The sequence below is a fragment of the Erythrobacter longus genome (assembly GCF_000715015.1).
Classification (GTDB): domain Bacteria; phylum Pseudomonadota; class Alphaproteobacteria; order Sphingomonadales; family Sphingomonadaceae; genus Erythrobacter; species Erythrobacter longus.
Map to the genome: position 1 here is coordinate 573549 of NZ_JMIW01000001.1, position 113203 is coordinate 686751.

The 113203-nt window shown below is 57.3% G+C and carries 114 protein-coding genes and 1 tRNA gene (2 of these 115 only partly in view); 46 read left to right on the plus strand and 69 right to left on the minus strand.

The features are described from left to right. A protein-coding gene (locus EH31_RS02750; RefSeq protein ID WP_034957934.1) for a M56 family metallopeptidase crosses the window boundary here: on the minus strand, positions 1-290 show its 5' portion. It extends 1567 nt beyond the left edge of the window; only the first 290 of its 1857 coding nucleotides appear in the window; its start codon is at positions 288-290; its stop codon lies off the left edge, out of view. After that, positions 287-691: a BlaI/MecI/CopY family transcriptional regulator gene (locus EH31_RS02755; RefSeq protein ID WP_034957935.1), complete on the minus strand. Its 405-nt coding sequence runs from the start codon at positions 689-691 to the stop codon at positions 287-289. The genes EH31_RS02750 and EH31_RS02755 overlap by 4 nt, the downstream gene beginning before the upstream one ends. Before the next feature lie 138 nt (positions 692-829). On the opposite strand from EH31_RS02755, the gene EH31_RS16645 reads away from it, so the two are divergent. Further along, positions 830-2401 carry an esterase-like activity of phytase family protein gene (locus EH31_RS16645; protein WP_051698874.1) on the plus strand — a complete coding sequence of 524 codons (1572 nt, stop codon included), beginning with the start codon at positions 830-832 and terminating at the stop codon, positions 2399-2401. Here the strand turns inward: EH31_RS16645 and EH31_RS02765 are convergent, their stop codons facing one another. Then, positions 2402-3391: a C13 family peptidase gene (locus EH31_RS02765; protein ID WP_051698875.1), complete on the minus strand. Its 990-nt coding sequence runs from the start codon at positions 3389-3391 to the stop codon at positions 2402-2404. It abuts the gene before it with no gap. 173 nt (positions 3392-3564) lie between these two features. Here EH31_RS02765 and EH31_RS17625 point away from each other — a divergent pair, with 173 nt between their 5' ends. Genes EH31_RS17625 through EH31_RS02775 form a run of 3 tightly spaced genes read left to right on the plus strand, consistent with a single transcriptional unit; the run spans position 3565 to position 4279 of the window. Beyond that, the gene (locus EH31_RS17625) at positions 3565-3711 is read left to right on the plus strand and encodes a hypothetical protein (protein ID WP_161782117.1); all 147 of its coding nucleotides are present in this window, start codon (positions 3565-3567) and stop codon (positions 3709-3711) included. Positions 3712-3747: 36 nt separating this feature from the next. Then, on the plus strand, positions 3748-3987 hold the full coding sequence (locus EH31_RS02770; RefSeq protein ID WP_034957936.1) for a type II toxin-antitoxin system ParD family antitoxin: 240 nt from the start codon (positions 3748-3750) through the stop codon (positions 3985-3987). Further along, positions 3980-4279 (plus strand): type II toxin-antitoxin system RelE/ParE family toxin, encoded by a 300-nt coding sequence (locus EH31_RS02775; RefSeq protein ID WP_034957937.1) that lies wholly within the window; start codon positions 3980-3982, stop codon positions 4277-4279. The genes EH31_RS02770 and EH31_RS02775 overlap by 8 nt, the downstream gene beginning before the upstream one ends. A gap of 52 nt (positions 4280-4331) precedes the next feature. Here EH31_RS02775 and EH31_RS02780 read toward each other — a convergent pair whose 3' ends face one another. From EH31_RS02780 to sdhC, 4 genes are read right to left on the minus strand one after another with little or no spacing between them, the layout of a single operon-like run. Then, the gene (locus EH31_RS02780) at positions 4332-4835 is read right to left on the minus strand and encodes a hypothetical protein (RefSeq protein ID WP_034957939.1); all 504 of its coding nucleotides are present in this window, start codon (positions 4833-4835) and stop codon (positions 4332-4334) included. 46 nt (positions 4836-4881) lie between these two features. Further along, positions 4882-6714 (minus strand): succinate dehydrogenase flavoprotein subunit, encoded by a 1833-nt coding sequence (gene sdhA / locus EH31_RS02785; RefSeq protein ID WP_034957941.1) that lies wholly within the window; start codon positions 6712-6714, stop codon positions 4882-4884. Next, positions 6714-7100, minus strand: coding sequence for a succinate dehydrogenase, hydrophobic membrane anchor protein (sdhD, locus tag EH31_RS02790; protein ID WP_034957942.1), 387 nt, complete (start codon positions 7098-7100; stop codon positions 6714-6716). The genes sdhA and sdhD overlap by 1 nt, the downstream gene beginning before the upstream one ends. A 3-nt stretch (positions 7101-7103) precedes the next feature. Next, positions 7104-7493: a succinate dehydrogenase, cytochrome b556 subunit gene (gene sdhC / locus EH31_RS02795; protein ID WP_034957943.1), complete on the minus strand. Its 390-nt coding sequence runs from the start codon at positions 7491-7493 to the stop codon at positions 7104-7106. A 109-nt stretch (positions 7494-7602) separates the two neighbouring features. Here sdhC and EH31_RS02800 point away from each other — a divergent pair, with 109 nt between their 5' ends. The 3 genes from EH31_RS02800 to EH31_RS02810 are packed head-to-tail and all read left to right on the plus strand — an operon-like array spanning position 7603 to position 10143. Further along, positions 7603-8328, plus strand: a complete 726-nt coding sequence (locus tag EH31_RS02800) for an SDR family NAD(P)-dependent oxidoreductase (RefSeq protein ID WP_034957944.1) — start codon at positions 7603-7605, stop codon at positions 8326-8328. Next, positions 8318-9241 carry a subclass B3 metallo-beta-lactamase gene (gene bla / locus EH31_RS02805; protein WP_161782118.1) on the plus strand — a complete coding sequence of 308 codons (924 nt, stop codon included), beginning with the start codon at positions 8318-8320 and terminating at the stop codon, positions 9239-9241. Before EH31_RS02800 ends, bla begins: the two co-directional genes overlap by 11 nt. After that, positions 9238-10143 (plus strand): 50S ribosomal protein L11 methyltransferase, encoded by a 906-nt coding sequence (locus EH31_RS02810; protein ID WP_034957947.1) that lies wholly within the window; start codon positions 9238-9240, stop codon positions 10141-10143. Before bla ends, EH31_RS02810 begins: the two co-directional genes overlap by 4 nt. Here EH31_RS02810 and EH31_RS02815 read toward each other — a convergent pair. The 9 genes from EH31_RS02815 to EH31_RS02855 form a co-directional block, all read right to left on the minus strand. Beyond that, positions 10140-10634: a CinA family protein gene (locus EH31_RS02815; protein ID WP_051698877.1), complete on the minus strand. Its 495-nt coding sequence runs from the start codon at positions 10632-10634 to the stop codon at positions 10140-10142. The genes EH31_RS02810 and EH31_RS02815 overlap by 4 nt on opposite strands. Beyond that, positions 10634-10822 (minus strand): glycine zipper domain-containing protein, encoded by a 189-nt coding sequence (locus EH31_RS02820; RefSeq protein ID WP_034957949.1) that lies wholly within the window; start codon positions 10820-10822, stop codon positions 10634-10636. The genes EH31_RS02815 and EH31_RS02820 overlap by 1 nt, the downstream gene beginning before the upstream one ends. A gap of 2 nt (positions 10823-10824) precedes the next feature. Beyond that, positions 10825-13050 carry an NAD-dependent DNA ligase LigA gene (ligA, locus tag EH31_RS02825; RefSeq protein ID WP_034957950.1) on the minus strand — a complete coding sequence of 742 codons (2226 nt, stop codon included), beginning with the start codon at positions 13048-13050 and terminating at the stop codon, positions 10825-10827. Continuing rightward, entirely contained in the window at positions 13040-13393 is a 354-nt protein-coding gene (locus EH31_RS02830; RefSeq protein WP_034957951.1) for a hypothetical protein, read from the minus strand. The genes ligA and EH31_RS02830 overlap by 11 nt, the downstream gene beginning before the upstream one ends. A gap of 90 nt (positions 13394-13483) precedes the next feature. Then, positions 13484-14419 (minus strand): acyltransferase family protein, encoded by a 936-nt coding sequence (locus EH31_RS16650; RefSeq protein WP_206742004.1) that lies wholly within the window; start codon positions 14417-14419, stop codon positions 13484-13486. A 123-nt stretch (positions 14420-14542) separates the two neighbouring features. Further along, a complete protein-coding gene (locus tag EH31_RS02840; protein WP_034957952.1) occupies positions 14543-15076 on the minus strand; it encodes a hypothetical protein in 534 nt (177 codons plus the stop codon). Continuing rightward, a complete protein-coding gene (recN, locus tag EH31_RS02845; protein ID WP_034957953.1) occupies positions 15076-16743 on the minus strand; it encodes a DNA repair protein RecN in 1668 nt (555 codons plus the stop codon). Before recN ends, EH31_RS02840 begins: the two co-directional genes overlap by 1 nt. A 99-nt stretch (positions 16744-16842) precedes the next feature. After that, a complete protein-coding gene (locus tag EH31_RS02850) occupies positions 16843-17637 on the minus strand; it encodes an outer membrane protein assembly factor BamD (RefSeq protein ID WP_051698880.1) in 795 nt (264 codons plus the stop codon). A gap of 129 nt (positions 17638-17766) precedes the next feature. Further along, positions 17767-18807, minus strand: coding sequence for a tetratricopeptide repeat protein (locus tag EH31_RS02855; RefSeq protein ID WP_034957955.1), 1041 nt, complete (start codon positions 18805-18807; stop codon positions 17767-17769). A 331-nt stretch (positions 18808-19138) separates the two neighbouring features. On the opposite strand from EH31_RS02855, the gene EH31_RS17490 reads away from it, so the two are divergent. After that, complete coding sequence (locus EH31_RS17490) at positions 19139-19582, plus strand: hypothetical protein (RefSeq protein ID WP_152553432.1); 444 nt, start codon at positions 19139-19141, stop codon at positions 19580-19582. Positions 19583-19782: 200 nt separating this feature from the next. On the opposite strand, the gene EH31_RS02865 is transcribed toward EH31_RS17490, so the two are convergent. Both EH31_RS02865 and EH31_RS02870 read right to left on the minus strand, forming a co-directional pair. Next, positions 19783-20454 (minus strand): putative 2OG-Fe(II) oxygenase, encoded by a 672-nt coding sequence (locus tag EH31_RS02865; protein ID WP_034957957.1) that lies wholly within the window; start codon positions 20452-20454, stop codon positions 19783-19785. A gap of 95 nt (positions 20455-20549) precedes the next feature. Next, a complete protein-coding gene (locus EH31_RS02870) occupies positions 20550-22649 on the minus strand; it encodes a molybdopterin-dependent oxidoreductase (protein WP_034957958.1) in 2100 nt (699 codons plus the stop codon). 103 nt (positions 22650-22752) lie between these two features. Between EH31_RS02870 and EH31_RS16665 the strand changes: the two genes are divergently transcribed. From EH31_RS16665 to EH31_RS02885, 3 genes are all read left to right on the plus strand, one after another. Further along, the gene (locus EH31_RS16665) at positions 22753-23658 is read left to right on the plus strand and encodes a hypothetical protein (protein WP_051698883.1); all 906 of its coding nucleotides are present in this window, start codon (positions 22753-22755) and stop codon (positions 23656-23658) included. A 324-nt stretch (positions 23659-23982) separates the two neighbouring features. Next, the gene (locus EH31_RS02880; protein WP_034958851.1) at positions 23983-25320 is read left to right on the plus strand and encodes a DNA cytosine methyltransferase; all 1338 of its coding nucleotides are present in this window, start codon (positions 23983-23985) and stop codon (positions 25318-25320) included. Continuing rightward, positions 25313-26107: a hypothetical protein gene (locus EH31_RS02885; protein WP_034957960.1), complete on the plus strand. Its 795-nt coding sequence runs from the start codon at positions 25313-25315 to the stop codon at positions 26105-26107. The genes EH31_RS02880 and EH31_RS02885 overlap by 8 nt, the downstream gene beginning before the upstream one ends. 493 nt (positions 26108-26600) lie before the next feature. Here the strand turns inward: EH31_RS02885 and lepA are convergent, their stop codons facing one another. From lepA to EH31_RS02900, 3 genes are all read right to left on the minus strand, one after another. Further along, entirely contained in the window at positions 26601-28418 is a 1818-nt protein-coding gene (gene lepA, locus EH31_RS02890) for a translation elongation factor 4 (RefSeq protein WP_034958852.1), read from the minus strand. Between the two features lie 92 nt (positions 28419-28510). Further along, positions 28511-30685 (minus strand): EAL domain-containing protein, encoded by a 2175-nt coding sequence (locus EH31_RS02895; RefSeq protein ID WP_241765808.1) that lies wholly within the window; start codon positions 30683-30685, stop codon positions 28511-28513. Between the two features lie 208 nt (positions 30686-30893). Then, the gene (locus EH31_RS02900; protein WP_034957962.1) at positions 30894-33089 is read right to left on the minus strand and encodes a putative bifunctional diguanylate cyclase/phosphodiesterase; all 2196 of its coding nucleotides are present in this window, start codon (positions 33087-33089) and stop codon (positions 30894-30896) included. Between the two features lie 220 nt (positions 33090-33309). On the opposite strand from EH31_RS02900, the gene EH31_RS02905 reads away from it, so the two are divergent. Together EH31_RS02905 and EH31_RS02910 are read left to right on the plus strand one after the other, a co-directional pair. Next, entirely contained in the window at positions 33310-35007 is a 1698-nt protein-coding gene (locus EH31_RS02905) for an alpha/beta fold hydrolase (RefSeq protein WP_034957964.1), read from the plus strand. 117 nt (positions 35008-35124) lie between these two features. Beyond that, positions 35125-35985, plus strand: coding sequence for an alpha/beta fold hydrolase (locus EH31_RS02910; protein WP_241765809.1), 861 nt, complete (start codon positions 35125-35127; stop codon positions 35983-35985). Between the two features lie 35 nt (positions 35986-36020). On the opposite strand, the gene EH31_RS02915 is transcribed toward EH31_RS02910, so the two are convergent. Together EH31_RS02915 and EH31_RS02920 are read right to left on the minus strand one after the other, a co-directional pair. Then, the gene (locus EH31_RS02915; protein WP_051698884.1) at positions 36021-36920 is read right to left on the minus strand and encodes an alpha/beta fold hydrolase; all 900 of its coding nucleotides are present in this window, start codon (positions 36918-36920) and stop codon (positions 36021-36023) included. Next, positions 36917-37846 (minus strand): glycerophosphodiester phosphodiesterase family protein, encoded by a 930-nt coding sequence (locus EH31_RS02920; RefSeq protein WP_051698885.1) that lies wholly within the window; start codon positions 37844-37846, stop codon positions 36917-36919. The genes EH31_RS02915 and EH31_RS02920 overlap by 4 nt, the downstream gene beginning before the upstream one ends. 134 nt (positions 37847-37980) lie before the next feature. On the opposite strand from EH31_RS02920, the gene EH31_RS02925 reads away from it, so the two are divergent. Together EH31_RS02925 and EH31_RS02930 are read left to right on the plus strand one after the other, a co-directional pair. Then, positions 37981-39747 (plus strand): N-acyl-D-amino-acid deacylase family protein, encoded by a 1767-nt coding sequence (locus EH31_RS02925; protein WP_034957965.1) that lies wholly within the window; start codon positions 37981-37983, stop codon positions 39745-39747. Next, the gene (locus tag EH31_RS02930) at positions 39744-40574 is read left to right on the plus strand and encodes an SDR family NAD(P)-dependent oxidoreductase (RefSeq protein ID WP_034957966.1); all 831 of its coding nucleotides are present in this window, start codon (positions 39744-39746) and stop codon (positions 40572-40574) included. Before EH31_RS02925 ends, EH31_RS02930 begins: the two co-directional genes overlap by 4 nt. A 24-nt stretch (positions 40575-40598) precedes the next feature. On the opposite strand, the gene EH31_RS02935 is transcribed toward EH31_RS02930, so the two are convergent. From EH31_RS02935 to EH31_RS02980, 10 genes are all read right to left on the minus strand, one after another. Then, a complete protein-coding gene (locus tag EH31_RS02935; protein WP_034957967.1) occupies positions 40599-41063 on the minus strand; it encodes a hypothetical protein in 465 nt (154 codons plus the stop codon). Further along, positions 41060-42169, minus strand: coding sequence for a DUF2855 family protein (locus EH31_RS02940; protein WP_034957969.1), 1110 nt, complete (start codon positions 42167-42169; stop codon positions 41060-41062). The genes EH31_RS02935 and EH31_RS02940 overlap by 4 nt, the downstream gene beginning before the upstream one ends. A 38-nt stretch (positions 42170-42207) precedes the next feature. Further along, positions 42208-42858 (minus strand): glutathione S-transferase family protein, encoded by a 651-nt coding sequence (locus EH31_RS02945; protein ID WP_034957970.1) that lies wholly within the window; start codon positions 42856-42858, stop codon positions 42208-42210. A gap of 9 nt (positions 42859-42867) precedes the next feature. Beyond that, positions 42868-43305 carry a hypothetical protein gene (locus tag EH31_RS02950; RefSeq protein ID WP_034957971.1) on the minus strand — a complete coding sequence of 146 codons (438 nt, stop codon included), beginning with the start codon at positions 43303-43305 and terminating at the stop codon, positions 42868-42870. Continuing rightward, complete coding sequence (gene dnaN, locus EH31_RS02955; RefSeq protein WP_034957973.1) at positions 43305-44432, minus strand: DNA polymerase III subunit beta; 1128 nt, start codon at positions 44430-44432, stop codon at positions 43305-43307. The genes EH31_RS02950 and dnaN overlap by 1 nt, the downstream gene beginning before the upstream one ends. A 229-nt stretch (positions 44433-44661) precedes the next feature. Then, positions 44662-45423: a 3-oxoacyl-[acyl-carrier-protein] reductase gene (gene fabG / locus EH31_RS02960; protein WP_034958864.1), complete on the minus strand. Its 762-nt coding sequence runs from the start codon at positions 45421-45423 to the stop codon at positions 44662-44664. A 10-nt stretch (positions 45424-45433) separates the two neighbouring features. Next, positions 45434-45892, minus strand: a complete 459-nt coding sequence (locus EH31_RS02965; RefSeq protein WP_051698886.1) for a GNAT family N-acetyltransferase — start codon at positions 45890-45892, stop codon at positions 45434-45436. After that, the gene (locus EH31_RS02970; RefSeq protein ID WP_051698887.1) at positions 45849-47753 is read right to left on the minus strand and encodes a beta-propeller domain-containing protein; all 1905 of its coding nucleotides are present in this window, start codon (positions 47751-47753) and stop codon (positions 45849-45851) included. The genes EH31_RS02965 and EH31_RS02970 overlap by 44 nt, the downstream gene beginning before the upstream one ends. A gap of 61 nt (positions 47754-47814) precedes the next feature. Further along, entirely contained in the window at positions 47815-48753 is a 939-nt protein-coding gene (gene fabD, locus EH31_RS02975) for an ACP S-malonyltransferase (RefSeq protein WP_034957974.1), read from the minus strand. A gap of 27 nt (positions 48754-48780) precedes the next feature. Further along, positions 48781-49611, minus strand: a complete 831-nt coding sequence (locus EH31_RS02980; protein ID WP_034957976.1) for an LD-carboxypeptidase — start codon at positions 49609-49611, stop codon at positions 48781-48783. A 55-nt stretch (positions 49612-49666) separates the two neighbouring features. Here EH31_RS02980 and EH31_RS02985 point away from each other — a divergent pair, with 55 nt between their 5' ends. Together EH31_RS02985 and EH31_RS02990 are read left to right on the plus strand one after the other, a co-directional pair. Next, entirely contained in the window at positions 49667-51106 is a 1440-nt protein-coding gene (locus tag EH31_RS02985; protein ID WP_199796991.1) for a glutamate ligase domain-containing protein, read from the plus strand. After that, positions 51103-51378 (plus strand): hypothetical protein, encoded by a 276-nt coding sequence (locus EH31_RS02990; protein WP_034957978.1) that lies wholly within the window; start codon positions 51103-51105, stop codon positions 51376-51378. Before EH31_RS02985 ends, EH31_RS02990 begins: the two co-directional genes overlap by 4 nt. Here the strand turns inward: EH31_RS02990 and EH31_RS02995 are convergent. Both EH31_RS02995 and EH31_RS03000 read right to left on the minus strand, forming a co-directional pair. Beyond that, positions 51375-52019, minus strand: coding sequence for a glutathione S-transferase family protein (locus EH31_RS02995; protein ID WP_034957979.1), 645 nt, complete (start codon positions 52017-52019; stop codon positions 51375-51377). The two genes, EH31_RS02990 and EH31_RS02995, sit on opposite strands and share 4 nt — an antisense overlap. After that, complete coding sequence (locus EH31_RS03000; protein ID WP_034957983.1) at positions 52019-52963, minus strand: DUF808 domain-containing protein; 945 nt, start codon at positions 52961-52963, stop codon at positions 52019-52021. The genes EH31_RS02995 and EH31_RS03000 overlap by 1 nt, the downstream gene beginning before the upstream one ends. Before the next feature lie 198 nt (positions 52964-53161). On the opposite strand from EH31_RS03000, the gene rpsF reads away from it, so the two are divergent. The 4 genes from rpsF to EH31_RS03020 all read left to right on the plus strand — a co-directional run bounded on the left by rpsF (position 53162) and on the right by EH31_RS03020 (position 55977). Next, positions 53162-53527: a 30S ribosomal protein S6 gene (rpsF, locus tag EH31_RS03005; RefSeq protein WP_034957986.1), complete on the plus strand. Its 366-nt coding sequence runs from the start codon at positions 53162-53164 to the stop codon at positions 53525-53527. Further along, positions 53527-53751 (plus strand): 30S ribosomal protein S18, encoded by a 225-nt coding sequence (gene rpsR / locus EH31_RS03010; RefSeq protein WP_034957989.1) that lies wholly within the window; start codon positions 53527-53529, stop codon positions 53749-53751. The genes rpsF and rpsR overlap by 1 nt, the downstream gene beginning before the upstream one ends. A gap of 11 nt (positions 53752-53762) precedes the next feature. Further along, a complete protein-coding gene (gene rplI, locus EH31_RS03015) occupies positions 53763-54419 on the plus strand; it encodes a 50S ribosomal protein L9 (RefSeq protein ID WP_034957991.1) in 657 nt (218 codons plus the stop codon). A gap of 121 nt (positions 54420-54540) precedes the next feature. Beyond that, complete coding sequence (locus tag EH31_RS03020) at positions 54541-55977, plus strand: AMP nucleosidase (RefSeq protein ID WP_034957992.1); 1437 nt, start codon at positions 54541-54543, stop codon at positions 55975-55977. Here EH31_RS03020 and EH31_RS03025 read toward each other — a convergent pair. From EH31_RS03025 to EH31_RS03050, 6 genes are read right to left on the minus strand one after another with little or no spacing between them, the layout of a single operon-like run. Continuing rightward, on the minus strand, positions 55974-56498 hold the full coding sequence (locus EH31_RS03025; RefSeq protein ID WP_152553433.1) for a hypothetical protein: 525 nt from the start codon (positions 56496-56498) through the stop codon (positions 55974-55976). The two genes, EH31_RS03020 and EH31_RS03025, sit on opposite strands and share 4 nt — an antisense overlap. Before the next feature lie 24 nt (positions 56499-56522). Next, complete coding sequence (locus EH31_RS03030) at positions 56523-57269, minus strand: alpha/beta fold hydrolase (protein WP_034957995.1); 747 nt, start codon at positions 57267-57269, stop codon at positions 56523-56525. Further along, complete coding sequence (locus tag EH31_RS03035; RefSeq protein WP_034957996.1) at positions 57266-57916, minus strand: 2-hydroxychromene-2-carboxylate isomerase; 651 nt, start codon at positions 57914-57916, stop codon at positions 57266-57268. The genes EH31_RS03030 and EH31_RS03035 overlap by 4 nt, the downstream gene beginning before the upstream one ends. A 37-nt stretch (positions 57917-57953) precedes the next feature. Then, on the minus strand, positions 57954-58508 hold the full coding sequence (locus EH31_RS03040; RefSeq protein ID WP_034957997.1) for a hypothetical protein: 555 nt from the start codon (positions 58506-58508) through the stop codon (positions 57954-57956). 2 nt (positions 58509-58510) lie between these two features. After that, positions 58511-59131, minus strand: a complete 621-nt coding sequence (locus EH31_RS03045; RefSeq protein WP_051698988.1) for a DUF2238 domain-containing protein — start codon at positions 59129-59131, stop codon at positions 58511-58513. Between the two features lie 25 nt (positions 59132-59156). Continuing rightward, a complete protein-coding gene (locus tag EH31_RS03050; protein WP_034957999.1) occupies positions 59157-60182 on the minus strand; it encodes an aspartate-semialdehyde dehydrogenase in 1026 nt (341 codons plus the stop codon). Between the two features lie 86 nt (positions 60183-60268). Between EH31_RS03050 and EH31_RS03055 the strand changes: the two genes are divergently transcribed. Next, on the plus strand, positions 60269-61150 hold the full coding sequence (locus EH31_RS03055; RefSeq protein ID WP_034958000.1) for an alpha/beta fold hydrolase: 882 nt from the start codon (positions 60269-60271) through the stop codon (positions 61148-61150). A gap of 76 nt (positions 61151-61226) precedes the next feature. Here EH31_RS03055 and EH31_RS03060 read toward each other — a convergent pair whose 3' ends face one another. The 12 genes from EH31_RS03060 to EH31_RS03120 form a co-directional block, all read right to left on the minus strand. Beyond that, positions 61227-63446 (minus strand): S9 family peptidase, encoded by a 2220-nt coding sequence (locus tag EH31_RS03060; protein WP_034958001.1) that lies wholly within the window; start codon positions 63444-63446, stop codon positions 61227-61229. 154 nt (positions 63447-63600) lie between these two features. Next, entirely contained in the window at positions 63601-63969 is a 369-nt protein-coding gene (gene rplS / locus EH31_RS03065; RefSeq protein WP_034958002.1) for a 50S ribosomal protein L19, read from the minus strand. Next, positions 63966-64817, minus strand: coding sequence for a tRNA (guanosine(37)-N1)-methyltransferase TrmD (trmD, locus tag EH31_RS03070; protein ID WP_034958003.1), 852 nt, complete (start codon positions 64815-64817; stop codon positions 63966-63968). Before trmD ends, rplS begins: the two co-directional genes overlap by 4 nt. A 289-nt stretch (positions 64818-65106) precedes the next feature. Next, entirely contained in the window at positions 65107-66057 is a 951-nt protein-coding gene (locus EH31_RS03080; protein WP_034958007.1) for a carbon-nitrogen hydrolase family protein, read from the minus strand. Beyond that, positions 66054-66392, minus strand: a complete 339-nt coding sequence (locus tag EH31_RS03085) for a hypothetical protein (RefSeq protein WP_034958009.1) — start codon at positions 66390-66392, stop codon at positions 66054-66056. Before EH31_RS03085 ends, EH31_RS03080 begins: the two co-directional genes overlap by 4 nt. Before the next feature lie 22 nt (positions 66393-66414). Next, positions 66415-67254, minus strand: coding sequence for a TIGR04222 domain-containing membrane protein (locus EH31_RS16670; protein ID WP_051698888.1), 840 nt, complete (start codon positions 67252-67254; stop codon positions 66415-66417). Continuing rightward, positions 67254-67835 (minus strand): glycine-rich domain-containing protein, encoded by a 582-nt coding sequence (locus EH31_RS03095; protein WP_051698889.1) that lies wholly within the window; start codon positions 67833-67835, stop codon positions 67254-67256. Before EH31_RS03095 ends, EH31_RS16670 begins: the two co-directional genes overlap by 1 nt. Positions 67836-67838: 3 nt before the next feature. After that, the gene (gene rimM / locus EH31_RS03100) at positions 67839-68357 is read right to left on the minus strand and encodes a ribosome maturation factor RimM (protein ID WP_034958010.1); all 519 of its coding nucleotides are present in this window, start codon (positions 68355-68357) and stop codon (positions 67839-67841) included. A gap of 103 nt (positions 68358-68460) precedes the next feature. After that, positions 68461-68967: a 30S ribosomal protein S16 gene (rpsP, locus tag EH31_RS03105; RefSeq protein ID WP_034958012.1), complete on the minus strand. Its 507-nt coding sequence runs from the start codon at positions 68965-68967 to the stop codon at positions 68461-68463. A gap of 61 nt (positions 68968-69028) precedes the next feature. Next, a complete protein-coding gene (ffh, locus tag EH31_RS03110) occupies positions 69029-70504 on the minus strand; it encodes a signal recognition particle protein (RefSeq protein ID WP_034958013.1) in 1476 nt (491 codons plus the stop codon). Between the two features lie 264 nt (positions 70505-70768). Then, positions 70769-70844 (minus strand) — tRNA-Ala (locus EH31_RS03115). Positions 70845-70945: 101 nt separating this feature from the next. Beyond that, entirely contained in the window at positions 70946-71311 is a 366-nt protein-coding gene (locus EH31_RS03120) for a TIGR02300 family protein (protein WP_241765810.1), read from the minus strand. A gap of 123 nt (positions 71312-71434) precedes the next feature. Between EH31_RS03120 and aroA the strand changes: the two genes are divergently transcribed. The 6 genes from aroA (at position 71435) to EH31_RS03150 (ending at position 77702) form a co-directional block, all read left to right on the plus strand. Further along, positions 71435-72757: a 3-phosphoshikimate 1-carboxyvinyltransferase gene (gene aroA / locus EH31_RS03125; protein ID WP_034958014.1), complete on the plus strand. Its 1323-nt coding sequence runs from the start codon at positions 71435-71437 to the stop codon at positions 72755-72757. Further along, positions 72754-73014, plus strand: coding sequence for a CBU_0592 family membrane protein (locus EH31_RS03130; protein WP_034958015.1), 261 nt, complete (start codon positions 72754-72756; stop codon positions 73012-73014). The genes aroA and EH31_RS03130 overlap by 4 nt, the downstream gene beginning before the upstream one ends. Then, entirely contained in the window at positions 73011-73649 is a 639-nt protein-coding gene (locus EH31_RS03135; RefSeq protein ID WP_034958017.1) for a (d)CMP kinase, read from the plus strand. Before EH31_RS03130 ends, EH31_RS03135 begins: the two co-directional genes overlap by 4 nt. Before the next feature lie 467 nt (positions 73650-74116). Beyond that, positions 74117-75826, plus strand: a complete 1710-nt coding sequence (gene rpsA / locus EH31_RS03140; protein WP_034958018.1) for a 30S ribosomal protein S1 — start codon at positions 74117-74119, stop codon at positions 75824-75826. Positions 75827-75960: 134 nt separating this feature from the next. Next, on the plus strand, positions 75961-76716 hold the full coding sequence (gloB, locus tag EH31_RS03145; RefSeq protein WP_034958019.1) for a hydroxyacylglutathione hydrolase: 756 nt from the start codon (positions 75961-75963) through the stop codon (positions 76714-76716). Positions 76717-76721: 5 nt separating this feature from the next. Continuing rightward, a complete protein-coding gene (locus EH31_RS03150) occupies positions 76722-77702 on the plus strand; it encodes an NADPH:quinone oxidoreductase family protein (RefSeq protein WP_034958020.1) in 981 nt (326 codons plus the stop codon). A 92-nt stretch (positions 77703-77794) separates the two neighbouring features. Here EH31_RS03150 and EH31_RS03155 read toward each other — a convergent pair whose 3' ends face one another. The 8 genes from EH31_RS03155 to EH31_RS03185 form a co-directional block, all read right to left on the minus strand. Then, entirely contained in the window at positions 77795-78310 is a 516-nt protein-coding gene (locus EH31_RS03155; protein WP_034958023.1) for a F0F1 ATP synthase subunit B family protein, read from the minus strand. Continuing rightward, complete coding sequence (locus EH31_RS03160; protein ID WP_034958024.1) at positions 78303-78797, minus strand: F0F1 ATP synthase subunit B family protein; 495 nt, start codon at positions 78795-78797, stop codon at positions 78303-78305. Before EH31_RS03160 ends, EH31_RS03155 begins: the two co-directional genes overlap by 8 nt. Positions 78798-78874: 77 nt before the next feature. Then, positions 78875-79111, minus strand: coding sequence for a F0F1 ATP synthase subunit C (locus EH31_RS03165; RefSeq protein ID WP_034958026.1), 237 nt, complete (start codon positions 79109-79111; stop codon positions 78875-78877). A 67-nt stretch (positions 79112-79178) separates the two neighbouring features. Continuing rightward, positions 79179-79970: a F0F1 ATP synthase subunit A gene (locus EH31_RS03170; RefSeq protein ID WP_034958028.1), complete on the minus strand. Its 792-nt coding sequence runs from the start codon at positions 79968-79970 to the stop codon at positions 79179-79181. A 51-nt stretch (positions 79971-80021) separates the two neighbouring features. Next, on the minus strand, positions 80022-80360 hold the full coding sequence (locus EH31_RS03175; protein ID WP_034958029.1) for an AtpZ/AtpI family protein: 339 nt from the start codon (positions 80358-80360) through the stop codon (positions 80022-80024). Positions 80361-80513: 153 nt separating this feature from the next. Further along, positions 80514-80909 (minus strand): YdbL family probable chaperone protein, encoded by a 396-nt coding sequence (locus tag EH31_RS03180; RefSeq protein ID WP_034958031.1) that lies wholly within the window; start codon positions 80907-80909, stop codon positions 80514-80516. 48 nt (positions 80910-80957) lie between these two features. After that, complete coding sequence (locus EH31_RS16675) at positions 80958-81146, minus strand: YnbE family lipoprotein (RefSeq protein ID WP_051698890.1); 189 nt, start codon at positions 81144-81146, stop codon at positions 80958-80960. Positions 81147-81214: 68 nt separating this feature from the next. Continuing rightward, positions 81215-84556: an intermembrane phospholipid transport protein YdbH family protein gene (locus EH31_RS03185; protein WP_081853189.1), complete on the minus strand. Its 3342-nt coding sequence runs from the start codon at positions 84554-84556 to the stop codon at positions 81215-81217. Between the two features lie 64 nt (positions 84557-84620). On the opposite strand from EH31_RS03185, the gene radC reads away from it, so the two are divergent. Then, positions 84621-85367 (plus strand): RadC family protein, encoded by a 747-nt coding sequence (gene radC / locus EH31_RS03190; RefSeq protein ID WP_034958880.1) that lies wholly within the window; start codon positions 84621-84623, stop codon positions 85365-85367. 16 nt (positions 85368-85383) lie between these two features. On the opposite strand, the gene EH31_RS03195 is transcribed toward radC, so the two are convergent. Continuing rightward, on the minus strand, positions 85384-88161 hold the full coding sequence (locus EH31_RS03195; protein WP_034958034.1) for a DUF3857 domain-containing protein: 2778 nt from the start codon (positions 88159-88161) through the stop codon (positions 85384-85386). A 101-nt stretch (positions 88162-88262) separates the two neighbouring features. Then, on the minus strand, positions 88263-90488 hold the full coding sequence (locus EH31_RS17145) for an FAD-dependent oxidoreductase (protein ID WP_081853190.1): 2226 nt from the start codon (positions 90486-90488) through the stop codon (positions 88263-88265). A gap of 141 nt (positions 90489-90629) precedes the next feature. Here EH31_RS17145 and purB point away from each other — a divergent pair, with 141 nt between their 5' ends. The 10 genes from purB to EH31_RS03255 all read left to right on the plus strand — a co-directional run bounded on the left by purB (position 90630) and on the right by EH31_RS03255 (position 98783). Beyond that, entirely contained in the window at positions 90630-91955 is a 1326-nt protein-coding gene (purB, locus tag EH31_RS03210) for an adenylosuccinate lyase (RefSeq protein WP_034958036.1), read from the plus strand. 78 nt (positions 91956-92033) lie between these two features. Continuing rightward, a complete protein-coding gene (locus tag EH31_RS03215) occupies positions 92034-92390 on the plus strand; it encodes a DUF1049 domain-containing protein (RefSeq protein WP_152553434.1) in 357 nt (118 codons plus the stop codon). Next, positions 92387-93073 (plus strand): orotidine-5'-phosphate decarboxylase, encoded by a 687-nt coding sequence (gene pyrF, locus EH31_RS03220; protein ID WP_034958037.1) that lies wholly within the window; start codon positions 92387-92389, stop codon positions 93071-93073. The genes EH31_RS03215 and pyrF overlap by 4 nt, the downstream gene beginning before the upstream one ends. After that, positions 93073-93411, plus strand: coding sequence for a hypothetical protein (locus EH31_RS17495; protein WP_152553435.1), 339 nt, complete (start codon positions 93073-93075; stop codon positions 93409-93411). The genes pyrF and EH31_RS17495 overlap by 1 nt, the downstream gene beginning before the upstream one ends. Beyond that, positions 93408-94046 carry a phosphoribosylanthranilate isomerase gene (locus tag EH31_RS03230; protein ID WP_034958039.1) on the plus strand — a complete coding sequence of 213 codons (639 nt, stop codon included), beginning with the start codon at positions 93408-93410 and terminating at the stop codon, positions 94044-94046. Before EH31_RS17495 ends, EH31_RS03230 begins: the two co-directional genes overlap by 4 nt. Before the next feature lie 46 nt (positions 94047-94092). After that, positions 94093-95388, plus strand: a complete 1296-nt coding sequence (gene trpB, locus EH31_RS03235; RefSeq protein WP_241765811.1) for a tryptophan synthase subunit beta — start codon at positions 94093-94095, stop codon at positions 95386-95388. Continuing rightward, complete coding sequence (locus EH31_RS03240; RefSeq protein WP_152553437.1) at positions 95385-95786, plus strand: hypothetical protein; 402 nt, start codon at positions 95385-95387, stop codon at positions 95784-95786. Before trpB ends, EH31_RS03240 begins: the two co-directional genes overlap by 4 nt. Then, positions 95783-96559: a tryptophan synthase subunit alpha gene (trpA, locus tag EH31_RS03245; protein ID WP_034958041.1), complete on the plus strand. Its 777-nt coding sequence runs from the start codon at positions 95783-95785 to the stop codon at positions 96557-96559. The genes EH31_RS03240 and trpA overlap by 4 nt, the downstream gene beginning before the upstream one ends. 29 nt (positions 96560-96588) lie before the next feature. Next, positions 96589-97443 carry an acetyl-CoA carboxylase, carboxyltransferase subunit beta gene (accD, locus tag EH31_RS03250; RefSeq protein ID WP_034958043.1) on the plus strand — a complete coding sequence of 285 codons (855 nt, stop codon included), beginning with the start codon at positions 96589-96591 and terminating at the stop codon, positions 97441-97443. 5 nt (positions 97444-97448) lie between these two features. Further along, the gene (locus tag EH31_RS03255) at positions 97449-98783 is read left to right on the plus strand and encodes a bifunctional folylpolyglutamate synthase/dihydrofolate synthase (RefSeq protein WP_034958045.1); all 1335 of its coding nucleotides are present in this window, start codon (positions 97449-97451) and stop codon (positions 98781-98783) included. Between the two features lie 102 nt (positions 98784-98885). Here EH31_RS03255 and EH31_RS03260 read toward each other — a convergent pair whose 3' ends face one another. Together EH31_RS03260 and EH31_RS03265 are read right to left on the minus strand one after the other, a co-directional pair. Then, a complete protein-coding gene (locus EH31_RS03260; RefSeq protein ID WP_034958049.1) occupies positions 98886-100184 on the minus strand; it encodes an AmpG family muropeptide MFS transporter in 1299 nt (432 codons plus the stop codon). Next, positions 100181-101986, minus strand: a complete 1806-nt coding sequence (locus EH31_RS03265) for an AmpG family muropeptide MFS transporter (protein WP_034958051.1) — start codon at positions 101984-101986, stop codon at positions 100181-100183. Before EH31_RS03265 ends, EH31_RS03260 begins: the two co-directional genes overlap by 4 nt. Before the next feature lie 73 nt (positions 101987-102059). On the opposite strand from EH31_RS03265, the gene EH31_RS03270 reads away from it, so the two are divergent. The 4 genes from EH31_RS03270 (at position 102060) to rsmD (ending at position 105349) form a co-directional block, all read left to right on the plus strand. Continuing rightward, positions 102060-103229, plus strand: a complete 1170-nt coding sequence (locus tag EH31_RS03270; RefSeq protein ID WP_051698893.1) for an aromatic ring-hydroxylating oxygenase subunit alpha — start codon at positions 102060-102062, stop codon at positions 103227-103229. 16 nt (positions 103230-103245) lie between these two features. After that, complete coding sequence (locus EH31_RS03275; RefSeq protein ID WP_051698894.1) at positions 103246-103917, plus strand: DUF6445 family protein; 672 nt, start codon at positions 103246-103248, stop codon at positions 103915-103917. Between the two features lie 68 nt (positions 103918-103985). Next, positions 103986-104777, plus strand: a complete 792-nt coding sequence (locus EH31_RS03280) for a pseudouridine synthase (RefSeq protein WP_034958053.1) — start codon at positions 103986-103988, stop codon at positions 104775-104777. Continuing rightward, positions 104777-105349, plus strand: coding sequence for a 16S rRNA (guanine(966)-N(2))-methyltransferase RsmD (rsmD, locus tag EH31_RS03285; RefSeq protein WP_034958054.1), 573 nt, complete (start codon positions 104777-104779; stop codon positions 105347-105349). The genes EH31_RS03280 and rsmD overlap by 1 nt, the downstream gene beginning before the upstream one ends. A 29-nt stretch (positions 105350-105378) precedes the next feature. On the opposite strand, the gene EH31_RS16680 is transcribed toward rsmD, so the two are convergent. Continuing rightward, positions 105379-105747: a hypothetical protein gene (locus EH31_RS16680; protein WP_051698895.1), complete on the minus strand. Its 369-nt coding sequence runs from the start codon at positions 105745-105747 to the stop codon at positions 105379-105381. A 312-nt stretch (positions 105748-106059) separates the two neighbouring features. Between EH31_RS16680 and EH31_RS03295 the strand changes: the two genes are divergently transcribed. Together EH31_RS03295 and EH31_RS03300 are read left to right on the plus strand one after the other, a co-directional pair. After that, the gene (locus tag EH31_RS03295) at positions 106060-108375 is read left to right on the plus strand and encodes an ATP-dependent helicase (RefSeq protein ID WP_034958055.1); all 2316 of its coding nucleotides are present in this window, start codon (positions 106060-106062) and stop codon (positions 108373-108375) included. A 61-nt stretch (positions 108376-108436) separates the two neighbouring features. Beyond that, positions 108437-108955, plus strand: coding sequence for a DUF7282 domain-containing protein (locus tag EH31_RS03300; RefSeq protein WP_152553438.1), 519 nt, complete (start codon positions 108437-108439; stop codon positions 108953-108955). 15 nt (positions 108956-108970) lie between these two features. Here the strand turns inward: EH31_RS03300 and trhA are convergent, their stop codons facing one another. The 3 genes from trhA to EH31_RS03315 all read right to left on the minus strand — a co-directional run bounded on the left by trhA (position 108971) and on the right by EH31_RS03315 (position 111769). Continuing rightward, the gene (gene trhA, locus EH31_RS03305) at positions 108971-109603 is read right to left on the minus strand and encodes a PAQR family membrane homeostasis protein TrhA (RefSeq protein ID WP_034958059.1); all 633 of its coding nucleotides are present in this window, start codon (positions 109601-109603) and stop codon (positions 108971-108973) included. 26 nt (positions 109604-109629) lie between these two features. Further along, a complete protein-coding gene (locus EH31_RS03310) occupies positions 109630-111030 on the minus strand; it encodes a DEAD/DEAH box helicase (RefSeq protein ID WP_034958061.1) in 1401 nt (466 codons plus the stop codon). Positions 111031-111223: 193 nt separating this feature from the next. Beyond that, positions 111224-111769, minus strand: coding sequence for a hypothetical protein (locus EH31_RS03315; RefSeq protein WP_241765812.1), 546 nt, complete (start codon positions 111767-111769; stop codon positions 111224-111226). 243 nt (positions 111770-112012) lie between these two features. On the opposite strand from EH31_RS03315, the gene EH31_RS03320 reads away from it, so the two are divergent. Continuing rightward, a protein-coding gene (locus EH31_RS03320) for an FAD-binding oxidoreductase (RefSeq protein ID WP_051698896.1) crosses the window boundary here: on the plus strand, positions 112013-113203 show its 5' portion. Its footprint extends 270 nt past the window's final position; 1191 of the gene's 1461 nt are visible here — the first part of the coding sequence; it begins with the start codon at positions 112013-112015; its stop codon lies beyond the right edge, outside the window.

Here is a 113203-nt window from a genome sequence, read left to right on the forward strand (position 1 = left end):
GCGTTTTCAAGACGCGCGGGGGATGGTTCAAAGAGGGTAGCGGCAATGGGTTCTAACGGTTCAAGAGCCGCCAGCGGGGCTGCGGCTGTTGAGGGCTCAGCAAAGCGCATCCATGAAGGAAGCTCAATCGGGGGCAGCACCAACCTTAGCGCGGGCAATGCCCACAAGGCATACGCGATCTGCGGGCCAAAGGCGCGCGAAACCGGGCGACGGACCAACAGGACAAAGACGATCAGCACCGCTGTCCAGACAAGTGTTTCCAGCATCCAGCCATTGATCGCGGCGCTCATGACTTGAGCTCCTTAAGCAAAGCCTCGATTTCGCTGAGGTCATCATCGGTAAGCGCTTCTGTTTCCGCCAGATGAGCGACCAAGGACGCCGCGCGGCCACCAAACAGGCGATCCACCAAACGCCGCGATTCCCCGCCGACGTAATCAGAACGAGCGATCAGCGGTGAATAAATAAAACGCCGGCCATCAGGCCGCGTTTCAATCGCACCTTTTTGCACCAGCCTTGAAAGAAGCGTTTTGACGGTCGCCAAGCTCCATCCGCGAGCCTCGCACACAGTCTCGCATACATCCGATGCGGTCGCAGTGCCCTTGTCCCACAAAGCTTCCATGACCGCGTGTTCAGCTTCACTGATGCGCTCTGGGCTAAGCCGCTGCGAACTATTGTTGCCTGACTTACTCAAAACAGCCTCCTCTATTTTGCGAAGAAGGAAATGTGATTACGTGTGTAGTCATATCGACTACGCCTGTAAACATTGCTCCCAGATGAACATGCCTTTGCCCCCTTTGTTTCTCGGTAAAAGGCCGATATTGAGGGACGAATGACATGGAATGATTGTGTAAGGCCCCTTTTTGCTTTTGCGCTCGCCATAGGCTTGTGCCTTCCTGCCAACGCGCAGGACGAAATCTTTGCAGAGACAACGCCCGTTGCGCTCAATCCTGATGACCGCGCACAAGAAGAGGTCGGTGAACTCATCTATCGCGGTGGATTGGTGATTGCGCCGGGGGATGAGGATATCGGCGGCATTTCGGGATTAACCTGGCACGAAGACCGGCTTTATGCGGTAAGCGATGATGGCCATTGGCTTACGATTGAGCCCGATGAGATTGATGGCAGGCTCATTGACTTGCTCACTATAGAGCGCGGCCCTTTGCTCGATGAGCGCGGTAAGCAGCTGAAAGGCGAGGACGCCACTGACGCAGAGGCGATTGAACGTGTGGCCATGGGTGGTTGGGTGGTCGCATTCGAGCGTGATCACCGGATTATATATTACGCAGACCTTGATAGCCCGGGCACCTTGGTGAACGAAGCCGAAGCGGCCGACGCCCTTGCTCTTGTCATCGGAGCCGAACCAAACGCCGGGCTGGAAACGCTCAGCTTTACCCGTGACGCTTTTGTCGCTTGCGGAGAATGGGCCCGCGTCGGCGAAATGAACTGCGTGCGCTCTTCAACTGCGGGTCCCGTCAGGTTCGAACTTCCAGCTCCATCTCAGCTCGCTGAACACGGCGGAGCGCCCACCGATGCAGCCTGCCAGGAGGATGGCACTTGCTTTGTCCTTTTCCGCAGTTATCTCGCCCCTGAAGATAGTGGCGAAGGCAACCGGGCAGCCATCGTAAAACTGCCATTGGAAGGCGACCCGGAAACGCTCGCCATATTCACCCCGCCCTTCACCCTCGACAATTTTGAAGGGCTTGCGGTTCGCCAAGAAGAGGGAAAAACCGCACTCTATATCGTCTCGGACAACAATTTCTCTGACGATCAACGCACGCTCTTGATGAAGTTTGAGGTTAAGGCGCCGGAACCGGTCATTATCCCGCCCCCTCCAGAACCAGAAATCGTCTATGAGACAACTGATGTGGTCCTTCAAACCACAAAAGGCGACATCACTATCCGCCTTGAGGTCGAACGCGCGCCGATCACTGCTGCCAATTTCCTCGCTTATGTTGATGAAGGCCGCTTTGATGGGACCACCTTCTATCGCTCGGTCAAATTCAGGCTTGAGCCTGACCCTTACGGCCTTGTCCAAGGGGGCACGCAATATGATCGAAAGCGTATGCGGCCCAATATCGCGCATGAGCCGACCAATGTGACCGGCCTAAGCCACACAAATGGCGCGGTCTCCATGGCGCGGGTTGGTCCAGGCACCGCCAATGGCGATTTCACCATCATGCTTGGTGATTTGCGCAGCCTTGATGCAAAACCCGACAGCGCCAACCGGGACGAACGCGACGGGTTCGCGGTGTTCGGCTATGTCATCGACGGCATGGACGTGGTCGCCGCCATCCACGCAAGCGAAGCGGATCCGAGGGAAAAAGGCGCACTCGCCGGGGAAATGCTTGCGCGGCCCGTTGTGATTACAAAAGCCGTGAGAGCTGAAGTTCAGCCGGAATAGCTATTCCGCAACCGATGGACGGCCCACCGGCTCGCCCACTTCTTTTGGAATACCCGCCTCAAGCGGCGCAAGCCAATCGCTTACCCCTGCCCCAAATGCGCTTTGCGGGAGCGAGGCGAGAAGGCGCTGCTGTGCTTCCCAACCGGCAATTGTCAAAGACGCTGCGCGCGCTGCATCATTGAGGCTTTGCGGTTTGCGCAATTCCCGGTTGATCAAGGCATCGCCAAAGAAGGTCCAGTCGTTTTCAGGCTTGCAGCCAAACGAATTGCGCTGAGATGCAGAAGCGGTGAGAATTGCGGTATCGCGCGACGACAAAGCGGGCACAAACACGCCCGAATGGCACGCGCTGATGATCAAAATTCGCCGCTCTATGCCAAGTTCTTCAAGCACCGATTTAAGCCGTGCAGGCGACAAAATTCCGTAGCCTGTATCGCCATAATGATAGGCCAGCCCCAGCTTGTTGCCATGGCTGGTGGTGTAAAGGACGAGCACGTCTTCTGAGGTGTCCATCACCGTCGCCACATGAAACAGCGCAACAAAAAGGTCTTCAATCGATCCTTTTGCCAGATCGTTGCGCACCCCGTCAGGCCCGGCAAGAGTGAGAACGCGTCCACTCGCCTGGTATCGGTTTTCCAGAACGCGCGCCGCCTCACGCGCCTCTCTGGCAAAGACGAGATCGCTATCAAGAGCGACCGAGATGACGAACGCGTCCACAACGCCGGGGCGTTGCGGCTGGATCGCTGAAAGCTGTGCGTCAAGGCGGCGGCGTTGTTCGACGATCTCACGGATGGGGACCGCGCGTTTAAGCTGGGGTGCGCCTTCCATGCTGGCCGCCTGCTCTGCCGGGCTTTGGCCACTCGCGATATTGGGCCAAGGCTTGGAATGCGCGGACGGATAGTTGGGATTATCTTGCGCGGTCGCGATTTTTGGCAGGATAAGTGACGCACAACACAGCACGCTCGCAAACCCAATGCTAATCGCTTTGACCATGGACAAACCATCACGAAGCGTCGGCCTTACGTCAAGCCCAAGCTCCGGGATAAAAACAATCCGATTGTACCGAGGCGACAATGTGAAATTGTGTCGCGGGCGTACAATCCACAAGCGCAAAGCGCGCGTAGAGCGAAACTCACGGGTGCAAGCGACGAAGTAGGGGGATTATTATGAACAGCGAGACAAAGACGAAGCAAAGTGCAGCGCAGGCGAAGGCACCTGCGCAAAGCCTCGTACATGGCCTGTTTGGGCGCAGGATTTCCGGCCCGCTCGACGCCGCCGTTGAAACAGGCGAGCTCACAGGTAAAGCGGCCTGATTGCAGACGTTACCAATTTCTGGTAACGCTTGGCGCATGGGAAAGAATACCAGCATATCGCTCAGCGAGCGCCACCAGAAGTATCTGCAATCCAAGGTCGATTCCGGCGAGTTTGCGAGCGTGAGCGAAGTTGTGCGTGATGCCGTGCGGCGTTTGGAAGAGCGAGACTTGCGGATTTCAAACCTGCGGGAATTGATCCGTGAGGCCGAGGAAAGCGGGCCTCCTATGCCGTTCGACTGGGATGCTTTCATGGCCGAAAAATTCCCGAATGCTTGAGATCGAGTACCTGCCCAGAGCGCTATCGAAAATCGCCGAAATCTCTGATCAGACAATTGCCGATTGGGGCGAGGCTCAGGCCAAGAGATATATCGCGGGTTTTCGGGAAACTATCGAGCTAGCGGCGGAGTTTCCCGGCATGGGTGCGCGGGTCTATGGCCTTCCCGCGCAGTACCGCAAGGTTCCGTCAGGTGTGCGTTTCATCATCTATCGAGCGAACGACGATGTCCTGACCGTGGTTCGAATTATCCATGAGCGGGAAGACGTGCCTGAAGGTCTTGATGATATTTAATGCAGGTCTTTAGCATCGACGAGGCCGGTGCGATGCATAGGCGTTAGGAAGATCAATCTTTCAGCGACGAAATCTGATCATCAAGTTTCGGATAAAAGCGAGACCACATTCTTGCTGCAAGGCAAACTTTGCTAGCCCTATCTTCGAGATATGCGAGCGAAAAAGGCTCATGTCTCATCTCAGCTCCACCTCGCACCGCAAAGAAATCTCTGAACTTGACGACGGTCTCTTTACTTGTTGAGCCGGAGAGCGCCGACTGCGCGCCATGCGCAAGGATATCTCTCAACGGTGCGTACTTTTCTAGCAACGCTACAAAGCGCAGGACACGGCTGGAGTTCGCGTCAAGAGGGCCTTCGATTTCGCATGCCTTGACGAGAAACTTGATCCGATCAGCTCGCCGTGAAGGAAAGCTGTTCCGCAGGCTTAAGTATTCTTCATGCATCGAAAGGCGAATGGACAACTCGGTTAGACCGGTCTCTATGGTGCCAACACCAGCTATGTAGGCACCTCGTGCCAACAAAATCCGCTCAAGATCAGGAATTTGCAGCCAAGGCATCACCTCAACACGGTAGGGGTGAGATGACCAGTCTCCCGATATCAAATCAATAAACCCGCGCTTTCGGCTCGATGTAGCTCACATCTTCAGTGAGCGTGTACTCATGCACCGGACGATAATCGATGCGGATGTTGCTGCCTTGGCCGCCCCAGCCTTCGAACCATGCGACCGTGTGCTTCATCCACTCTTTATCGTTGCGATCCGGGAAATCTTCGTGAGCATGCGCGCCGCGGCTTTCTTTGCGGTTGGCGGCCGATGCCATGGTGACATTGGCCTGGCTCATGAGGTTATCAAGCTCGAGCGTTTCAATGAGGTCGCTGTTCCAGATAAGCGATTGGTCGGAGACGTGGATGTCTTCCATCCGCTTGTTCTGCTCGGCGAGCAGTTTGACGCCTTCGTCCATCAATTCGGTGTCGCGGAACACGGCGCAGTGTTTCTGCATCGCTTTTTGCATGTCCGAACGGATTGCTGCGGTTGGTGAGCCACCTTTGGCATAACGGAAGTGATCGAGACGCGTGAGAGCGAAGTCTGCGCTGTCGGTTGGCAACTCAGGCTGCGATGCGCCGGGAGTAAGGTTGTCCTTAAGGTGCAGACCGGTTGCGCGGCCAAAGACCACAAGGTCGATCAGCGAGTTTGAACCCAGACGGTTCGCGCCGTGGACCGACACACAGGCCGCTTCGCCCACGGCATAAAGGCCCGGCACAACCTCGTCAGGATTGCCGTCCTTGCCGATGGTCACAACCTGGCCGTGATAGTTACACTGGATGCCGCCCATGTTGTAGTGAACGGTCGGCGTCACGGGCAGAGCTTCGCGCGTCAGATCGACGCCTGCGAAAATCTTGCCGCTTTCGGTGATGCCGGGAAGACGCTGGGCCAGAACGTCTGGCGCAATGTGGTCAAGGTGGAGGTGAATATGGTCGCCGTCTGCGCCAACCCCGCGCCCTTCGCGCATTTCGAGAGCCATTGAGCGGCTGACAACATCGCGCGATGCCAGGTCTTTTGCGGAAGGTGCATAACGCTCCATAAAGCGCTCGCCTTCGGAGTTTGTGAGATAACCACCCTCGCCGCGTGCGCCCTCGGTGATAAGAACGCCTGCGCCGTAAATGCCGGTCGGGTGGAATTGCACAAATTCCATGTCCTGCAGCGGGAGCCCTGCGCGCAGCACCATGCCGCCGCCATCGCCTGTGCAGGTGTGTGCAGAGGTCGCGGTGTAGTAGCAACGGCCATAACCGCCGGTTGCCAGCACCACGCTCTGCGCGCGGAAGCGGTGGATCGTGCCGTCATCGAGGCACTGCGCCATAACGCCAACGCACTTACGCACGCCATCGACGTCGGCCATAATCAGGTCGAGCGCGAAATATTCGATAAAGAAGTCGGCGTCATACTTCAGGCTTTGTTGGTAAAGCGCGTGAAGCATCGCGTGGCCGGTACGGTCGGCAGCCGCGCAGGTGCGCTGTACCGGCGGACCATCGCCCATGTTCTGCATGTGGCCACCAAAGGGGCGCTGATAAATCGTGCCATCTTCGTTACGCGAAAACGGAACGCCCGCGTGCTCAAGCTCGTAAACCGCCTGGGGTGCTTCGCGCACGAGATATTCAATCGCATCCTGATCGCCCAGCCAGTCTGACCCCTTTACGGTGTCATACATATGCCAGGTCCAGTGATCGGGCGTATTGTTGCCAAGCGATGCCGCGATCCCGCCTTGCGCCGCAACAGTGTGGCTGCGGGTGGGGAAAACCTTGGAGATGTTTGCGGTGCGAAGCCCAGCTTCGGCAGCGCCCGTGGTTGCACGAAGGCCAGAACCGCCTGCCCCTACAACCACCACATCATAGGTGTGATCGATGATCTTATAGGCGTCGTTTGCGGGCTTAGTTGCCATCAGGCAGCTCCTGTAAGGGCTAGACGCGCAATGCTGAACAAAGCGAATGCGCCGCCGCCAAATGCGGCAAGGTTAAGGGCGGTTAGCGTTCCGAACTTCAGGCCCGCTTCGTGGACATAATCCTCAATCAGGACCTGAAGGCCGAGCTTTGCGTGGTAAAACACGCTGATAATCAAAAGCATCATAGGTACGGCAGCAATCGGCTGAGAGATCCAGCCAGTGACCGTTTCATATGAGAAATTCGGGAGAAGGACGAAGCTTACGATAAGCCACGTCATCAAGATGAGATTGCCCACGGCGGTCGTGCGAGCGACCAGCCAATGATGTGCGCCTTCGTGTGCAGAGCCAAGCCCGCGAACGCGTCCGATTGAGGTTCCATTACCCATGGATCAAGCCCCCTTACCCAGAATAATGTAGGACCAAAGCGCGATGGTCAGGACAATCGCGATGATCGGTGATGCAATCGACCAGAACCGGTTGGTGTCGAGTTCATAACCTGCACCAATATCGAGGACGAAGTGTCTCAAACCGCTCATCATGTGGGTAAAGAACGCCCATGTAAGGCCGACCAGCACAACATAGCCGATGGGCGAAGTCGCAGCCCACAAGAAAGTTTCATATGCCTCAGGCCCGCTCGCAAGCGCGCCAAGCCACCACACCAGAACGCCAAGGCCGACCAAGGCCATGCCGTCTCCGGTTGCGCGGTGAAGGATCGACACCAGCATATGCGGTCCCCACCGCCATATCTGGAGGTGCGGCGAAAGCGGTCTTTGGCTCATACTCGTCTCATGTTGATTGTTTATCCCCCAACCCACTTAGCGAAGTGGGCCCCACAAGCAAGCCTAGACCCGCTCGACTTTACTTGCAATTTTCCCGATAGGGGGTTGCATGAGTTACATTCTTCTCACCGGATCAAGCCGCGGCATCGGGGCGAGCGCCAAGGAAGCGCTGGAAAAGCGCGGGATCACAGTAATCGGGCACAGCACGCGCGGCGAAGAGCCCGATACGATCGCGGCCGATTTTGCCGACCCGATGGCTACACAAATGCTGTGGAATGAAGCACTCGAGAGGAGCGGCGGCGATATAATCGCGCTCGTCAACAATGCCGGATTGTTCGAACACAACTCGCTTGATTCGTCCGATATTGAATGGCTCGACCGGTGGGAGGATACCCTGCGGATCAACCTCACCGCCGCTGCACAACTCAGCCGGTTTGCCGTACGCCATTGGCAAGGTCGCCTTGCCGGCAAGAACGGCGAACGCGGGCGTCTTGTCCATGTTGCAAGCCGCGCCGCATATCGGGGCGATTCGCCCGCTCACTGGCACTATGCCGCTGCCAAAGGGGGCATGATTGCGATGCACAAGACCATCGCGCGCGCCTATGGTGCAGAAGGCATTTTGAGCTTTGCAGTGACGCCCGGTTTTACCGACACATCCATGGCAGGAGATTACCTGCAAAGCCGCGGCGGGGCCGGGCTTTTGGCCGATATCCCGCTTGGCCGGGTGGCAACTCCCGAAGAGATCGCGTCCATCATCTCCTTTTGCGCACTCGATGCGCCAGCCAGCATGACGGGCGCGGTTATCGATGCCAATGGAGCAAGCTTTGTTCGTTAGGATTGCGCGTGCACTTGCCGCATCGCTCATTACCCTTTCCGCTGTCGCTTTTGCGCAAGAGCCGAAGGTGGATATCCCCGCCGATCAACAGGCTTTTGTCGATATCTGCAAGCCATGGGACGAATGGGACAAACCTGCCCCACCCTTCGAGATTTACCGCGACACCTATTATGTCGGGACCTGCGGCATCGCCGCGATCCTTATCACCGATGAGGAGGGCCATATCCTGATCGACAGCGGGACCGAGGCAGGCGCGGATGTGGTCATGGCCAATGTGGCGGCGCTGGGCTTTGACCTTAAAGATGTGCGCTATCTTTTGTATAGCCACGAACACTTCGACCACGTCGGCGGCATGGCAAAGCTTCAACGCGCAACCGGCGCACTGGTGGTCGCTTCAAAAGCCGCAGAGCCCGTGCTGACATCAGGCGAAGATTCGCTGGCGGACCCGCAGCACGGGATGCACGAACCGTTCGAAGGGGTTGCCGTAGGACGGATCATGGCCGCAGGAGACATCCTAGAGCTGGGCGGCACCACCATTCGTGCGATCGAAACACCCGGCCACACCCCTGGCGCGATGAGCTGGTGGTGGCAGGAATGCAAGGAACGCTGCGAGAATATCGTCTACGCCGACAGCCTTTCTCCCATCAGCCGCGATGACTACCGATTTGGCGATCACCCCGAATATGTCGCCGCATACCGCGCCGGACTGGTCGCATTGGGGCGTGAGGACTGCACCGTTTTGCTGACCCCGCACCCTTCGCACAGCCGCATGATCCGCCGGATGCAAGAGGGTGATCTGATCGAAAACAGGCAAGGGACGCGGCCATGTGCCCGCTATGCAGGGCAAAAGCTGCTCGACCTTGAAACGCGACTTTCCAATGAAACGCTATCCGAAGAAGATCGGGCCCAATGAAAAGCTGGAAACTGATTGCCCACGCGCCCAAAGAAACCGTGCAAGCGGCTCTCCTCGCGCATGACGAGATTGAGGAATGGGATTACGATCTTGTGATTTCCGGGCGGGAGATCAGCGAGGACCGCCCCCAGGATTGGGTTCTTGAAGGGTGGTTTCCCACCAAACCAACCGCAACCCAAAAGCGGGCGCTCCAAAGCCTGTTTGAAGGCAAGGCCCCAACTATTTCAGTGGAAGAGCTGCCCGATACAGATTGGGTGAGCGAAAGCCAGCAAGGCACCCCGCCCATAACCGCTGGCCGTTTCTTCGTGCACACGCCGGATTTTGATCCCGACCCCGACCTTATCAATTTCACCATTCCCGCAGCACAAGCGTTCGGCACCGGCCAGCACGAGACAACCGCAGGATGCCTTGAAGTTTTAAGCGCGATGAAATCCACCGGGATGCGCGCGCGCAGCATCGCTGATATCGGGACCGGCACCGGACTGCTCGCCTTTGCCGCTGCCAGATTGTGGCCCTCTGCCCGTGTCACCGCATCCGACATCGACCCCATCTGCGCCGATGTCGTCCACACCAATGCAGAGCTTAACTCGGTGGCGATTGGTCCCCTGCCCAATCAGGTGACAATGGTGATCGCTGACGGGATGGACGACCCGCTTTTGCGATTGCGCGGGCCCTATGATCTGTTGATCGCCAATATCCTTGCAGGGCCTCTGGTCGAGCTTGCCCCTGATTTTAGCGGTTCGGTTGCTCCGGGGGGAAGCCTGCTTCTCGCGGGCCTTTTGAGCGGGGATCAGGAAAGCGCTGTGCGCCGCGCATATCGCCGCATGGGCTTTCGCTTGGTCGCCAGACTTGAGCGGGGGGATTGGGCGATTCTGTGGTTCAGGCGGAGGCGTCTGACCTAACCGACTGCATTTTCGAGAAAATTCAGCGCATTGCGCGTAAAGGCATACATATTGGCGATCCGGTCATCGCTTGCCGTCTCCAAAACGGTATGCGCTTCAAACCCGTCAGGACCGGCCACTGCTACAACGCTAAGCCCCGAAGGCGCGCCGCCGGGATGGGCGGAACCACCGACCGACCCGCTTTCGGCAAGGCCCCAATCGGCCTGCATATTGTCCCTGATCGAACGCGCCTGAAGCGTCGCATATTCCTTGCACGGCCCGCGAATGCCTTTGTAAGCCTCGCGCGGCTGATCGAACAGGACATCGCGCGCGCGAAAGGAATAGACCACGCCGCCGCCAACGAAGAAATTGAGCGCTCCGGGAACCGTCAAAAGGCTCGCCATAATCAGCCCGCCGGTCGCCCCATCAGCAACGGCGAGTTTCTCCCCGCGTGCGCGCAGACCTTCTGCGATACGAAGCGCTTGGGGGTGAAAGTCGCGAAGCGGGTCCATCAGTCTCCCTTACCCGCGCTATCATCCACGTCTTCGTCGGCGTCCGACTTGCCCGCCCCGGTCATTGAAAGAGCAGCCCCGATCGCAACGCCTACACCGATGCCAAGCGCCAGATTGTCCAAGGCCACTCCCAAAGCGACCCCGATTGCAATGCCGGCTCCCAAACGGGCGCCCTTATTATCGGCCATACTCATCCTGCTGCCTCCACAATCGCCGCCCATCCCGCTTCATCAACCACTTCGATGCCGAGGCTCTCAGCCTTCTTGAGCTTCGATCCCGCTCCCGGTCCTGCGACCAGAAGGTCGGTCTTGGCGCTCACGCTGCCTGCCGCCTTTGCGCCTAAGCGTTCGGCCTGCGCCTTGGCTTCATCGCGGCTCATGGTTTCGAGTTTGCCGGTGAAGACAACCGTCTTGCCCGCGACACGGCTTTCCACCGTTTCCACTTCGTAACGCGGCGGGCTCACAAGGGAGAGCAAATCTTCCCACACCGCGACATTGTGCGGTTCGTGGAAGAAGTCGCCCAGCGCTTCGACAACGCTGGGGCCGATGCCGTCGATTGCCAGAATATCCTCCCCGCTTCGGGGAGGGGGACCAGCTTTGCTGGTGGAGGGGCTCTCGCCGCCCTCACCATGATCTTCGCCTTTCCCCCCCCCCCCCCCCCCCCTCTCGCCGCCCTCACCATGATCTTCGCCTTCCCCTCCCCCATCCTGCGGATGGTCCCCCTCCCCTGAAGGGGAGGATGCGGGGTCCACGGCTGCGCGGAGCGCCTCCAACGTCCCGAAATTCTTCATCAAATCACGCGCCGTCACCTCGCCAATGTGGCGAATGCCAAGGCCAAACAGCAGCCGCGCAGCATCGGGTTCGCGCTTGCTATCCACAGCTTCTAACAGCTTATCGACAGACTTATCCTGCCACCCTTCAAGCGCCAGAATATCCTCGCGCCGCTGCCGAAGCCGGAAGATGTCTGCAGGACTTTCAAGCCAGCCTTTTTCAAAGAATTGAGCAATGGTCTTCGTCCCGAAGCCATCAATGTCGAGCGCCTTGCGACTGACAAAATGTTCAAGCCGCTGTGTGCGCTGTGCCGGACAGATTAGGCCGCCAGTGCAACGCACGTCGACGTCATCATCCTGCGCCACCGCCTCGCTGTCGCAAACGGGGCAATGGTCGGGGAAGATGAAAGGCTCGCGCGGTTCATCACGGGTCAGGTTCTCGACCACTTGCGGGATAACATCGCCAGCACGCTGGATCACCACCCGGTCACCGGGACGAACGCCAAGCCGTTCAATCTCGTCGCGGTTGTGCAAGGTAACATTGGTCACCGTCACACCGCCCACCAGCACCGGAGCAAGCCTGCCCACAGGGGTCAGCTTACCCGTGCGCCCGACCTGAATGTCGATGGCTTCAAGAGTGGTTTGCGCACGCTCTGCCGGGAATTTATGCGCCAGCGCCCAGCGCGGAGCCTTCGCCACAAAGCCGAGGCGCTGTTGGTAATCGAGCCGATCGACCTTATAGACCACGCCATCAATTTCATAAGGAAGGTCAGGCCTTTGACGCCCGATTTCTTCATAGTGCGCGATCATTTGATCGACCGTTTCAGTGCGCGTGAGGAAGGGCGACAAGGGGAAGCCCCAGCTTTCGATTCTGCGCATCATGTCGCTTTGCGTGTCGCAAGGAACCTCGGACGCCGCGCCCCAGCCATAGGCCCAGAATTTGAGCGGACGCTTTGCGGTCACGCTCGCATCCTTCTGGCGGAATGACCCAGCGGCGGCATTACGCGGATTGGCGAAAAGTTTTGCGCCTGCCTCTTCCTGAGCCGCGTTCAGTGCAGCAAAATCGGCGCGCGACATATAAACCTCGCCGCGAACCTCGAAAACATCGGGAACGCCGCCCTCGATATTGGCCGGTAACTCTTGTGGAATGTCAGAAATATGCCGGGCATTGGGCGTCACATCCTCGCCCACCTGCCCGTCCCCGCGCGTGGCGGCGCGGACCAACTTGCCCTTTTCATAGCGAAGCGAGCACGAAAGGCCGTCGATTTTGTCCTCGGCTGTAATGACAACCGGATCGCTTTCGGACAGGTTAAGATAGCGCCTCACCCGCGCCACCCATTCGGCGACTTCTTCGCGGTTAAAGCCATTGTCGAGGCTCATCATGCGAACCTCGTGGGTGACTTTGCTCAAAGGCGAAGCGGCAATTTCGTGTCCCACCTTTTTGGATGGACTGTCATCCCGGATCAGATGGGGGAAAGCCTCTTCAATCTCGCGATTGCGGCGCACCAGTGCATCATATTCCGGGTCCGAAATCTCGGGCGCATCTTCGGCATGATAAAGTTTGTCGTGATGAGCGATTTTTCGCGCAAGCCGCATCAGTTCATTGGCGGCATCGACTTCAGACATTTCTTCGGGTTCAAGAGACATTTGTAGCATTCAGAAAGATGATGGCAGCAATAACGCTCACCATGGACTGGATCATCCAACGCTTCCACCCACCGGCAAGAAATTCCTGCGGGCGAAGCGCCAAAAAAAGGTTCAGCAGGCCCAGAACCGTGATCGTTGCCATAAGCGCAAAGCTCAGAAGCGTCGCATAAGGGAATATTGAACTGACCCAATCGGGCGCTGTGCGACCGTTTGGGATCATCAACTCAGCAGCACGAATTCCCCACATAAGAAGGCCAGCAAGACCAAACAGGGTACCAGCAAGGGACAGCAGAACAGCCGGAATGACCACCAGACCGCGGGCTTGCTTTTCGGATTGTCTCATTGACCATTCCCCACCGACGACCGCTGATTGCAATCGAGCGTTCACTCCACCGGGACGCTATGCCTCAGCCAGGCTTTTGAGAAAAGGGGCTCAAGCAGCAGAGGCTGCGCGCTTCCACTGTACCGGCCGTGAGGGGATCAACCATAGAGCTGCGACAGCAAGGCTGGCGAGAAGCGCTGTGCCAGGGCCAAAGCCAGCAAGCGCGCACAGGGCAATCACTGGAAAATGGATCGCATAAAGGGGAAAAGACATCGTCCCCAAGACATGGCTGATCCGTTGAGGCGCGTTTGGATCGAGGCCCGAAATCATCGCAATCGGTGCAACAACAAAGATAAAGGGCACCGGCCAAAGCGGGAACTGAACCACCGAAACAAGGACGATATAGCCGACCATCAAAGCGCATCCGGCAAGAACGGGTATATGGAACGGGGCGCGGTCCTTGAGCAGGCGATAGGCAAGAACGCCCATGATATAAGAAACAAGCGCGCGGAAAATGACAGCCACCTGCATCGTGATCGTCGTTTCATGCAGGATGCGCGGGAACCCCGTGACGGCAAAGCTTGCAATGAATAATGCGCTGCAAATGCCCAACACGCCGATCATGGCACGGTCGCTTAACCGGGCGAGCCACGTGGCGTGCACGGCATTGGCAACCAGCTCATAAAAGATCGACCAGGCCGGAAGGTTCAGCAGATACGGCGTCACTGCGCCTGCCGGTAAAAGCAGCATTGCAAAAATGAATGCGACCCCAAGGTCAGCGGATGGACCACCAGCGACAAGCGCGACATTCAGCCCGAGCACAGCGCCAATTGCCATTACAGGCCAAAGCCGCTTCACCCGCATCCACATGAATTTAGGGGATGACACATCGCCGGACCGCAGGCGCGTCTCATAAGTGCGCGCCATGACATAGCCCGACAGCATAAAGAAGAAGTCGACCGCCAGATGCCCGCCTTTAAAGCCCGCAATATGCATCACCAGAACAACGATCGCGGCAAGACCACGCAAGAGGTCTAGTCCGTCCAATCGGGTTTGGGGTCTGGTTTCAGGCCTCTCCATGCGCGCATGGTTAGCAGGGGGTTATTAAAGAATATTGAGCAGGTACGGGGGCGCTTCAAACCTCGAAGGTGGGTTTAATAGGTCCCGACCTTAGTTGCGGTCTTGAGCCTCAACGCCTTCGGGCAGTTCCAGTGGGACGCCGCTGTCATCGTTCCTGTTGCCCGGCCCGATGACCACGCCGTCACCATCGAATGTGATCTGCAAACCTTCGACATTGCTGATGATTTCGCGCGCGCGGCGTTCTGTTTCTTCGTCGGACAATTCGCCGTTTTCGTTCTGACGCGAAAGCTCTTGCAGTTCATCAAGAGACTCGCGCCATCCCCCTCCAAGGCCGTCACCGCTGCCTTCGGGGATTTGGATAATATCGCCCAGTTCGGTGCCCATTTCTGCGCGCAATTCCCGTTCGAGCGAGCCGTCGGCAATGGCGCCGGAAATCGCGAGTCCCAGGAAAATCGGCGCCAAAAGCCCGATCCCGGAAGAGATGAGGAATACCTTTTTGAAATCCATTTCTGTGAGGAAATAGAGGACACCCATCGCTGCCAAAGCGACCAGTGCCGCAATGCCAATGCCTGCGAGCAGGGCCATAACGCCCAGCCCGACAAGAAGCCCACCCAGAATTTCCATCAAACGTCCTCCAGCAGCCGATCTGCTTGCGCGCGTGCCTCTGACGTGATTTCTGCGCCGGACAGCATGCGGGCAATCTCTTCTTGCCTGCCTTTGGCGTCGAGCTCAATGACACCGGTCTTGGTGACTGTGCCCTTGGACGATTTTGCAATGAGGTAATGCTGTGACCCGCGTGCGGCCACTTGCGGGCTGTGCGTAACGGCGAGCAGCTGCCCCTCTTCGCTTGCAAGGCGGGCAAGGCGTTCACCAATGGCGCTTGCCACAGCGCCGCCGACACCGCGGTCAATCTCGTCAAAGATAATGGTCGCCGCGCCGCCCTTCTCTGCCAGCGCCACTTTCAATGCGAGGATAAAGCGGGACAGCTCACCGCCCGACGCAATCTTGTTAAGCGGCGCAAAGTCCGAACCCGGATTGGTCGAGATCAGAAACTCTGCCCCGTCCATGCCCGACGCGCCCCAGCGGTCTTCGGGCAGAATGGTGATCGATGTCTGGAACCGCGCTGCGTCCAGTTTGAGCGGTGCAAGCTCACCCGCCACCGCCTTGTCGAGCTTTTTCGCCGCTTTTACGCGCGTGTCATGCGCCTTTTCAGCGGCCTTGAGATACGCCTCACGCGCCTCGCGCGCGCCCGCTTCGAGCGCAACCAGCTGCGCCTCGCCGCCCTCAATCGCATCAAGCCGCACGCGCATATCGCGCATGAGTTCAGGCAAGGCATCCACTTCGCAGCGGTGCTTGCGGGCCAGTGCGCGCAGCTCAAACAGGCGCGTTTCGGCTGCATCCAAGGCTTGGGGATCATGCACCAAGGCCATCGCTGCCGCTTCAAGCTTATCCTCTGCCTCGCCCGCCTCGATCACCGCCCGGTCAAGCGCTTCGAGCGCCTCTTTGAGTAAGGGGTGCTCTTCGGCGATCCGGTCAAGTTTGCGCGCTGCCACGCGCAGATTGGCAAGCGGGGAATCGGACCCCTCCCAAAGGTGGCGCAGCTCTTCAAGGTCGCCCGAAAGCCTCTCACCCTTTTGCATATCAGCCCGCGATAGAGCGAGGCGGCTTTCCTCGCCCGCCTGCGGTTCAAGGGCTGTGAGTTCGGCCAGATGCGCAATCAGCAAATCCTGATCGGCGCGCGCTTGTTCAACCTGATCACGCGCTTCAGACAGTTGCGCCTCAGCCTTGGCCCATGCCTTCCAGCGGCGGCCAAGCGCATCGAGATCCGTGCCTGCAAACCGGTCCAGCAAAGCCATATGCCCGCGCGGGTTCACAAGGCCCCGGTCATCATGCTGTCCATGCAGCTCGACCAGATTGGCGGCAAGCTCTCGCAAAAGTCCGACGCTGGTCGGTTGATCGTTGATGAAGGCTTTGGATCCACCATCGGCCTTGACCTGGCGGCGTATGATCAAAGGCTCGCCCGGTTCAAGTTCAATGTCTGCATCATCCAGCGCGGCCGCAATCGCGGGTGGAAGCTCAGCAAACTCAAAGCTGGCCGAAACGCTCGCCTTATCTTCCCCGCCGCGCACGAGCGATGTTTCCGCCCGGTCGCCCAGAACAAGGCCCAGAGCATCGAGCAGAATCGACTTACCCGCTCCGGTCTCGCCTGTAAGCACACCCAGCCCGCGCCTGAAATCTAGGTCAAGCGCTTCGATCAAAACGATATTGCGGATGGAAAGCCGGGTTAGCATTGCGGAAATGGCTTACCGCAATCCATACGCGGCGTCACGCAGGAGATGTGCGGAAACGAACAGGTTTAATCAGACGGCTTTTTAAGGCAGTCGCAACGATCAGCTTGGCGTTACGTCGCTCGCGTGGTCTTGCACGAGTTCGTAGGCTTTCTCGTACCATTCCGTGCCCGGATAGTTCGCGCCAAGAACAGCGGTGTATTTCACCGCTTCTTCGCGGATGCCCAACGCAAGGCTGCTTTCCGTCAGGCGGTAGAGAGCTTCGGGAGTGTGGCTGGTGGTCTCGAAATCCTCAACCACATTGCGGAAACGCAATTGCGCCGCGAGCCAGCGGCCGGAACGCTGATAAAACCGGCCAATTTCCATTTCCTTGCCCGCCAGGTGGTCAGCCACAAGGTCAAGCTTCAGCCGCGCATCTGCTGCGTATTCGGTTTGCGGGAAACGGCGGTTCACTTCGCGAAGCGCGGTTTGCGCTTGCTCGGTAATCGACTGATCGCGGTTCACATCGGAGATTTGCTCGTAATAGCACAGCGCGATGAGATAATAGGCATAAGGCGCGTCTTTGTTACCCGGGTGGATCGACAAGAAACGCTGAGCGTTCGAGATCGACTTGTTGTAATCGCGCGAAATGTAATAGCTGAACGCGCTCATCAACTGCGCACGGCGCGCCCATGGCGAATAGGGGTGCTGACGCTCAACCTCGTCAAATAGAGCCGCGGCCACTTGCGTATTGCCGCTATCAAGGCGGTTCTGCGCCTCGGCGTAAAGCGTTTCAACATCGCGCGCGACATATGCGACGTCTTCATTGGCCGAGCCGCCTCCGCACGCAGCGGTGGCAGCAATGACGCCGCCAAGCAGGGCAGCGCGAGTGATTTTTGAACGAATTGAGCGTGTCATAGGCGCGGGATATAGCCAGCCTCAAGGTGAACGCCAAGTGAAGTTCGCTAGGTTTTGCGCCGCTCATTGCGAACGCAGCCCGGTTAAACCTTGATCCAGACAGATTCAGAGCCCGATTTCGCCGACCGATCAGCCTTCCAGTTCAGCAATTTTGGCCATCACTTCAGGTACTTCACCCGCCTCGCGGACAAATCTGCGGTAGCTGTCAAGCGCAAGGCCCTTGTTCCCAAGGGCCGTTTCAATCTCTGCCACGAGCAGCATGAATTCGGTATTGTCAGCAAACACCCGCGCGACCCGGTCTTTTGCCTCACGCGCACCTTGAAGGTCACCTGTTGCCAGCTTGTAGCGCGCCACCTGCCATTGCAGGAACGGGAAATCGCCGAAATTCTGCACAGCCACTTTGATGACCTTGCCCGCTTCGTCAACCTGTCCCAGATCAAGATGCAGCCCAACCACATTCGACAAAGGCGATGCCATTGCCGGATTGATTTCATGAGCTTTTTTGTAGTGACCGATGGCCTCTTCCAATTTACCATCATAAATCGCTTTGCGACCGGCCACCATATTCGCCTCGAAAATACCGGGTCCATTTTGCAATGCACGATCCGCAAATTGCTTGGCTTCTTCAGGCAAGTCGAAATCATAAAGCTGATCGGCGGCAAGCGCATTCAAGTATGGGCTGTTAGGGAATTTCTCCAAAGCGTAATCCATCCCGCTGGCAAAATCTTCAGCCTCGCCCATGTCGCGCAGCGCCCACAGAACCATTCTGAAGTCCTGCTCTGTATAGTCTTCTTCGAGCAACGGCGCATAGATTTCAGCCGTCTTTTGAGGCGAGCCTTGCAATATCTGAGCATGAGCAAGCGCCACACGGCGATCAACACCACCAAATTCGGCTTCGGACAATTGGTCAAGGGCCGCAATCGCGCGGTTGCCGTCGCCCATTTTGAGCATCAAATCCAATTGCAGCTTGCGCACAGCCGCATTGGTTTCTCCGCGTTCGAGGAGGTCAGCCAAATGGGCATTTGCGATGCGGTATTGCCCTTGTTCAAACGCGCTCTGCGCATCTTCGATGGACGATGAGGCGCTCATCATGCCTTCGCACCCGCTCAACACCAAGGCAATCGCGGCCGCAAATGCAGGAGACACCAGCTTGAATTTGGTCGTTGTCATGCCCCGTGCATCTAGTTCTCAAAATCTAATTTTTCGCTAAATCTGCCCGACACCAACCTTTCCTGTCCCCGATCCGCGCAAGCCACATGCTCAGGGGTACAAGACCCAGGGGTGCAATACTCAGGGGTGCAATACTCAGGGGCGTATGCAGACCTTTACCCAGCGCGCTTGGCTCAAACGCGAAAAAGGCCGATCCCGCGCATCGGGACCGACCTTTTGAATAATCGCGAAACGCGCAAAAATCGCGCGCGTCAATTATGCTTTTTTGGAGCGCTTCTTGGCGAAGCGGCGACCGCCAACAACGCCCGCTGCAGCAAGACCAAACAGCGCCATGCCACCGGGTGCCGGAACATTCGTACCGCCGGTGCTTGAACCGCCAGATGTGCTGCCGCCCGAGGTTGTCGTGGTTGTGCCACCTGAGGTGGAACTGATACCGCCCGATGTGCTGCCGCCGGTCGAGGTAGACGTACCGCCACCCGAGGTAGAGCCGCCAGAAGTAGTACCGCCAGAAGTGGACGAGCTGCCGCCAGAGGTCGAAGTCGACGACTTCGTTGACTTGGTCGATTTGGTCGATTTGGTCGACTTCGTGAAGAACGACTTGCTAAAGGTCGATTTTGTCGTGTTGGTCTTCGAGAAGAACCCCGAGTTCGTCGTCTTGAAGAAAAACGCATTCGCATCAGTCGGCGTAACCGCGGCGACCGATGTCGTGGCCACCGCAGCGCTCACAACCGCTGCCTTGGTAAGTTTCCGATATTGCATTCTTGTCACCCCATAACCGGCTTGTTTCGTCATTTCTGAGATCGCCCGGAGGCGCATCTCGGTTCAGGGATTGGTAAAGCAAAGGCCGTGCCAGTTGCCAGAAACCCCACGATCAGCGCGGATCGCAATGGTTAAGGCCCCGGCGCTCTTTCACCCAACTGTCAGAAATTCCGACATATCCAAACACCGATTGTACGCCGTCCCGCCGCCGGTATGTCACGCGTTCCAGATACCCAGAATGTGGGCCATCGGAGTGATATTGGAAGCTTCGAATTGTTCATATTCTTCAACGCGTTCAGGATCAGGGAAGTAATTTCCGCTGATTGAAACGCGCTTTTCATTGCTCATGTTGCGCCGTGTGTAATGCGGCGCATAGCTTGGGAAGATAACCAGATTGCCGACCTCAGGATTGACCTCGACCATCGTGCGGCGTGCGACGGCATCGAGCGCAAAAACAAGCTCGCCGCTGTGTTCGGGATATTGCGGATAATACACCCACGACAACCCATCAGGCCAACCACCGCGCATATGCGTGTGGTAGTCGGTGTTTTGCCCCGGATTAAGGATATGGCCCCAGCTTTCAGCCTCTTCGAACGATTCAAAGTGGGGGTTTAGTGTACGGAAAAAGCCATCAATCCGTTGCAACAATCCCGCCACGTGAGGATTGTCATATGGAAGGAGCGAGTCTTCGGATTTGGTGTCCCCTATCTCTTCGCTGCGTCGTTGGTCTTCCATCGCAATCACAGCGTCAGAGATAGCAGCATTGTCGAGATCAACACCGATTGGCACGATCAAGTGACCCACTGAAACCATCGGCATGAAATACGCAAACGGGTCTTCTGAAACCGGAGTGACGTTTTCAGGATTGGAATTGAAGGGCTTATTCATAAGAGCTTAGATCCGGCAAGCATTGAGGTTGCCGGAAGCTTAACCATGAAGCCTTAAATGTGGGTAAAGCGCTGACCGACAGCTCCGCAGCGCCTTTACGCGACCGCGACTTCCTTCTCTTTTGGAGCGACGCTCACCGCTATGCCATTCAGAACGGCATTTCCGGTGAGCGCATCATAGCGCTGTGTCCCAACCAGATCGTTGAATGATACACCTGCATGATCGGCGGCCGTTTTCCAACTGAGCCCGCTGCGATTGTGCCCCCACCCATGCGGGAGAGAGACAACGCCTTGCATCATGTCATCGGTGATTTCGGCTGTGGTTTCGATCACGGTGACATCGGATTGGATGGCAATTGCCTGTCCATCTGCGATCCCCCGCAGCTTTGCGTCTTCGGGGTGCATCATAAGAGTGCAGCGGTCCGGCCCTTTGACGAGGCGGTGCGAATTGTGAAGCCAGCTGTTGTTGGAGCGAACGTGGCGTCTGCCGATAAGGCGCAGCGCGTCTTCGGGAACTTCGTTCAATGTTTGCGCAAACCGCTCGATATCGGCGAGCAATTCTGCGGGCGCGACGTGGATTTTCTGATCGTGCGTTTTGACGCGGGTCTTGATGCAAGGTTCTAGCGGGCCAAGGTCAACGCCGTCTGGCATGGCTTCCACTTCGGCGAGGGACATTCCGGCAGGCGACGCTTTGAGCAGAGCGTCCAATTGCTCGCGGGGCGTTTGCATATTGGGGGCAGAGCTGCCCTTGGCCGCATGAACCGCAATGGCGAGCTCGCTGACGATTTCCCAGTCGGTTTTTGCGCCTTCTTCCATCGGCAGGGTCGGCGCAGAGTAGGCGCCGAAATTGCGCACGGACAGTGGGCCAAAAAACATGTTGAAATGGTCTTTTTCAAGCGGCCCGCATGGCGGCAAAACGTAATCCGCATGGCGTGATGTCTCGGTGATATGCGGATCAAAAGCGACCATCAGGTCAAGTTTTTGCAGGCCCTCTTCGGTCTTGCGGCCATCGGGGGCAGACAGCACGGGATTGCCCGATTGGACGAACAGGACTTTGATGCGCCCATCATCCTCGCGCAGCATTTCATCGGCAAAGGCAACCATCGGGGTTTCGCCCATGACAGACGGAAGCGTGCCGCGAGAGGTTACTACCGTGCTGACGCCGCCCGGGCCATTAAGGCCGACCAGATCGAACAAGGGCTTGGGGAACATGGTCCCGCCAACGCGATCAAGATTGCCCGAGGCCAGATTGATAAGCTGGACGATCCAGTGGTTGAAAGCGCCAAATTCGCAAACGGAAACACCCATGCGCCCGTAAATGGCGGCAGGCTCATCGCCTGTGAACGGCGCAGCCATGGCGCGGATATCGTCCTCGCTCACCCCGCAAAAGGCAGAGAGGCCAGCGATTTCAAACTGCGCCAGAGCATCGCGCACAGCGTCAAGGTTCTGATCACAAACCTCGGCCAGACCGGGGCGCAGGTCCGGCTTCGCCTCAAGCACAATCTTTAAGATCGCAACCAGCAATGCGGTGTCCGTGCCAGGCTTGATCGGCACCCAGTGATCGGCGACCTTCGCCGTCTCGGTCTTGCGCGGATCCACCACCGTCATCGTCCCGCCGCGCGCGTGAAGCTCGCGCACTCTGCCGCGAAAATCGGGCACCGTCCACAAGCTGCCATTGGACGCCATCGGATTGCCGCCAAGGATCAGGAGGGCTTGCGTGCGATCAATATCAGGCACCGCGGCCAGGCTCACATGGCCATACATCTGATACTGCACATAATGGTGCGGCATCTGGTCGAGGGTGGAGGCGGAATAGGACCGCTTTGCCCCAACGGCCCGCTGCAAATGGCGCGATTGCAGCACCAGAGCATAGTCATGCGCGCTCGGGTTCCCGCGATAAAAGGCCGACGCCGTCCCAACAGGATCAATCGCCGCCACCTTCGCTGCAATCTCGCGGTAGGCCTCGTCCCAATCCATCTCTTCCCAGCCGTCCCCCACCCGCTTCATCGGCGTGCGCAAGCGGTCAGGATCATCCTGCAGGTCAGCAATCGCCGTCGCCTTGGGACAGATATAGCCACGGCTGAGCGGATTGTCGGGATTGCCCTTGATCGAGAGCACACGCCGCCCCTCAACCTCAACCAAAATCCCGCAATTCGCCTCGCAAATGTGGCAGGTGCGCTTGTGAATAACAGTCATGTGTTGGCCTCTCTCTTGAGCCCCCTTTTGCAGCCGACCGCGCCCAAGAGCAAGCGCCTGCGCATTTTCCTACTTCGCCCTTTTCTGCTCTCCTCCCTTCACCATGACCCGCCGCGCCGATCCCCGCACCTCCCGCTCCCTCGTCCCCCGAGGCCAGCTCCCCTCCTTCACACCCGTCCCGCGCCAGTACGAGCGCCACGACGGCTGGACGCCTGAGCGCCAGCAAAACTTCATCGAAGCCCTCGCCGATACAGGCTCCGTCGCAAGCGCCTGTAAAAAGGTCGATATGAGCACAGTGGGCGCCTATCACCTGCGCCGTCAAGAAGGCGCAGAGAGCTTTCGCAAAGCCTGGAAGAAGGCGCTCGACCTCGGCATCCAGCAATTGGAAGACGTCGCAATGGAGCGCGCGCTCCACGGCGTGGATGAGCCTGTTTACTCCTATGGCGAGCTTGTCGGCGTGCGAAAGAAGGTCAACGACCGCCTCCTTATGTTCATGCTCAGAAACCGCGCACCCGAACGCTTTGGCAACGCCGCTGCAAAAGGAGGGGGATCGCTCAAGGGTCTGAACGCGGTCGGCAGAATGGAGAAGCGCCGCCTCAAAAAGAAATGGCGCGCCAAATTTCGCGCAGAATGGGAGGCCGAGCAGGTCGATGAGGCCAAGAAACGCTCCGCCCCCGTCACCGTTCAGGCCATCCGCGAAAACATCGACGCCAAAATCGCAGGCATCCGCCGCGAGGTCGAGCTCACCCGCCAGCGCGAATGGGAGCAATTCTCCGAAGAAACCCGCAAGGCATGGAAGGCCTTCGAGGCCCTACGCAACGCCGATTTCGAGCGCTTGGAGGCTGACGAGGCGTTTCGTCGTCGGCACGAGCGAGGCTCGCGCGAGACGGTGAACTGCGAGCCGTTTGACTGGCGCAAGAAGCCCGAGCCGCCAAGGCCGAGGAAGACGGTGCATGGGCTTAAGGATGATGGGTGGGATGAGAGGGAGCCCGAACAACCGTCATCCTGAACTTGGGAGGCCTATGGCCGTCTGCGACTCCAGGATAACAGAGGTTGGCGCTTACAAAGAGGGTTATCCCGAAATGAATTCGGGATGACGCATGGATGGTCCCCTCCCGCTTGCGTGAGGGGATAGCCATTTTCCATTCAACGAGGACCGTACGCCATGAGCCAGCCGAAGGGATCTTCGTGTGTTTATGCAGCCAATAGGCGAGTCGTACGACACCCGGCTAAGCGTGGAAAACTAGCACCATTTCGGCCTTAAATCAGAGTCTGACCCTTGCAGATGTTCCACTAATGTTTCACCATGTAATTGTATTTAGTGGAGACCAAGATGCGACCAATTGGTGTGGACCTATTCGCTGGCGCAGGCGGCATGAGCCTCGGCTTCGAACAAGCGGGTTTCGATATCGTCGCAGCGGTTGAAATCGACCCCGTCCATTGTGCGACTCACAAGTATAACTTCCCGAATTGCGCAATCCTCCCGCGTTCGGTTGAGGGTCTGAAGGCAAGCGAGATTAGGGTCGCTGCTGGAATCGGCAACCGCAAAGTGGATGTTGTTTTTGGAGGTGCTCCTTGCCAGGGCTTCTCTATGATCGGCCAACGAGTACTGGACGATCCGCGAAATAAGTTGGTTACGGATTTCCTGAAAATAGTCGCTGATCTCGATGCAACATATTTCGTTTTTGAGAACGTTAAAGGTCTCACAGTTGGCAAGCACAGAAGGTTCCTTGAAGAGTTTATCGAGCATGCTGGCGATTTGGGCTACGAGGTATGTCAACCCTGGCAAGTTCTAGACGCGGCTAATTTTGGTGTGCCACAGCATCGCGAACGACTCATATTGTTTGGCACAAGGCGTGGTGAGCTTGCCCCGTCCTATCCCAGTCCATGGACAAATCCTGCAGACGGTAAGCGGCAAGTCTTTGACGGGTTGTCAATCGGACCAACGGTTGAGGATGCATTGGGCGATATTCCGAATGCTGAGGAATTTGAGGAGCTTCGCGTGACAGACGAGGTCCGCTGTACCAACTGGGGAAGCCCCTCACCGTACGCCGAAGAAATGCGTAGCCGGACTAACACTGCTTGGCATCACAGCCAAACGCGCGTCTGGAGACCGGACCTCTTGACCTCAAGCGCCCGTACGGAACACACAGCCATTTCAAGACGGCGGTTTTCGGAGACCAAAGGCGGTGAAACCGAACCAATCTCTAGATTCTATAAACTGCACCCTCGTGGTTTAAGCAACACTCTCCGCGCTGGAACAGATGGAGCAAGGGGCGCCTTCACAAGTCCTCGTCCAATCCACCCGAAGTATAATCGTTGCGTAACTGTAAGAGAAATGGCGCGGCTTCACGGTTACCCCGATTGGTTCCGATTTAATGAAACGAAATGGCACGGTGCGCGGCAGATCGGAAACTCAGTTCCGCCACCACTTGCAAGAGCTGTTGCGACGCAGGTATTTGAAGCAGGTGGCTTCGCCCTTCCGACCACGAGCGACACTGTCGATCTCGGAGACCCCAAATTGTTGCGGATGACCGTTGGTCAGGCAGCACAGCATTTCGATGTGAGGCCACCTGAAACGCGCCGGAACATGAAGAGCGGAGCGACAAAGCGAAAGCAGGAAGATATTGAGGTCGAACGGTTGGCTAGACAGAAGGTCGCCCATGGCTAGGGCGCGTAGGTCAAACCGCTATCAAGTGTTGATAGAAAATATTTTCTTCGACCACTTTGCCGAGGGCGTGAAATCGTTTGAATTTGATCGAGAGGATTTGGTAGCGAAAGCAGCAGAGCTTGAATTGCGCCTTCCAAGAAACCTCGGGGACGTAATTTACAGCGTTCGCTATCGCACACCGCTTCCCGAGAGTGTCCTAGAAACTCAACCTGAGGGTCAAGAGTGGATCATCGAGGGTGCCGGTCGGGCGCGATATCGATTTCGTTTAGTGCGAAAAACTCGAATTGTACCCCGCACGGACCTTGTCAAAATAACAATCCCTGATGCCACACCCGAAGTTATCAGGGCATATGCCCTCGATGATGAGCAAGCCCTCTTAGCTATTGTCAGATACAATCGCTTGATCGACACGTTTCTTGGGTTGACCACTTACAGCTTGCAAAACCACCTACGCACGACTGTAATCGGTGTTGGTCAAATTGAGATTGATGAACTCTATGTCGGGATGGACAAGCATGGGTGCCACTTCGTCATCCCTGTGCAAGCCAAGGGTGGAAATGACCAGATTGGGGTTGTCCAAACCAGTCAAGACATCGCATTCGTAGAAGAGAAGTTTGCCGGAATTCGATGCCGTGCCATCTCGGCGCAGTTTATGGACGATGGGGTCATCGCATTGTTTGAACTCGCAATACAGGATGACAGTGTGTGTGTCGTCCAGGAACGGCATTACAGGTTGGCTCCCGCAACGGAACTGAACGCGACTGCAATACGCGACTACCGCGATTAGCTACTCCTCCCCCATCCGCAACGCAGCAATAAGCGTCATCCTGAACTTGTTTCAGGATAACAAGGGTGGCGCACTACTTTGAGGGTTCTCCCGAAACGAGTTCGGGATGACAGAAAAGATTTTCGATACATTGTCCCCCTACCGCTTGCGGGAGGGGTTAGGGGTGGGCCTCCGATGGTGGTGGCTTACGCGCCGACCCCGCTGCGACTAGAGCCCGCTGGTGCGGGCTAAGTCTCGCTGCCGCTGGCCCTGCGGGCCGTCTTCGACTCCCCGCTCGCGGGAGGGATTTCCAAAGGAAGCCGTCATCCTGAACTTGTTTCAGGACAACAGAGTGCGGCGCTTTCCTGAGAGGGTTATCCCGAAACGAGTTCGGGATGACGAAATAGGCGGTGCCCTCTTCGTGTCTTCGTGTGAGGATAGGCGGGCGGAGCGCCACCGAGACATCCCCTCCACTATCCTGCGGATGGTCCCCGTCCCCGTTGCCGGGGAGGACTTACTCCTCCCCCATCCTGAGCGCAGCGATAAACGCCTCCTGCGGAATACTCACATTCCCATATTCGCGCATCCTCGCCTTGCCCTTCTTCTGCTTCTCCAGCAGCTTCTTCTTACGCGAAATATCGCCGCCGTAGCACTTGGCGGTCACGTCTTTGCGCATCGCGGCAATTGTCTCGCGGGCGATGATTTTGCCGCCGATGGCGGCTTGCACGGGGATTTTGAACAAGTGGCGCGGGATTAGGTCTTTTAGGCGTTCGCACATGCCGCGGCCGCGCTCTTCGGCGACGCCGGCGTGCACGATCAACGAGAGCGCATCGACGGGTTCGGCGTTCACGAGGATGTTCATCTTCACAAGGTCGCCTTCGCGGCTGCCGATTTGTTCGTAGTCGAAGGAGGCATAGCCTCGCGAAATTGATTTCAACCGGTCGTAAAAGTCAAAGACCACCTCGTTCAAGGGCAGCTCGTATGTGACCTGCGCGCGCCCGCCCACATAGGTGAGGTCGGTCTGGATGCCGCGCCGGTCCTGACACAGTTTCAGGATTGAGCCGAGATATTCATCGGGGGTGTAGATCACCGCCTTGATCCACGGTTCCTCGATCATGTCGATGCGGTTTACATCGGGCCAATCGGCCGGGTTGTGGATGTCGATCGTCTTTGCGTCCTCGGTCTTCGATTTGGAGAGGTGGACGCGGTACACCACGGATGGCGCGGTGGTGATAAGGTCGAGGTCGTACTCGCGGGAGAGGCGTTCCTGAATGATCTCGAGGTGCAGGAGCCCCAGGAACCCGCAGCGGAAGCCAAAGCCCAATGCCGCGCTCGATTCCATCTCGAACGAGAAGGAAGCATCGTTCAGGCGCAGTTTGGCAATGCTTTCGCGCAGTTTTTCAAAATCGGCGGCGTCCACGGGGAAGAGGCCGCAGAAGACGACGGGCTGGACTTCCTTATAGCCTTTGAGCGGCTCGGTTGCGCCGTTTTTGACGGTGGTGATGGTGTCACCGACGCGGGCCTGTTCGACCTCTTTGATCTGGGCTGTGATAAAGCCGATTTCGCCGGGACCCAGTTCTGGCAGTTGCTCGATCTTGGGGCGCATGCAGCCGACGCGGTCGACAAGGTGCTGGGTGCCGCCTTGCATGAATTTGATCTGCTGGCCCTTGGTAAGGACGCCTTCGATGACGCGCACGAGGATGACGACGCCGAGGTAGGGGTCGTACCAGGAATCGACGAGGCTGGCTTTGAGCGGTGCGTCGCGCTCGCCCTTGGGGGGCGGGATTTTGGCGACGACGGCTTCGAGCACCTCTTCGATGCCGATGCCGGTTTTGGCTGACGTCATGACCGCTTCGGATGCGTCGAGGCCGATGACCTCTTCGATCTCGGCCTGGACGCGCTCTGGCTCTGCGGCGGGGAGGTCGACCTTGTTGATGACGCAGACGATTTCGTGGTCGTGCTCGATCGATTGGTAGACATTGGCGAGGGTTTGCGCCTCGACCCCTTGGGCAGCGTCTACGACAAGCAGCGCGCCCTCGCATGCGGCAAGGCTGCGGGAGACTTCATAGGCGAAGTCGACGTGGCCGGGGGTGTCCATCAGGTTGAGCTGATAGGTTTCGCCATCCTTGGCGGTGTAGTTGAGGCGCACGGTCTGCGCCTTGATGGTGATGCCGCGCTCTTTCTCAATATCCATGTTATCAAGGACTTGCTCGGACATTTCACGCGCGGTGAGGCCGCCCGTGAACTGGATCAACCGGTCGGCGAGCGTCGACTTGCCATGGTCAATATGAGCAATAATAGAGAAGTTGCGGATTTTTGAGAGGTCAGTCATTTCCCCCGCCATCTAGCGGTCATAAAGCCTTATGTCATTCGCGAATATTGCAACATACAAATGCGTTACAAAGTTAAGCAAGAAGGCGCCAGTCAGGCCGCTTCAAAACGCGCCTGCGGGGCATAGGTAAACTGGGGCACACTGCCCTTCCCTAATGCTCCCCCTTGCATCTTGTGATAGCTTCCCGGCGACAATGCCGCGAGCGGCGCACCGGCTGAGGCCAGCGCATAGGGCGAGACCCGGTTGCGAGTGCACAAACCGCCTGATCCATCGTCGATCAAAGGCTGCTCAAATTCGAGCCCTTGGGTATCGCCGTTTGAGCGGATGACGGTTGCAACCGCCAGCTGTCCGCCTCCCAGATCAACTACGAATTGGGTGCCCTTTGGAACCTCATCCAGCCCCTGAATTAGCGCGCCGGTCTTAGACAAATTGCGCAGCACCACCTCGTAGGAATGATCATCGTGGATCACATTGATGCGGCGATAAACTGTGCGGCGTTTGGAGCGCTTGATCCGGTCGCCGCTGGGAGTGATTTTCCAGTTCTCACCGACCAGTTCCTTGGCCACAACTTCCACGCCCACAGGGTCTGAATAAACCGGGCCTTCCATGCGTTTGACCCCGCATGTCTTCAGCCGAGCCAGCAATTCCGTACTTTCGATCCCATTTGCGATCGTGTCCATTTCAAGCGCGCCTGCAAGAGCGACTATGGCACGCACTAATCCAAGCTCCGAGCTATCATGCCTGCCGGCTTCTTCGATCAGTTTTTCATCAATCTTGATCGCATCAAACGGCGCGCGGCGCAGATAGGCGAGTGAGGAATACCCGCTTCCAAATTCGTCCAGCGTCAGTCGAACACCCAATTTGAACAAGCGGCCAAGTGTGCGGTCAACCGCATCGGTATCACCAAAGAATACCGCTTCGCTCACTTCCAGCTCGAGGCGATGTGGGGATAAATCGGCTTCTTTGAGCGCTTCACTTACCGCATCGATAAAGCCATCTGAGGCAAACAGGGCGACAGGGACATTCACAGCGACCCTGATCGTGTCTGGCCATTGTGTCGCATGGGTACATGCCTGCTTGATCGCCCAGGTTCCAACTTCAGCAACCTGGCTGGAGCCGTCCAGAATGGAGGCGAACTCTTCTTCGTCTATCTCGCCTCGTTGATCGTGCATCCAGCAAATGTGCGCCTCAAGCGCGCGCACGGCCTCGCTGCTTGCATCAACGATAGGCTCATACTTCAGGAACAGTTGTTCGCGGCGCACTGCATCGCCCAGATTTTCTTCAAGCCGGCGGCGGAAGATCGCCTCGTTCTCAAGCTCGCCTGAGAAAAACCGATATTGCCCACGCCCGCCGTTTTTCGCCGCATAAAGCGCAAGGTCAGCAGATCGGACAACCTCGTCCATGGTGACACCGTCATGGGGCGCTACTGCGATCCCAACCGAACACCCAATGACGCACCGCCCCTCTTCAAGGGTGTAGGGCTGTTTCAGCATGGTGATGATCTTCATCGCGATCTCACCCAGCTCGCCCCGGTCATCAACATCAGGGATCATGACCTGAAATTCGTCTCCGCCAAGCCTGCCAATCTCGCATTCAACCTCGATTGAACGTCTCAGGCGATCCGACACCTGCTTTAAAAGCTCATCGCCCGCCGCATGACCCAAGGTGTCATTGACGTGCTTGAACTTGTCGAGATCAAGCATCATCAAAGCACAATTGCGCTTTGCCGCCTTGAACGCGGTCAAGGTCGTTTCGATCAGGCTCTTCATGCGATGGCGATTTGAAAGGCCGGTGAGCGAATCGTATTTCGCCAGCCGCGCCGTCTCTTCTTCGCGGTAATATTCGTCCGTTATGTCCCAGCCGGTGCCGCGAAAACCTTCATAGGTACTGCCGCGATGCGAGGGTTGTCCCGACAACCTTAGAACAGCGCCATCAGGCCTTTTTTCAGCGCGCACGGCAAAACCGGAAAACGATTTTTGTGCGCCAAGCATCAAAGCGAGCGATTTGGTCCGCCCATCGCGGTCCACAGGCACAAACACACTTGAAAGCGGTTGGCCGATGATCTCTTCAAGCGGGACATTCAGGCGATCGGCAATCGTTGCGCTCAGATAGGTCAGATTGCCTTGGGGATCGCTGGCCCAAAACCATCCGAGGCCAGATTGTTCAAGGTCATCAAGCATCGCAAGCTTTTCTCCATCGGAGAGCCTGCTAACCGCACCGCGCGAACCCGCGCCGCTTATCGATGACAAGAAACCCTTAAGGGGCACCCCGCGCCTTTCCTTTCCAAACCGCGATCACGTTAAATCCCGAAACGCTGTGTTTTCAAGGCGTAAACCCTGTTGGTTATTTTTTCGCTAATACGAGAGGTTAAACCGTGCAGAATGTCGATGTTCCCCGGTACGTTTGGGGGCACGTTTGGGGGTACGTTTGAGCAATCAGAAATGTGAGGTGAATTCATGCACGACACCGCACAATCTATCGTCTGATTTGAGCACTTATATCCACTTCGACGAAGGCTTTGGGCGCGGTCGGCATAGCGCCCGTATAGGCTGCGACGGCCGAGTTTGTGAGCGCGCCAAGCGGCTTTCCAGCCGCTTCGATCTGATAGGGAGAAACGCGGTGGCGAGTGCAAAGACCTTTTGCCCCATCGCTAATCAACTGGGTCTCAAATTCGATACCCTGAGTAAAGCCTTGAGACCGCCTGACGGTCGCGACAGCCAACTGACCATCACCCAGATCAAGCACGAATTCGGTTCCCACCGGCACGTGAAGCAAGCCTTCGATACGCGCGCCCGTCTTGGAGATGTTGCGAAGAAACACGTCATATCGGCTGTCACCATGGATCAATCCGATCCTACGGAACTCAGTCCGCCGTTCCGCACGGTATTTTTCCGGCCCACGGGGCTTGAACTCAAGCTCTTTGTTTTCAAACCGAACCAAAAGCTCTTCGATGGATATCGGGCTTGAAAAAATATAGCCTTGCAAGTGAGTGGCCCCGTGCCCCGTGACCATTGCAAGCTCGTCCTTGGTTTCAATACCCTCGGCCACTGTTTCCATTTTGAGCGCTTTGGCCATGCCCACAATCGCCGATACAAGGGCGCCGTTGTTATTGTTTTCAACCGTGCAGCCCCGCACAAAGCTCTGGTCAATCTTCAGTTTGTCAAACGGCGCATCGCGCAAGTAACTTAATGATGAATAACCCGTCCCAAAATCATCAAGCGACAGGCGCAACCCGCGCCGTTTTAGCTGTTTGAAGAGCTTTAATGTGCGCTCAAGATCGCCAACGAAGACGCTCTCAGTGATTTCCAACTCCACACGCGCAGGATCAACCCCTGTCTTGGCAAGGATGCGGTCGACGGCTGAGTAAAAGTCGTCCGATGCAAATTGAATGGGCGACACGTTGATTGCCGCGCGCACTTCATCAGGGCAACTTTGAAGCTGAATGCACACCTGCTCAAGAACCCATTCACCGATTTCGGTAATGATCCCAAGTTCTTCGGCGACAGGAATGAATTCAGCGGGGGAGACCTGTCCGCGCTCGGGATGCTCCCAACGCAAAAGCGCCTCAAGCGAGGCGACTTTATGCGTCTTTGCATCCACAATCGGCTGATACTTGATAAGCAATTCCTTGCGCGCGAGCGCGTCGCGCAGGTCGTCTTCGATCCGCTGGCGGAAATCGGCGCTCTGGCTGAGCTGACTGGAATAGAAATGATATGTTCCCCGGCCTGCGTCCTTCGCGGCATACAAAGCAAGGTCCGCGGCTTTGACAAGATCGCTTGCATCAATCCCGTCATAGGGGGCCACAGCCACACCAATCGAACAACCGATAATGGCCCGCGCTCCGTCGACCGAGTACGGCTGAGACAGCATTTGGACCAGCCGCTTTGAAAGTTCAGCAAGATCGCCGCGATCATCCATATCGGGCAGCAATATCTGAAATTCATCGCCGCCAAGCCGCCCGATTTCGCCCATGTCACCGACCATCTTCTTGATGCGCACGGCAACCTGTTTGAGCAATTCATCTCCTGCCGGGTGGCCGAGAGTGTCATTGACCTTTTTGAACCGGTCAAGATCGAGCAGCATGATCGCACAGGAGCGTTTGGCCTGCTTGAAAGTCTTGAGCGTTTGCTCAAGCTGGCGCGCCATGCGGAACCGATTGGCTAGCCCTGTGAGCGAATCATATTGAGCCGCGCGCTCTGAATCGCGCGAGTGCGCAAGGCTGCGGGTGATATCGCGCGCAGTGCCATAGAAACCCAGGAAGTCACCATGATCATCGAGGCGAGGCGTGGCAGAGATTTCCCACCACATCTCTTTCACACCGCTTGCCACCACTTTGACGTTCAGTCGCGAAATCGGGCTTCGCGAGGCAAGCCGAAATTTGAGCGGTCGCGATGTTGTCTCACCGCCTGCACCATCGTCAGTCGCGAAAACCTCAGTGAGGCACGCCCCCAGAAAATCGCCCGTTTCAGCCCCGCTAGCGACGATCGCGGCGTCCGTGAGGTAGGTAAGGTGACCAGTCCCGTCACTTTCCCAGAACCAACCCAGATTCGCAGCTTCAAGACCTGCGAGCAAAGCGGCACTGCGTTTGGGGTTATGCTGAACCGGTTTGCTTCGCGCAGGCGCAGAAGCAAGTTGTTGCCCCCCAGACAATTTTGACAGCAGACCACTCATTGGTGCCTTAAATCCTCATTGATTCACCGTCCTCGTAGTCAGAATGGGTGAAGGAAGGTTAAACTTGGCCATCACAACATCGACCATTTTCACCCGTAAGGGGCTATGGACTTATGTAAGGGCAGGCAGTTAAGTCTATCTTGCAAAGCGCGAGAGCTACGCGCATCAAGGGCTCATAAGAAAAACAACAGAAACAAGCCTATCATAAGGGGATACATGGATGTCTGGACCGAAAGTCACCTTGGAAAACGAAGCGGCGCAGTCGACCAATGCTTTGGGGCCGTTGGTGGGCCTTGCGCGTGAAGACTTTGTTGGAGCGGTTGCGGTGCTCTTGCGTGAAACCGCTTCTGACCCCAAGCGCTTGATGAAACACGCGCAAACCATGGGCGAGGACATGGTCAAGATCGTGACCGGCAAAAGCGATCTTGCGCCCAACCCCAAGGATAAACGGTTCCACGACCCCGCATGGCAGTTTAACCCATTCTTCCGAGCGGGAGCGCAATATTATCTGGCGATCCAGAAGGGCATGAACAACTGGCTCGAAGACCTTGAGCTTGATGAGCTTGAACGCAACCGCGCCAATTTCATCTCCAACATCATCATCGACAGTCTTGCCCCGACAAACACGCTTGCCGGAAACCCGATTGCGCAAAAGCAGCTGATCAATTCGGGCGGACTTTCGCTCATCAAGGGTTTGCAAAACGCCTATAACGACATCGTCCACAATCGCGGCATGGTTAGCCAGGTGGACAAGCGCCCGTTTAAGCTGGGTGAGAATATCGCGACATCCAAAGGCAATGTCGTGCATCGCACTGAAATGTATGAGCTCATCCACTACGCGCCGACCACGGACGAAGTGTATGAGATCCCCCAACTCACGATCCCGCCGCAGATCAACAAGATGTATATCAACGACCTCTCGCCTGAGAAGTCGATCATCAAATGGCAGGTCGACAATGGGGTACAGACCTTTGTGATTTCCTGGCGCAACCCGTCCAAGGATCAAGGTCACTGGGACATGTCAGACTACATTGCCTCGTGCGAAGAAGCGCTTGAGGTTGTGTCGACGATTTCGGGCTCCAAGAAGGTCAACGTATCGGCTGGGTGCTCGGGTGGTCAGACCGCTTCCGTGCTCGCCTCAAAGCTGGCTGCGACCGGCAATCCGATCCTCAACACGCTCACCCTTATGGTGTGCGTCCTCCACCCCAAACCCACCGACATCGAAGCAGGCTCTTTGGTAAGCGAGAACGGCATTCAGATCGCAAAGAAACGTGCGGCCAAGAAAGGCATCATAAAGGCCGATGATCTGGCGCGCGGATTTGCGTGGCTGCGGCCCAATGACCTTATCTGGAACTATGTCATCAACAACTACCTGCTTGGCATGGACCCACCGGCGTTTGACGTTCTTTACTGGAACTCGGATGCGACCAACCTTTCGGCAAGCCTGATGGGCGACTTCCTGACGCTTTACGAAACGCTCGCGTTCTCAACGCCGGGCGAGACCGAGATGGCCGATCACAAGATCGACCTCACCAAAGTGACAGCGGACCTGTTCATCCTTGGCGGTGTCACCGATCACATCACGCCTTGGAAAGCGACCTATCGTTCGACCCAGCTGTTCGGGTCTAAAGACGTCACTTACGTCCTGTCGCAAAGCGGTCATATGCAGGCGATCCTCAACCCGCCAACCAATCCCAAGGCCAAATATTTCGTCCAGAAGAAGAAGGGCAAACTGCCTGCAACCGCCGATGAGTGGCTCCAAGGCACCGAAGAGGTCAAAGGCAGCTGGTGGCCGTACTGGATGGAGTGGATCCAGAAGCGTTCGGGCAAGAAGGTCGCCGCGCCTCAGATTGTGGGCAATGACGAATATCCAGCGCAAGAAAGCGCGCCGGGACTCTACGTTATTGAAGAAGTCTGATAGACACCCGATCTAAAGCGCATCCAAAAGAGCTTATGGGAGGCACAGCCCGCAAGGGATCTGCGAGCCGTGTCTCCCACCCTCTTTACCCAATGAGATGCAGGCTGAAGGGTTGGAATGGACGTGAATGAATTTATGAAAGATGCGGTCGTCACCATGAAACAGGTGGCGGGACGGACGCTACGGGTTGCTACATGGAGGCTGGATCAGCCTTCCGATCATCTGCCGGTTTTGTTCTTCAATGGTATCGGTGCAAATATCGAAGCGGTCGCCCCGCTTGCCGATCATTTGAACGAGCGGCCTTTCATCATGTTCGACATGCCGGGTGTGGGCGAATCGCCTGATCCCTTGCTGCCCTATAACCCCTTCACCATCAGCTGGACCGCGGCCCAATTGCTTGACCAATTGGGTGTTGGCGATGTGGATGTCATGGGCATCAGCTGGGGCGGCGGGATCGCACAGCATTTCGCCATGCAGCACGCAGAGCGCAGCCGCCGCGTCATCCTGATCGCGACGAGTGCGGGCATGTTGATGATGCCGGGAAGCCCAAAGGCGCTTACCAAAATGGCTAATCCGCGCCGCTATGTCGATGCCGATTACATGATCAAAAACTTTGAGACATTGTACGGTGACGGCCTTGGCAAGAGCAAAGGCAAAGGCGGGCATATGTCGCGCCTTAAGCCCCCATCCCCGCGCGGCTATATGTATCAGCTGATCTGTATGCTCGGCTGGACCAGCGCGCCTGCTCTGCCATTCTTGCTGAAACAGGAAACGCTCATCATGATGGGCGATGACGATGCGATTGTGCCACTTGCCAACGGCAAGTTTCTCAACATGCTGATCCCGAATTCAGAATTGGTGGTGATGGAAGGCGGCGGACATTTGTTCCTGCTAAGCCACGAGGAAGAAAGCATTTCAGCGATCCAGTCTTTCCTTAACCGGAAAGAAGGTGCGGCCGGGAAAAGCCAAGCCGCTTAAGCGCCCCTCCTGAGTGCGACGTCTAAGAGCGGCGCCTAAGCTTGGGGCAACCACTCTTCCAGGATAGCGTTCACTTCATCAGGTGCATCTTGTTGCACCCAATGCGACACACCTGGCAGGCGTTTCAGCGTGAAATCGCTCACCCATTCATCTGTGCCTTGCGTGCAGTGAATGTTTAGTGCGACGTCCTCTTCGCCCCAAACCATCAATGTCGGCACGTCCACTCGCCCATCGCCAAGGTCGATGGTGTCACGATGGCGCAGCAAAGCCCGGTAGTAATTGACCATAGCGGTGCGCGCACCGGGCCTGCGACTTGCATCGCTGTAAACCCTGCGTTCTTCGAGGCCAAAGCGTTCCTTGTTGCACGATGTTCTTGCGATCAAATCGCCCACCGCATCACCGCCTTTGCGCGCCAGCATCTTCTCTGGCAGCCAAGGAAGCTGGAAGGCAAATATGTACCAGCTTTTCTTGAATTGCCGCCATTTCCTGATCTCGCGCCGGGCAACCATGGGATGGGGCACATTCATAATCACGAGCCGTGTAAGCGGGCGCAGCTTCGTAATCGCAAAGGCCCAAGCAATGATCGCGCCCCAATCATGGGCAAACAAAGTGACCTTTTTGGCCCCGCTTGCATCGATCAAATCCGCGACATCCTGCGTCAGCCGGTCGAGCGCATAATCGCGCACTTCACCCGGCCGGTCTGTCGCGCCATATCCGCGAATGTTCGGTGCCCACACGCGGTATCCCTTGTCTGCAAGCAAAGGCATTTGATGCCGCCACGAATAATGCAACTCGGGAAAACCGTGGAGCAATAGCGCCAGATGATCGCCCTCTCCCGCCTCCGCGACTTCAAAGGTCAGCCCGTTTGTCTCGACAAAACGGATCGCGATCCCGCTGTCTTCAGGCGGGGTCCAGCTGGGCGTCCTATCGGTCAACCGCCTGCTCGCGTAATGCCGCAGGTGCCTTCCACAGGCAGCCGCTTTGCCTGCGAAAGCGCCGCAGCAGCAGCACGTGGGCGGTCGGTGGCAATAATGTCCACCCCGCCCTCACCCAGTTCAGCATAGCGTTCATCGGTGCCAAACCGCGCAAAGATACCGTCCAGCGACCTGTCCGGACGCCCCAGCGTGCCAAAGATCACTTCGACATCCTGGCGATCAAGATCGGTGTAGAGATCAGGGCGCACCGTGCGCGTGCCGGTAAAGGCGACTATGCTTTGCGCCGGAATTCCTGCCTCAACAATTTCGGCCAGATCACCCGGTTCATTTACCGAATAGGAAATCAGCATCTCTGGCGCGAGCTCGTAAAGCCTCAATGCCTGCTCTTTGGTATAAGCGATCAGGATCACCCCTTGCGCCATATCGGCTGCGCGAATTTCTGAGATGACGGTCGCGAAATCGGCTGTGCGCTTGAAATCGACCTGGAGCACGCTCTTGCCCCTCGCCCACTCAAGGGTGTCCGCAAATGTCGGCACCTTATAGGGCGTCACCCACCCTGCCTCATCCACCAGATTGAGCTGAGACACCTCAGCCCATGGCACATCGGTCACAGCGCCTTTACCCGTGGTCGTGCGATCCAGCGTTCGGTCGTGCATGAGGTAGTGAACGCCGTCCGGGCTGGACGCCACGTCGATTTCCATCATAGCGGGGAGCGCATGTAGCACCGCATCCATAGTTTCAATCCCGTTTTCAGGAAGGCCCGGCGAAGGTCCCCCGCGGTGCGCCGAAATGATCGTCGCATTTGCCTCCTCAAGGCAGTCGAGCGTTGCCGACAAATCACCCTCAGTAGGCATTCCCCAAGGCCCCCCTTGAAATTGTCCCATCGCAGGGGTGGACGCAGCAAGCACAGCAGTGCTGACCGCCATCAATAACGCTTTCGATTGCACGGATTCGTTCTCCTTCACCCGCCAGATTAGCGCCCTAACCCGTCTGGACAAGCTGGTTGCCAAGACAGTTTTGATGTGAGACTTTCTCACACAAGAGAGACAGGAGAGAAACCATGCCCGCATTCGACCTAATCATCAGGGGCGGAACCATTGTCGATGGTACCGGCCAGGCGCGTTTTACCGGCGATGTTGCTGTAAAAGACGGCCTGATCGCGCAAGTCGGAGAAGTGCGCGGTGATGCAACGCGCGAGATTGACGCGAGCGGCAAAATCGTCGCGCCCGGCTTTGTCGACATCCACACCCACTACGACGGGCAGGCAACATGGGATCAGGAAATGGCTCCCTCCAGCTGGCACGGGGTCACGACAGTCGTAATGGGCAATTGCGGCGTGGGCTTTGCCCCCGCCAAACCCGACCGCCACGAATGGCTGATCAGCCTGATGGAAGGGGTAGAGGACATCCCCGGCACCGCATTGGCCGAAGGGATCACTTGGGATTGGGAGACCTTCCCGGAGTATCTCGACGCTCTCGAAAAGCTCCCTCGCGCGGTTGATGTGGGCACCCATGTGCCGCACGGGGCGGTGCGCGCCTATGTGCTGGGCGACCGTGAACAACCGGGCGCTGTGCCAACGGACGAAGACATCAAGGCGATGTCGGACATCGTCGAAGAAGGCGTTCGCGCCGGTGCTTTGGGTTTCTCCACCTCGCGCACAGTCCTGCACAAGTCCGTCGATGGCGAACTTGTGCCCGGCACCACTGCTACGGCAGAAGAACTGGTCGCGATTGGCCACGCTATGGGACGCGGCCAGAAAGCAGGCGGTCATGCCGTCTTCGAAATGGCCAGCGACCTCAAGCGCGAATGGAACGAATTTGAATGGATGGGCAAGCTAAGCCGCGAGGCGGGCGTGCCGGTAACCTTTGCAGCGCTCCAATCCATTGCCAAGGAACTGCCGCTACAAGAGCAGATCGACAAAATGCGAGCCGAAAATGACAATGGCGCCAATATCGTTGCGCAGATTGCCCTTCGCGGAAACGGTATCATCATGGCGTGGCAGGGGACAGTCCACCCCTTCGTTTATCGCCCCAGCTGGATGGCCATCGCAGATCTTCCGTGGGAAGAGCAAAAGGCGAAACTTCTCGACCCTGCGTTCAAAGCGCAATTGCTCTCTGAAACCAGCGATTACACCGACGCACCGCAGGACATTATGGAAGTCGTCGCGGTCATCACCATGGGCTGGGCGTTGCAGTACGAGATGGACGATGATTTCGACTATGAACCCGATGCAACGGCCAGCATCAATGCGCGCGGGCAAGCGGCGGGGGTTGACCCGCAGGAATACGCCTATGACCTGCTATGCCGCGACGAGGGAACCGGCTTCATCTATTTGCCGATCCTCAATTATGCGGATGGCAATCTCGATTTCCTCCACCCCTTGCAGCATTCCGATGACACGGTGAATTCCCTGTCTGATGGCGGCGCGCACTGCGGCACGATTTGCGATGCCGCATCGCCCACCTTCATGCTTGAACACTGGGTCAAGAACCGCAAACGCGGCGACCGGATCACTCTGGAAAACGCGATTAAGCGCCAGTGCCGCGACACAGCGGTGCTCTATGGCCTTGAGGATCGCGGTGTGATTGCGCCGGGCTATATAGCTGACCTTAACGTCATTGATCTGGAGCGCCTGAAACTGGGCCGTCCGTGGCTCGCCTTTGACTTGCCCGCAGGTGGAAAGCGCCTGCTGCAAACAGCACAAGGCTATGATTACACGATCAAGAATGGCACGGTGACCTTCGAAGATGGCAAGTGGACGGGCGAGGCACCGGGTGGCCTGATCCGTGGCCCACAACGCGCTGAGCTTGCCGAAGCTGCCGAATGAGCGCGTTTGTGCCCAACGCCGGAGACTGGGCCGTCATCACCGGCGCAGGGCGCGGGATTGGGCGCTGGCTGGCACAGCATTTCGCGGCCAAGGGCATGCGGATATGTGCGCTTGATATCGACGCATACGAAGCCGAGGAAACCGCGAGATTGTGCGGCACAGAGGCGCGGGCCCATGGCTGCGATGTATCGGACGCGAAAGAAACGCAGCGCGTCGCCGCAAAGCTTATCGCGCAAGGCATCGAGCCCTCGCTCCTTTGGATCAATGCGGGCGTCGGCAGCGCAGATACCTTAAGCGAAGCCAAAGCGCGCACCCTCGATTGGCTGATGGGTGTAAACGTGATGGGCCCTATGCACACCGCAAGGGCGTGGCTCCCCGTGCTGAAGGCGCAAAATGGCCCCTGCCATGTCGGCATCACCGCGAGTTCCGCCTCGGTAACGCCGGTCAGCGGACCCTTCACGCTCTATGCCACCACAAAACAGATGACCGCCGCCATTGGCGAGGCGCTCATGGCTGAACTTGCCGAGGATAAAATCGGTGTGACGATCCTTTGCCCCGGCATCCTCAACACGCAGATATGGAACGCGGCTCAAGCCCGGCCTGAGCGGTTCGGCGGTCAACGCCAGGCCCCCGATGAGGCCGGCGACCACTGGCGCGCACAGCCCGGCCCCGAAGTTCTGCAGCAAGGGCTTGAGGAAACGCTCGCCAAAGGTGGTGGATGGTGCATCATCCCAACCGAGAATGACACGGCTGAAAAAATGGCAGAGCGTCATGCCGCGCAAACAAAGGGCTTGTTCGACTACGCCGTACAATCAGAGGGCAAGTAGCACCCCTCTCCAACGGTTTCTGGATCAAGCAGGTTTGGGAACGGTAAACGCGCCCGCGCTTGCTTCGACGATGCGGCGTGCGGTTCCGCTCGCAATAGTCATCCAATACGTGCCGCCAGGCCCAAGCTTCATGCGCGCTCCCGACATCGCGAATACCTTTGCTTCCTCGACAACCAATCCGTCCCACCGAATGAAGATCGGGCTGCTTAATGGTGCGAACAGTTTCCAGATGCGCACCCGCAAACCGCGTTTACACACCTCAAACGTCACGCATCCTCGATACGATACGCCAAGCTTTTCCTTGCCGAGATAAAACCCGTTGAAACGCAAGGTCTGGATCGCCGCCTCATCACGGTCAGGGTAGTGTTCCTCAAGCACTGCCCAACCGGTCAACTTGGGCAAAAGAGCGGTCACGACGAACCAGATCGCTGCCACCAAGACCGGCGTTGCAGCGGCGTAGATCCAGACGTCCTGCGATCCACCGTTCATGGTTTGACCACGATGCCCTTGGCCGGGTCAATTTTCCCACTGATCATCTCAAGATAGGTCGCGCGCGCTGCGTCTAGTCCCTCGTGGACCTCAATTGCAACTGTGCCATCCACAGCATCAAGGAACGCGTGCCAGGTCTTGGCGATCATCTGACCCCCTTTGGCCGGGCCATGTTCCTTGAAGAACGAGACAAAGTGGTCGGGCGCAAAGAACAAAGTTGGCTTTGGCCCCGGAAGCGCGCCGGCGTCGCCGCCCATAGAGCTACGCGCCTCGATATGGGTCGCCCCGACAAGACACGAGTATTTGAGATTGTCGGTAAAGTGGTGGTGCAGCTTGCCCAAAACGTCTGCATTACCGGCAAAATCGACCGTCACACATGGGCCAATCGGCAAAGTGCCGATCGCGTCATAGGTGTGCACTTCATCATAAAGCCCGGTGCTTTCCGTAAAATCGACATTGCCCGGTGAGGTAAGGCCAATCCGTTTGATGCCCGGCGAATTTTGCTTTGCGACACTGGCAAGGCCCATCGCAGTTTTTGACGATGCGCTGGTGAGGATCACGGTCTCTGCCCCGAACCAATCTTCAGAACGCATGAAATAGTCGATCACAAAGCCGGTTTTGAACAACGGGCCATAGATCATCCGCTCGTTTTCGCGCGCTGGATCATGCTCTGGGTCCGCAGCCAAACGGTTGTAGCTGTTGTAAACCGGGCTCATCGGCTGGCGATAATCGGTCATGTCAGAAAAGCTTGCGGCGCTAATATTGCCCGGCACCACATCAAGCTGGGTTCCCATTGGAAGATAGCCGTAAACCCGCTCACCCACGGCGATTTCAGCGCATTTGCTCTCAGTCACAACAGCATGCCCCCACATGGGAACGATGCCGAGACCCTCTTCATCTGTTTTGGGCGGGAAGAAATTCCAATAGCCAAATCCATCACCCACAACCGCGTAAGTGATGTTGTTTGCCGTTACCGAAAAGCTTTCAACCTTCAGCCGAATGGAACCTTCGGCGAGTTCGCCCGACGGTACTTCGACGAGCTGCGCATGGGTCAATTCTTTCTTGCGGACGTGGACTTGTGATACGTGGACTTGTGATAGGGTCATTGGGAAAATCCTCCTCGTTCGAGGAGAGACTTAAACCATCAGCCTTCGATTTCCCAGCGCGTTGCGGCAATTGCCGGGCGCTTTTGCAAACGGTCCAGCCACGCCTTGAGCTCATCGCATTGGGCGATCCCGACCTCGCCCTGCGGGGTGAGTTCAAGCGAGCGTACGATGGGATAAAGAAAGACATCGGCAAGCGTAACCTGCGCCGCCGCATCCCCAAGCGTCCAAGCGCCGTCTTTCTGCAATTCGGCCTCAAGAAAGCCCAAAGCCCGGCTGATCTGCGGAAGCGCGCGGTTGATCTTGTCTGGATCAATGGGAAACCCTGCAACCCGGTGCATGACCCAAGGCATCACCAATCCCTCCTCAAACAAAGGGAAAATGTAGTTGTTCGCAAGCGCGATCCATTTGTCCATCACAGCGCGGTGTGATGGCTGTGCAGGCTGAAGCGCGCCACCATTATGCGCATTGTCCAGATATTGCGCGATCGACACGCTCTCGATCAACTCAAGGCCATCAACCTCCACCACGGGCACCTTGCCAAACGGGTGCCGGTTTTGGGGCGAGTTGGCAGCTGTCGCGATTGTTTCGTGAGTTAGTCCGCACTCTTCAGACGTGATCTGAACAATACGGGTGTAAGTAGATATAACTGTGCCAAAAATTTGGACCTGAGCAACATTCGCCGCACCCATTACCGGACTCTATGGCGCTTCGGGAGCATCAGTGGATGATTGCTGCTCGGCTTGCACCTCAACCATGACCCTGCCCAAATCTTCCATCCGGCGCGCAAATCCGCGCGCGCGAAGGCCGCAGGTCTGCTCAAGCTGGGTTGAATCGTTTTCGAGATATGCCGGGTAACGCTCTGCCAAAGCGACATTAATTGGCGTTCCGCGCTGCGCTTCATAACGGCCAAGGAAATAGGTCATCGCACTCACCAAACCCGTTTGCGCATCAGAGGTCATAACCCCATCATCAGACCCCAAAAGCCCGCCGATATATAGCGCGCAGTCCAGATCATCCTCTGGCGAAAAGCCTTGCCCAGATTGTTCTGTGTTTAGCGGCTCTTGGTTGTCCTGTGCCGAAACGGAAAGCCCGCTCGACATCAATGCGCCTGCGATGATCCCCCCAAGAATGCGCATTACACGCGCATCGGCATCAGCACATAAAGCGCTGGGCTCGCATCATCTTCGCGGATCAGTGTCGGAGCACCGGCATCAGCCAGATGAAGCTCAATTTCCTCTGAATCGAATTGCCCAAGAATGTCCTTCAAGTAGTTGGCGTTAAAGCCAATTTCGAAGCTATCACTGTTGTAGGTTGCCGCGAGCTCTTCGGCCGCATTACCGTTGTCTGGCGATGTGACGGACAAGGTCACCCGGTCTTTATCAAGCCCCATTTTCACCGCGCGAGTCTTCTCCGTTGCGATGGTGGCCACGCGGTCGACACCTTGGAAAAAGAGCTTGGGATCGACTTTCAAAAGCTTGTCGTTTCCGGTCGGAATAACACGGCTGTAATCGGGGAATGTTCCGTCGATCAGCTTGCTGGTCAGCACGACGCCGCCCTCGCCCGACAGAGTGAAGCGGATCTTGGAGGCTGAAAGGTCGACCATCACCGCGCCGTCCAGCGCCTCTTCAAGAAGCTTGCGCAGTTCGGCGACCGCTTTGCGCGGGATGATCACATCCGGCATCCCATCGGCGCCATCAGGCTGTGCAACGGTAAAGCGCGCCAGGCGGTGCCCGTCAGTCGCAGCCGCTTTTAACACGGGGCCGTCATCATCACTGACGTGCAGGAAAATGCCGTTCAGGTAGTACCGCGTTTCCTCGGTCGAGATCGCAAACCGGGTCGCGTCGATCATTTGCGCCAACGTGCGTGCAGGCAGTTCAAACGAGGTCGGCAGGTCGCCTTCGACGATCACAGGGAAGTCGTCGCGCGGCAAAGTCGGCAATTTGAACCGGCTGCGCCCGGCTTTCACCACCATCTGATTGTCAGAGGCATCAAGGCTGACCTGAGAACCATCGGGAAGTTTGCGAGCAATATCGAACAGAAGGTGCGCCGACACGGTGATTGCGCCCGGCGAATCCACCGAGGCCGCGCTCATCGTTTCGACCACCTGCAAATCGAGGTCGGTCGCCATCACCTTCACGTTGCCACCCTCGGCTGCTTCGATCAGCACGTTGGAGAGGATCGGAATGGTGTTACGGCGCTCAACCACTGATTGAACATGGGAGAGACAACGCAGAAGCGTCGCGCGTTCGATCGTAGCCTTCATCAGCGTAACCTATCGTCTTCGTGTTTCTGGGCCTCACAAAAGGCGCGGAATCGCCTTTAAAGAGCCTGAGTATCGAGAAAAACCTTAGCGTCACTGGCACTATGGGCAAGATTATAGCCGCTCTGGGGCAGATTCCCTTGGGGATAAGGGCGCGATGATTGCTCCATCATGGTCCAACGAGCCCATCAGAGCGCGATTGCGGCCCCATCAAAGCCCCATCAAAGCCCCATCACAACATCGCCATGCCGCCGTTCACGTGAACGGTCTCACCGGTGATGTAACCCGCCTCACGGCTTGCAAGGAATGCGCAGGCAGAGCCGATGTCGTCGCCCTCGCCCATTTTGCCCATGGGGATTTTGGCGTTGATTGTCTCGGTTTGCTTTTCGTCGAGCGCCGTTGTCATCGCCGTGCGGATGAAACCGGGAGCGACACAGTTTGCGGTGATCCCGCGGCTTGCAACTTCCTGCGCAAAGCTTTTGGTCATGCCGGTAAGCCCTGCTTTGGCCGCGCAATAATTCATCTGGCCCGGATTGCCGGTGTGGCCAACGACGCTTGTGATGTTGATGATCCGGCCAAAACGTCCCTTCATCATCGGGCGAGCAGATGCGCGCATCAGGCGGAAAGCAGCCTCAAGATTGACCGCGATAACGCTTTCCCAATCCTCATCCTTCATCCGCATCGCCAGACCATCACGCGTAATGCCGGCGTTGTTTACGAGGATATCGATCCCTCCCAGCGTATCAAGCGTTGCAGGGATAAGCTCATCCACCTGGGTTTTATCAGACAGGTTGCAAGTGATCTCGACGTGATCGCCCGATTCTGGCGATCCGACTTCCGAGATCAACTGTTCGCGAAACGAGCGCAGCTTGTCTCCGTTGGAACCTGAAAGCGCCACACGTGCACCTTGTTTGGCAAGAGCGATCGCAATCGCCGAACCGATTCCACCACTTGCGCCCGTCACCAGCGCGTTCATTCCATCCAATCGAAACATTGTCGGCTCCTCACCAATCAAAATAATAAATCACAGCGTCTTCGCGCTCGTGCTTGAAGCCCTGATAGAGACCATTCGCCGCATCATTATCCGGTTCAGTCCCCAACCAAATCTCTTCAATGCCTGCCTCATCTGCCCTGTCAAAAACAGCCTGCACAAGTCTGCGCGCTATCCCTTTGCGACGCCAATCGTCCCCTGTGCCGATCTCGTCAAGGAAGAGTTCGGTGGGTTTATCAGGATGATTGTGGATGACGGCCATCACCATGCCGACAACAAGGCCCTCGTGCAGGGCCAGGCACATCCAATTCACCGGTTGTGCCAAATAGGCAGAAAGCCGCTCGGGGTCTATCGCGTGATCGAACACTCCTGCGGCAGTATTGCCAAGCAGATGCGCGTTTTTAGAAGTTATCCAAACAGCTTCCAGCTCACGGTGCAAAGCTGACCCTGCGGGCTTCCCGGATTCGGCCATCAGACATGTCTCCCTCGACAATCTCATAGCCCATCAGCGCAAAAATGCGATTTCCCATAAAGATCGGCCGCGCATTGCCATACCAATCGACGCAACTGGCGATGCAGGCATCATCCACCGCATCTTGGGTGCGTGCAGCCAATTCACCCGCTTTTGAAAGCTTCCGGTCGTCGCGGCGAAGGAAGGCAATCGCAGATCCGCTGCCAAGGAATTCTGCGCCATCGCGCTCCAACCGCCGGGTGACAGGCAATCCAAGCGTGCCCGACAGCCCCTCTGCGCTGCCCCGATCAGGTTTGAAGAAAAACGCCTGACTGCGGGTTTCGCCCTCACCTGCTGCTGCCAGCATATAAGTGTCCTCAAGCGACGCCTTGCTCGCCAGTTTAAGCGAGCTGAAACCCAATGCACCATCGCTCGATGGGCCGACCACGATGCCGTCTTTGCCCATTTTGTCGAACCGGGTGACGCCGTGCGGCATAGCGATTTCCTGCACATCGCTGCCATTTAGCGGCACGGCATAGACCATAGCGGTCTCGTCCTCGCGGCCATATCCACCTGCGGCATAGAGCAGGTAATCCCCGACAAAGCGGTTGTGGAGCCGCCATCCTTCGGGCTCTGGCAATTTGCGATAGTGTTGGCGCACCAACATTCCATTGCCGCTTCCGAACGCGTCAAAAGGAACGCTTGCAAGCGAGACATTGCCCGCCGAAAACTCGCTTGCCCACATCCCATCACCATTGCCAACCTCACGCAAAGCCACGCGCAGAACGCCGCCGTCTGCATCCTCGGCAAAGGAGAACTGATCAATGGGCGAGCCCGCCACTTGAACAGAACCGGGGCGCGATCCGTCGAGGGGGATGCGGTACAATTGGCCCGGCGTGCTCGATGAGCCTGTCCGCCAACCACTGCGCGCAAGTCCCGTCCAGGCATAGACCGCCTCGCGCGAGACATAGAACGCATGGCTCCATGTGCCAGCAATGGCTGTCGCAGAGCAGTCGAACTCTGCGGCCGCCACATTACAGCGCGTGACCGTGTGAAGAACATTCACTTGGAAGCGCCCGCTGCGATAGGGCGCGGCCACAAGGAAATCTTCGGGCTTCACCAGCACTTCGCCCTCATCCACGCCGTCCTTGCGCATAGCGGGAAGCGAGGCGTCCAAATCGTACCAATTGGCATAAACCGGCGTGTAAAAAATCAGCTCATCACCGATCAGACGCGAGGCATAATTGGACGACGAATAGTAATCGCCAGAACGCATATAATGCGTGTCGCGATACGTGAACTTGCCATCATCAGAGATGTCGAAGCGATTGATCTCAGTGCCAAAATCGCCGTAGGAATAACCGATCACGATCACCTGATTGCCGCGCACCAGCATTTCGTCATACCACGTGTTGCCGGGGTATTCCTTGCTAGGGGGAAAGGCGTTGGCGGTGTCGACGGGTTCAAGCGCGCCCCCGCCTGTGCGCACAGTGAAAAGCCGCCCTCGCCGCAGGACAACAAGGTAATCGCCAACGTTCTTGACGATGCCACCTTCATCGACGCCCGCTTCCTGCGTGTTGGTGATGCTTTCGTTTTGAGCGGCGACAGAATCTTCGCTTTCCGCTAACATTGCGGGCGCACTCGCTTCTGAAGCCATCCCTTCATACCGCCGCCGCCCGCGCTCTTCGAGGTCCCGCATTCGTTTTACGAAGGCTTTGAGCTCGTCCTCGCTGGCAAAGCCGCTCAGGCCTTGCGCATCGCTTGGTGTGCTCAGTTTCAGGTCACGCGGCGCATCGTCAGCCAAAGCCACAGTGCCAAGCGCAACCGCGCCGATGCTCGTGAAAGTCAGACAAAACGCGAGTGCAGAAGCCTTTTTCAGCATGAAACCCCTCCTTGGCCCAAGTGGCAAGGATCATGCTGCATTTGCCCAGCTTAACGCAGGGTTACGCGTGGGTTTTGGCGAAGGTTTCGAGGTCTTCCATAGTGATTAGGCTGGTGGTTTCAGCCTCGCCGGCAATTTTGCGGATCATGGGCGAGAGGACTTTGCCGCCAAGCTCGACGAAGTGCTCCACTCCATCTGCGTGCATCGCAGCAACGCTTTCGCGCCAACGCACACGGCCCGTCACTTGGCTGACAAGCAGGTCCTGCTCCTCAGCCGGATCGCTCACTTTGGCAGCGGTCACATTGGCATAGAGCGGCAAAGCGAGCGCGCCCGGAGGTGTTTCGGCAAGCGCCTCTTTCATGCGGTCGGCCGCTGGCTGCATGAGCGAGCAATGGAATGGGGCAGAAACCGGCAGCAAAACGCCGCGCTTGATCCCGTGCTCTTTCACCAGCGAAACCGCACGCTCAATCGCTGCCTTGTGACCAGAGATCACGACTTGGCCCGGATCGTTGTCATTGGCGACTTCGCACACTTCGCCTTCAGCCGCCGCCTCGGCAAGTGCAGTCGCTTTGGCAATATCTGCACCCAGAAGCGCCGCCATAGCGCCCACGCCTACCGGAACAGCGGCCTGCATCGCAGAGCCACGCAGTTTCAACAGACGCGCCGTGGTCGAAAGGTCAAACGCGCCCACTGCACACAGAGCCGTGTATTCTCCCAGCGAGTGGCCCGCCACACAAGTAGCCGCATCCTCCAGCTTTACCCCGAACTCAGCTTCAAGCACACGCAAGGTCGCAATCGCATTGGCCATGATCGCTGGCTGCGCATTTTCGGTAAGGGTGAGCTGATCCTCAGGTCCCTCAGCCATGATCGCAGAGAGCTTGAGGCTGAGCGCATCATCGACCTCTTGGAACACCTCGCGCGCAGCAATGCTGGCTGCGGCAATATCCACACCCATGCCCACTTTTTGGCTGCCCTGCCCCGGAAAAACGAACGCTTTCATGCAAAATACTCCTCTTACCGCGCGCCGTTACGAAGACCCGGCGGGACCTGCAAGCCCGAAAGGCACAACCCTGTTGGCAGCTGTGTGCCCGATCTCGGCCCGCCCAAGGTAGGGAATGCCCGCCCGCGCGCACCAGAACTTGGCGATTTCCTCTTCGGTGGAGCCAAAGGGAATGTCGTTTTCCGGAATATCCGTCACAGCGCCAAGCCTAAGGCCCGCGATGCGCGGCAAGCTTCCTGCAAGGGCGAAAAACACGCGGTCGATGGCGTAAAGCTGCTCGCTCACTTCCTCAACCATCACCACGTGCCCTGTAAGGTCCGGCATAAGCGGGGTCTTTGCCAGCATCGCGAGTGTGATGAGGTTGAAGGCTGCTGCTGGCGTAGCGCCATCAAGGCTCGCCTCTAGCCCTGAATTGTCGCCCCCAAACCACCGCAGGACGCGCCGCACGGATTCAGGGCCGCTTGAAGAACTGGCGCTGATTGGCATGGAACCATGGGCGCATTGGCCAATCCCCGCCTTGTAAAGCGCGCCGAGCAGATACCCGCAATCTGAATACCCGACATAGGTCTTTGACCGGGCGCTTGCATTCATCCGCGCAATCGCGGCCTCTGCAATGCGGTTTGAACCATAACCCCCGCGCGCAAACCACACTGCGTCAAACGATGGATCATTGGCACAATCCAGCAGGCCGCCCAGCCGCGTCAGATCATCGCCTGCAAAATGGCCCACACGCTCAAAGCATTGATCGTGGAAGGTCACTTTATGATCGGGAAACTCAGCCTCGACCAAAGCTTCCAACGCGCTTGCGTGATCGCGGGTGATCGCTCTTGCCGGTGCACAAATCGCAATATTTGTCATGAAGCCAGCCTAGGGCGCTTGTAACTCACGTGGCAAGCCCATAACCATGCTTCCCATGAGTGGAACAGTGGATGACGCGGCGCAGACAGGTCCTTTGGGGATGCGTCCTTTCTTTTTCTGCGGAATCGGCGGTTCTGGAATGCTGCCGCTTGCCCAGCTTGCGCAAGGTTTTGGGCACGAAGTCGCAGGGTCTGACCGGTCCTATGACCAGGGCCGCACGCCCGAAAAATTCCAATGGCTTGCCGAAAATGGCTTCACCATGTTCCCGCAGGACGGAAGCGGTGTAGTGTCCGCCAACCAGACGCTGATCGCTTCTGCCGCAATAGAGGACACAGTGCCCGAAGTTGCCCGAGCCAAGGAATTGGGTTGCAAGCGGATGACGCGCGCTGAACTGTTGGCGGAGCTTTTCAACGACGCGGGCTATTCCATCGCGGTTGGCGGTACGTCTGGCAAAAGCACTGTTACAGGCATGATCGCCTGGATTTTGGCCGATCTGGGTCACGACCCAACCGTGATGAACGGCGCGGTGATGAAAAACTTCGTTGATGAGGCAAACCCGTTTGCCAGTGCGCGGGTGGGTAGCCCGCGTATATTCGTCAGCGAAGTGGATGAAAGCGATGGCTCCATTGCGCTTTACCGGCCCACAATCGGCGTGCTCTTGAACGTTAGCCTTGATCACAAGTCGATCGAGGAACTGCGCACTTTGTTTGGCAATTTTTTATTTGAGGCAGGCTGCGCCGTCATCAATATGGATGACGAAGAATCGCGCTTTCTTGCTGGCCGTGCAACGCAAAAGGTCACTTTTGGCATTCACCACCAATCCGCCAACATTACGGTTGAGCCTGAAAGCATTGAGCAAGGAGCGTTGAGCATCCGCGCGGTGCTGCTCGACAATCGCTCGAAAGAGGTCTTTCCGCTAGACCTCCCCATGCCAGGCCTTCACAATCTCGCAAACGCATTGGCCGCAATTGCGGCGATGAGCGCTGCGGGGATTGAAATCGCTCGCTCAGTTTATGCGCTCAGCCGGTTCAAAGGGCTTGCGCGGCGGTTTGATGTTGTGGGCACCAGCCCCTCTGGCATCAGCGTTATCGACGATTTTGGCCACAACCCAGAGAAATGCGCTGCCACCTTGCGTACCCTGAAAGCAACCGAAGGCCGCGTGATCGCTTTCTTCCAGCCGCACGGGTACGGCCCATTGCGCCAGATGGGCGATGAGCTTGCACAGACTTTTGCGCGCGAGCTTGGCGATGATGACATCACGATCATGTGCGATCCTGTTTACTTTGGCGGAACAGTGGACCGCAGCGAAGGAACAGAGCGGATCATCAAGCTGATCGAAGACAACGGCGGTTCCGCCGAGCACATTGCAACACGCGAGGCTTGCGGCGACCGGATGGTGGAACTGGCCCGGCCCGGTGACCGCATCGTTATCATGGGCGCGCGCGATGACACTTTGAGTGCGTTTGCAAAGAGTGTTTTCGAGCGGCTGAAATGACGATTTACCGCCTTGCCGTGCGCCATGCGCAACTGATGCTGTTCGCAACGCTGGCGGCATTTATGTTTGTGATTACGATCGACAAATGGTTGGGCCATTCGACTTGGGCCTTCGCTGTCGCGGTGCTGCTCTTGATCGTGGTCAATGTGCGGATCAGACTCTTCAACTGCCCCAAATGCGGCAAGAACCTGTTTTTTCGAGGGTCCCTGATCGTGCCTTGGCCAAACAAGACCTGCGGTCAATGCGGGGCGGATTTGGATGAGCCGGGCTAAGGCGCGCCTGCTTTTTCCTTTGCAATTGCAGCTTTGTAGGCGTCCCTTGATGTCAGCCTTTCGCGGTATGCCTTAAGCGGCTCTGGTATCCGCTCATCCAGCCCGACCGATTTGGCCAAAATCAACGCATAGCCCACACAGATATCGGCCACGGTAAAACGGTCCGCGCACAGATATTCACGCGTCTTCAACCGCTGTTCAATCTTCACCAGCCGCTTTTCAAACCAATTGGCATAGGCGTGGCCAGCGTCCTCCCAGCCCTTATGCTTCTCGAACAGGGCAAATCGCATATAGACCGTCTGGGGAAAAGTGATCGTGGCGTCGGCGTGATAGGTATAGTCGAGATACTCACCGTAATCTGCTTCGCCCGGCTGAACGATCAGAGCGTCCGCTCCGCCCTTTACCGCCAAGTAATGCGCAATCGCGCAGCTTTCGGTCATCTGCGTTTCGCCATCAATCAACATAGGGATCGTGCCGAGCGGATTTGTCTCAAGATATTCGGGCGCTTTGTGGCGCGGCGGGAATGGAAGCATTCTGAGGTCGAGCTCAACCCCTGCCTCTTCGGCTACCCAGGTACAACGTTGGCCGCGCGAGCCTGCGCAGGTGTAGAGGATGGGCGCCCCCTGTTGATCTTGAGCCATCAATGCGCCCCCTCATAGCCGATGACTTTGTGCAAGACGAAAGCGATCACCGCTCCCAGCGCGAGGCCGATGACCCCTGAAATCGCGGCATAGGTGACCCAGCCAACCACACCCGAAAGCGCGCCTGTTGCGCCTGCGACCGCGTATTCGGCCCCGTGGGCAATATCATAAAGGAGGTGGATACCCACCTCATGCGTGCCGTGGACGATAATACCGCCACCCACCCACAACATCGCAATGGTGCCGATAAAGGACAGGGCAATGAGCAGTTTCGGCATGGCTCGAAGCAGGAAGACGCCGAACCGGCGAACATTGGTGACTTCGCTTTCGCGCAGCAATCGCAGGCCCACATCGTCCATCTTCACAATCAGCGCCACCGATCCGTAAACCGCAACCGTCACCACAAACGCAACCAATGCAAGCCCAAGCCCGCGTTCCCACCAGGTGGGCAGATCAAGCTCGTTCAAGGTGATCGCCATGATCTCAGCAGACAGGATCAGATCGGTGCGAATGGCGCCTGCGATGCGTTGGGTTTCAAAAGCCTGCGGATCGGCGATTTCATCCTCGACCGTCTTGCCGTGCTTTGCCCCGCCCAGCTTCTCCATCACCTTTTCCGCGCCCTCGTAACACAGGAAAGCGCCGCCCAGCATCAGGATCCAGATAATTGCTTGCGGCAAGAATTCGGAAAGCAGAATGGCACCGGGCAGCAGAATGATAAGCTTGTTGAACAAGCTGCCCTTGGTGATCGCCCAGATAATTGGAAGTTCGCGTGAAGGGGAAAGGCCGGTCACATAACTTGGGGTCACCGCCGCATCGTCGATCACGACACCTGCGGTTTTCGACCCCGCTTTGCCCGCTGCCACTGCTATATCGTCAACCGATGCCGACGCTGCACGCGCAATCACCGCGACATCGTCAAACAGCGCCACTAATCCTGATGGCATTTTTGAACCTTCCTTATAAAAGCGCTCATGCCATGCCCCACAGTGTGCGCAAGGCCAAGCTCACAAAGCTTGCATTCCCCATCAAACTCGGTATGTGCGCGCATCCCCTGTTGATAAGGGGATACAGAAGAAAGCCGGAGGGGCCCTGCAATCCCGCAGACAAGCCAGCGATCGGCATTACAGTGTAAGGACGTGGATATGGCTCTTTATGAGCACATCTTCCTCGCGCGTCAGGACCTCTCGCAGGCCCAAGTTGACGCGCTGGCGGCCTCGGCGACCGAAATCGTCGAAGCGAACGAAGGCAAGGTCACCAAGACCGAAACATGGGGCCTTAAATCCCTCGCCTACAAAATCGACCGCAACCGCAAGGCGCACTTCGTCATGCTCAATATCGACGCGCCTGGCGCGGTTGTTGAAGAGCTCGAGCGCCAAACCCGTATCAATGAAGACGTCATCCGTTACATGACTATCCGTGTTGAAGAGCACGAAGAAGGTCCTTCGGTAATGATGCGCAAAAACGAGCGCGATCGTAAGCGCCGTTCAGACCGTGAGGAGCGCGACTGATGGCCCGTCCTTTCTTCCGCCGCCGCAAGTCTTGCCCGTTCTCAGGCAAGGAAGCCCCGAAAATCGATTACAAAGACGTGCGTCTGCTGCAGGGCTTTATGTCCGAGCGTGGCAAGATCGTGCCTTCGCGCATCACCGCCGTCTCAGCCAAGAAGCAGCGTGAATTGGCCAAAGCCATCAAGCGCGCACGCCACATCGGCCTGCTTCCTTACATCGTGAAATAGGAGAAGAGCACATGGATATCATTCTTCTCGAACGCGTCGAAAAACTCGGCTCGATTGGCGATGTCGTCACCGTCAAGGATGGCTATGCTCGCAACTTCCTTCTTCCACAAAAGAAGGCCCTGCGCGCAAACGATGCCAACAAGGCTGTGTTTGAAGCCAACCGTGAGCGTCTTGAAAAAGAAAACGCCGAAAAGCGGACTGAAGCAGAATCCGCTGGTCAAAAAGTTGCAGGCGCTGAGGTTATCCTCATCCGTGCAGCATCGAACACCGGTCAGCTTTACGGTTCGGTCAACGTCCGCGACATGGTCGCCGGCCTGACTGCACAAGGTCACGAAATCGACAAGAAACAGGTCATCATGGGCGCACCGATCAAAACGATCGGTATGCACGATGTGACCGTTGCTCTGCACCCGGAAGTGCATGTAATTGTGAAAGCAAACGTTGCCCGCTCTGACGATGAAGCCGAGCTTCAGACCCAAGGCGTCGACGTTCTTGCGCAAATGTTCGAAGACGAACAACGCGAGATCGAAGAAGCAGCGGCCGCCAACACACGCGATCCAAGCCTTGAGCCTGGCGAAATTCCCGAGGAGCTCTTCGAAGAAGGTGCTGCTCCTGAGGAAGCTGCCGAAGGCGACGACGCTGAAGCGACTGGGGAGAGCGAAGGCTGATCGCCTTGGCTTACCACAGGACCCAATTAAAGGGCGCGAGAGTCACAAGACTTTCGCGCCCTTTTTGTAAAAGGGGCCAAAGACCCTTAGATGTAATGAAAACAACAACGGACAAAACTATATGACCCCAATCCCCACTATCCTTGAACAATTGCAGCAGCACTACGACCAGGCCGTCACCGCTTTGCGCGAAGACGTCATCGCCTTTGGAAAAAACGGCACCATACCGCCAGAGCGCAAGCGCCACGATGGCTCTTACGCCTATCCCCAGCTGACATTGCATTATTCAGGAGTGGGCGACCCCCAGGATCGCAGCCGCGCGTTTGGCCGATTGGAACTGCAGGGAACCTACACAACAACAATCACACGGCCCGATCTGTTCGCGGCCTATCTCGAAGAGCAACTCGGGCTCATTGCAGCTGAGTACGAGATTGACGTGACCGTCAGCCGGTCGCGCCAGGAAATCCCCTTCCCATACGTATTGGACGGCGAAGCGGGCGCCGCGATGCAGGGCATTGCCCCGCAGGATATCGCACAGCATTTCCCTTCGACTGACCTTTCGCTCATCGGGGATGAGCTGGCGGATGGGATCGAATTTGACGAAAACGCTGACATGCCATTGTCGCTATTCGATGGCCTTCGCACCGACTATTCGCTCGCTCGTCTCGCGCACTACACCGGGACCAAGGTTGAGGACTTTCAGGACTTCATCCTTTTCACAAACTACCACCGCTATGTCGATGAATTCGTGAATTGGGGCGCACAGCTGATCGGCAAAGAGAGCTACACGGCTCTCAAAGGGGCTGCTGGGCTCAATATCGAAGAATGCACAGACAATGCGCAAGGCCAGCTCAACGACACCGCTTGGCGCAAACACCAGATGCCAGCCTATCACCTCATCCGAGAGGACGGGAAAGGCATTACCCTTGTCAATATCGGTGTGGGGCCGTCCAATGCAAAGACGATCTGCGACCACCTGGCGGTCCTTCGCCCGCACGCCTGGATGATGATCGGCCACTGCGGCGGAGTGCGCTCGAGCCAGAAGATCGGCGACTTCGTGCTTGCTCACGCCTATTTGCGCGATGATCATGTGCTGGACGGTGTGCTTCCTCCAGAGGTGCCTATCCCGCCGATTGCAGAGGTTCAGCTGGCGCTTGCAGGCGCAGCAGAGGCCGTCTCAGGCGTCCAAGGGGCAAACATCAAACAGCGGATGCGAACCGGCACGGTTGTCACCACCGATGACCGCAATTGGGAACTCCATTACTCAACCTCCGCCAAGCGGTTTTCGCAAAGCCGCGCGATTGCGGTCGAGATGGAAAGCGCCACCATTGCTGCTCAGGGATATCGTTTTCGGGTGCCTTATGGCACGCTGCTATGTGTTTCGGACAAGCCGCTGCATGGCGAGATCAAGCTGCCGGGTCAGGCCAACAAATTCTATGAAGAGGCGATCGCTGCCCACCTTCAGATCGGTTTGGAAGCGTGCAAGCATCTGCGTGATGAAGGCGACCGTTTGCACTCTCGCAAATTGAGAGCGTTTAACGAGCCTCCATTCCGCTAGGAATTTGTGGCGGACCGCCCAGTAAAGCGGTCTGCCACCATAGCGACAATCACGCCAATGAACGCTGCCATAAACGCAGCGATTTTGATCGGCTGCATGAAGGCTGCGATCCCGGCCAGGGTGTCGCTGCCTTCGCCTTGCAGCAATTGGATGAACTGCGAGATGGTTTCGGTGTAATCGGTGATGCCGAACACTATGGCGGCCGCGCAAATGAACAGTCCCAAGAAGCGCAGAACACCGCGCCGCTTCGTCGCAAATTCGCGGCCTGCCAGGTAACTTCCCAAGGCATAGATCCATATCCATGCCAAATCTGCCATCATGGCGATAATCGCTAGGCTCAGGACCCCGCCTTCGCGCCATTGGGCCTGAATTTCGTCCACGCGGCTTGCCGTGCCGGCGGCTTGGTGGTCGATGATGCCAAAGGTGACGTCGCCTTGCGTGATTGACGCAGACGCAGCCATCACCAGAGCAAAGACCGCAAGGCTGATCAGCCACATTCGTATGCTGATTGTCTCATTCATTGACCCGCCCCCGAACGTCACCTGTTAGTTCATGAAAAACTCGACGAGAGCATCGCCAAAAGCGCCATCGGCAACGCTGCTCATATGGGTGCCCGGAATTTCGCGGTAACGACCATCGCGAAGCGCCAATGCCAACTCTTTGGCTGAACCGTTGTCCTGATCCTTATCCCCGCAAATGAGAGCTGTTGGCATAGTGATTTTGGCAAGGTCCGCGCTGTTCACATCGTCCACCGCGCCCAGCAAAAGGCGAGCGGCCTCACGGTCAATGCCCATCGTTTTCATGAAAGACTTGGCCATAAAGGCCCGATCACCGCGCTTGATTTCATCAAAACGGTCGATGGCATCGATGAAAAAGGCGGACCGGTTCTTCCAACCCGATAGCCCCTGCAAACCCATCCCGCACAGCGCCAAACGGCGCGGGGCAAGGCCGTCAATCACGCCCTTGGCACAGGTACGCGCTCCCAGAGAAAATCCCGCCAAATCGTAATCATCAAGCTCAAAATGCGCGACGAGCGCAGCCAAATCCTTGGTCAGCACACCAACAGGATAGTCGCCTGCATGATGCGACTTTGCGCTTGCCCCATGCGCGCGAAGATCAGGCATGATGACCTGAAAACCAGCCTCGACCAGCTTGGCCGCATGACCAAATTTGATCCAGTTCATTTCGGCAGAGGAAAAGAGCCCATGCACAAGCACAAGCGGGCGCCCCTCGCCCATGACTGTGACCGCCAGCCGTGCGCCATCGAAACTTGAAAAACTTGAGGCACTCACCGCTTAACCAGTCCCTTTTGTTCCATGCGCCATTTGGCCATGTCCACCCGGTCCTGACCAAAGAAGGGTTCGCCATCGACCACCAGAGTGGGCACGCCCCAATGGCCCGCTTCCTCTAACGCTTTGGTGTTGCCTGCGATCTCTGCATCCAGCGCGTCCGCATCGGACGCTGCTTCAGCCTCTAGCTCGGTAAAGTCGAGGCCCGCCCGCGTCGCAGCGCCCGCCAAGTGATCGCCCTCGTGCCAATTGTCGGTCGAACCGTCCCAGATGATCCTGGCTACTTCGGCGGCAAATTCCAGGCCCCTGCCCCGGCGCGTTGTGGCCTGCCCCAAACGGCAAATACGGAAGATATAGGGCTGGTCTTTGGCAATGTCGCGGGTTGCAATGTCCTGAACAATCGGATCAGGGCGCGGCCAGCGGAAGGGAATTTTCAGCATCTGCGCTGATCGAAAAGAATCCATAAAGATATAGCGAGGAGCCGCCGGATTGCCTGTAAAAAGCAGATCGGGATCGCGCACCGCGATCGGTAGAACCGTGCGGAGCGTAATGTCGAGATCATACTCGCGCGCCATGTCCCGGTACCGTCCCACAGCAAGATAGGAGTAGGGTGAGCGGAAACTGAAAAAGAGGTCGGCTTTGATTGTCATTCCGCAAGCCTAACGCCAATTGCCGGAAAAAGCACTGTTACCTGAAAAAGCATTGGGCCCCTGCATAAAGCATGCTGACAGCGCCGGAATCGACAAATCCACCCATTGTGTTGCTAAGAGCAAATTCCTCACCCAAGGTGCTGCCTTCAATCGGGGTATAGCCCGTGGCAGCCGCAAGATCATCGGCGGCCATCCCAATTGTGACGTCAGCATCGATCTGGATATTTTCCCCTTCGCCTTCGGGCGCAGAGCCTATGTTCCAGCCCACGAGCGAGCCTGACTGAAAATTCAGCGTCAATTCGCCGGCATAGCTGGTCATCTGCATGGGCCCTGCCCCGCATTCTTCGATCTCGTTGCGGCTGACAGGTTCGCCCAGCACCTTTGTGAGCGCGGTTTCGACCTCATTGCGACCCGCTGCGAAAAAGAAACTCTCAGCGCCCGCAACCACGCCTTCGCCGTGGAGCGCGACAAGACCCTCATCGACGGTATCGACAGGGATATCCCCTGCCATGCGGTCCGCGGGCGAAGGCACCTGGCCACTGTCACACGCAGCAAGCGCCAAAACCATCACACCCAAAGCAAGCCTACGCATAGTTACTCCTCCTGTTTCGAGCGTTCTATCATCCAGATCGCAAAAGCAGCGATAAGAGCACCTGCAAACGCCAGTGCCATATCTTTTTGTGCGTCCCAGATATCGCCTTGCTGACCATTATAGGCCTCAACATTGTCAGGCGCGAGGAGGATGGACAAAAGCCACTCAAAAATTTCGTAAATGGCGCTGATACCCATGACAAATTCGACGCCAACATAGAGCGCAAGCACCTTGGTCACGCCCACATAGCGGCGCAGGATTTCCGCCACCGGGAGCACCATGAGAAGGCCAAAGCTGAAATGGACGAGGCGGTCGTAGTGGTTGCGATCCCAGCCCATGATTGTGCTCAGATCGCTTCCAAAAAGCGCCGCGACCCACGCATCATAGGGAGTGTTGGTATAGGTATATCGCCCGCCCAGCGTGTGCAGCGCAAGGAAGGCAAACAAAGACAACAGCGCTGCATTCGAAAGCGGCCACCGCCGCAGCAAAGCAGGCGCTGCAAGGATGACCAGCAAAGTGGGTACATGATGCAGCGGGGCGACGTGCGGGAATGGCTGATCGACCTGAGCCAATGCCAGGCCAACAAGGCCAAACCCCAAAAGCCAGCCTTGAAACTTCGTCAAATGCGACAGATAGCCCAAGCCGCGCTTAGCCTTTCTGCAAGTGGCGCCGACCCAAAAGCTCTGCGATTTGCACGGCGTTCAAGGCTGCGCCTTTGCGAAGGTTGTCGGAGACACACCACAGCGCAAGGCCGTTCTCAACCGTTGGGTCTTCGCGCACCCGGCTGATATAAGTGGCGCTGTCCCCCGCAGCTTCGACCGGTGTGACGTAGCCTTCGTCTTCGCGCTTATCGATCAGCATGATGCCGGGCGCCTCGCGCAGGATTTCCTGAGCGCGTTCAGCCGTCATCTCATGCTCGAATTCAATGTTCACCGCTTCTGAGTGGCCCACAAACACGGGGACCCGCACACAGGTTGCGGTCAGCTTGATCTTGGGGTCGAGAATTTTCTTGGTCTCGACCATCATCTTCCACTCTTCCTTGGTCGAACCATCGTCAAGGAAGACATCGATGTGAGGGATCACGTTGAAGGCGATCTGCTTGGTGAATTTCGCAGGCTCTACCGGATCACCGACGAAGATCGCGCGGCTTTGTTCGAAAAGTTCATCCATCCCCGCTTTGCCTGCGCCGGAGACAGACTGATAGGTCGAGACGACAACGCGCTTGATTGTCGCTGCATCGTGAAGCGGCTTCAGCGCCACAACAAGCTGCGCGGTGGAGCAATTGGGGTTCGCGATGATGTTGCGCTTGGCATAACCGTCGATCGCATCGGGGTTCACCTCTGGCACGATCAGGGGCACGTCAGGGTCCATGCGATAGAGCGAGGAATTGTCGATCACAACACATCCCGCAGCCGCCGCCTTGGGCGCATATTCCTTTGCCGGGCCAGACCCAGCAGCGAACAGAGCAATATCCCAGCCAGACCAATCGAAATGTTCAATATTGCGGCATTTGAGCATCTTTCCGCTGTCGCCGTACTCAACCTCAGAGCCGTGGCTGCGCGAGGATGCAATGGCGGCGATTTCGTCAGCGGGAAACTCGCGTTCGGCCATGATCTGCATGACTTCACGGCCGACATTTCCGGTCGCGCCGACGACTGCTACACGGTAGCCCATTCTGGTATTCCTTCACATCAACTGGGTTGCGCCGCCAAGATGGTCGGCTAGCACCATTCCACAAGATCATCTCTGGGGGAGATTTCATGGCTGCCGATACACAGGTTTGGCGACAAAAGGCCAAATATTTCGACTTTCAGGGGTATCAGATTGCCTATTGGACATCTGAGAATACGTCTGCACGCCCTTTATTGCTCGTACATGGCTATCCGACCTGCGCGTGGGACTGGGCGAGCGTGTGGGATCAATTGTCGCAAAAGCACCATCTGATCGCCTGCGATATGCTGGGATTTGGGCTCTCGGATAAGCCTGGCTCAGGGTACTCCATTCACAAGCAAGCGGACATCCAAGAGGCTTTATTGGCGCATCTAGGCATAACCGAGTTTGACGCGCTTGTGCATGATTACGGGGTGTCGGTAGGGCAGGAACTGCTTGCCCGGCAACAAGACGGATCCGGGGCGGCGGGGCTTGGCAAATGCGTGTTCCTTAATGGAGGCATCTTCCCGGACCAACACCGCCCAGTGACAATGCAGAAGATCGGCGTATCGCCCATTGGGTTTGTCCTTGGCCTTTTGATGAACCGTCAGAGGTTCGGGAGCAGTTTCAGCCAAGTCTTTGGCCCGCACACAAAGCCTTCGTCCGGTGAGCTAGACCAATTCTGGGAGTTTATCGCACACAATTCCGGCAACCGGATTATGCACAAGCTGCTTCACTACATCGCGGATCGGCGTACGCACAAGGAGCGCTGGGAGGCCGCATTGGTGGGCGCTGAAAGTAAGATCGGCCATATCAACGGCGCGCTCGACCCGGTGTCTGGCAAGCACGCTTATGACAGGTGGCGCGAAGTGGTGCCGGGGGCGCGGCACCATTTGCTGCCCACCATCGGCCATTATCCGCAGGTTGAGGCGCCCGATGAGGTGGCAGCGAAGGCGTTGGAGTGGCTAAAATCACCCTCAACGTCATCCTGAACTTGTTTCAGGATGACAGCGGCAATGAACCAAGATTAGACGGTTATCCCGAAACGAGTTCGGGATGACGACATCGTCACTCCGGCGGTGTCACCCCATGCGCCTCAAGAAAGCGGAAGATCGAGTTCCACATATGCGGTGAAATCTGCTCACCCGACACACGGTGCGTGTAGCCGGGATAGAGCATCATATCGAAGGGCACATTGTTCTCTTGCAGGACACTGATCAGCTCTGAGGAGTTTTCAAACACCACATTGTCATCGGCCATGCCGTGGATGAGCAGCAAAGGGTCGCTGATCTTGGTCGCATCGGGAATGGCGCTTGCGGCCTCGTAAGCCTCAGGCACCTCACGCGGGTCGCCCATAAAGCGTTCGGTGTAGTGGGTGTCGTAAAGCTCCCACTTGGTCACCGGCGCACCGGAAATGCCCGCTGCGTACAGCCCAGGATCGGCCTGCAACTGCTTCAGCGTCATATAGCCGCCATACGACCAGCCATAGAGCGCGATCTTGTCTCCATCGACAAAGTCCAGCGTTTTCAGGAACTCAGCCCCGGTCTTTTGATCAACCACTTCAACCCCGCCCATCGCGCGGTAGATCGGTTGTTCAAAATCCACGCCGCGATTGGCCGTGCCCCGGTTGTCGAGCGCGAAATAAATGTAGCCTTTATCGACGATGGCCTGTGCGAGCGCCCCGCCCCAGCCTTTGTCCACGATCTGCGGGCCCGGCCCTGAATAATGGTAATAGAACACCGGGTAATTCTTGCCCGGTTCCATATCGGGTTTGAGCATCATGTAATGCAGCTCAGTCCCGTCTTCAGCCGGGATAGTGCCATATTCCGGCATTGTGTGGCCAAGCAGGAAGGGCGTGTAGGGATGCTCTTGCGAAAGCGCGTTTTCTTCAACCCAGGTGAGGCGCTGACCAAGGTCGCCTGCAAGATAGCTTTGCGTGGGCTGATCGGGCGCGGAACGGCTGACGAGCATCAGCGAACCGGTTGGGTCCATGCTGGCGGTGTTGGTGTAGTCGGTGTCGGTCAGGCGCTTGGGCTCTGAGGGTCCACTAAGCGACGCGGAATAGACCTGCTCGGTGAGGACGCCCTCAACGGCGGTGAAGAAGAGTTGGTCCTTGTCTTCATTGATACCGACAAGCTTCGTCACCGGCTCTTTGAGGCTGGTAAGCTGCGTCCATTCGCTGCCGTCGAAGCGGTAGAAATTGCCAAAGCCATCGCGCTCCGACCACCACAGCAGGCTGCCGTCGGACAAGAAGCGGTAATTATCGCTAAGATTAATCCAGTATTCTTCGCGGGCTGCTTTCTCCGTGAACCATATTTCGCTCTCACCGGTCGAAGGATCGACCTTGAGCATATCGAGCACGGTCTGCTCGCGGTTCTGACGCTGGACATAGAGGTAATCGTCTGGCCCCCAGTTGACCCGCGCGATGTAAATGTCAGTGTTCTCGCCAAGATCGACTTTCACGCGGTTACCGCCATCGGGGTCCATCACGTAAAGCTCGACAATGGCGTTGTCAGAGCCCGCGACCGGATAGCGCTGATCGAAGACCTTAGTACCAGTCGCCCCAATCGCAGCCCGTGTGACGATACCAACCGGGCTCTCATCGGTGCGCTGCACCGCTAGGCGCGTGTCATTGCCGTTCCACCAATAACCAGTGAGCCTCCCCATCTCTTCCTGAGCGACGAATTCCGCTTCGCCCCAGCGGATTGTGTCATCTTCTTTCGGAGTAATCGGAGCCGCATCCCCGCCAACTTCGCCAACCCACAACTGGCGGTCGCGGATGAAGGAAACGTAGCCTGCCTTTGGCGATAGTTTGGGGTTGAGCTCGCTTTCCTCGGTGTCGGTCAGGCGCTGAACGTCGCCGTCGAGTTTTGCGAAATAGAGGTCCCCATCAATCGGCACCAGCACGCCAGAGGCATCGCTTGCCCATTGATAGGTGATAATGCCTTTGAGGCTCCCCACCCGTTCACGCTCGCGCTGCATCTTTTCATCTTCGGAGAGCTCGCGGCCTGTGCCGATTGCCTCTGAATCCACCAGCATCCGCCATTCGCTCGTCTGAAGGTCAAAGCCCCACAGGTCATAGCGCGAGGAGTCCTCAGCGCGGTTCCGCAGGAGCGTGAGATACCGACCGTCAGGCGAAAACTGCACTGCGCGCGGGCTCGGGCCGTTCAAGGAAGGCGAAGCAAAGACGCGCTCAAAAGTGAGCTCGGGTGTGGATGTCATATGATCGTCGGCCAAGGCTGTGGTGGAGAGAAGTGCGGCAGAAGCAGCGGCAAGAAACAGGCGCATCGCGTATTATACCTTCAATTGTCAGAGCATTGTTCGAACGCTCAGCTACGTGGCGTTGTTCCTTGCAATGGCTGACCTCAAACGCAAGCCCTGGAAACGAAAAAGGGCGGCCCTTGCCGGACCGCCCTTTCTGATAATTCGTTCGCCTAAGCTCTTATTTCTTAGGAGCGTTTTCCCGGCGTTCTGCGATACGCGCACGCTTACCGGTGCGGCCACGCAGATAGTAAAGCTTCGCACGGCGCACAACGCCGCGGCGAACAACAGTGATGCTGTCAACGATTGGCGCATAAAGCGGGAACACACGCTCCACACCTTCGCCAAAGCTCATTTTGCGCACGGTGAAGTTGGAGCCCATGCCGCGATTTGAACGCGCGATTACGACGCCTTCAAAGTTCTGAATACGCTCGCGTTGGCCTTCAACCACCTTCACGCCGACACGAACGGTGTCGCCTGCGCGAAATGATGGAATTTCTTTGGTTACCTTGCTGATTTCTTCAGCTTCGATTTGCTGGATCAGGTTCACTGGTCCGTTTCCTTTTTCTTTCGCCGCGCGCCAGAGGCAGACTGGTCCCGAACACTGTTATAGCGTTCCCAAAGGTCCGGCCTGCGTAACCTAGTATCGGTTTCAGCCCGAGCTTTACGCCAAGCCTCCACCTTCGCATGATCCCCAGATCGCAGCACTTCGGGGATCGTGCGCCCTTCCCATATTTGAGGTCGGGTGTATTGCGGGTATTCCAGAAGGCCGTCCTCAAACGACTCTTCAGTCCCACTAGAAGCCGCGCCCATTACGCCGGGAAGCAGCCGAATGCAAGCATCAAGTATGGTGATCGCGGCTGTTTCGCCCCCGGAAAGGACGATGTCGGCAAGGCATACTTCTTCGATTTGCGGGCGAGCCTCGAACAGGCGCTCGTCAAAGCCTTCAAAACGGCCGCATAGGATGGTGACGCCGGGCCCCTTAGCGAGTTCGCGGATGCGGGTTTGCGTGATGGGTTTGCCGCGCGGCGTCATGGCGAGAACGGGAACATCCTCCCCAGCATGGGGAGGGGGACCAGACGCAGTCTGGTGGAGGGGCAGATCGCGCCCTTCCGAAAGTTCCCCTCCACCCCGAGCTTCGCTCGCGGTCCCCCTCCCCGGTCCGGGGAGAATTGAGTCGAGCGCCCGCGCCATCACATCGGCCTTAAGCACCATTCCCGCCCCGCCCCCAGCGGGAGTATCATCAACGGTGCGATGCTTGTCCGTGGTAAAGTCACGCGGGTTGACCGTCTCAAGCGACCAATCGCCGCGCTCAAGCGCCTTGCCCGCAAGGCTTGCGCCGAGGGGACCGGGAAACATCTCTGGATAGAGTGTGAGGATGGTGGCGGCGAAGGTCATCAATCGTCCGCAACAGTATGCACGCCGCGGAAAAGCCACTCCTTGGTCCATTCTGGCTCTAGCGGCTTATGCGACCAAACGATTTGGACTTCACACCCGTCGGCGAATGACCACCGATGACCCGTTACTCTGACTGTGAATGTTGGTTGTTGCGACAGGGCAAGGCATTCACGCTCTTTGGCGGTGGTATACATATTCCAACCGTACAAGCCCACGAGCACCACAAGACAAATTGCAATCACGATGATCCATGGATTTGATCTACTTCTAGGCTGCTGCAAATCTTCACTCACGCCCAATTCACCCCATCCTTCGCCCGTGTATCCACATTGAGCTCAAACACATCAGGCCGCGAATAGTGACCGTCGGTATCGAGGCTGGTGAGCCCCTGCCCGCGCTCTGATAGGTCGAGTTCGGCGTACAAAACCTCCTCGCTTTCGCCCGCTTGCGCCAGCACCCGTGCATCGGGCGCGATAATCATCGAGCCACCGCGATTAAGCGCCGCGCCCTCAATCGCCTCGAACAGCTCCTTAGCCTCGGCAGAGCCGCCTACCCGCTCCAACCCATCAAACAGATCATCGCGGTGCTGCACCAGCCCTGCGGCAAGGACAAAGCACCGCCCTTCCATCGCATAGTGGCGCGAAGCAATCGCATATTCCTCGCGCACCGTGGGCCAAGCGGCGACATGGACCGCCTCGCCCAGATTGTGCACCGCCGCGCGCGCTAGCGGCATCCAGTGTTCCCAGCAGATGAGATTGCCAGCATTGCCCCATTCCGCCTCGTGCACGCCCAAGGTCGAGCCATCGCCGCGCATCCAGATCAAGCGCTCGCCATGCGTTGGCACAAGCTTACGGTGGTCAAGCGGCGGCAGACCGGGGCGGAAAAGCAATTGATTGTTGTAAAGGCTGGAGCGAAGCCGCTCATGCGCGCCGATAGAAATGCAAGCGCCGCTCTCATCGCAAAGCTCCTGCAATGGCAGCAGGCGCTCATCCCCTGGCACAATCGCATTATCGAGCATAATCTGGTGGCACGCCTTGGTCCCCGGATGGTCCCAAAGCGCCGCGCCCGGAGCCTCATCCAGCCACAGCGGATAACCGCCGAGAAACGTCTCCCCAAACGCCACAAACCGCGCGCCTGCGTCAATCGCCTCTCGGGATAGACGCGTCGCTTTTTCAATCCCTCCGGTGAAATCCAGCGGGATCGGCGCAGCTTGGCAAATGGCAACGGGCAATTGGGTCACGTAAACGTCTCAATGTCGAATTCGGTTAGCTGGTCGAGGCGGCGTGTCACGAAATGCGCGGGCAACCATGCGACGACCATACAAAAGAACAAAAGCACGGCGATAACGCCAAAAAACTCGCCCCAACCACCAAAACTCTCGTCCGCGATCCCCACAATCATCACGGGTGAGACCATAACGAGACAACCGCTCAAGGCGGCAATCATTGTACGAACCCCGCGTGAAAACCGGCCAAGCCAGAGCTTTGTCAGAAGAACACAGCCAAGCGTCGCCGCGACCTGGATAAGAGCACCGGAAACAAGAAGGAGAATGACCATAAGGGCGTCAGAATTCATCCTTGCCCCTTAAGGCGCAAAATCAGCCCCCGCAACCGCCACAGCCACCGCCCCCGCAGCCGCCTCCTCCGCCATCAGAGCCGCCATCGTCGCCGCCGTACACACCGCCTGCGCCCCCGCCTGCACTCGCCGCACGCGCGGCATGGACCGCTTCCCACGGAGTACCGACCAAGACCCCCGTCCCGAACAGCGCCACGGCAAACCCTGCCTCATTCGCCTGCGGTGCGCGCCTTAGACGGCTTTTGCTTTCTTCAAGCTCCATAACCACCTCTTGGCCCGCGATGGTGCGTTTTGTGCCGGTGAAAAACCGGATCAGGCCCAGCACAAAGGTGACAATCAACAGCGCGATCAAAATGCCTGTCGGCTCACCCAAAGCCGCGCCTGCCTGTTGGCGATAGAGCCCGATCACAAAGAGCACCGCAAATGGCAAGGTCGAGAATATCTTGAGACGCAGCCGTTCCTGCTCGCTCATCATAAGCCCGCGTTGGATCAGCCGCTGTTCAACCTGCGCTGCCTGTTCAAGCAAGGTCCGTTTGGCATCGGCAAGGCTAAACCCGCCAACCTTGGACAGCACTGCGCGCTCGGCCTCGCTCTCTGCCTGATCTTTATCTGTCGAAAATAGCTTTTTGGAATTGCCGGATGTGAGCGCTCCCTTGGCAAAAAGCGATGACAGCACGGCGAGGTTCAATCGGTCCGCCCCGCCATTCAGCACTGCGACTTCTTCCAGGTCCTCAACCTCGCTGCGCTTGCCCAAAGGACGCAGATTGGCCGGGATCCAAAAGCCCGCGGCAACACATGTGGCGAGCATCAGGGCATAAAATCCCAGGAAGCCCGCACCCGAATAAGAGCTGAAAATTTCCATCAGAAAATCACTCCAATCATAACAGCGATCACAATGCCAAGCGCAATCCAGCCCGCTGCACCCAGAAGCGCGAGCCGTTTATCAAGGATCATAACATCATTCGGGTTAACGCGAAGTCCGCGCGGATCAACGCCAAAGCGGCGTCCTGCACCGGGCCAGATGTCCGAAGGCGGCGGTTCGCCGAATGCGTCTTCATACGACCGGAAAGTCTGCGCATATTGGTCATAATACCGACCGCGTTCGACCTGCCCGCCTGCTGTCGGTCCATGGTGCAGCTGTGTGCCCAAAACTTGCGGGCAAAACTGGCCCCAATAATCGCGGCTGTAGGTAAGGTGGAGGTGCCACACCTGATCGACCGCATCAGAGGGCGTTACCTCGTGCCCAGCGGTGCAGGCGAGATAGCAAAAGCGCTTGTATTCGCCGATCACGCGCTCGGTAAAACCAGGCGACCATCTGTTTTCGCGGGTGAGCCGGGCAGCAAATGACAAGGAAGCGTCCTCTGGGCCAATGGTATAGGCCTCAAGCCGCTCCCAAAGCTCGCTCGACATTGCGGGTTTCGGATGATTTGCCCCAACGCTCATATGCTATTGGTCGGCGAAATCCTCGGCTATGACAAGTCTGGAGGTGTCCCACTCGATAACGGCCTGCTTGGTCATGGGGACCATAATGGTCTTCAGGCCCTTTACAGGTGGAGGATCGAGAGTAATTTCGATGATGTCCGTCGCGCCGTAATTCTGGACCGCTGCAACGGTCCCAATTACACGGCCTGAATCTGTATGCGCTGCAAGGCCGATAAGATCGGCGTGGTAATATTCGCCCTCGGAAAGCTCTGGGAGCTTCTCTCGCGCAACGCTTAAGGTGGTGCCGCGCAGCTTTTCCGCTGCACTGCGCCCCTGCACCTCGGCAAAGCGCGCAATTGCGCCGCCTTTATTGTCAGAGCGTATCTTCTTGAGGGTGAGCTTCCCCCCCTCAACATTGGCACTGAAGGACTTGTGGCTTTTCAGCGCATCAAGCCCATCGCCGAGCAATTTGAGGCGCACCTCACCCGCAATACCATGCGCGCCGGTGACGGCCGCAAGGACGATGGGTTCATCGCTGCTCATACACAAAACTCCGTTCGCCCTGAGCCTGCCTGGCGGCGCGCGATTGCGCACGCCAACCGTGCTTCGACAAGCTCAGCACGAACGGTGTTCTTCATGGAAAAGCTTAGCCTTCGTTCTTTTCTTCAGCGGCTGTTTCAGCAGCGGCTTCTTGTGCAGGCGTTTCCTCAACAGGAGCTTCTTCTGCGGCTGCTTCTTCAGCGGGCGCTTCTTCAGCGGGTGCTGCTGCTGCTTCGGCTGCTTCTGCTTCGGCCGCTTTCGCTGCTTCTTCTGCTTCTTTCAGCTTTTCAGCCTTCTCTTCAGCACGCTCGACAGCTTTTTCGCCGGGCTTACCCTTGTTCGGGTTGTTGCGCGCATCGCGCTCAAGAATGCCAGCGGCATCAAAGAAACGGTGCACACGGTCCGAAGGCTTTGCACCAACCGAAAGCCAGTGACGCGCACGGTCTTCGTTGAGCTTTACGCGCTCAGGATTGTCTTTCGCGAGAAGCGGGTTGTAGGTGCCGATCTGCTCGAGATACTTACCATCGCGTGGACTACGCGAGTCAGAGACGACGATGCGGTAGTAAGGACGCTTTTTGGCGCCACCGCGCGAAAGCCGGATTGCAACTGCCATTGTAGATTACCTTTCGAGTTATTCTGTCTGTATTCGTTTGAATTTGTGAGTTATTTTTGCGCTATTTCTTCTTGGGGCCGCCAAGGCCGGGGAGACCAGGCGGGAGGCCGCCCATTCCGCCACCGGGACCGCCCATACCGGGCATACCGGGCATACCGCCCCCAGGACCACCGGCCCCAAACATGGCAGCAAGGCTTTTCAGGCCGCCCATTTTCCTCAATTGCTTCATCGCCTTGGACATCTCCTGATGCATTTTCAGGAGCTTGTTCACCGTCTGCACATCGGTGCCAGAACCAGCGGCCACGCGCTTTTTCCGTTTGGCATTCATCAGGCCGGGCGAAATGCGTTCCTTAGGCGTCATCGAGCCGATGATCGCATCCATATGTACCAGAACCTTGTCGTCCATATTGGACGCCGCCATCGCAGCCTTCGCCTTTTTCATGCCCGGCATCATGCCCGCCAGCATTCCAAGACCGCCCATATTCTGCATCTGCTTCAATTGCATACGCAGATCGTTGAGGTCGAATTTGCCCTTCTCGAAGTTTTCAGCAAGCTGAGCTGCTTCCTCTTCCTTGATGGTCGCTGCCGCTTTTTCGACGAGGCTGACAACATCGCCCATGCCAAGGATACGATCAGCAACCGACGCTGGGCGGAACGTCTCAATCGCGTCGAGCTTTTCGCCGGTACCTGCAAATTTGATCGGCTTGCCTGTAACTGCGCGCATCGAGAGCGCTGCGCCACCTCTGGCATCGCCGTCCATCCGGGTCAGCACCACGCCAGTAAGCGGGACTTCACCAGAGAAGCTTTGCGCGACATTTACTGCGTCCTGGCCGGTAAGGCTGTCGACAACGAGAAGCACTTCGGTCGGCGCTGAGACTTGGCTCACCGCCTTCATTTCAGCCATCAGCGCTTCGTCAACGTGCAGGCGGCCCGCGGTATCGAGCAGGAGCACGTCAAAATTCTGGAGCTTGGCTGCGCCCATCGCGCGCCGCGCAATATCAACCGGCTGCTGACCCTCGATGATCGGCAAAGTGGCAACATCAACCTGCTCACCCAGAACCTTAAGCTGTTCCTGCGCTGCTGGACGGTTGACGTCCAATGAGGCCATCATGGCCTTCTTGCCGTGGCGTTCGCGGATCAGCTTGCCGAGTTTTGCAGTCGTTGTGGTTTTACCCGAGCCTTGAAGGCCCACCATCATGATAACAACCGGCGGGGTCGCATTGAAGTTCAGCTCCTCGCCAGCTCCAACCTGGTCGCCCCCATCATCTTTGGCACCCGTGAGCATCGAAACGAGCTCATCATGGACGATCTTGACGACTTGCTGGCCCGGAGTGACCGATTTGAGCACTTCAGAGCCCACAGCCTTTTCAGTCACCGCATCGATGAACCGGCGTGCCACGGGAAGCGCGACATCGGCTTCGAGCAAGGCAACGCGCACTTCGCGCATGGCATCGCGCACGTCTTGCTCTTTTAGGGCGCCGCGCCCTTTGAGCTTGTCAAAGACGCCGCCTAAGCGATCGGACAGATTGTCAAACATCGTCTTCAACTCCTCTCAAGACCGTTCAAGCCCTGATAAACGCGAAAAACGCCGGCGGACGAAACCTCGTCGGCCAGCGTGCGGAAATCCTCGACGGACAACCGGCTTTTCTAGTGTGATGCCATCGTGCCGATTTCCGGTTTTGGGCGGAAGCGAAAATCGTGGGGTTTCGTGACCCGGAGCGCAGCGATCTAGAAGATCGTGAGCACCGAAAGTGCGAAATCCCGCGATTTGCAGCCCGCTCAGGGCCGAAAGGCGGTACGATGGTGGAGCCTAGCGGGATCGAACCGCTGACCTCAACACTGCCAGTGTTGCGCTCTCCCAGCTGAGCTAAGGCCCCATTTATCCATCGTGTTGACCTTACATCGAAGTAAGATCGTTCCTTGCCTTCGCAAGGGTGCGCTTCCTTAAGACCGCACCCGGCGAAACGCAAGAGCAAAATCAGGTGTCGTCGCTGCTGTCGTCGTCTTTCGCAGGCTTCACCCCAAGATCATCGTCGCCGCCAAGGTCAACGTCGTTGTCTGGCGAATCTTCTTCGTCATCGATGTTCTCGATGTCTTTCAGATCATCATCATCATCCGCAAGATCCGCATCCGGCTCTGCCGTCTTTGCCTTTTCAGGGTCGTCGATCGGGATCGGTTGCTTGGATTTGAGCACGGGCTCTGGATACCATTGGTGGCCATTAGGGCTGGTCACCGGGTTATCATTACCAAGGTCGTAGAAACGCTCGCCCGTCTGCGGGCAGGTGCGCTTGGTTCCCCATTCGGGTTTAGGCTTTGATATGGTCCTTATCTGGCCCTGTCTCACCGGACAGGCAGCTGGTCAAAACTGTGAAAATGGTTCGCGCGTGCGTGGAATCAAGTATCGCAAACCTTTGATCGGCGCGCGCCTTGCCATAGCGCTGTACCGCTGTCAAAGACCTGCCCCAATATGCCAGCTCATACCTTCACCTCTTCCGCCCCTTTAATCGGCCGCCTGCGAGTGCCAGGCGACAAGTCGATCAGCCACCGTTCCTTGATGTTTGCAGGGCTTGCTGTGGGCAGATCTCGCATCACTGGCCTTCTCGAAGGCGAGGATGTGCTCGCCACGGCGGCTGCGATGCGGCAATTGGGCGCTCACATAGAGCGCGAAGGAGACGGCACATGGGTCGTTCACGGGGTTGGCGTTGGCAGTCTTCTGGAGCCCAGACAGGCGCTTGATATGGGCAATTCGGGTACATCCACCCGGTTGATGATGGGGCTTTTGGCCAGTCACAGGTTGAAAGCGACCTTTGTCGGTGATGCCAGCCTCTCTGGTCGCCCGATGAACCGGGTTATCACTCCTTTGAGCGAAATGGGCGCATCGTTTGAGGCATCGGCAGGCGGCACCCTCCCCCTTATGATGCACGGTGCGTTTCCAGCTGTGCCAATCACGTATCGCCTTCCTGTGGCGAGCGCTCAGGTCAAAAGCGCGGTTCTGCTTGCGGGGCTCAACACGCCGGGCATCACCCGTGTGATCGAACCCGTTGCCACCCGCGACCATACGGAACGCATGCTCACTGGCTTTGGCGCAAAGCTTGAGGTGGGCGAGGAGAACGGCGAGCGCGTGATTGCGATCCACGGCGAGGCTGACCTTAAACCAATGGATGTCGTGGTCCCCGGCGACCCTTCGTCTGCTGCCTTCTTCCTTGTCGCTGCCAGCATTGTACCGGGAAGCGACCTTGTGATCGAAAACGTTGGCCTTAACCCGACCCGCGCGGGGATTGTGACTGTGCTCAAACAAATGGGCGCAGACATCGAAGAATTGGACAGCCGCGAGGTTGGCGGCGAACCTGTTGCAGACCTGCGGGTGCGTCATGCGCCGCTCACAGGCATCGATGTCGACCCCGATATCGTGCCCAGCATGGTTGACGAATTCCCCGTCCTCTTCGTCGCCGCATCTTATGCGCAAGGGACCACACGGTGCACAGGCCTTGAAGAATTGCGCGTCAAGGAAAGCGACCGCATTGCCGTAATGGCCGCTGCCCTTACCGCTGCGGGCGCACAGGTCGAAGAACTCGAAGACGGCTTGATCATCGAAGGCACCGGCGGCGAACCCCTTCGCGGGACTTCCAACGCCAGCGTCAAAACCCATCTCGATCACCGGATCGCAATGAGCATGGCGGTTGCGGGTCTGGCGAGCAAAGACGGCGTCGAGGTCGACGATACCGCGCCGATTGCCACAAGCTTTCCGACATTCATGGAATTGCTTGAAGGCGCGGCGAACACCCCATGACAACCCCGCTCGACATCTACTCGTTCATCGGCTTCATCGGGACCGCCTGCATCATTGGGGCCTATGCCTATTTGACGTGGGTCAATGAGCCCAATCCGTTTATCCTGCACGGCACCAATCTTACCGGAGCTGCCCTGCTCACGATCAGCCTTTTGGTGCACACCAATTGGCCAAGCCTTGTGCTAGAAGGTTTCTGGGCAGCTATTGCGCTATTCGGGCTTTGGAAGGCGCTTCAAAAAAGGAACGCGGCACAATGATCATCGCCGTCGATGGGCCAACCGCCTCGGGCAAAGGCACAATTGCCAAGCGTCTGGCGGCGCATTTTGGCGTGCCATGCCTTGATACCGGCCTCCTTTACCGCGCTGTGGGCCGGCAGGTGGCGATCAATGAAGGCGACCCGGACAATCCCGCAGAGGCGCTTGCGGCTTGCGCGTTTCCCGATGAGCTTCTCGATGATGAAGTCCTGCGCACCGAAGAATCGGGAGGGCTTGCAAGCCGCGTCTCCGTCCACCCAGAAGTGCGCGAAGCCTTGTTCAAACGCCAGCGTGCCTTTGCAGAGCAGCCCGGTGGCGCGGTGCTAGACGGGCGCGATATCGGAACCGTCATTGCGCCGGATGCCGATGTGAAGCTTTTCATCACCGCAAGCGTCCAATCGCGCGCTCGGCGTCGCTGGATGGAAATGGTCGACAAGAAGCTCGACCATGAAGAGGAAATCCCCTTGTCAGAAATTGAGAAGGATGTGGTGGCCCGCGATGCCCGCGACATCAATCGCAAGGATGCCCCGCTTAAAGCTGCGCCGGACGCGTTTGTCATCGACACCACCAGTTTGGACCGTGAACAGGCCTTTGAAATGGTGCTCGAAACGGTCGAAGAGGCTCTCAAAAACCGGTAAGACTTTCCTACTCGCCGCCGCCAAGGGCAAGATGCGCGAATTAGGCAGTTTTGCCTGAACCACAGCAGCATTTTGAAAGTTGACACTCCAATCCCTTATTCGCCTTCCAAACGACTGTATTTGCGAGACAAGGGGCAAAGCCGGATATTTCTAAAGAGCCCACATGGGTGTGTCATCCACCATCCCCCGAGGTTCCAATCGCACTCCATCGGCACTCCATCCCCACTCTATCCGAACGGGCCAAAACAGCGCAAATCGCTTGCATTTGCCCCCTTTTGCCGCTAGGCGCGCGCCCGTTCTCTTGATCTTTATTGGTGAAAAGAACCTGTGCGGTATGCATTCGGCTCCGTGCAGTCGTCGGCCTCTTGCCCTGCAAGTCCCAAGCAATGGTGCCTGGGAGGCAGTTTAAGACCCGGAGATAAACTCCGTGGCCGGTAGCAAACAAAACCAAGGATTAGCCAAAACCTATGGCAACCTCACCTAACCCAACGCGCGACGATTTCGAAGCGCTCCTTAATGAACAACTCGGCGGCGCCGGCGACGAAGGCTTTGAAGGCCGCGTTGTCATGGGCACGATCACTGCAATCGAAGCAGGTCACGCCGTAATCGACGTAGGTCTGAAATCAGAAGGCCGCGTCAACCTCAAAGAATTTGCGCGCGGCGAAGACGATCACGGCCTTTCGGTCGGCGACGAAGTCGAAGTCTATGTTGACCGTGTCGAGAACGCAGACGGCGAAGCCATGCTCAGCCGCGACCGCGCCCGCCGCGAAGCTGCCTGGGACAAGCTCGAAAACGAGTTTGGCGAAGGCAAGCGCGTCGAAGGCCGCATCTTTGGCCGCGTCAAAGGCGGCTTCACCGTCGACCTCGACGGCGCCGTTGCATTCCTTCCCGGCTCACAAGTCGACATCCGCCCCGTGCGCGACGTCACTCCGCTTATGGAAGTGCCTCAGCCGTTCCAGATCCTCAAAATGGACCGCCGCCGTGGCAACATCGTTGTCTCGCGCCGTGCCGTGCTTGAAGAAACGCGCGCCGAACAGCGCAGCGAGCTCATCGGCGATCTGGCCGAAGGTCAGGTCATCGAGGGCGTGGTCAAGAACATCACCGATTACGGTGCCTTTGTTGACCTTGGCGGCATCGACGGCCTCCTTCACGTCACCGACATGAGCTACAAGCGCGTCAATCACCCAAGCGAAGTGATCGCCATTGGCGACACCGTGAAGGTCCAGATCGTGCGCATCAACGCCGATACACAGCGTATCAGCCTTGGCATGAAGCAGCTTGAAAGCGATCCATGGGATGGTGTTGCTGCAAAGTACCCAGTTGGCATGAAGCTCACCGGGAACGTTACCAACATCACCGAATATGGTGCATTTGTTGAGCTTGAAGCGGGTATCGAAGGTCTTGTCCACGTCTCCGAAATGAGCTGGACCAAGAAGAACGTCCACCCAGGCAAGATCGTCAGCACTTCTCAGGAAGTCGATGTGATGATCCTCGAAGTCGACAGCGACAAGCGCCGCATTTCGCTTGGCCTCAAGCAGGCTCAAGGCAACCCATGGGAAGAATTCGCAGAGAAATTCCCAGTGGGCGCGGAAGTCACCGGCGAAGTCAAGAATGCGACCGAATTTGGTCTGTTCATCGGCCTCGACGGCGACGTCGATGGCATGGTTCACATGTCGGACATCGCTTGGGGCATCTCGGGCGAAGACGCATTGGCACTTCACCGCAAGGGCGAAGAAGTCAAAGCGGTTGTTCTCGACGTTGACGTTGAGAAAGAACGCATCAGCCTTGGCATGAAGCAGCTTGAAAAAGGTGCTCCAACCGAAGCAGGCGCAGCAGCCGCTGGCTCACTTCGCAAGGGTGAAACCGTCACTGTCACTGTTCTCGAAGTTCGCGATGGCGGCCTTGAAGTGCAGGTTGGCGACGATGGCGCAACCGGCTTTATCAAGCGCAGCGACCTTGGCCGCGACCGCGACGAGCAGCGTCCAGACCGCTTCCAGGTTGGCAGCAAGGTCGATGCAATGGTCACCGGTTTCGACCGTTCGAAAAAGCCAAACTTCTCGATCAAGGCGCGTCAGATCGCCGAAGAGAAAGAGGCAGTGCAGCAGTTCGGTTCATCCGACTCAGGTGCATCGCTCGGCGACATCCTTGGCGAAGCGCTCAAGGGCAAAGAAGACTAAGTCTTCGCTTGGGTTCATCCTTAGGGATGGACACCAACAGGACAAAAAGGGCTCGCTTGCATTCGTGCAGGCGGGCCCTTTCCTATTGTGGGCTGGACGAGTAGAATGCGAGTTGAAAAAAGGATCCCGACGCCATGCTTCAAGTCCATCAATTCCCCTGCCTGTCCGACAATTACGGCTTTCTGCTTCATAACAGCGTAACCGGCGAAACCGCAGCAATCGACACGCCCGACGCAGGCGAATACCTTGATCAAGCCAAGGCCAAGGGTTGGACCATCACCCATATCTGGAACACCCACTGGCACCCGGATCATGCCGGGGGCAATGTTAAGATCGTGGAAGCGACCGGTGCCCGGGTGCTCGCGCCCAAAGAGGTGGAGAAGCTCTCGCCTGTCGACCGCGTGATCGAGCATGGCGATGCGGTCAACCTTGGCGAACACCGGGCAGATGTGATCGACGTATCGGGCCACACAAACGGTCACATCGCTTTCCACGTTGTCGAGGAGGGCATCGCGTTCGTGGGTGACAGCGTCTTTGCGTTGGGATGTGGACGCATGTTCGAGGGCGAGCCTGAGCAATTCTGGCGCAGTCTTGAGCGCATCAAACGGCTTTCCACCGCCACCGTCCTCTATTGCGCGCACGAATACACGCAGGCGAACGCCAAGTTCGCGCTCCATGCGGACCCGGACAACACCGAGCTTCAGGAGTATGCGGCTGAGATCGATGCAAAGCGCGCTCGCGGGGAATGGACGGTGCCAACGGTCCTGAAGCGAGAGCTTGCGACCAATCCCTTCTTGCGCGCTGATAACCCCGCAATGCAGGCCCGTTGGGGCGGCAATGCCCCGCATGAGACCTTTGCTGCGCTAAGAGCCGCCAAGGACAACTTCTAAGCGCTATGCAGGCCTTACGCGTTGAGGAGCTGTCGCAGGACCTCTCTGGGGTGCGTCTGGTCGAAATGCCGGAGCCTGCCCGCGCACCCGGCGAGGCGCTGGTGCGCGTGAAAGCTGCTTCGCTGAACTTTCCCGATCTCCTGATGACCAAAGGTGAGTATCAATTCAAACCTGAAGTGCCCTTCACCAGCGGCCTTGAGATGGCGGGCGAGGTCATCGAGGCTGACCCCGGCAGCGGATTTGCTCCCGGTGACAAGGTCATCGGCGGCAAAAAGACGGACGCCTTTGCCGAAGTCATAAGTGTGCCTGCGCGCGGGCTCTCTCCGCTCCCAGACGGCCTGAGCTTTGCACAGGGTGCAGCGATGGGAGCAGCCTATCAGACCGCCTACACGGGCCTTGTCGAATTGTGCGATGTGAAGCCGGGCCAGTGGGTCTTGGTCCACGGCGCAAGCGGCGGAGTGGGCCTTGCGGCCTGTGACCTAGCCAAAGCTTGCGGAGCGCGTGTGATCGCAGCGACGGGCGTTGAGGCCAAACATGATGCGATCAAAGCCGCAGTTGCCCCCGATGCCGTCATCGCAGCCACAGGCCGTTTCAGAGAGGCTGTGGCTGAAATTACCGGCGGGAACTTGTGCGACATCGTATTCGATCCCGTCGGCGGCGATGTGTTCGACGAATCCACCCGCTGTGTGAGTTTTGCTGGCAAGCTTGTTGTGGTTGGGTTCACCAGTGGCCGCATTGCTGAAATCGCCACCAACATCCCTCTCATCAAGGGCTTTAGCGTTGTTGGCCTTCGCGCCGGGGAATACGCGCGCCGTTTTCCAGAACGCGGCAAAGTCATCAACGAAGCGATTGCCGAGCTGGCGGCTTCGGGAAAGATCACACCGACCATCGACCGGGTCTTGCCGCTATCTAAATGGCGCGAGGGCTTCGAAGCGATGGCCGCGCGCGAACTCGTGGGCAAAGTCGTGTTTGAACCAGGTATCTAAGCCCAATCGCAATCACCCCTAATCCAAACAACCCAAAGAAAAAGGCGGCCCAAACGAGCCGCCTCTTCGAGTTACTGGTTGTAGCTTCGATACTAGAGCGAGCCGATAACCTCGTCTGCAAGCGCCTTGTCAGCGTCTGCGCTGTGCTTCTCAGCGATCAGGATGCGCGAGGCGTTGGATGCGGCATCAACCGCAGTTGCACGAACACCGGCAATCGCCTCGCGTTCAGCGGCAGCGATCTTGTCCTCGGCCATACGCTTACGGCGAGCGACCATCGCTTCGCTATCGGCTTCGGCCTTTACAAGGATAGCGTCGGCTTCACGCTGAGCGCCTTCCATCATGGCTTCGGCGTCTTTTTCAGCACCAGCAATCTTGGCGGCATACTCATCGCGCAGCTTTTCAGCCTCGGCACGAAGGTTCTTCGCTTCATCAAGCTGCTTCTTGATCTCTTCGATCTTGCTGTCGAGCCCGCCTGTGACGAGACCTGGAACCTTCTTCCAGATAAAGACACCGATCAGAATAAGCATCGCAAGCGACACCCACTGATAGGAGTCCACCCCAAAGGCGGAAGGGCCATCTGCTACAAGGAGAAACGGGATATTAGACATTGGCCAAAGCTTTCTTCACAGCCGACCGCGCAGAACGCTTGTCGATCTTTGTGCCTGCAAGGCGTGAGACAATATCTTGGGTCGCTTCAAGGGCAACGTCCTCGATTTCGGCCATTGCATTTGTGCGTGCGGCATCAATCTCGGCTTCGGCCTTTTCGAGCTTGGTGTCGAGACGTTTTTGCGCGGCTGCAAGCTTCTTTTCGGACGCTGCTGCCGCTTTGGCTTTGGCCTCAGCAATCAGCGCTTGTGCTTGAGCACGATTGGCGTTTTCACGCTCGCGCCAAGCCTCTTCTTGTTCATCAGCCGCATCGCGGGCAGCTTGCGCACCCGCAAGATCGTCAGAAATCTGCTTATCGCGCAGACCAACGGTTTCCATCACCTTGGGAACCATGCCCCGGCCGATGAGGAAGAAGGTGATGCCAAAGAACACCAAAGTCCAGAAGACTTGGCTAGACCAGGTATCAAGCAGTTGAGCTATTTGAGGCATGACAGATGTCTCAGAACGAAGAGGAAATCAGGATGGTGGATGCCCTGCCGAACAAGACCGGCAGGGCATAAACCAATTTAGGCAGCTGGGTTGGCGAAGATCAGGATCATCGCAACAACGAACGCCAGCAGGCCGAGAAGCTCGGCAGCAGCAAAGCCGATGAAGAGGCGGCCCTGTTGGCCGTCTGCTGCGCCAGGATTGCGAAGCGCGCTCTCAAGGAACGAGCCGAAAACATTACCCACGCCGATGGCGGCCATACCGGCACCGATAGCTGCGAGACCTGCACCGATAAGGGCTGCTGAAACAGGATCCATTTTAAAAACTCCTTGGAAAAATCAAAAAACGTGAAAATCAAATAAATTAGAAACGGTTGTAAAAAACTTAGTGCAAGTGCTCTGCGTCATTGATGTAAAGCGACGTGAGCAGCGCAAAAACATATGCCTGAATGCCGGCAACCAGTATCTCGAGCGCGCTGATTGCAATCATCAGCACAAAGCTTGGAGTGGCCACCAGAAGGCTGGTGCCAATGCCGCCGTTCATGCCATCGATCACGAAGCTTGAAAGCACCTTCAAAAGAACGTGCCCTGCCATCATCGCAACGAACAAACGCAGCGCGAGGCTGAATGGGCGGATGAGGAACGAGAACAGCTCGATCACGAAGATCGCCGGGATCATAACCACTGGCGTACCATGGGGCACGAACAGGGTGAAAAACTTGATGCCGTGCTTCCAGAATCCAACGATCAAAACAATCGAAAAGCTGATCGCGGCGAGCACACCGGTGACAGTGAAGTGGCTGGTGAATGTGTAAGCGTGAACGCTGGGGATAATGCCGACCGGCACGAGGCCCAAAAGGTTGGCAAAAAGGATGAACATGAACAGGCTGAAGACGTAAGGCACATATTTGCGCCCTTCCTTGCCGATGTTCGCCTCAAGCATATCGTCGATAAAGCCGGTGAAGCTTTCCACCGCCATCTGCCAGCGACCGGGCACGAGCTCACGCTTCATGCCGACGAAGACGAAGCCCCAGATGAGCACAACCGTTATGGCCATCCACAATGCGGAGTTGGTGAACGCGATATTGAAGCCAGCGATTTCCCAGGATTCTGAACCGAACAACGGCTCAACCTGGAACTGCTTCATCGGATCGACTTTGCCCTCTTCGGCTGCCACGATCTCTGGTATCCCTAGTAACTGTTCAAACGCTAGCGGTTTTGGGCTGGACTATGAAGGGTCCGAATTGCTCTGGTCGCTTTGCGTATTTGATGCGCGAATAATGTTCCTGAAAGCAACGCCAATCCCAAGGAAAAGCCCAACCAACAGACCCCATGGCAGAGTGTCGAAGACCCAATCAAAGAGCCATCCCATCACGCTGCCACCAAAGACACCACCAAGCAGGTCCGCCAAAGCCCGGTTGCCGCTGCGATAATTCGCATCGACCCCTTTGACTTTTGGCTGAGTGCGTTCCTTTTCGCGCTCTGTCGCAGCCTTAAGCCGCGCTTCGAGCGCATCAATTCGCGCATCCTCACCGATGGGTTCTTGAGCGGGTTTTTCTTCGTTCATGCCGACCTCTTTCAAGGGCCTCCTTCAAGGGATGCACGGGCGCGAACAAAGACGTGTGCCCGCCAAGGGCGAGTGCCCCCTAGAAGAGCGCGATTCTTGAGTCAATGGTGCGGTGCGATACTTTCCGCATTGCTCACCAGAATGTGAGACCGCTTATGGGCAGATAGGCAGGCGCTCAGGCGGCGCCGAGGTGCGTGTCTTCCAGCTACCATCGGGCGCTTGATACTTTTCACCCGGAACCGTGCGGGCAATCGCCTGACACCCGGCGGTTGTCGCATACTGCTCTACCGTTGCGTTATTTTCGCTCGCCTTGCGTGTGTAAACAGTACGGCGTTTGATGTTGATATCATTCACCATATCCTGAAGCGCAGGCGTCGCTTGGCCGACAATGCCCAGATAACCGTCGATCTGTTCGCCCACGGTCCCGTTCGATCGCGCTGCTTCGTAAGCAGGGTCGCGCTGCGCCATGGCGGGGGCAGCAAAGCCAGACATCACGACAAGCCCCGCAACAGGTGCGGCAATAGCGGCCAACATGGTTTTACGGATCATAGTCATCTCAAGTTCCTCCTATCTACTGATCAACCCAAAAAATGGTGATCAGAAGATATCTGCATTCTCATCAATCGTATTGCTGGCATCTTCAGCCAGCCGATAAAGCACTTCCGCCCGAATATTGACATTGAGTTCGATCACAATCGGCTCTTCGGGCGCGGCGACGTTGATACATCCGCCCAATCCCAAGAGACACGAGACCATCAACCCGGCATGAATTATCCTTCGGTCCATTTTTGCTCCCCGACCTGCTCTGCACATTTGTGTGGCATTGCCGCCGGTAGAGGTCAATTTCTGCCTAGTCATAAGTCAGGATCGCTTTCTGGAGGTTGAACGAGGGGTTCATTGCGGCGTTCAGCTTCGCCCGGTGTAGGATTATCATCGTCGTTGGGAACAGGCTCATCAGGCGCTGGCCCTGGAGCCGGTTCTGGAGCCGGTTCTGGAATTGGGCTAATGATCGGAACCACGCCGCCACTGCGCGGAACAATCTGCCCTCCCTCAATTTTGAAAAGGCCCCGATCAATCGGATCGCCGAAGACGGTGGGATCAAATAATCCGCGCACGATGGTCGCAAGCAGATAAAAATTCTCAGAGCGCACATTGATCTTAAATCGGATCGGCAAATCGGCCAGCTGGCGCGTAATGAAGTTCTGACTTGTCCCTGCCCCCTGACGCACGCCGTCAATATTGAAATTGGTAACAATCTCGCCTGCAAGATTGCCGTTCAATTCAATGGCCATTTGGTTGTAATCAAGCGAGCGAAGCGTCTGAAACGCATAATTGGCCATAGTGCCAAGATCTTCATACGTCAGCTCTCCGACATAAGAGACATTTCCGCCCGGCGGTCGCGAAATCAGAAGCCCGCCCTGAATTGTGCCATTGCCTTGCGCATCAAAGATGATGGGTATGGTCCCGTCAAAACGCCCGCTTGCGCCAAGGTTTGAAAGCTCCATCTGGGTCACGAATGTCGCCGCATCGAGAGCAACGATTTCAAAGATATAGCTTTGGCCCTGCCCGCCGCCATAATCGAGCTTAACCGGGCGCAGGATCAATTCGCCCCCCATGAACGGCCAACGCCCGTCCTCAAGGGAAATCAAGGTGCCGTTCTCGATCGAATACACAAGCCGTCCATCAAGCACTTCGATACCGGTGTTGACCGATCCGATCGTCGCCACCTGCGAAGGCGCGGTTGTAAGAGCGATGAGATCGGTGAACTCAATCGTCCCCTTAACCTGGCGCACCGGACCAAAAGCTGCTGCAAAGTCAAAGCCATCGGTTGAGAAAGTGCCAGTGCTGGTCAGTTCCTCGCCTTCCCACGCAAATTGTCCGCTTCCTTCGATTACGCCGTCGGCAAACGCGATCAGACCTTTGGTCAGCGAGGTAAGCTCTTCGGGCTGGAAACCTTCGTCAAACTCGATGCCCGGCACAGTAAAATCTGCGCGGCCCTTGGCAGTGTCGAGGTCGTGGTTGAACGCCACATTGGCGAGCCTGCGCCCGCTCCAAGGGTTCTCAATCCCAAGCTCACCGGTAACCACGCCATCGATCAGATCAACGCTTGCGCCTGTGCCGTTCACAGGTTCGAAACGCGCCTCTCCCCCCGACGACAGATCCGGGCGATCTGACAGTGTGAATGAGCCCCCACGCAATTGAAATGCGTCCTCGGCATATTTCCATGTCCCCGCTATATCGGCGACATTCACCGGCACGCTCCCAAGGCCAGCAGAGCCACCGCTAAATTGCCCCTCAAGCGGTCCTGACAAGCTTCCATCAAAGCATGCAGCAGCAAAGCGCAGAGCATCTTCGCCAGAACCAAGGCTTGCCTCAATCCCTTGAACATCGAACCCACCAGGATAGCGAAGGCTTGCCCCTGATATTGCAAGGCTTACCGGCTCATCGCCATAGCGCCCGTTCAAGGAAAGCGCATTTGTCCGGGCCGAAATTTTAAGCTCGTCATCGTAGCGAACTATCGCAGGCGCGCCGTCAGGGCATAGCGATAGGCTTTGATTGGCAAGCGACAAATCATACGCTTCGAGTGATGCAAACCTCGCCTCAAGGCAGCGTGAACCGACAGTGACGCCCGACCCTTGTGCCCAGCCCCCTTCAACCGGGAGCGAGAGCCCGCGCACACTGCCCCCCGGAACGCTGCCTTGGGCCTGGATCATGCCAGTGAACGCAATGCGTCCCGAAGCATCCTGGCGCGCATCAAGCCGGGGGATCGCAATTGCGTCATTGCCCTGGCGATATTGCGCCATCGTCATGCGAAGGCTTGCCGTGCCATCGCCCGATTGTTGAAGCCGCGCATTTATCCGTGGCAGGCCCGCGCCGCCGGTCAAGATATTGCCTGAAAGGCGGTCCGGTTGATCCTTCGAAGCGCTGGCATAGCTAAGCCTCGACAAGGCGAGCACAGTGTCGCCGCTAGAGCTTCTCAACCGCGCTTCGGGGATGACAAATCTTAAGCTTCCCGGCTGGCTTCGCAGCGAGAGATTACCAGCAAAAGACGCATCGTTTACCGCGCGTGCAATCGCATTTTCAAACTTTCCGATCAAAGAGCCAACGAAGGTTCCCGCGGCCGCTTGGCGTGCCTCAGCCATGCCTGATCCGCGCACAAGTTGTCTTGCATCAATCCCTTGTCCGGTAAGCCTTGAGTTCCATTCACTGCGCGTAAAGCCATCCCGGCTGCGCAATGTGCCCTCAGCGCCAATATCTGCAAAGTCGGCAAAATCGGTCGAAAGGCCCTGGGCATCAAGATCGTGGCGCAAGCTGAATTCCCCATCGAAGCGCCAAGCGACATCTGCGCTCCCGCTAATCTTGGAAAGTGCAAGGTTTGCTGCGCTCAGGTCTTGCGCTGCCAATGCCAGATCGCCTTCGACCGAGGCAAAATCGCTGGCGAGAATCATTTGCACGCCGATGTCAGCGGTGTTGATATTTGCACCCTCACACACACCCTGGCGAAGCCGAAGCGGTCCATCAAAGGTCAATCGCCCGCTTTCACTGGAAATATCGCCATAAAGCGTCGCCGCTTGAGCTGCGCACCCTTCGATCCCAATTCCCGGCGCGGTCGCTGCAAGCTTTCCTGCAAAGCCATCGTCAAGCCGCCCTGCCCCCTCAAGCTTGGCACCAATATCGCCATAGTCGCTTTGCACCAACGCCCGGCCGTCGATTATTCTCAAATCAAGCGCTGGAAGCCCCGCAGGCTCATCGCTTTCAGCAAAAACTAGCGGATCAAGGCTTCCAAAGCTGAGCGTCCCATCGCGAAAAGTGGCGAAAAGCCTCGGGCGAACAAGTTCAATCCGGCCAATCTCGGGCGGCCCGTAGGTATACGATACGTTGAGCGAAACACGCTCAGCGGTAAGGTCGGGCGCGTTCGGATCACCGATCACAAGATTACGGATCACCTGCCGCCGCGTGCCGATGTCTTCGATCTCGTAAGTCGCCTCAAGGCCATATTCGCGCAATGTGTCGTCTATAACGTCTGCTGCGATCTGGTCCCGATTGTACCAGGCAAGCCCGCCTGCAATCAAAAGCAGCAGCGCCAGAACCAAACTGACCCGCCACCGCCAGCGCTCAGGCCATAGCGTGAGCCACTTCTCGCGTCCCAGATCGGGCAAATCAGGTTCAGGCTTCACCTTTGTCATTGATGTCATCACTTGCGCGTCTGGCCTGCAAAGGCAATGATGGCTTCAAGTAAAACAGTGTGTGAGGCGCGAATTGCCCCAAAGTAACGACGGATTTGACTTTGGTGACGGTAACGCATCCCCCGCCGCACCCGTTTCGGACTCTGGCAAGCATGCAGGCGCCGGCCACCGCGAACGTTTACGAGAGCGGCTCCTTAAAGGCGGGGCAGAGGCGCTCGCTGATTATGAAGTGCTGGAATATCTGCTGTTTGCTGCGATCAAGCAAGGCGATACCAAGCCCATTGCCAAAGCGTTGATTGCTCAGTTCGGATCGCTTGCAGGGGTTCTGAACGCCGATGCAAACGCGCTCCAACGCACGAAAGGCGTCGGCAAAACCAGCGCCGCTGCACTTAAGAGCGTCGCGATCGCTGCAAGGCGCATGGCAAGGAGCGAGGTGAGCGAAAAGCCAATTCTTTCAAGCTGGCAGGCGCTGATCGATTATCTCGCAATTGATATGGCGCATCTTACGGTTGAGCGTGTACGCGTGCTTTATCTCGACACGAAAAACCGGCTGATTGACGATCACCATGTCGGTGATGGCTCAATCGACGAAGCCGCGATCCACCCGCGTGAAGTTATCCGGCGGGCGATGGATGTGGGCGCAGCCGCTCTCATTTTGGTCCACAACCACCCTTCAGGAAGCCCGGAACCCAGCAAGGCCGACATCCAGATCACTCAGCGCATCGCGGAGGCGGGACGCCTGCTTGGCGTGACGGTCCACGATCACGTGATCGTCGGGCGCGAGGGACATATCAGCATGCGCGCCAAGGGCTTGATCTAAGGCCGGGAACCCAAGCTCACAAATCAAAGCCCCATTTGCGGTATCGCGCGGCAAGACTGGGGGAGCGTGCAAGCGCCTCGGTGATATCGGCCTGCCCTTCCTTGTCGCCCAACTCCAGCCTGACAAATCCGCGCAGCAGCAATGATGCCGAAAGCGCAGGATTGATATCAAGAGCCGCATCAAGGTCGCTGAGCGCGTTTTCATAACGGCCTTGGCGGTAATATGTCATCGCGCGGCTGTCCTGGGCATCTGCGGTTCCATTGACCTCAACAGCGCGGGTGCAAACCTCCTCCGCTGTATCAAGCTCGACCTGCCAAACGCCCATAAACCAGCATTTGTTGTTGATCACGCCAGCATTGTTCGGGTCATCCAGCAAAAGCAATTCATACCGCTCAAGCCCGAGCGCCGCATTGCCTTCCTGCGCCTCGATATCGGCCATCCAATACGCAAGGCTTCGGCGCACATCTTCATCGCCATCTTCATATTCGATAGCCTCGCGCGCAGCCTGCGGGTCTTGCATATCGAGCAGGATAGCAGCGAGGTTCATCGCGCGGCTGGGTGTAGGATCAAGCGCGTAGGCTTCTTCGAGGTCTGCTCTTGCCCCTTCGTAATCAAGCAATTGCTTCTTCACAGAGGCGCGCTGCGAATAATGCTGCGCGGTGCCTTCGATTTCGATCACCTTGTCCATATCGGCAAGGGAGCCAGCAAAATCGAATGTGTCATACAGATATCCCGACCGCTTGAGATAAGGCAACGCCTTTTCTGGATCGAATGCCACCATTTGGGCGTATGCTTTATCAAGGGCGGCCAGTTCGCTTCGGTCTTTTTGAAGAGCAAAGCGCCACAAGCGCGGCGTGTCCTGCGGGGCGAGGAGCTTTAGATCATTGCGCGCTGCACCCATGGCCTTGCGGCGTTCAGCCAGCACGTCTTCGGCCGCAACCTCCCCGCCTCGGACCGACATTTTGCCAAATATCTTGTATAGATTGCCTTCTAGTGAGGCGTTTCTGGTGATCTGATGGCCAGCGGCTTCGACCTCGACTTCGGGTTCTCCGACCATTTCGAAACCTGACAGATCATCTGGCAGAATTACGAGCGACGAAATTTCCGTCGCTGAAGGCCCTTCGATTGCGACAGGGACTTCGCGCCAATCACGGCGCGAACGGTTCGGAGAAAATTCAATATTCCCAAACGATCCTTCTCCGCCCAACTCTCCGCGACCGCTTTCAAAATCGAAGACAGGTTCTGAAATGCCCTCAAACTGCATGATCGCTTCGCTGTTGGTTTCGCCTTTGATAAATTCGACATTGATGATGTCGAATTCGGAAGAATTGCCACGAGCAAAGCGGCGTTTGGCATCGTCGGTCCACTGATCCGCGACAGCATTCATCTGCGCCGCTGCCGGACCAAACATACGCATTTCAAACTTGGTCAACGCAGGAAGATCAGCGCCAGCAGAAGCATCCAGCGTGACCAGCATTTTCATTTCGGGTGCTCGCGGGAGAACCTGAACAATCGGCTCCAAATCGGCCCCGGCATTGCGGATCGGCAAAGCGAATTGAAATCCGGGAACATTGCCGACAAGGTCGATGTTGGCGCCAATGGATGTTCCATCGAGATAATAAAGCTGACCATCAATCGTCGCGCGAACCAGAACATGGTCGAACGCGCCGGGCATAGGCAGCGACGCTTGGACGCCGTCGCCCGCATCGACGTCAACCAGAACTGGCTCAGCTTCAATCCCAATGCGGTCTAGCAAAGCCAACAAGATCAGCGTCTTGGCTTTGCAATCGCCATATTTCTTGTCCCAGGTGGTCGAAACATCTTGCGGAATGTAATTTCCGCCATCAAGCCCATTCAAGAGATAGCGAATGTCGCTTTGAACAAGGTCTAAAGCCGCCACCGCGCGCTCCAAATCCGTATCATGCTGTGACCGGATGGCATCTGCACGTGCGAGCAAATCGTCCAGGCCCGAAAGCGCGCCTGCAACCGAATAATGCGGAGCCATGGTTGCAGACACTTCGCGCCAGTCTGCAAATGTGCCCACCTGCAGGATCGACGACTGGCGAAACCGTGACGGTGCATCGTCGGGCATCTCAATAGCTTCGGCCAAAGGCAGTTCGACATTGAGCCAATTGTATCCCTTGCGGGTTTCAACCGGGGCCAATTCGGTTTGCGGCCATGCTTTGTAGCTCACATCCAGCTTCTCGGGCCACGACACAAGAACGCGCGCAAAATCGGCGGTTCTGTCTGGCTTTCGCCACAGATAAGTTTGGCTTTGCACCTCATCGCCCAAAGCCTGATCGGAAAGTGTGACCGAATAGCTGACCCGCAATTCGTCACCAATTTGCAGGCCCGGTACGAACAGCGTTGCCGTCAAAGAGCCGTCGACGACTGCGTCTTCCAACCGGCGTTCGCGGCGCAAAACCTCGAACTTCTCGCCTGACGCCAGAACGTCAATGACCTGACCCTCGCGAACGATCGCAATATCGTGGACGATAAGGTCGCCTTTATCAGGGTACCATACGGCCTTAACCGTCCCGGCATTGGTCAGTTGCTGCGAACCCGCGATGTGAACAACTTCGTCGACATATTCCCAACGTTGGCCTTGCTCGATCCGGATCTGAGTGTCGGCCACGAGAATGGTGTTGGCAGGATCACGCTCAAGCTGAGAGATATCGGCAGGTTCCACCCAATTGGGCGCAGGCTGATATAGCGGGGTCTCACCGGCGAGAACCACCGATGACCAACCCAGAGCGAGGAATGAAATCGAACGGCACGCAATAGAAAAACGCATTAAGAATCCCTGTTTTTCACAGTTCTAACAGTAAATGATTTCGCTTTTCTAGAGGTTTTTGCCGGGCATCACCGATTTTGCATGACTATTTGCAAAAGAGCTTAAGAACCGTGTTTTCCGGTAATCAGGCGCACACCCGAATGCTTTGCAAAAAAGCTCCACACCCAGTTTACAACAACTGTCACGCGATTGCGCGCGCCGGTGAGAAAGCCAACGTGCACCAGGCCCCAAAGCCACCATGCGAGCGTGCCAGACATCTTGAACCGGCCAAAATCTGCAACTGCTGATTTGCGCCCGATTGTCGCAAGGCTTCCCTGATGTTTGTAGGCAAAGGCGCCGGGGCATGGTTTGCCAAGCAATTCTGCCTCGATCACGCGGCTGACATAAACGCCCGCCTGCTTGGCCGCTGGCGCAAGGCCGGGAACGGGCTTTCCCTCCCAAGCGGTGCTGCCTGCGGTGTCGCCAATGGCAAAGACGTTGGCGAAGGCTTCGTCGTCTTCTCCGATGACGCGCATATGGTCATTGACCTGCGCGCGCCCTGCCCGGTCCGACTTTGCACTCAGCCACTTGGCCGCAGGCGATGCAGCAACGCCTGCGGCCCACAGCACAGTCTCGGTCTCGATAATGGTGTCTTCGCCAATGCGCACGTGGCGTTCAGCGATCTCAGTCACGCGGCCACCGGTACGGATCTCCACCCCGAGGTTTTCGAGAGACTGGGCCGCCTGTTTCGATAGGCTTTCTGGAAAAGCGGGGAGAATACGGTCACCTGATTGCACCAGAATGACCCGCGCAGATGCAGGATCAATTGTCCGAAACTCGCGCTCCACACTGACTTTGGCAAGTTCAGCAATAGCACCGGCAAGCTCAACGCCTGTGGGGCCTGCGCCGACAATTACAAAGGTGAGAAGGCGCTTGATCCGCTCTTCATCGCCGGACGCCTCCGCTTCTTCAAAAGCATTCAGGATAGATGCGCGCACTTCGACGCCGTCTTCGATGGTTTTCAGGCCCGGCGCAAATGCGCCCCATTCGTCGCGCCCAAAATAGCTGTGCGTGGCACCAGTTGCGAGCACCAAGCGGTCGTAGGAAAGATCAGCGCCTTCTTCATTGTGCTTGGTGCCATAAGTGAGCGTGCCAGCTTTTGTGTCGATCCCGGTCACTTCGCCTTTGAGGACGCGAACATTCCCATCGCCTCTGAATAAGGAGCGGATTGGGGCCGCAATATCGGCAGGGTTCAGTGTGGCGGTCGCGATTTGATACAATAGCGGCTGAAACAGGTGGTAATTGCGCTTGTCGATTAAAGTGATGCGCACTGGCAGGCGCTTTAACCGCTCAACGGCTGCGAGCCCGCCAAACCCTGCGCCAACCACAACCACATGGGGCCAGCGGTCCGGAATTTCCGAATAATCGCGGTCGAACAAAATGTTCTTTTCAAGCCATGCAAGAATGCCGCGATCAGCGGAGAAGGTTCCTGCGCCTTTGGATTCGTAAATGGCAAGGTAGAGAAACGGGAACAGCGTCACATGAGGATGCGCCCCTGCAATCATGAAAGCAGCGATCAGGAAGAACAGACCATAAGAAACGATGACCGCGCCAAATCCAGTGAAGAAGAACGCAGCTGTTACCAGCGCTAGCCAATCGGGGAACCCTGCAAAAATCGTCACCGGCAACCATGTCATCACGGCAATCGGCGGCTCTATTACATCGGCATAGGTTAGAAGACTGACGCCCATCCAAATGCGAAGGATCGCCATAATGATGGGCGCTAAGTGTTCGCGCGAAAATTCGCCTGCCACAATCGCGGGCCGAGCCAATGGAACCGCTGAAGATTTGAGACCTGAGGATAAAACCCGGTCTAACGAGAAGGCACCCGCCCCTTGGAACGTATACCAGATCAGCATCGCGCTCACGATGAGATTGGTCGTGGTCGGGATGTAGACCGCTTGGCTCACGATCGTAAGAGCCGCCATGGCAAGCGCCGCTGGCCGGGTAAATAGCCCTGCAATCAATAGGACCGACCCGATAAGCTCAATCGCGACCCCTGTCATCGCAGCATTTGCCGGGCTCATCCAAGTGACCGGATATTCCTGTGTCGCCAGTAGCAGCGCAGTGTCCCAATCGGCCGCCTTCACAAGCCCGGAACGCAAGAACCACATCGCAATGAAAAAGCGGACCGCAAGATCGCTGAAGGGCCAGAATGTCTCTGTTCCTTCAAGATACCACTTGGTCCACCGCCTCAGTGTGACCCGAAGAAACGGTGGGTAGCGCTCTTCTTGCAGGGGCGCAGGTGCAGCAAATGCACCGGGCGGGCTAGCCGGGTCGCTTGTCATTGAAATGTCCTCCTGCCTTGCCCATTCGTACCGGCACCCCCTTTCGGTTACAGTTGATAGCGCCGTATTGGCTCTTGCCAATGCGAGCGTGGCCGCATAGCCGCGCCCACATCGCTTTTTTCCACACGAAGGACGCCTGACATGGTCCCCCGTTACGCCCGCCCCGCAATGACCGCTCTTTGGGAGCCGGAAGCCAAGTTCCGCATCTGGTTCGAGATCGAAGCCCACGCGACGCAGAAGCTTGGCGAATTGGGCGTTGTGCCGAAAAGCGCTGGTAAAGCGCTGTGGGACTGGTGGGCAACGAACCCCAAGATTGATGTCGAAGCCATCGACGCAATCGAAGCGGTGACCAAACACGATGTGATCGCCTTCCTCACATGGGTTGCAGAACAGGTGGACGCGGCAGGCTACACCGGTGAAGCGCGGTTTATGCACCAAGGCATGACGAGTTCAGACGTGCTCGACACGACGCTGGCGGTGCAATTGACGAAGGCGACCGATCTGCTTCTGGGAGATCTCGATGCGCTTCTGGCCGCAATCAAAACCCGCGCTGAGGAACACAAGTTCACCCCAACTATCGGGCGCAGCCACGGCATTCACGCAGAGCCCGTGACGTTCGGCCTGAAGCTTGCACAAGCCTATGCCGAGTTTGATCGTTGCAAAACGCGTTTGATCGCCGCTCGCGCAGAAATCGCGACCTGTGCGGTGTCAGGCGCGGTGGGCACTTTTGCCAATATTGACCCCGAGGTTGAGGCCTATGTCGCTGAAAAACTTGGCCTGACCGTTGAGCCTGTCAGCACCCAAGTGATCCCGCGCGATCGCCACGCGATGTATTTTGCAACTCTCGCCGTTATCGCTGGCTCAATTGAGCGTCTGGCCGTTGAAGTGCGCCATTTGCAGCGTACCGAAGTGCTGGAGGCAGAAGAATTCTTCTCCAAGGGCCAAAAAGGCTCATCGGCAATGCCGCATAAGCGCAACCCGATCCTCACCGAAAACCTCACCGGTCAGGCTCGCATGATCCGCGCCTATGCCCTGCCTGCATTGGAGAATGTGGCTCTGTGGCATGAACGCGATATTTCCCACTCTTCGGTGGAGCGTTTCATTGGCCCGGACGCGACGATTACCTTGGATTTTGCTCTCGCGCGCCTCACGAGCGTTGTCGAAAAGCTGCTGATCTATCCTGAGCGCATGATGTCCAACATGGATTCGATGGGCGGCCTTGTGCACTCTCAGCGCGTTCTGCTGGCACTCACCCAAGCAGGCGTCAGCCGCGAGGACGCCTACCGCCTCGTTCAGCGCAATGCGATGAAGGTGTGGGAATCGGGCGGCAAATTGATGCTTCTCGATCTGCTGAAGGGCGATGAGGAAGTCACCGCTGCGCTTTCACATGAACAACTCGAAGAGAAATTCGACCTGGAATATCACTTCAAGCATGTTGATACGATCTTCAACCGCGTGTTCGGCTGATACCGCCGCGCTGGACTTGAGCGCCAAAAGTCCTAGGCTTGAGGCTTTCGCGGCGATGAAGAGGGAACCTACATACCCATGCAAATAGTACGCACCATTTTGTGGGTCATGCTCGCATGTGCGATCATGCTGTTTTCGTTCCTCAACTGGACCCCGGTTGAAGTGACCTTGTGGGACGGCCTTTTGGTCGAAACCAAAGTGCCAGCGCTCGTCATCCTCGCCTTTGTGCTCGGCATTGTGCCGATGTGGCTTTACCATCGCAGCGTCAAATGGGGCCTTGATCGCCGCATTCGCAGCCTTGAGAACTCAATCAAATCCGCAGCCCTTGCCCGGGCGCGCGACAATCCGTCAGCGGACCCTGTGGATAAGCCCGTTGAAGAACCGCAGGATAAGTCTGGGGACAATCTTAACTTGGTCGAAGAGAAGCCAGCATGAGCAACCCCGTATTTTTGGCGCTCGATGTCCCACAAATTGACCCTGCCAAAGCTCTGATTGAAAAGGTGAAAGCGCATATTGGCGGAGTGAAGCTTGGCCTTGAGTTCTTTTGCGCGCATGGTGGCCACGGCGTCCACGAAATCGCGCACATGGGTCTGCCGATCTTCCTTGATCTGAAATTCCACGACATCCCCAACACCGTCGCATCCGCGATGATGGCGATCCACGTCTATGAACCGAAAATCGTCACCATCCATGCAAGCGGTGGCCGCGCGATGATGGAGGATGCGAAAGCAGCTGCTGCTGAAGGCTGCAAGGTGGTCGCGGTCACGACGCTGACCAGCATGGACGCATCCGACCTTGCCGCCACAGGCGTTGACGGAAGCGCTGAAGATCAGGTGATGCGTTTGGCGGAGCTCGCCCATGCATCAGGCCTCGATGGCATTGTGTGTTCTGGCCGAGAAGTGGGTAAAGTGCGCAAGCAATGGAAAGACGGCTATTTCGTCGTCCCCGGCCTTCGCCCCGCTGGCACCGGAGCCAAAACGTTCGGGGCCGACCAAAAACGCGTCGTCACCCCGCGCAAGGCCCGCGATGATGGTGCAAGTGTGCTTGTCATAGGCCGCCCGATCAGCCGCGCTGATGATCCAGAGGCCGCTGCACGGGCGATCGAGGCGACGCTTTAGTGGGTGACGCTTTGTATTTTGCCGTTGTTTGTGCGTTCTCCCTCCTTGCTTTTCTTAGCGGCAATCTGAGATACTGCGTCAAGGACCGACTGCGACCGACACAATTGCATTTATACACCGCCGCGACATTGGCGCTGCCCTTGGTTCTCATCGGGCTCGTCCTATTGACTTCAATCGTCCTTGGTCCGGCTCATCAATGGAACCAGGCTGGCATTGAAAGTGTAACAGTCTTTGAAGCGGCACTCATATTTCTGGTCGGTGTGACGCCTTTTTGGCTTGGATTTTGGTTTATCGGCCTCGCCTTTGGAATGATCTTCGAAAATAGAACCTCATCATGAGCGTCCAGATCAAGATTTGCGGGCTTTCCACGCCTGAGACCACTGCGGCCTGTGCGGACGCTGGCGCCACGCATATCGGGTTTAACTTCTACCCGCCTTCACCACGCTTCGTCTCCACGCATCAAGCCGAGAAGCTTTCGCAAAACACACCTGCAAAGCTCTTGAAAGTTGGCGTGTTTGTGAACCCGGATGACGAATTTCTCGAAGAGAGCGTTGCTGCAGGGCAGCTCGATGCGATCCAACTGCACGGCAAGGAAGATCCGCTCCAACTCGAAGCGATAAGGTCGCGTTTTGGTCTGCCTGTTTGGAAGGTGCTAAGCGTGGAGACGGTCGAGGACGTTGCACGGGCCAACGATTTCGCCAATGCCGATTTTCTGCTGTTCGACACCAAGACACCCAACGGCGCGGCGCTACCTGGCGGCATGGGTCTTGGTTTCGATTGGAGCCTGCTTGAAGGCTACGATGGGGCTGTCCCATGGGGGCTTGCAGGTGGGCTTAACCCAGACAATGTCGCAGACGCAATCCGGTCGACTGGCGCCACTCTAGTGGACACCGCTTCAGGCGTCGAGAGCGCGCCCGGCATCAAGGACATGGACAAGATTGCCGCGTTCTGTAAAGCGGCGTTAAACCCCTAACCACCCTCGTTCGCCCCAAGCTTTTCGAAGGGCGCGCGCAGACAAAATGGCTGGGTTGGAGGCCGAGACAAGGCTTCGACACGCTCAGCCCGAACGGATTTTTGTTTTGAACGACTTGCCCAACACTTTCAGAAACCAACCCGATGAGCGCGGGCATTTTGGCGATTTTGGCGGGCGCTATGTCGCTGAAACGCTGATGCCGCTGATCCTCGAACTGGAGCGCGAATATCGCGCCGCGCAGCAAGACCCCGCGTTTCAGGCCGAGTTTGACGGTCTGATGGAGCATTACGTCGGGCGCCCCTCCCCGATGTATTATGCCGAGCGTCTGACCGAGGAACTGCGCAAAGATGCTGAGCCGGGCATGGGCGCGCAAGTGTGGTTCAAGCGCGATGAGCTCAATCACACCGGCGCGCACAAGATCAACAATTGCATTGGGCAAATCCTGCTTGCGATCCGCATGGGCAAGACCCGCATTATCGCGGAAACCGGCGCTGGGCAGCACGGCGTTGCCACCGCCACCGTGTGCGCGCGCTTTGGCCTGCCTTGCGTAATCTACATGGGCGCAGAGGACGTGGCGCGCCAATCGCCCAATGTCTTCCGCATGAAATTGCTCGGCGCGCAGGTCATTCCCGTCACCAGCGGCGGCGCGACGCTCAAGGACGCAATGAACGAGGGGCTTCGCGATTGGGTCGCCAATGTGCACGACACCTTCTACATCATCGGCACCGCCGCAGGGCCTCACCCCTACCCCGAAATGGTCCGCAATTTCCAAAGCGTGATCGGCACCGAAGCGCGCGCCCAATTGCTTAGCCGGACTGGCCGCCTGCCTGACCTGCTGATCGCTTGCATTGGCGGGGGTTCGAATGCGCTGGGCCTGTTCCACCCGTTTCTGGACGACCCGGAAGTCAAAATGCTCGGCGTGGAAGCCGCAGGCCATGGGCTTGATGGCGACGAACACGCGGCAAGCCTGCTTGGAGGCGCACCTGGAGTGCTCCACGGCAACAAGACGTACCTTTTGCAAGACGAAGACGGTCAGATCACCGAAGGCCACTCGATTTCTGCTGGGTTAGACTACCCCGGCATCGGCCCCGAGCACGCATGGCTCAAAGACACAGGCCGCGTCGAATACACCGCCGTCACCGATGATGAGGCGCTTGAGGGCTTCCAACTGCTCTGCCGCACCGAGGGGATTATCCCTGCGCTGGAACCCAGCCACGCGCTTGCCGCCGTCGCCAAACGCGCACCGCAAATGCGCGAGGACGAGATCATCTGCATGAACCTATGCGGCCGGGGCGATAAAGACATTTTCACCGTGGCTGAAAAGCTTGGGGTGGAGATGTGAGGCAGGATCTAAGGCTTCTAGCGGGTATCTGCATCGTAGCCCTTATTCTTGGCACCTTTATTCGTTCACAAAGTGCGATGGCGAACGCTCATCCAGCATTGCACTTTGGCATCGGGCTATACATCGCTTTGATCGCCCTAGTCATCACAGCAGTTACAAACAGGCGTCGTGTTGCTGATCCCATTTCGAAGGGTAAGCAGGTCGACTTTTTGATCCGACCTCTAAAGGCAGTCGAATATTTGACAGTGCTGTCGTTGGCAATGGTTGGTGCAATTGCACTTTTAGCTGCCGCCAAAAGTGAAAGTCTGTTCGATCTCGGTTCAATGCTGATTATCTTCCCTGTCTTGGCAATTGGGCCAGCGATCTATCTTTCGGCCTATCGGAATCCAACTTCATGACCCGCCTCCAAAACGCCTTTTCCAAACCCCACGCCGCTTTCGTTGCCTTCATCACCGCTGGCGATGGCGATACCGCTGCAAATCTCGATGCGCTCGTCGAAGGCGGCGCTGATGTGATTGAGCTGGGAATGCCGTTCACCGATCCGATGGCCGATGGCCCTGCGATCCAGGCAGCGAATTTGCGCTCGCTGGGCGCAGGCACCACCACCGCCGATGTGCTGCAAATCGCCTATGATTTCCGGACACGTCACCCCGATGTGCCGCTGGTCCTTATGGGCTATGCCAACCCGATGATCCGCCGGGGTCCGGAATGGTTTGCCGAAGCGGCCAAGAATTCCGGTGTCGACGGCGTTATCTGCGTTGATATTCCGCCCGAGGAAGACGATGCGCTTGGTCCGGCACTTCGCGCTGAGGGCATTTCCCCCATCCGCCTTGCCACCCCGACCACCGATGCAAAGCGCCTTCCCCAAGTGCTCGAAGGGTCGAGCGGCTTTCTCTATTACGTCTCCGTCGCCGGGGTCACGGGTTTGCAACAGGCCGCGGCAGGCTCCATCGAAGAGGCTGTCGCAGCACTCAAAGCGGCCACCGACCTTCCGGTCGCGGTCGGCTTTGGCGTGCGCGAACCTGCGCAAGCTGCGGCAATTGCCAAGCATGCAGACGGGGTTGTCGTAGGGTCCGCCTTTGTTGACTTGGTAGGCGAACATGGCGCAAAGGCTCCGGCAAAGCTAAAAGAGCTGACCGCTGCCATGGTTGACGCCATCAAAGCGGTGTAAAGGCCGAGGCGCTTAAGGGATCATAAGAAATGAGCTGGTTAAACCGCGTCCGCAATTCTCTGGGCTTTGGCACAGAGAAATCGAGCACTGAAAAAGACCTTTGGATCAAATGTTCCAATTGTCAGGAAATGCTGTTCGTTCAGGAATATGAGCAGAACCTCAGCGTGTGCCCCAAGTGCGGGCACCACGGGCGGATCAATGCCGACGCGCGCCTTGCGCTGCTTTTGGATGAGGGTTTTGAGCTTCTCCCCGTGCCGACGGTGACCGAAGACCCGCTCAAATTCAAAGATTCCAAGAAATACACCGACCGGTTGAAAGCCGCGCGCGCCAAAAGCCCCCATGCCGATGCGTTCGTAACCGGCTCAGGCGCAATCAACAGACAGCCTGCGGTTGTCGGCGTGCAGGATTTTAGCTTCATGGGCGGCTCTATGGGCATGGCCGTGGGCGAAGCGTTTTGTCAGGCTGCGCAAAAGGCTTTGGACCGCAAATGCGCCTTCGTCGTGGTGACAGCGGCAGGCGGCGCGCGGATGCAAGAAGGCATTCTCAGCCTCATGCAAATGCCGCGCGCGACCGTTATGACGCGGCGTTTGAAGGCGGCTGGCCTGCCTTACATCGTCGTCCTCACCGACCCCACCACAGGCGGCGTTACCGCAAGCTATGCGATGCTCGGCGATATCCATATCGCAGAGCCCGGAGCGCTGATCGGCTTTGCTGGCCAGCGGGTTATTCAAGACACCATCCGCGAGCAATTGCCCGAAGGCTTCCAGCGCGCAGAATATCTGCACAAGCACGGCATGGTCGATATGGTTGTGCCGCGTAGCGAGCTCAAAGAGCGCCTCGCAACTGTCCTCGACTTCCTTCAGCCGGCAGATGAAGCTGCCTAAGAACCATGGATTTTGGCCGCTCGGATGACCCGCGCGTCCAGGCGCAACTCGACCGTCTAGGTGCGCTTAGCGTGCCGCAAGGGCGCTTGGGGCTGGAGACGATACGCGCTCTGATGGAGCGCCTCGGCAATCCGCACCGTAAACTTCCACCGGTGTTCCACGTCGCTGGCACCAATGGCAAAGGCTCGGTCTGCGCGTTTCTGCGCGCCATGCTCGAGGCCGATGGCAAGCGCGTCCACGTTACCACCTCGCCGCATCTGGTGCGCTACAATGAGCGGATCAGGGTCGCAGGAAAGCTGATCGAAGATGGGCCGCTGGCGGAGCTTCTCGAAGAGGTGCTGGATGCCAGTGAACAGGGGGGCGAGGACCTTGCGCCCAGTTTCTTCGAAGTCACCATCGCGAGCGCCTTCCTAGCCTTCAGCCGCACGCCAGCCGATGCCTGCGTGGTCGAAGTGGGCCTAGGTGGGCGCTTTGATGCGACCAATGTGCTGGAACCCGAAGCGCTTGCCGCCTGCGGGATTGCGGCGCTTGGCATTGATCACGAGCGGTTCTTGCTCGCGCCCGAGGAAGGTGTGCCGGAAGAGCCGATGGCACGGATCGCGTTTGAGAAGGCAGGGATTGCGAAGAGGGGTGTTCCATTGGTGACGATGGGCTACCATTATCCACAGGAGGCCGAACGTGAAATTGAGAAGGCATCGAAGAGGAGTGGAGCTCACCACTTCCCACTCGGTGACGCTAATTGTGGTGAATCCTGGCACTGCGATGACATGAATGCTGAGCTGTTTTACCGCGAAAGCATCCACGACGAACTCTTTCTGCCGGCTCCAGCGATCCCCGGCGAACATCAGATCTTCAATGCTGGGCTAGCAATAGCCATGATCCGATCGCAAACGAACGTGCGGGTAGGCGAGGCCGCATTCGCATTGGGCCTGCGAAAAGCCCGTTGGCCTGCCCGGATGCAACTCTTGTCAAAAGGACCGCTGACCGTGCTTGTCTCGGACGAGAAGGTCTGGCTCGACGGTGGCCACAATCCAAGCGCAGGCGAGGCAATTGCCGAGGCCATAGTTGGGCCGCTCCACCTTGTTATTGGAATGCTCGATAACAAAAACCCGTGGGCGCTGCTCGATCCTCTGGGCGACCGGGTGCGCACGCTTCAGGTGGTTCCGGTGCCCGATCACGATTGTCATCCCGCACACGCCTTTGGCGAGGACGCGGTGGCGCGAGAAGACCTTGAGGATGCGCTTTTAAATGTCCCTTCGGACGGCTTCCCCATCCTTATCGCAGGCTCGCTCTACCTTGCGGGTGAAGCTTTGCGGTTGAATGATGAGATCCCGGACTAGGAAACTCCGCTCGCCCTGAGCTTGTCGAAGGACGCTCGCAAGGGTGGCTGTGCTTCGGAGTCGAAGACGGCCAAAGGCCACCGGCTCAGCACGAACGGGGAGTTAGTTTTCCCTACCAGCACTCCCCATTGCCTCATCGACCAATCCGGTGCGCATCATCCACCAGAACAGAGCTATCCCCGGCAGCGCCAGCAGCGTGGTGAGCAGGTAGAAGTTCACGTAGCCAATACCCTCGATCAATCCGCCCGCCGTGGTGCCTGTGAGCAAACGCCCCACAACGCTCGCGCCTGCGGAGATCAGAGCGTATTGCGCAGCCGTAAAACGCAGGTCGCAGAGCGCTGAGAAATAGGCGACCACCACCACGCCGCCATATCCGCTGGCGAAGTTTTCAAACCCGATTGCTCCTGCCATTGCCCAGTTGGAGTGCCCGACCACGGCCAGCCCTGCAAAGCTGACATTCGACACTGCCATCAAGATCAGTGCGATCATCACCGAGCGTTTAAGGCCCAATTTCGTGTACAATATCCCGCCGAGGAATATTCCGATCATGTAAGCCCAAAACCCCAGCCCCACATCGTAAAGCGCGATCTCGTCATTGGTAAAACCGAGATCATCAAACAACAGACGGAAGGTGAGATTGGCGAGTGTATCGCCGATCTTGTGAACAAGGATAAAGGCGAGCACCAACCACGCCCCGTGCCTCCCCAGAAACTCTCGGAATGGCCCCGCGATGGATTGCCACACATCGGCAACACCCTTCTTGGCGATGGTGACGGTGCGCCTTGCGGGTTCTCCCATGATGAGCGCGGTCAGCATGGCGGGAAGAGCAAAGGCGGCGCAGGCGAGATAGCCCGCTGACCAGCCGTACCGCGCCGCCACAACCAGTGCGAGCGCCCCTGCTCCGGCGGCTCCGATACGCCAGCCATATTGGCTCATGCCGGACCCTGTGCCGAGTTGATCAGGGCGCAAAGTCTCGATCCGGTAGGCGTCGATCACAATGTCGAAAGTGGCGCCCGCTATGCCCACTAAAACGGCGGCGATGATGGTTGCCGTGAGGCTGCTCTGCGGGTCAATCAGCGCGAGGTTCACGACGCTTGCAATCACCAAAATGCCGGACAGCAGCATCCACGAAACGCGCTGCCCCATGCGGCCAATGACCGGCAAGCGCACGCCATCCACCACCCAAGCCCAGAACACTTTGAGATTGTAGACGAGGAAGGCGAGCGTGAAAGCGGTGACGGTTGCCTTGTCGATCCCGTCTTGCGCAAGCCGCGTGGTCAGCGTTGCGCCGATCATCGCGTAGGGAAAGCCTGATGAAACCCCGACGAAGAAGGCGGCCAAAGCCTCTTTCTCGAGGTAGGGCGCTACCGCTCCCCAAACCCCTCGGGTGGGAAAGCTCACTGCGCAGCTTCAACCTTTGGCTCAGGCCCTACATCGTCGGTGCCCATGACCGACTGGCGATACCATTCGGCCAAACACAGCACCACCGCAACAAGCCCGATCAGCGTGGTAAGCACGAAGACATCGAAATATCCCTGGTTCTCGATCATCTCGCCCAGTGCCCCGCGCCCGAGCGTGCCCACGAGAAGCGTGAGCGATGACAGCAGCGCATACTGCACAGCCGCATATTTCTTCGACACAATCGAGGACAGCCACGCGATATAGGCCGCTCCCGCAATACCAATCGCAAGGTTCTCGAACATGATCGTGAAGGTAAGACGCGGAAGTGCGTCCGAGCCAAACGGCGCAAAGGTGCTGATAAGCCATGTAAAGCCGATCATGTCGCTTGCCGCCTGCATATTCGCACCGCCCACGGCCATGTCGGCGTAGAGCAAATTGGTGAGCGCTGCGAGAAGCGCGCCCAAGGTCAGCGTCAACATCCGTCCGAGCACGGTCAGCATATAGCCGCCCAGCGCAAGGCCTGCGATAATCGCGCCAATGCCAAAGAATTTGGACGCAAAGGCGACCTCATCATTGGTGTAGCCAAGCTCTCCCAGATAAAACGGATAGGCAAAGGTTCCCCAGATCGCATCGCAAATCCGATATGTGAGGACGAGCGCCAGGATCAGGATCAGCGGCCAGCCAATTCGCCCGACAAACTCCACCAATGGCGCAAGCAAGGCGCGGTAGAGGTGGTCGACTGCACTCGAAGCTCTAACGGTGCTGTCGTTTGCTGTAATCACGTCGTCACCGTTTGCTTTGCGACGGTGGAGAACGCCTGCAATGCTGGCCGGGATAACGATAGTTGCAGCAATAATCAGAGGGCCCATCTTGGCGGTGAATTCGGTCGGATCAGGCCGCCCGCTTTCATTCAAGGGGAACATCCCAAGGAGCCAATTGGGATCGAGCGCGAAGGTTCCGAGGTCGAGCACGCCCATCATCGGCACATAACCACCAAGCGCACGAACCATGAAAATGCCGAGGATCGTCAGCGCCCACACCCACAAGCCAACAACCACCCAAAGGTAGTGACGGCGCACTTCCGGGCGCACTTCGCCCACTGCATAAAGCTCTTCGATTTCAGCTTCGCTTGTGATGGGAGTGGCCCTGTCACGGTCATTATCGGGCGCAAAAAGCCCTGCAATTCCGACGGCGAGAACACTCGCACCAAAGATCATATAGGTTTCAGGCCAGCCGATGCGGGCCGCGATAATGAGGCCCAATGCCCCGCCAAAAAGCGATGCGAGCCGGAAGCCCATTTGATAGATGGTGGACAACATATCTAGCGTGGCTTCTTCGTCTGCCACGTCAATGCGCCATGCGTTGATGGCAATATCCTGCGTCGCGCTGGCAAGCGCGCCGATACCTGCGAGAAGCGAGAACCAGCCAAGCTGTGTCTTTGGCTCCAGAAGCGAGAGCGTCACAAGGATAATGCCAAGCGTAAGCTGCATCGGCGCAATCCACTGCTTGCGCTTACCCAGCTTGCGAAGGCCGGGGATGTCCACCTTGTCCACCAATGGCGACCAGATGAACTGGAAAGCGTAAGCTAGGCCGATCAGCGAGAAGACCCCCATCGTCTCCAAATCGACCTCAGCCTCGGACAGCCATGCATAAAGCGTGCCCAGAAACAGCGCGAAGGGCAGACCGCTGGTAAACCCAAACAGCGCCATAAAGGCCGACTTGCGGTTTTTTAGCGCGCGCAGGACTTCGCGAATGCCGGGTTTTGTGGGCTTTTCAGGCTGTGCAGCTTCGGCTGTTGTCACGTCTTTGCTTATCCCTTTTGATTTACGCCCGAGTGTGAGGCATAACTTCATCAAGGGGAATAGGGAGAAGGCGATGAACGCCGCAACAACGCAAGATTTGCCCAGAGAATTTGCGCAGCTCAAGCCGACAGCAGGCCAATTGGCTCTGGCTGATAACATAAAGACCGGAACACCGCGCGAAATAGACGCCATCGGGACGGTCCCGGCCAGTCGCTACACCTGCCCCGAACACTTCGCGCGCGAGAAATCCGCGCTGTTTGATCGCCTGCCGCAAGTGCTTGCTCCATCCGCCCTTCTTCCCGACACTGGAATGGTGGTGCCGCATGATGATACCGGTCGTCCGCTGCTTATAACCCGCGATCGCGAGGGAGCCGTGCACGTCTTCCTCAACGTGTGCCGCCACCGGGGAACGCGCCTTGTCGAAGGCGGCGAGGTGCAATGCGCCAAACGGATGGTGTGCCCTTATCACGCCTGGACCTACAGCACTGACGGCAAGCTGTTGGCATTACCCCGGCCAGAGACGTTTCCGGGCCTCGATAAAAGAGAGTATGGTCTTTTCGAGTTACCTTCATGCGAGACGGGCGGATTGATCTGGTTTTCACCTGAGCAAGGCGCAGACTTCACGGATGCGCACGCCATCAGTGCCGATTTCGATGCTTTTGGAATGCGTGACCTGCACCTTTTCCGGCGCAAGACCCATCAGGTGAAGGGCAATTGGAAGCTCATCATGGATGCGTTTCTGGAAAGTTATCACGTCCAAAGGCTCCACGCTGACACCATCGGCCCTTTCTTCAAGGACGGGATTACAAGCGGTGACAACGTTGGCCCGCATATGCGCTCTGCCGTAGGGCGGATGGAGGAGATGGAAGGCGTCGACTTTGCCAATATGGCTGAGCTGCGCAAAATTGTGACCTTCGCTTATCAGCTCTTTCCCGCAACCGTCATCATCCCCAGCCCCGACTATGTGAATGTCATGGTGCTGATGCCGACGGCGCATAACTACACTGTGGTTGAGGACTTCATGCTCATCCCCGAAGATCCCAAAACCCCGAAGGCACTGGACCATTGGGAGCGCAGTTGGAAGCTGCTTGATGGCGGGGTTTTTGCATCCGAAGACTTCCGCGCAGCAGAGCTTGGTCAGCAAGGGCTTGAGACAGGCGCGGTCAGTGAGATCACCCTTGGCACTTTGGAAAACGGGATCGTGCAATTTGATGCGATTGTGCAAGAGCATTTGCAACGCTAGGCCGCTTAACCGACCCATGACTTACCAAATACAAGCCTTCGGCCATGAGCGCGAGCCTGTTATCGTGATCGACGACTTCTCCGGTCATTTATCGGGGCTGGTCAGCGCAGGCAGAGCCGCACGCTATGAGCGCGCGAATGGCTACCCGGGAATACGCTCTGCCATCGACCCCAAAAGCTATGTTGGTCATTGCATGCAGTCATCCATCCTCGCGCGGGCAGTGAAAAAGGAGTTTGGCGCGGGCCAAATCCGCTTTGAATCTTGCGCATTCAGCATCGTCACGCTTCAACCCGATGAGCTTTCACCCGACCAACGCATTCCCCACTTTGACGAGGCACAATCCAACGTCGTCGCCTTTGTGCATTACCTCGACACCGCCCCTGATTGCGGCACGGCTTTCTATCGTCACCGCAGGACGGGATTTGAAACTGTCACGCCAGAACGACTCGATGAGTATTTTGCAGCTCGCCAGGAGGATGAAACAGAACATGGGCCCCCGCCCCTCGCCTATCACACCAAAAACACTCCCCGATACGATCGGCTTGGCACCGTAGCCGCAGCGCCCGATCGCCTGATCGCCTATCGCGGGCGACAATTGCACTCTGGCGATATTATGACGCCTCCACCTCTGAAAAATGTACAGGCAGAGGGGCGATTGACGGTTACCGGTTTCCTGCTTTTGGCCTAGGAGCTTAAATATGGCAGGTTGGCATAGCGAGCTTGCAGCGCCGCGCGCGAAGGCCTAGCGGCTAGCTTATGCCCACCAATCCCAAGAAATCAGACGACCGCCCCGAAGGCGACCGTATCGCCAAATTGCTCGCCCGCGCAGGAATTGCCTCGCGCCGCGAGATTGAACGTATGATCGCTGACAAACGCATCACTTTGGATGGAAAGCCGGTGGAAACGCCTGCGACCTTCCTCACCAGCCTCAAAGGCGTGAGCGTCGATGGAAAGCCTGTTGCAGCGCCTGAACCAACGCAGCTTTTCGCCTTTAACAAGCCAACCGGCCTTATCACAGCAGAACGTGATCCCGCCGGACGCGCAACGATTTATGCAGCGCTCACCAATGCCCTTCCCAAGGACACACCGCGCCTGATGCCCATCGGGCGGCTCGATTTTAACACCGAGGGGCTGTTGCTGCTGACCAATGATGGCGGGCTTAAACGCACGATGGAACTGCCTTCGTCTGGTATCCCGCGCACTTACCGCGCCCGCGCGTTTGGTGAAGTTACACAGGAACAGCTCGAAGCGTTGAGCGAAGGGGTTGAGATCGAAGGCATGCGTTATGGCTCCATAGATGCGAACCTCGACCGAGGCTCTGGCGGAAAAGGTCACAAAAACCACTGGATCGAGATCACCATCACGGAAGGGAAAAACCGTGAGGTTCGACGGGTCCTCGAATTTCTGGGACTTGAAGTGAACCGATTGATCCGAGTGGGTTATGGGCCATTCTACTTGGGAGACCTCCCCCGCGGCCAGGCTACGCGCATCAAGAAAGGTGACCTTGATCGTTTTGTGAGCAGCCTCAAAGGCGGACGGAAGAACTGATGCGCATTATTGCAGGGGATTGGAGAGGCCGTAAACTGGTGTCACCAAAGGGCGATGCTACCCGCCCCACCGCCGATCGCACACGCGAAACACTGTTTTCCATGCTGACAAGCCGCCTTGGCAGTTTTGAAGATTTGCGGGTTGCTGATCTTTTTGCGGGGTCAGGCGCATTGGGGTTGGAAGCGCTTTCAAGGGGCGCTGCGCATTGCCTGTTTGTTGAACAAGACCGCGCCGCAGTGGACACAATTCGCGCGAATATCGCCAGTTTTGATGCGCGAGACCGCGCCGCTGTGGAAGCGACGTCGGTTATGACCTTGCGCGCTGCACGCGAACCCTATGATCTCTTGCTCCTCGACCCGCCCTATCACACCGGCGCTGGCGAAGTGGCCCTGGACAGGCTCCATCGCCTTGGCTGGATCAATAATGCGACATGGATCGCGCTTGAAACTGCGTTCAATGAAGAACCTGCGATCAAAGGCCTGACGCTAGAGGCGTCTCGCAAAGTTGGCAAAGGCAGGCTCACGCTTTTCACACGCGAGCCTGCCCCCGCCTCGGCCTCAGCTCCGGAGTGAAGGGGAACCGGGCTGAAGAAGCCCCTCCCTTAGCGTGAGGAAGACGCCCGGCCCTCGATCTGCTGCCACGCAGCATCACGTTCTGGCCCAGTCATCGCGGTGAGCGCAATTTTCTGCTCATCGGTCAAACGCCAGAAAAGCATCTGCTGGCTGGGTTCAAGCGACCAATAGTAGCTCTTTGTTTCGGCCGGCCAGCCCATATAGGCGGTCTGCTGTTCGACCGGCCAACTGTCCACTTCTGCCTGTTGATCGCTCGACAGATCGGGATCGGATGGCTGTGCCGGCCCTGCATCAGTCGCCCCTTCGTCTTGCGGTGCAAAAGCCATGGAGGGCGTTGCGGCAAGAAAGCCAAGCGCTGCTGCTGCAACACCTGAGACTTGATATTTGGATTTACGCATTGGGATACTCCTTAATGGTGACACCCAAACGATGACGAACAATGATTTGTCGGGCGAGAATCCCCGCTGGTTGTTCCCGCTTTCTCCGACACACGCTTGATGGCAGGCTTTTGACGCCATGCGAACCGTCGGCATTTGCGTGCATCGCGGTTTGAACCCGGCTTGCCGAAAGACGTTTCCAAAATGCGATGAGCCGCGATTGTGTCCATTATGGGGGACGATTTTGGGAATAGGTGCCCATCGGGGGTGCACGCCGCGAGCGAATATGCGACATTGCATCCTGCAATTTTGTTCTCTAATTGTTCTGGTGCGATGAACCCTAATCTACCCCATCCTTCCGGCGGTGTGCCCGTTGATTCTTCGGTGCCACCCTATGCGCAAATGCTAAACGCACCTCAGCGTGAAGCTGTGCTGACGACCGAAGGGCCTGTGCTCATGCTGGCGGGCGCTGGGACAGGCAAGACCGCCGCTTTGACCGCAAGAATGGCGCATTTGGTAGCGACGCGGCGCGCTTGGCCAAGTCAGATATTGTGCGTGACCTTCACCAATAAGGCAGCACGCGAAATGCGTGAGCGGGTGGCGGCGCATTTGGGCGCACCGGGAGAAGGCCTCCCCTGGCTTGGGACCTTCCATTCGATCTGCGCGAAGATGCTGCGGCGTCATGCGGAACTGGCTGGCCTACAAAGCAATTACACCATTATCGACACCGATGATCAGCTGCGCTTGCTGAAACAGATTATCACAGAGCACGAGATTGACGAAAAGCGCTGGCCCGCGCGGCAATTGGCAGGCTGTATCGACCGGTGGAAGAACCGGGGGCTGAACCCTGCGGACCTCGATGCGGCAGAGAATGAGGCTTATGCGAACGGCAAAGGCGCTCAGATGTATGGCGCATATCAGGACCGGTTAAAGGCGCTAAATGCCTGCGATTTCGGCGATTTGATGCTGCATATTCTGAATATTTTCCGCAAACACACCGATGTGCTGGCCGAGTATCAGAGCTGCTTCAAATACATCATGGTGGACGAGTATCAGGACACCAACGCGGTTCAATACCTGTGGCTAAGACTGCTTGCGCAGAGCCACAAGAACATCTGCGTTGTTGGCGATGATGATCAGTCGATCTATTCATGGCGCGGGGCAGAAGTTGCCAATATCCTGCGGTTTGAGAAGGATTTTGCCGGCACGCATGTGGTCCGGCTTGAGCAAAACTATCGCTCGACCCCGCAAATTCTGGGCGCTGCATCTGGCCTCATCCGCGCCAATTCTGAGCGGCATGACAAAACCCTTTGGACACAGGTCAATGGCGGCGACAAGGTCAAAGTCATCGGCGTATGGGACGCCCCCGAAGAAGCGCGCCGATTGTCCGAAGAAATCGAGAGGTTGGAACGCGAAGGCGCACCGCTCGACCAGGTTGCCATTCTGGTACGCGCGCAATACCAGACCCGCGAGTTTGAAGACCGCTTCATACAAGTGGGCATTAACTACCGGATTATCGGCGGTTTTCGCTTTTACGAGCGTGCCGAAATCCGTGATGCGCTGGCCTACCTTCGCGTCATTGCACAGCCTCAAGATGATCTCGCGTTTGAGCGGATTTATAATCAGCCCAAACGTGGCCTTGGCTCCAAAACGCTTGAGAAAATGCACATTCATGCCCGCAGGGTGAACTTACCTCTGGCGGCGGCCTCTTTGCAATTGGCCGATAGCGATGAGCTGCCCAAACGCGCGGCGAACACTATCGGCACGCTTATGCGGCAGTTCTTGTCTTGGCGTGAAGCGGCTGAAGTCACATCGCCTGCTGACCTACTTCGCCTCGTCCTCGATGAGAGCGGCTATAACGACATGCTCGCGAAAGACCGCTCTGCCGAAAGCGCCGGGCGGGCAGAAAACCTCTCCGAACTTGCCCGCGCAATGGAGGAGTATGAGACGCTCGGCGACTTCCTCGAACACGTCAGCCTCGTCATGGACAATGACCGGAACGATGGCGAGGAAACCGTCACAATCATGACGATCCACGCGGCCAAAGGTCTCGAATTCGACCATGTCTTTTGCGTCGGATGGGAAGAAGGCGTCTTCCCTTCACAACGCGCCATTGACGAAGGGGGCCTTGCCTCACTTGAGGAAGAGAGGCGCTTGGCTTACGTCGCGATCACTCGCGCGCGGCGAAAATGCATCATTATGCACGCGGCCAACAGGCGAATTTATGGGCAATGGACCAGTTCCATCCCCTCGCGTTTCATCGAAGAATTGCCAGAAGAATTCATCGACCAGGAAAGCACAATGACAGGCGGTGCATCGCTGTGGCGGGCCAATTGGTCAGAAAATGAAGACCCATTTGCCCACGTGGCACAGCAGAACCCCGGGCGCGCTGACACCCGTGGTCCGGGCTGGAGGCGCGCGGTTTCGGGCGGATATGACACCCAGCCAAAACGCCTCGCTGAACCGGGGCGTTCTGCCGCCAGTTTCGCCGCAAAACCCCGATCAGACATCGCAATTGGCGCTATGGTCGAGCACGCAAAATTCGGCCTAGGCTGCGTGATTGATCAGGAAGGCAACAAGCTCACCATTCAATTCGAGGAGGCGGGAGAGAAGCGGGTCATTGATAGTTTTGTCAGTGTGGTGAGCTAGGGCGCTGCCCTTCCCCCGCCGTGAAAGGTCTGCAATATATGGCGGTGTGAGGGGAGAGATGATGGGTTGGAAACTTGTGATCAGTTTGGCAGGGGCACTGATTGGGGTGTGCAGCGCGCCGGTTTTTGCACAAGACGCGCCCGGTGTTACTTTGGGCGATGGTGAAAATAACTGGATCGTCATGGACGGTCTTACCCGCTCACAAGACGCCACCTACACCGAACAGCGCATCACCTCAGGCAATAGCACAGTCAGGCGGGGCGACGGCGCGACGCTTACGTTCAGCGAGGTGCACATCGAGGGCGATGGCTGGCTGGTCCTACACCCGTTTATCGATGGCAAGCCCGATGGCGACTGGGTCGCAGGCTATCGCTTTGTCAAAAGCGGCACCAATAAGGACGTCTCGATTACATTAAACCCGGCGCCAAAGCCGGGGACAATGTTCCTCGTGATGCTTCATTCGGACAGCAATAATGACGGGGTGTTTGATTTCGTCTTCCTTGAAGACGGAATCAACGTCGAAGACCGCGCCGTGTTTGAAGGCAACCGTATGATCGCTCACGTTTTTGCGGTGCCTTGAAGGCCGCGTGCGAGGTCAAGCGATCAACGCCACCCCAATACTCGCACACAGCGAGACACCACCCAAAGTGCCCCATGCGTGCCAGATGGGATAGCGAAAGCGCATCTCTTTCTGGCGGTAGAACCAGGTTCCGACGGTGTAAAAGAATGCGCCTGCGCCTATGGCCGCCGTGGTGAGGAAAGGAAGTTCCTGCCAAAAGTCAGGCATGGCAGAAAGGCCCATCGCACCAAGACCCAGATAGGATAGGATCGACCAGCGCGGGTCCATATTGCGGGCTGCAAGCTTAAAGAGAGAGCCGACCAATGCAAACACCCAGATCACGATCAGAATAAGGTTTGCACTGGGCGTATTTGCCATGATCAAAAGCGGGCTGAACGTCCCTGCGATCACAATGTAAATCGCAGCATGATCCCAGCGCCGCAGTACCGGGCGCAAATCATGGCGCGGCAGCAGGTGATAGGCAAAAGAGATGCCGATTGAACACATGGCTGCCGCTGCATAAGCGAGAACCGCGATCAAAAGGAACGTGTCACCGCGCTCAAAAGCCCATTGTACGAACAGCCCGCTCACCGGGACCATGAACGCAAGGCTCAAAGCATGGATGACAAAATCAGCCTTGCGCTCAGCAGACCTCTTACTGGGATACATCAGGATGTCGACTGGGGACTAGTGCCCTAGCCGGTAAACCCGACATCAAGAAAACCAGGCTTTGGCCCGTTCCACTCACCTTGTGCGACGGGCTCTTCGTCCTCGTCGCGTTGGCGTGCTTTACGAGGCTTCCGCGGTTTCTCGTCTACTTGTTCGTCGCGGACCCGTTTTGGACGCCGCGGCTTATCATCGGCCGATTGTTCATCGACCGATTTTGTTCGCTTCGCCTTTGGTGCCCGCTCTTTCTTGGGGCGCTCCGCGCGCTCTTCCTTTACAGGCTTAGCGTCAGGATCAGCGAGTTCAACGCGCACATCTTCCTTGCCGAAGACTTTAACCGGATGGCCGGTTAGTTTTTCGACGTTTGAAATCGCTTCTGCATCTTCATCAGAAACAAGCGTAAACGCGCGCCCCTTTGCCCCTGCACGGCCAGTGCGGCCGATACGGTGGACATAATCGTCCGGGTGCCACGGCGTGTCGAAGTTAAAGACGTGGGAGACACCTTTGATGTCGAGCCCGCGTGCCGCCACATCAGAAGCGACCAGAATGTTGACATCGCCAGACTTGAAACGCTCAAGTTCTTTAAGACGCGACCCTTGGTCCATGTCGCCGTGGATCTCGCTTGAGGCAAAACCGTATTGCTGAAGACTTTTGTTAAGTTCGCGCACAGTCGTCTTGCGGTTGGCAAAGATGATCGCGGTTTCAACCTGGTCGTTCTGTAGCAGCCAGCGCAAAGTCTCACGCTTTTTGCGCGCAGGGACAGGCACTTTAAAAGCAGTGATATCTTTGTTCGTTGTCGCAGCGCGCGCTGTCTCAATCCGCTTCGGGTTGTTCAGAAACTTCTTTGCAAGCTTCTCAATCGGAGCCGGCATTGTTGCCGAGAACAGCATCGTTTGGCGCGTTTCGGGAAGCTTGTCACAGATAAATTCAATATCCGGGATAAAGCCCATGTCGAGCATGCGGTCCGCTTCGTCGATCACCAGAAGCTCACAGCCCGAGAGCAGGATTTTGCCGCGCTCAAACAAGTCCATCATCCGGCCCGGCGTCGCAATCAACACATCCACGCCGTCATTCAAGGCCTTGATCTGATCGCCCATCTGAACGCCGCCAATCAAAAGCGCCATTTTAAGGTCGTGGTTCTTGCCGTATTTTTCAAAGTTCTCAGCAACTTGCGCTGCCAATTCGCGCGTCGGCTCCAGAATGAGCGAGCGCGGCATCAATGCGCGGCGACGACCAGAGGCCATGACGTCGATCATCGGCAGCACAAAACTTGCGGTCTTACCCGTTCCTGTTTGCGCAATGCCGATGATATCTTTCATCATCAAAATGGAAGGGATTGCTTCGGCTTGGATCGCCGTCGGCTCAGTGTAGCCGGCTTCTTCCACCGCTTTGAGCAATTCAGGAGAGAGGCCGAGATCGGCAAATGTCATGTTGTCGAGAATGTCCGGATAAATTGGAGCGAAAAATGCTCTTGCACAAACGGCGAGAGGCGAAAGCGCCGGCCGCCATGTGTGAAAGAAGCCCCCGCTTGGCCAAAAAGGCGCTGAGAGTCAAGAAATCGCCAACCAGTGACTCATTGCGGTTCCGAGAAAAGCGCTTTCAAATACGCCCGCGCGCTCTGGATTATTCGTCAGCAGCGACAAGATGGCGCATGCGTTCGACTTCGCATTTGGCACCGCTGCGCGATTGGAGCTGATCGCGTTTGACGCAAAGTCGTCCATCTTCATTGCGCTCAACATAAAAGCCGGAATAAAAGTCACGCGCCTCACACCCGCGCTCCAGATTGAGGCTGATTATGCGCTGATCACGCAGGAACAAAAGCAAGCGATTGCCCGTCCCCGTTTGAACTCCAGCAATGCCAGCCACAGGGATGCAGCCATCCATCTTGCGCTCTTCATAAGCGCGGGTAACACCGCGCCGGGGGAGCTGGGCCAGCAGGCTGTTGCGGTTGCCTTGACGAAAGGGTGCTATGCGGATCGTCACGCGCCGCTCTATCCGCACCTGATTGGCAGTGCGAGACGCATAGAATGCCTCAAGCGGAGTGTATGCACGTCCCTCGGACGAAAGCGGCAATGGCAATTGGGGCTCTGTCGGTTCGCTGTGCTGCACGGGCTCGACCTCGGTGGAATTGCCCAGATCGCTCATCATACACTGAGGGGCAGAGGTCACGGGCGCGTTGCTTGTTTGCCCAAAGAAAGGCAAAAACAACGCTGCAGACGCGGCCAAGGCGTAAAGGCTAGACATCAAAGTCTTCCGGACCCTCCAAACGGGAATTCAAGTCAGGCACCACCCAAGGCCTTCATCAACACAGACACCGGAGCTAGCATGAGTGATTGAACGCTGCCTTAACCCAGCGCTTTAACTCGCCAAAGTGCTAGCGCATTCAAGCTGGATTGTGGCATAGGCGCAACAATGACAGCGCTTGAAACCGATATCGGAACCGGCACCAACCACTTTGCTGAACTGGCCGCCGATTTGCTTGGTCCCAAGGGTTGGACCGCGATTGCCGATGATTTGGAACCGTGGCTTACCGACTGGCGCGGGCGATATTCAGGCAAAGCGATCGGGCTTGCATCTCCTGCCTCGACGCAGGAGGTGTCGGCTCTTGTCAAACTTTGCGCGCGCTTCAACGTGCCCATCGTGCCCCAAGGCGGCAACAGCGGTATGGCCGGTGGGGCCACTCCTGATGCGAGCGGCTCGGCAATCCTTTTGTCACTAAGGCGGATGAACACTATTCGCGAACTGGACGCTACCGCTGGCCTTGCCGTGTGCGATGCCGGCGTCATCCTTCAAACATTTCACGAAGCGGCTGAAGACGCTGGCCTGCGCTTTCCCCTCACCCTTGGCGGGAAAGGATCGGCAACGATAGGCGGACTGATTTCCACCAACGCAGGCGGTACGCAGGTACTGCGCCATGGAACCATGCGCGCTCAGGTTTTGGGGCTGGAGGCCGTGCTGGCCGATGGAAGCGTGTTCGATGCCCTCACCGCGCTTAAAAAAGACAATCGCGGGTTTGACTTAAAGCAGCTTCTTATCGGGTCGGAAGGGACGCTTGGTATCGTGACAGGCGCAACATTGCGACTGCTCCCTGCACCAAAAGCCCGTGCGACCGCTTGGGTTGGCTTAAAGTCGATCCTTGATGCGCGCGCTTTACTGCGCCGGGTGGACCGCGCGTTGGGCGATACTTTGGAAGGGTTTGAAGTCGTCCCCGATCATTGCCTCGACAGTGTTCTGGCGCATCTTCCTGCTGCAAGATCGCCCCTGAACGAGCGTCACGCATGGCACGCCCTTATCGAATGTGTTGGGGTGGACGGCGATGATACGGAGTTGCGCGAAAAACTGGAAGGCGCGCTCGCTGATGCTGCTGAAGACGGACTCTTAAGCGATGCGGTGATTGCATCAAACGAACGGCAAGCGGACGATTTCTGGACCTTGCGCGATTCCATTTCAGCAGCAGAGCGCGCTCTGGGCCCCGCGATGCAGCATGACATCTCTGTTCCCGTTGAAAAAATGCCAGAGTTCATCTTGGCCGCTTCCCCTGCAGTGGAAAAGGAATTTCCCGGCACACGGGCGGTTGCCTTCGGCCATTTGGGTGATGGCAAT

Excerpts from the sequence above, each read along its gene's own strand:
- EH31_RS03175 (WP_034958029.1), bottom strand. The coding sequence starts at position 80,360 with ATGAACGAAGAAAAACCCGCTCAAGAACCCATCGGTGAGGATGCGCGA.
- EH31_RS03020 (WP_034957992.1), top strand. The coding sequence starts at position 54,541 with ATGACCCCAATCCCCACTATCCTTGAACAATTGCAGCAGCACTACGAC.
- EH31_RS02990 (WP_034957978.1), top strand. The coding sequence starts at position 51,103 with ATGACGATTTACCGCCTTGCCGTGCGCCATGCGCAACTGATGCTGTTC.
- sdhD (WP_034957942.1), bottom strand. The coding sequence starts at position 7,100 with ATGGGTAATGGAACCTCAATCGGACGCGTTCGCGGGCTTGGCTCTGCA.
- EH31_RS03040 (WP_034957997.1), bottom strand. The coding sequence starts at position 58,508 with ATGCGTAGGCTTGCTTTGGGTGTGATGGTTTTGGCGCTTGCTGCGTGT.
- EH31_RS02935 (WP_034957967.1), bottom strand. The coding sequence starts at position 41,063 with ATGAACGGTGGATCGCAGGACGTCTGGATCTACGCCGCTGCAACGCCG.
- EH31_RS03025 (WP_152553433.1), bottom strand. The coding sequence starts at position 56,498 with ATGAATGAGACAATCAGCATACGAATGTGGCTGATCAGCCTTGCGGTC.
- EH31_RS03160 (WP_034958024.1), bottom strand. The coding sequence starts at position 78,797 with ATGCCTCAAATAGCTCAACTGCTTGATACCTGGTCTAGCCAAGTCTTC.
- gloB (WP_034958019.1), top strand. The coding sequence starts at position 75,961 with ATGCTTCAAGTCCATCAATTCCCCTGCCTGTCCGACAATTACGGCTTT.
- EH31_RS03280 (WP_034958053.1), top strand. The coding sequence starts at position 103,986 with ATGCCCACCAATCCCAAGAAATCAGACGACCGCCCCGAAGGCGACCGT.
- EH31_RS03165 (WP_034958026.1), bottom strand. The coding sequence starts at position 79,111 with ATGGATCCTGTTTCAGCAGCCCTTATCGGTGCAGGTCTCGCAGCTATC.
- EH31_RS02865 (WP_034957957.1), bottom strand. The coding sequence starts at position 20,454 with ATGAATAAGCCCTTCAATTCCAATCCTGAAAACGTCACTCCGGTTTCA.
- EH31_RS02770 (WP_034957936.1), top strand. The coding sequence starts at position 3,748 with ATGGGAAAGAATACCAGCATATCGCTCAGCGAGCGCCACCAGAAGTAT.
- trpB (WP_241765811.1), top strand. The coding sequence starts at position 94,093 with ATGGCTGGGTTGGAGGCCGAGACAAGGCTTCGACACGCTCAGCCCGAA.
- EH31_RS03230 (WP_034958039.1), top strand. The coding sequence starts at position 93,408 with ATGAGCGTCCAGATCAAGATTTGCGGGCTTTCCACGCCTGAGACCACT.
- ffh (WP_034958013.1), bottom strand. The coding sequence starts at position 70,504 with ATGTTTGACAATCTGTCCGATCGCTTAGGCGGCGTCTTTGACAAGCTC.
- EH31_RS02995 (WP_034957979.1), bottom strand. The coding sequence starts at position 52,019 with ATGGCTCAAGATCAACAGGGGGCGCCCATCCTCTACACCTGCGCAGGC.
- EH31_RS03050 (WP_034957999.1), bottom strand. The coding sequence starts at position 60,182 with ATGGGCTACCGTGTAGCAGTCGTCGGCGCGACCGGAAATGTCGGCCGT.
- rpsA (WP_034958018.1), top strand. The coding sequence starts at position 74,117 with ATGGCAACCTCACCTAACCCAACGCGCGACGATTTCGAAGCGCTCCTT.
- EH31_RS02980 (WP_034957976.1), bottom strand. The coding sequence starts at position 49,611 with ATGACAAATATTGCGATTTGTGCACCGGCAAGAGCGATCACCCGCGAT.
- EH31_RS03215 (WP_152553434.1), top strand. The coding sequence starts at position 92,034 with ATGCAAATAGTACGCACCATTTTGTGGGTCATGCTCGCATGTGCGATC.
- EH31_RS02800 (WP_034957944.1), top strand. The coding sequence starts at position 7,603 with ATGAGTTACATTCTTCTCACCGGATCAAGCCGCGGCATCGGGGCGAGC.
- EH31_RS17490 (WP_152553432.1), top strand. The coding sequence starts at position 19,139 with ATGCCACCGGGTGCCGGAACATTCGTACCGCCGGTGCTTGAACCGCCA.
- EH31_RS02910 (WP_241765809.1), top strand. The coding sequence starts at position 35,125 with ATGGACGTGAATGAATTTATGAAAGATGCGGTCGTCACCATGAAACAG.
- fabD (WP_034957974.1), bottom strand. The coding sequence starts at position 48,753 with ATGAAAGCGTTCGTTTTTCCGGGGCAGGGCAGCCAAAAAGTGGGCATG.
- rpsR (WP_034957989.1), top strand. The coding sequence starts at position 53,527 with ATGGCCCGTCCTTTCTTCCGCCGCCGCAAGTCTTGCCCGTTCTCAGGC.
- EH31_RS02830 (WP_034957951.1), bottom strand. The coding sequence starts at position 13,393 with ATGAGACAATCCGAAAAGCAAGCCCGCGGTCTGGTGGTCATTCCGGCT.
- EH31_RS16675 (WP_051698890.1), bottom strand. The coding sequence starts at position 81,146 with ATGGACCGAAGGATAATTCATGCCGGGTTGATGGTCTCGTGTCTCTTG.
- rimM (WP_034958010.1), bottom strand. The coding sequence starts at position 68,357 with ATGAGCAGCGATGAACCCATCGTCCTTGCGGCCGTCACCGGCGCGCAT.
- EH31_RS03185 (WP_081853189.1), bottom strand. The coding sequence starts at position 84,556 with ATGACATCAATGACAAAGGTGAAGCCTGAACCTGATTTGCCCGATCTG.
- EH31_RS03275 (WP_051698894.1), top strand. The coding sequence starts at position 103,246 with ATGACTTACCAAATACAAGCCTTCGGCCATGAGCGCGAGCCTGTTATC.
- recN (WP_034957953.1), bottom strand. The coding sequence starts at position 16,743 with ATGCTAACCCGGCTTTCCATCCGCAATATCGTTTTGATCGAAGCGCTT.
- EH31_RS03060 (WP_034958001.1), bottom strand. The coding sequence starts at position 63,446 with ATGCGCCTGTTTCTTGCCGCTGCTTCTGCCGCACTTCTCTCCACCACA.
- EH31_RS02840 (WP_034957952.1), bottom strand. The coding sequence starts at position 15,076 with ATGGAAATTCTGGGTGGGCTTCTTGTCGGGCTGGGCGTTATGGCCCTG.
- EH31_RS02765 (WP_051698875.1), bottom strand. The coding sequence starts at position 3,391 with ATGGTCAAAGCGATTAGCATTGGGTTTGCGAGCGTGCTGTGTTGTGCG.
- EH31_RS03130 (WP_034958015.1), top strand. The coding sequence starts at position 72,754 with ATGACAACCCCGCTCGACATCTACTCGTTCATCGGCTTCATCGGGACC.
- EH31_RS02780 (WP_034957939.1), bottom strand. The coding sequence starts at position 4,835 with ATGCCTTGGCTGCAAATTCCTGATCTTGAGCGGATTTTGTTGGCACGA.
- aroA (WP_034958014.1), top strand. The coding sequence starts at position 71,435 with ATGCCAGCTCATACCTTCACCTCTTCCGCCCCTTTAATCGGCCGCCTG.
- EH31_RS02965 (WP_051698886.1), bottom strand. The coding sequence starts at position 45,892 with ATGGCCGAATCCGGGAAGCCCGCAGGGTCAGCTTTGCACCGTGAGCTG.
- pyrF (WP_034958037.1), top strand. The coding sequence starts at position 92,387 with ATGAGCAACCCCGTATTTTTGGCGCTCGATGTCCCACAAATTGACCCT.
- EH31_RS02885 (WP_034957960.1), top strand. The coding sequence starts at position 25,313 with ATGGCTAGGGCGCGTAGGTCAAACCGCTATCAAGTGTTGATAGAAAAT.
- EH31_RS03095 (WP_051698889.1), bottom strand. The coding sequence starts at position 67,835 with ATGAGCGTTGGGGCAAATCATCCGAAACCCGCAATGTCGAGCGAGCTT.
- rplI (WP_034957991.1), top strand. The coding sequence starts at position 53,763 with ATGGATATCATTCTTCTCGAACGCGTCGAAAAACTCGGCTCGATTGGC.
- EH31_RS17625 (WP_161782117.1), top strand. The coding sequence starts at position 3,565 with ATGAACAGCGAGACAAAGACGAAGCAAAGTGCAGCGCAGGCGAAGGCA.
- sdhA (WP_034957941.1), bottom strand. The coding sequence starts at position 6,714 with ATGGCAACTAAGCCCGCAAACGACGCCTATAAGATCATCGATCACACC.
- EH31_RS02880 (WP_034958851.1), top strand. The coding sequence starts at position 23,983 with ATGCGACCAATTGGTGTGGACCTATTCGCTGGCGCAGGCGGCATGAGC.
- EH31_RS02920 (WP_051698885.1), bottom strand. The coding sequence starts at position 37,846 with ATGGCGGTCAGCACTGCTGTGCTTGCTGCGTCCACCCCTGCGATGGGA.
- lepA (WP_034958852.1), bottom strand. The coding sequence starts at position 28,418 with ATGACTGACCTCTCAAAAATCCGCAACTTCTCTATTATTGCTCATATT.
- EH31_RS03035 (WP_034957996.1), bottom strand. The coding sequence starts at position 57,916 with ATGACAATCAAAGCCGACCTCTTTTTCAGTTTCCGCTCACCCTACTCC.
- EH31_RS03270 (WP_051698893.1), top strand. The coding sequence starts at position 102,060 with ATGAACGCCGCAACAACGCAAGATTTGCCCAGAGAATTTGCGCAGCTC.
- EH31_RS16680 (WP_051698895.1), bottom strand. The coding sequence starts at position 105,747 with ATGCGTAAATCCAAATATCAAGTCTCAGGTGTTGCAGCAGCAGCGCTT.
- EH31_RS02820 (WP_034957949.1), bottom strand. The coding sequence starts at position 10,822 with ATGGCCGATAATAAGGGCGCCCGTTTGGGAGCCGGCATTGCAATCGGG.
- EH31_RS02900 (WP_034957962.1), bottom strand. The coding sequence starts at position 33,089 with ATGAGTGGTCTGCTGTCAAAATTGTCTGGGGGGCAACAACTTGCTTCT.
- EH31_RS02870 (WP_034957958.1), bottom strand. The coding sequence starts at position 22,649 with ATGACTGTTATTCACAAGCGCACCTGCCACATTTGCGAGGCGAATTGC.
- EH31_RS02985 (WP_199796991.1), top strand. The coding sequence starts at position 49,667 with ATGAGTGGAACAGTGGATGACGCGGCGCAGACAGGTCCTTTGGGGATG.
- EH31_RS03135 (WP_034958017.1), top strand. The coding sequence starts at position 73,011 with ATGATCATCGCCGTCGATGGGCCAACCGCCTCGGGCAAAGGCACAATT.
- EH31_RS03295 (WP_034958055.1), top strand. The coding sequence starts at position 106,060 with ATGAACCCTAATCTACCCCATCCTTCCGGCGGTGTGCCCGTTGATTCT.
- EH31_RS03180 (WP_034958031.1), bottom strand. The coding sequence starts at position 80,909 with ATGATCCGTAAAACCATGTTGGCCGCTATTGCCGCACCTGTTGCGGGG.
- EH31_RS02850 (WP_051698880.1), bottom strand. The coding sequence starts at position 17,637 with ATGACACGCTCAATTCGTTCAAAAATCACTCGCGCTGCCCTGCTTGGC.
- EH31_RS02940 (WP_034957969.1), bottom strand. The coding sequence starts at position 42,169 with ATGACCCTATCACAAGTCCACGTATCACAAGTCCACGTCCGCAAGAAA.
- EH31_RS02970 (WP_051698887.1), bottom strand. The coding sequence starts at position 47,753 with ATGCTGAAAAAGGCTTCTGCACTCGCGTTTTGTCTGACTTTCACGAGC.
- fabG (WP_034958864.1), bottom strand. The coding sequence starts at position 45,423 with ATGTTTCGATTGGATGGAATGAACGCGCTGGTGACGGGCGCAAGTGGT.
- EH31_RS02815 (WP_051698877.1), bottom strand. The coding sequence starts at position 10,634 with ATGGACCCGCTTCGCGACTTTCACCCCCAAGCGCTTCGTATCGCAGAA.
- EH31_RS03085 (WP_034958009.1), bottom strand. The coding sequence starts at position 66,392 with ATGAATTCTGACGCCCTTATGGTCATTCTCCTTCTTGTTTCCGGTGCT.
- accD (WP_034958043.1), top strand. The coding sequence starts at position 96,589 with ATGAGCTGGTTAAACCGCGTCCGCAATTCTCTGGGCTTTGGCACAGAG.
- EH31_RS02950 (WP_034957971.1), bottom strand. The coding sequence starts at position 43,305 with ATGCGCATTCTTGGGGGGATCATCGCAGGCGCATTGATGTCGAGCGGG.
- trhA (WP_034958059.1), bottom strand. The coding sequence starts at position 109,603 with ATGTATCCCAGTAAGAGGTCTGCTGAGCGCAAGGCTGATTTTGTCATC.
- sdhC (WP_034957943.1), bottom strand. The coding sequence starts at position 7,493 with ATGAGCCAAAGACCGCTTTCGCCGCACCTCCAGATATGGCGGTGGGGA.
- trpA (WP_034958041.1), top strand. The coding sequence starts at position 95,783 with ATGACCCGCCTCCAAAACGCCTTTTCCAAACCCCACGCCGCTTTCGTT.
- ligA (WP_034957950.1), bottom strand. The coding sequence starts at position 13,050 with ATGTCTCTTGAACCCGAAGAAATGTCTGAAGTCGATGCCGCCAATGAA.
- trmD (WP_034958003.1), bottom strand. The coding sequence starts at position 64,817 with ATGACCTTCGCCGCCACCATCCTCACACTCTATCCAGAGATGTTTCCC.
- EH31_RS02930 (WP_034957966.1), top strand. The coding sequence starts at position 39,744 with ATGAGCGCGTTTGTGCCCAACGCCGGAGACTGGGCCGTCATCACCGGC.
- EH31_RS02775 (WP_034957937.1), top strand. The coding sequence starts at position 3,980 with ATGCTTGAGATCGAGTACCTGCCCAGAGCGCTATCGAAAATCGCCGAA.
- EH31_RS03310 (WP_034958061.1), bottom strand. The coding sequence starts at position 111,030 with ATGACATTTGCCGATCTCGGCCTCTCTCCTGAATTGCTCAAAGCGGTG.
- rsmD (WP_034958054.1), top strand. The coding sequence starts at position 104,777 with ATGCGCATTATTGCAGGGGATTGGAGAGGCCGTAAACTGGTGTCACCA.
- EH31_RS16670 (WP_051698888.1), bottom strand. The coding sequence starts at position 67,254 with ATGGAAATTTTCAGCTCTTATTCGGGTGCGGGCTTCCTGGGATTTTAT.
- EH31_RS02855 (WP_034957955.1), bottom strand. The coding sequence starts at position 18,807 with ATGACAACGACCAAATTCAAGCTGGTGTCTCCTGCATTTGCGGCCGCG.
- EH31_RS16665 (WP_051698883.1), top strand. The coding sequence starts at position 22,753 with ATGACCCGCCGCGCCGATCCCCGCACCTCCCGCTCCCTCGTCCCCCGA.
- EH31_RS03195 (WP_034958034.1), bottom strand. The coding sequence starts at position 88,161 with ATGCGTTTTTCTATTGCGTGCCGTTCGATTTCATTCCTCGCTCTGGGT.
- EH31_RS16645 (WP_051698874.1), top strand. The coding sequence starts at position 830 with ATGACATGGAATGATTGTGTAAGGCCCCTTTTTGCTTTTGCGCTCGCC.
- EH31_RS02945 (WP_034957970.1), bottom strand. The coding sequence starts at position 42,858 with ATGGGTGCGGCGAATGTTGCTCAGGTCCAAATTTTTGGCACAGTTATA.
- EH31_RS03255 (WP_034958045.1), top strand. The coding sequence starts at position 97,449 with ATGGATTTTGGCCGCTCGGATGACCCGCGCGTCCAGGCGCAACTCGAC.
- purB (WP_034958036.1), top strand. The coding sequence starts at position 90,630 with ATGGTCCCCCGTTACGCCCGCCCCGCAATGACCGCTCTTTGGGAGCCG.
- EH31_RS17145 (WP_081853190.1), bottom strand. The coding sequence starts at position 90,488 with ATGACAAGCGACCCGGCTAGCCCGCCCGGTGCATTTGCTGCACCTGCG.
- rpsF (WP_034957986.1), top strand. The coding sequence starts at position 53,162 with ATGGCTCTTTATGAGCACATCTTCCTCGCGCGTCAGGACCTCTCGCAG.
- EH31_RS03155 (WP_034958023.1), bottom strand. The coding sequence starts at position 78,310 with ATGTCTAATATCCCGTTTCTCCTTGTAGCAGATGGCCCTTCCGCCTTT.
- dnaN (WP_034957973.1), bottom strand. The coding sequence starts at position 44,432 with ATGAAGGCTACGATCGAACGCGCGACGCTTCTGCGTTGTCTCTCCCAT.
- EH31_RS02905 (WP_034957964.1), top strand. The coding sequence starts at position 33,310 with ATGTCTGGACCGAAAGTCACCTTGGAAAACGAAGCGGCGCAGTCGACC.
- EH31_RS02925 (WP_034957965.1), top strand. The coding sequence starts at position 37,981 with ATGCCCGCATTCGACCTAATCATCAGGGGCGGAACCATTGTCGATGGT.
- EH31_RS03000 (WP_034957983.1), bottom strand. The coding sequence starts at position 52,963 with ATGCCATCAGGATTAGTGGCGCTGTTTGACGATGTCGCGGTGATTGCG.
- rpsP (WP_034958012.1), bottom strand. The coding sequence starts at position 68,967 with ATGGCAGTTGCAATCCGGCTTTCGCGCGGTGGCGCCAAAAAGCGTCCT.
- EH31_RS03300 (WP_152553438.1), top strand. The coding sequence starts at position 108,437 with ATGGGTTGGAAACTTGTGATCAGTTTGGCAGGGGCACTGATTGGGGTG.
- EH31_RS03150 (WP_034958020.1), top strand. The coding sequence starts at position 76,722 with ATGCAGGCCTTACGCGTTGAGGAGCTGTCGCAGGACCTCTCTGGGGTG.
- EH31_RS02810 (WP_034957947.1), top strand. The coding sequence starts at position 9,238 with ATGAAAAGCTGGAAACTGATTGCCCACGCGCCCAAAGAAACCGTGCAA.
- EH31_RS03055 (WP_034958000.1), top strand. The coding sequence starts at position 60,269 with ATGGCTGCCGATACACAGGTTTGGCGACAAAAGGCCAAATATTTCGAC.